Source organism: Lelliottia sp. F153, from assembly GCF_002870005.1.
In the GTDB taxonomy this organism is placed as follows: Bacteria; Pseudomonadota; Gammaproteobacteria; order Enterobacterales; family Enterobacteriaceae; genus Enterobacter; species Enterobacter nimipressuralis.
The window spans coordinates 1314860-1430202 of record NZ_PKFT01000001.1; the positions used below are offsets into that span (position 1 = coordinate 1314860).

Sequence of the window (115343 nt, forward strand, 5' to 3'; positions counted from 1 at the left end):
CGTTCTGGTTGAAACCGCTCTGCTGCTGTTCAGCTCCATCACCTACGGCATGGCGGCGATCGCCATGTACAAAAACAACAAGAGCCAGGTTGTCTCCTGGCTGGCGTTGACCTGGTTGTTTGGTGCTGGATTTATCGGGATGGAACTCTATGAATTCCATCACCTGATTGCTGAAGGCATGGGCCCGGATCGCAGTGGCTTCCTGTCAGCGTTCTTCGCACTGGTAGGTACCCACGGTCTGCACGTAACATCTGGTCTGATCTGGATGGCGGTGCTGATGTTCCAGGTTTATCGTCGCGGCCTGACCAATACTAACCGCACCCGTATCATGTGCCTGAGTCTGTTCTGGCACTTCCTGGACGTGGTGTGGATCTGCGTGTTCTCGGTTGTCTATCTGATGGGGGCGATGTAATGAGTCATACTAACGATCATGGCGCTTCCCACGGTAGCGTGAAAACCTATATGACAGGTTTCATCCTGTCGATCATCCTGACGGCGCTCCCGTTCTGGATGGTGATGAGCGGAACGGCTTCTCACACGGTGATTCTGGGCACAGTCCTGATCTCCGCTGTGGTGCAGATTCTGGTGCATCTGGTTTGCTTCCTGCACATGAACACCAAATCCGATGAGGGCTGGAACATGACGGCCTTCATCTTTACCGTGATTATCATCGCTATCCTGGTAGTCGGTTCCATCTGGATTATGTGGAACCTGAACTACAACATGATGGTTCACTAAGAGCGGCGAGTATGTTTAAGCAATACCTGCAAGTAACGAAACCAGGCATCATCTTTGGCAACCTGATCTCTGTGATCGGAGGGTTCCTGTTGGCCTCTAAGGGCAGCATTGACTACACCCTCTTCGCATCCACGTTGATTGGCGTGTCACTGGTGGTTGCGTCCGGTTGTGTATTTAACAACTACATCGACATGGATATCGACAGGAAGATGGAAAGGACCAAGAATCGGGTGCTTGTCAAAGGCCTGATATCTCCTGCCGTCTCGCTGGTGTACGCCACCTTGCTGGGCTTTGCTGGCTTTATGCTGCTGTGGTTTGGTGCCAACCCTCTGGCCTGCTGGCTGGGGGTGATGGGTTTCGTGGTGTATGTGGGCGTCTACAGCCTGTATATGAAACGTCACTCCGTCTACGGTACGCTGATTGGTTCTCTCTCCGGCGCTGCGCCGCCGGTGATTGGCTACTGCGCCGTCACGAACGAGTTCGACAGCGGTGCGCTGATTCTGCTGGCTATCTTTAGCCTGTGGCAGATGCCGCACTCGTACGCCATTGCGATTTTCCGCTTCAAGGATTATCAGGCAGCGAACATCCCGGTTCTGCCGGTCGTGAAAGGTATTTCAGTCGCCAAGAATCACATCACGCTGTACATCATCGCCTTCGCCGTGGCGACGCTGATGCTCTCTCTCGGAGGTTACGCTGGATACAAATATCTGGTGGTGGCTGCTGCGGTGAGCGTCTGGTGGCTCGGTATGGCGCTGCGCGGGTACAAAGTGGAAGACGATAAAGTGTGGGCACGTAAGCTGTTTGTGTTCTCGATTGTCGCTATCACCTCCCTGTCCGTGATGATGTCCGTCGACTTTATGGTGCCTGATTCACACAATCTGCTGACTTACGTCTGGTAAGCACGCTGATATGAACAAGCCGGGTGATGATAACCCGGCTTTTTTTTGCCCTGTCGCGCTCCGCTTGCACAGGCCTGCGTAACCGCCAGGCCGGGTAAAATGAAGCCGCCACCGGCAATGTTCAGCCCCCGTAATATCTCTTAAACAAACACCTATTTACCGCACTTAACACCCCGCCTACACTAGTGCCTGCTTTTGAACAGAGGTGGTAATGAACGATTATAAAATGACACCAGGCGAACTGCGCGCAACCTGGGGTTTAGGGACTGTTTTCTCGCTGCGCATGCTTGGCATGTTTATGGTCCTGCCTGTTCTGACTACCTATGGTATGGCACTTCAGGGCGCCAGCGAGGCGTTAATTGGTCTGGCAATTGGCATCTATGGCCTGGCCCAGGCGATATTTCAGATCCCCTTCGGGCTACTCTCCGATCGCGTTGGCCGTAAGCCACTGATTGTCGGTGGCCTGCTGATCTTTGTCCTCGGCAGCATTATTGCCGCGCTGTCACACTCCATTTGGGGCATTATTCTTGGCCGTGCGCTGCAAGGCTCAGGGGCGATTGCCGCCGCCGTAATGGCGCTACTCTCGGATTTAACCCGCGAACAGAACCGAACCAAAGCGATGGCGTTTATTGGCGTCAGCTTTGGCGTCACCTTTGCTATTGCCATGGTGCTTGGCCCGATCATTACCCATAAGCTGGGCCTGAATGCCCTCTTCTGGATGATTGCCGTACTGGCGACGATTGGCATTGCGCTAACGATTTGGGTGGTGCCGGACAGTAAAAATCACGTTCTGAACCGTGAATCGGGCATGGTGAAAGGCTGCTTCAGTAAAGTCATCGTTGAACCACGTTTGCTGAAGCTCAACTTCGGCATCATGTGTCTGCACATCCTGTTGATGTCCACCTTCGTGGCCCTCCCCGGCCAGCTGGCGGCAGCCGGATTCCCGGCGGCTGAGCACTGGAAGATTTACCTGGTCACGATGCTGATCTCCTTCGTTTCCGTGGTGCCGTTTATCATCTACGCCGAAGTAAAACGTCGCATGAAGCGCGTATTCCTGGGCTGTGTGGCGCTGCTATTAATCGCAGAAATTGTGCTGTGGGGCTCCGGCCCGCACTTCTGGGAGCTGGTGCTGGGCGTGCAGCTGTTCTTCCTCGCCTTTAACCTGATGGAAGCCCTGCTGCCATCGTTAATCAGCAAAGAATCCCCAGCCGGATACAAAGGTACGGCGATGGGCATTTACTCCACCAGCCAGTTTTTGGGCGTCGCCATCGGCGGTTCGTTCGGTGGCTGGGTAGACGGATTATTCGATTCGCAGACCGTATTTCTTGCCGGCGCGCTGCTGGCGATGGTCTGGCTGCTGGTTGCCAGCACCATGAAAGAGCCGCGCTACGTAAGCAGCCTGCGGGTGGAAATCCCGGACGGTGTGGAGATAAGCGACGCGCTGAAACAGCGGCTGGAAACAACAGAAGGGGTCAGCGAAGTGCTGATCGTCCCAGAAGAGCGAAGTGCTTACGTCAAAATCGACAGTAAAGTCACCAATCGCTTCGAAGTGGAACAGGCTATTAAAGCCTGAAAAAATGCCCGGCTTGCCGGGCATTTTCGTTTTTAATCGCGGAAGTTCTTAAACTGGAACGGCTGTCCCAGGTCGCCGCCGCGCACCAGCGCCATAACGGCCTGCAGATCGTCGCGCGCTTTACCGGTGACACGAATCTCTTCGCCCTGAATTTGCGCCTGCACTTTCAGCTTACTGTCTTTGATGAGCTTAACGATTTTCTTCTGCATCGCGCTCTCAATACCCTGCTTAAGTTTGGCTTCAACAAACCAGGTTTTGCCGCTGTGCACGAACTCTTCCGGCACATCCAGAGACGTCCCTTCAATGCCGCGTTTTAACAGCTTGGCACGCAGAATATCCAGCAACTGATTGACCTGGAAATCGGACTCGCTCAAAACCTTGATGGTCTTATTCGCGTCGTTCAGCTCAAAACTCGCCTCTACGCCACGAAAATCGAAACGTGACTCAACTTCACGGCTGGCGTTATCCACACCGTTGCGGACTTCCTGGATATCAACTTCTGAAACAATATCGAAAGATGGCATCTTTTCTTCTCCCTTTACTTTTGTTGCGTTGCATAATACCCGCAACGAGGCATAACTCAACAGAAGCTTAGCTGACGGCGCTATACTTAACCGACACGCCTGGCGCAGTTGCAGGTGAGGAGGAACAATGAAAATTACCGTGCTCGGATGCGGAGCCCTGGGCCAGCTTTGGCTCACCACATTGTGCAAACATGGACACGAGGTACAAGGCTGGCTACGCGTCCCCCAGCCGTATTGCAGTGTAAACCTGATCGATGAAGATGGAAGTATCTTTAACGAATCGCTCACCGCCAACGATCCTGATTTCCTGGCGCAAAGCGACCTGCTGCTGGTTACCCTTAAGGCCTGGCAGGTATCGGATGCCGTCAGAGCGCTGGCGAACACCCTGCCCCGCACCACGCCCATTCTTCTGGTGCATAACGGCATGGGCACCCTCGAAGAGCTCAACAGCATCCCACAGCCGCTGTTGATGGCGATCACCACCCATGCGGCCCGTCGCGACGGTAATATCATCGTCCACGTGGCAAGCGGCGTCACCCATATGGGACCGGCGCGCGAGCAGGATGGCGATTACAGCTATCTCGCCGACGTGCTGCAACATGTGCTGCCCGACGTGGCCTGGCACAACAACATTCGCCCACAGCTGTGGCGCAAACTGGCGGTCAACTGCGTGATCAACCCGCTGACGGCGCTTTTGGACTGCCCGAACGGTGAGCTGAAAAACCATCCGCAGGAAGTAGCGGCCCTGTGCGCTGAAGTCGCGGCCGTGATTGAGCGTGAGGGCATCCACACCTCGGAAGACGATATCCGTTACTACGTCGAGCAGATTATCGACAGCACCGCTGAAAATATCTCATCGATGCTGCAGGATGTGCGCGCACAGCGGCACACAGAAATCGACTACATCACCGGCTATCTGCTCAAACGAGCCCGCGCACATGGCATCAACGTGCCGGAAAATATCCGCCTGTATGACCTGGTTAAACGTAAGGAGAGTGAGTATGAGCGCGTCGGCACTGGTATGCCTCGCCCCTGGTAGCGAAGAGACAGAAGCAGTCACGACCATTGATTTGCTGGTTCGCGGCGGGATAAACGTCACCACCGCCAGCGTCGCCAGCGATGGCAATCTGACTATCGTCTGCTCGCGCGGCGTGAAGCTGCTGGCCGATGCACCGCTGGTTGAAGTGGCGGACGGCGATTTCGACGTGATTGTTCTGCCCGGCGGCCTGAAAGGAGCGGAGTGTTTTCGCGACAGCCCCCTTTTGGTCGAAACCGTGCGCCAGTTTCATCTCTCCGGGCGAATTGTCGCCACCCTCTGCGCTGCGGCAGCCACCGTACTGGTTCCCCATGACCTCTTCCCCATCGGCAACATGACCGGCTTCCCGACGCTGAAAGACCGCATCCCCGAGGGACAGTGGGTCGATAAACGGGTGGTCTGGGATCCGCGCGTCAACCTGCTGACCAGCCAGGGGCCAGGAACCTCGATTGATTTTGCACTCAAGATTATCGATCTGCTTGTCGGGCGAGAAAAAGCCTATGAGGTCGCGTCCTCGCTGGTGATGGCAGCAGGGATTTATAACTACTACGAGGCGTAAATAGACGCTGTTATTCCCCTCAGGCTGGCCATCGCGCCGGCCTTTATTTTCTCTGCTGATAATTGCGGCGGGAATCACAATTCTTATCTTTCTTTCTGAAACTGATTCTCATCACGCACTTTCACCGTGACTAAAACTGCTTAATTTCATTGAGATACGGATTACTTTTGTCATTTCGCCCCTGTTTGACAGCTACAGGCTTCCGTGAAAAACTCATTTCAACTGGCATATACCAGTTAAACACTTCGCCCACTAAAGCGGTTGGAAATGAAGAATGGCGAAGAACAGAAATCTCTTCTGGAGTAAGCAATGTGATTACATTTCTTGAGAACAGAGTCATTCCTGTCCTGATTCGCGTCGGTGAAAACAAAATCCTGGTGGCGGTGCGTAACGGCATTGCCCTGACGCTCCCCTTCACCATTACCGGCAGTCTGTTTCTGATCCTCGCGAATTTACCGATTCCGGGCTGGACCGACTGGCTTGGCCCTTACGCCGAGAAGCTCAGCGCACCGGTTGCTGTAACCTTCGGCGCCATCGGACTGATTTCAGCCATCGGCATCAGCTACAACCTGGCGAAAGAGTACAGCCTCAACGCCCTGACCTGCGCCATCATCACCATGGTGGTCTTTTTACTGGCCCAGCTTAACGATAAGTACCAGCTCAATGTCGATAACCTGGGGGCTGCCGGGCTGTTCTCCGCCATTATTCTCTCGATTCTGACGGTGCAAATTGTCCGTTTCTTTATTCATCATAACGTGGTGATTAAACTCCCCGAAGGCGTCCCTCCTGCGGTCGCCCAATCTTTCGCAAGCCTGATCCCGGCGGCAGTGGCAATTACCTTAATCTGGTTCGTTAGGGTCATTCTTAACTTCGATATTAATAATTTCTTTACGCTTATTCTCAGCCCGCTGGTCACCGGCTTAGGATCGCTTCCCGGCATGCTGGTCTTAATCTTTTTGATCTCACTACTCTGGTGTTGCGGTATCCATGGCGACAACGTGCTCTCCGGTATCACCGCACCAATCTTCCTGAAATACATCGCCGAAAATACCCAGGCCTATTTACACCACCAGCCTATTCCGCACATCACCGCCGACGGGTTTTATATCGTCTTTATGTGTCTCGGCGGCACCGGGGCGACGCTCGGGTTAGTCATGGCGATGATGCGCTCGCGCAGCAAGCTGTATAAATCCGTCGGCAAACTCTCTTTGCCCTCCGCAATATTTTGCATCAATGAGCCGGTGATATTTGGCTGCCCGATTGTCTTTAACCCGTTACTGATGATCCCCTTTACCTTAACCCCGATGATTCTCTGTACGTCGACTTACGCGCTGATGTATTTCGACATTATTGGCCGCCCGGTACTGCAAATCCCCTGGACTATGCCGCCTATTTTCGCGGCCTGGTTTGTCACCGGAGGCAATATTCCGGCCGTGATTTGGTCAGTCTGCACCATTGCCATTTCAGCCCTCGTCTGGCTGCCGTTTTTCAAACTCGCAGAACGCAAACAGTTAGAAACAGAAGCGGCGGAAGAACACTCGCGCCGTGAAGCTGAAAAACTCCCCGATCCCATCTTGTAAAAAGGATTCACGATGAAAAAGCTCAAAATTGTCACGATTGGTGGTGGCTCAAGCTATACGCCGGAATTGATCGATGGATTTATCAAACGCTACGACGAACTGCCGGTCACCGATTTCTACCTGCTGGACATTGAAGAAGGGAGAGAGAAGCTGGAGATCGTCGGCAAGCTCGCCCAGCGCATGGTGGCGCAAGCGGGTATCCCGATGAACATTCACCTGACGCTGGATCGGGAAACGGCTCTGAAAGATGCCGATTTCGTTACTACTCAGTTGCGCGTCGGCTTCCTTGATGCGCGCATCAACGATGAGAAAATCCCGCTGAAATACGGCGTACTCGGCCAGGAAACCACCGGGCCAGGCGGTTTTATGAAAGCCCAGCGCACCATTCCTGTGCTGCTGGATATCTGCAAAGCGATGGAAAAATGGTGTCCGAACGCGTGGCTTATCAACTTCACTAACCCGGCGGGCATTGTGACAGAAGCCATCACTCGCCACTCCGCAATTAAGACCATCGGGATTTGCAGCGGTGCAAACAGCATGATGATGGACATCGCCAAAGCCTACGACGTCCGCAAAGCGGATATCTACGCGCGCATCATCGGCCTGAACCACCTGATCTTTGCCGATAAAATTTACGTGAAAGGCGACGATTGTACCGATGATTTTATCGAAAAACTGGCCGTTGGCAGTGCCAATAACTCGCTGAAAAATATCCCGGATATTGGCTTTACCGCGCGCTTTGCCCGCGCGCTGCACATGTATCCGATCTCCTATCTCAAGTATTACTTCCTGACCCGCGAAATGACGGAAACGGCTATCCGCGATTGCGCAAATAAGGGCACACGCGGTGAGCAAACGCGTGAAATCGAGCGCAAACTGTTTGAGCTGTACCAGGACCCGAACCTGAACCACAAGCCGAAAGAGCTGGAGCAGCGCGGTGGTGCGTGGTACTCCGACACGGCCTGCTCGATCATCAGCTCGATTTTCAACGACAAAAAAGAAGTGCACGTGGTCAATACAGTGAATAACGGCGCGACGCCAGATCTGCCGGATCACGTCACCCTGGAAACCAATGCCGTCATCGATAAAAACGGCGCCCATCCGCTGGCCTACGGCAGACTGTCGGTGAAAATTCGCGGGTTAATCCAGAGTGTCAAAGCCTACGAAGAGCTGACGGTCGAGGCCGCCGTCACCGGAGATTATGCCACCGCCCTTCTGGCGCTGAGTATCAACCCCATCGTGCCCTCCGCCGCCATTGCCGAGCAAATCCTCGATGAGTATCTGGAAGTGAACCACGCCTATTTGCCGCAATACACGAAACGCTAAGGAACTGCGATGAACGTTGAAATTGTTGAAGATTACCGGGCGCTCAGCGCCACTGTGGCCCAGCGCGTGATCGACACCGTCACCCGCAAACCGGATGCCCTGATCTGCATTGCCGGGGGCGATACGCCGCTGGGGGTGTTTGATGTTCTGGTTCGTGCCAGCGAAGAGGGCAACGTCGATTTTTCCCGCGCGGCGTTTGTCGGCCTGGACGAGTGGCTGGGGCTGGGCAAAGCCGATAAGGGCAGCTGTCGCGAGATGGTCTGGGGGCATTTCTTCAGCCGTCTGACGTTACGTGATGAACAAATCTGCTTCTTTGACGGCTTAACGACCGACCCTGAGCAGGAGTGCCGCCGCGTGGATCGCTTCATCGCGGGCCACGGGAGCATTGATATTATCGTGCTCGGCATCGGCATGAATGGTCATATCGGCTTTAATGAGCCCAGCGCGGCGCAGGATACGGAGTGTCACGTTGTCGATCTGGATGAGGTCACCCAGTCGGTTTCCGTGAAGTATTTCGGCCAGGCTCGCGACGTGAAACAGGGGATTTCTCTGGGGATGAAAACGATTCTGGCGGCGAAGTCAGTGATTGTGATGGCCAGCGGTGAGAAAAAGGCCGCTATCGTGGCGCAGACTCTGCGCTCAGATATCGACGCCAGTATTCCGGCGACCCTGTTAAAAGCCCATCCGCAGGTGCAAATGCTGGTAGATAAAGCCGCTGCGGCTCAACTATAAACGCTCCGACAGGCGCGCTCGCGCCTGTCATCTTTCAATGCGTAGATTCTTAACCCGAAAAAGATCCGCACGGTTATAACTAATCGAATAGTTAAAGGCTTTTTTATCACTCAGGCGGGTGACTTCCGTAATTTTCAGCATCGCTTGCCCCGGTGTAATACCCAGCAGCGTAGCCAGCTCGCGGTCGAACAGCGCCGCTTCAATTAACGAATCCGCATCGCTGATTTTTTTCCCGGTGTATTCTTCGATATAGCCATACAGCGATCCTTTTTCGAGAACGGACTGTGGAATCACCGCGATGGTTTGCACTGGAATATTGGTGTCTTCGACCAGAACGGGCTGTCCATCCAGAAGGCGCACGCGGCGGATAAACCAGACGTCGTCGCCAGGCTTAATCTCAAGGTGTTGTGCCAGCGAGGGATCGGCCTGAATAGTCGTGAAGGTAATTAAACGGCTGGTGACCTTGACCCGCCCCTGGAATTCGCGAGAAAACCCCAGAATGCTGTCGCTCTTTTCATTGTTAAGGATATAAATATTGCTGGCGGTATTTTTCAGCACAAACATGCCTTTACCATGAATGCGCTCGATATACCCTTCCTGAACCAGATTCGCCATCGCTTTTTGCACCGTCACCCGCGTCACGTTATACACGCTGGCGAGATCGCGCTCGGAGGGAATACTTTCTCCGATTCGATATTTCTGATCGAGAATATCCTTTTTTATCTTTTCTTTTATTTCCAGGTATTTATGCATACTACCCTCGCGGCGTCCTGACGGATCGTTACTTTACCATGGGCGCAAAATTTGGAAATAAAAAAGCCGGGTAGCGGCTTCGCCTTACCCGGCCTGATCGTGGAGCGCGCCCCGAAGGGCATTGCTTACGGGCGATATACCTTCACATTGGTAAAGCCCTGCTCGCGCAGGTAGAGCGCCTGCAGGCGGCTCATCACGCCACGCTCGCACCACAGGAGATAGGTTTTGTCCTTCTCCAGATCGCCAAACTTGGTGCTCAGCTTATAGAACGGCAGGGAGACAACTTCAACGCCCTCCACGCTCAGCGGGCTGGCATCCTGCTCGTCGATAGCGCGGATATCCACGATCACGTCGTTGGCGCTGAATCCGCTTACGGTTTCTACTTCCACCACGTCCTGATCGGTCTGCTGCGCAATTTCACGGATATCAACGTTCGTTGCTTCAGCAACCACTTTTTCGAGGATCTCGAAATCGAAGTTTTGCTCTTCCGCTTCGATCTTCGCCTTCACCGCTTTCACGGTCGGGCTTTTCGAGATCACACCGCAGTATTCCGGCATGGTACGGGCAAAATCTTCCGTACCGATTTTGCGCGCCAGATCGATGATGTGTTCTTTGTCGTGGGAGATCAGCGGACGGAGGATCAGCGTATCCGAGACGTTGTCGATCAGACGCAGGTTGGTCAGGGTCTGGCTGGAGACCTGGCCCAGGGCTTCGCCTGTTACCAGCGCCTGCACGCCGTAGCGCTCGGCCACTTTCGACGCCGCACGCATCATCATGCGTTTCAGCACCACGCCCATCTGGCCGTCGTCCACTTTTTCGAGGATTTCGCCGACCACAGGCTCAAAGTTGATCGCCACAAAACGCACGCGGTGGGAACTGCCAAAACGGTTCCACAGATAATGCGCGACCTGACGAACGCCGATCTCGTGCGCCGCACCGCCCAGGTTAAAGAAGCAGTAATGCACGCGGCAGCCGCGACGCATCAGCATGTAGCTGGAGACGCCAGAATCGAAACCACCGGAAATCAGGGACAGCACATCTTCTTGCGTCCCAATCGGATACCCGCCAATCCCTTCGTAGCGGCCTTTGACCAGCAGCAGGCGATCGTTTTCGATCTCCAGATTGACGGTCACTTCCGGGTTGGTCAGCTTCACGCGCGCCGTTTCAACGTGCTGGTTCAGACCGCCGCCAACATAACGTTCGGCTTCGATCGAGCTGAATTCATGTTTACCGCGACGCTTTACGCGCACGCAGAAGGTTTTGCCTTCGATCTGATCGCGGTACTGAGCAAGCGACAGTTCAAAAATATTGTGCAGTGAGGTAAAGGGAACGTCCTCAACTTCCAGAATATGGTGAATCCCGGGAATGCGGGTCAGCGCATCGCGAATATCCAGACGCTTGTTTTCGTCCTTGGCGCGCACTTCAACGTGATCCCAGTGACGAACCACGGCAAGGGTTTCGTCATAATTTTTTAAAACGTTACGAATGTTTCCGGTCAGAATTTTAATAAAGCGCAAACGCACAGATTGGCTTTTGATGGTGATTTCCGGGAACAATTTAATGATAAACTTCATGGCGGCAATGTTTCGTTGGCAAGCCCGTAAAGGCTTGTGATGGAAAAGAGTACAGCAGCCCACACCCGTGGCTGCATCCAGGCGCGGAAGTATACCACTATAGCGGTGCTCCTGTGCACATTGCGCGTTATTTGCTTATCCGCCCGAGTCCGCTACCATGACGGGGCTGAAAATATGAGAGTCTACATTCACTATGCCGAAGAAAAATGACGCACCAGCCAGTTTCGAAACTGCGCTGAGTGAGCTGGAGCAAATTGTGACTCGTCTGGAAAGCGGCGACCTGCCGCTGGAAGACGCGCTCAATGAATTCGAACGCGGCGTGCAGCTTGCGCGCCAGGGGCAGGTTAAATTGCAGCAGGCCGAACAGCGTGTGCAAATTCTGCTGTCCGATAGCGAAGACGCCGCCACAACCCCTTTTACACCGGACGCTGAGTAAATGGATTTCGCCAAAGCGCTTCAGGAATGTGTGGAACGTGCCAATGACGCGCTGCGTCGTTTTATTGAACCACAGCCTTTTCAGAACACTCCACTGGTTGAAGCCATGCACTATGGCGCACTCTTAGGTGGAAAGCGTCTGCGCCCGTTCCTCGTTTATGCTACGGGCAATATGTTTGGCATCAGCAATGACACGCTGGATGCGCCAGCGGCCGCCGTTGAGTGCATTCATGCCTACTCGCTGATCCACGATGATTTACCGGCGATGGACGACGACGATTTACGTCGCGGCCAGCCGACCTGCCATATCAAGTTTGGCGAAGCCAATGCCATTCTGGCCGGTGATGCTCTGCAGACGCTGGCGTTCTCTATTCTGAGCGATGCGCCGATGGTTGAAGTGGCCGACCGTGACCGTCTGGCGATGGTTTCTGAGCTGGCGATGGCCAGCGGCATCGCTGGTATGTGCGGTGGTCAGGCGCTGGATCTGGAAGCGGAAGGTCGTCAGGTTAATCTGGAACAGCTTGAGCGCATCCACCGTCATAAAACAGGTGCGCTGATCCGTGCAGCCGTTCGCCTGGGCGCGCTGAGCGCGGGTGAACAGGGGCGTAAAGCCCTGCCCGTTCTGGACAGATACGCCGAAAGTATCGGTCTGGCTTTCCAGGTTCAGGATGACATTCTGGATGTGGTGGGCGATACTGCAATATTGGGAAAACGTCAGGGTGCAGACCAGCAGCTTGGCAAAAGTACCTACCCCGCCCTGCTGGGCCTTGAGCAAGCCCAACGTAAAGCCCGGGACCTGATCGATGATGCCCGCCAGTCGCTGAATCTGCTGGCCGCACAATCGCTTGATACCTCGGCACTGGAAGCGCTAGCGGACTATATAATCCAGCGTGATAAATAAACATACTAAATCTCGATGAGCCTTTGATGAGTTTTGATATTGCCAAATACCCGACACTGGCGTTGGTTGACTCCACCCAGGAGTTACGTCTGTTGCCGAAAGAGAGCCTGCCGAAGCTGAGCGACGAACTGCGTCGTTACCTGCTCGACAGCGTGAGTCGTTCCAGCGGACATTTCGCCTCCGGGCTTGGCACGGTGGAGCTGACCGTTGCGCTGCACTACGTCTACAACACCCCGTTTGACCAGCTGATCTGGGATGTCGGTCATCAGGCTTATCCGCACAAAATTCTCACCGGCCGTCGCGATAAAATTGGTACCATCCGCCAGAAAGGTGGGCTGCATCCGTTCCCATGGCGCGGTGAGAGCGAGTACGACGTCTTAAGCGTCGGCCACTCCTCCACATCAATTTCTGCGGGTATCGGCATTGCCGTGGCGGCGGAAAAAGAGAACAAACAGCGCCGCACCGTCTGCGTGATTGGCGATGGCGCGATCACGGCGGGTATGGCGTTTGAGGCGATGAACCACGCGGGCGATATCATGCCCGATATGCTGGTGATCCTTAACGACAATGAAATGTCGATTTCAGAAAACGTCGGTGCGCTCAACAACCACCTGGCGCAGCTGCTCTCCGGCAAACTCTACTCCACCCTGCGTGAAGGCGGTAAAAAAGTCTTCTCCGGCGTGCCACCGATCAAAGAGCTGCTGAAACGCACCGAAGAGCACATCAAAGGCATGGTGGTTCCCGGCACCCTGTTTGAAGAGCTGGGCTTTAACTACATTGGCCCGGTGGACGGACATGACGTGCTGGGCCTGGTCTCCACGCTCAAGAACATGCGCGACCTGAAAGGCCCGCAGTTCCTGCACATCATGACTAAAAAAGGGCGTGGCTACGAGCCCGCGGAAAAAGACCCGATCACCTTCCACGCCGTGCCTAAATTCGATCCGACCAGCGGCTGTCTGCCAAAAAGCAGCGGCGGGATGCCAAGCTATTCGAAAATTTTCGGCGACTGGCTGTGCGAAACAGCGGCTAAAGACAACAAGCTGATGGCCGTGACGCCTGCCATGCGTGAAGGCTCCGGCATGGTGGAGTTCTCCAAAAAATTCCCGGGTCAATATTTTGACGTGGCGATTGCCGAACAGCACGCGGTGACGTTCGCAGCCGGTCTGGCAATTGGCGGTTATAAACCGATTGTGGCTATCTACTCGACTTTCCTGCAGCGCGCCTACGATCAGGTGATCCACGACGTCGCTATTCAGAAGCTGCCGGTGCTGTTTGCTATCGACCGTGCAGGTATCGTCGGCGCTGACGGGCAGACGCACCAGGGGGCGTTTGATCTCTCCTTCCTGCGCTGTATCCCGGACATGATCGTGATGACGCCAAGCGACGAGAACGAATGCCGCCAGATGCTCTTTACCGGCTATCACTATCAGGACGGCCCAAGCGCCGTACGTTATCCGCGCGGCAACGCCGTGGGCGTCGAGCTGGAACCGCTGGCGAAATTACCTATCGGGAAAGGCATCGTTAAACGTCACGGCGAAAAACTGGCGATCCTCAACTTCGGTACATTGATGCCAGAGGCGGCGAAAGTCGCGGAATCGCTCAATGCGACCCTGGTGGATATGCGCTTTGTCAAACCGCTGGATGAAACGTTAATTCTGGAGATGGCGGCGCGTCACGATTCGCTGGTCACCCTGGAAGAGAACGCCATTATGGGCGGCGCAGGCAGCGGCGTGAACGAAGTGCTGATGGCACATCGCAAGCCAGTTCCGGTGCTGAATCTCGGCCTGCCAGACTACTTTATTCCGCAAGGAACCCAGGACGAAGCCCGCGCGGCGATTGGCCTGGATGCTGCCGGAATTGAAGCTAAAATCCGCAGCTGGCTGGCGTAACAACTCCCCTCTTTTCCCTCCTGCTATGCTTAAAGATAGTATTTTAAGCAATCAGCAGGAGTGGAAGCATGCAATACAACACGTTAGGAAAAACAGATCTTAAGGTTTCCCGTCTTTGTCTGGGCTGTATGACATTTGGCGAACCTCAACGGGGGAACCATGCCTGGACGCTGCCGGAAGAGAGCAGCCGCCTGATCATCAAACACGCCCTCGACTGTGGCATTAACTTCTTCGATACGGCAAATAGCTACTCCGACGGCAGCAGCGAAGAGATTGTGGGCCGCGCGCTGCGGGATTTTGCCCGTCGCGACGAGGTGGTGGTTGCCACCAAGGTTTACTATCCCTCAGGCGATTTAACTGAAGGGCTGTCCCGCGCGCAAATCCTGCGTTCGATTGATGCCAGCCTGAAGCGCCTGAACATGGATTATGTCGATCTGCTGCAAATCCACCGTTGGGACTACAACACCCCGATAGAAGAGACCCTTGAAGCGCTGGACGACGTGGTAAAAGCGGGTAAAGCGCGCTACATCGGTGCGTCGTCAATGCACGCCTCGCAGTTTGCCGAAGCGCTGGATCTTCAGAAGCAGCACGGCTGGGCGCGATTCGCCACTATGCAGGATCACTACAATCTGATCTATCGCGAAGAAGAGCGCGACATGCTGCCGCTGTGCTATCAGGAAGGCGTGGCAGTGATTCCGTGGAGTCCGCTGGCACGCGGTCGGTTAACCCGTCCGTGGGGAGAAACCACCGCGCGCTCCGTTTCCGATGAAGTGGGTAAAAATCTGTATAACGATACCCAGGCGAGCGATGCGCTGATCGCCGAACGTCTGGCCGGTATCGCCGAGGAGACAGGGGTTACCCGCGCGCAGGTGGCGCTGGCGTGGCTTCTGAGCAAACGCGGAGTGGCAGCACCGATTATCGGCACGTCGCGGGAAGAACAGCTGGATGAACTGTTAAATGCGGTCGATTTGACGCTGTCGCCGGAGCAGATTGCCGAGCTGGAAACACCCTATCAGCAACATCCGGTTGTCGGATTTAAATAAAAAAAGCCGGGTAGCGGCTTCGCCTTACCCGGCCTGCAATGCGTATGATTTTGTTAGCCGGGAAGCCCAGCGCGACCCGGCAGCAAACCACACGACATCACGCGAAGTGATCGTACCCTTTCCAGTCGAGTGTCACAGGGGTGCCGTTTTGCACAAACTGCATCCCCTCGCTCTCAGGCAAAATCTGCCCGATACAGGTAAACGGCGCACCGAGATTGCCCAGCGCAACATCCAGCGTCCCGCGATTTAGCTCCGGGACGGTAAAGCACAGCTCGTAATCTTCACCGCCGGACAGCGCCCAGCGCAGCGCCTGCTCAGGCTCGACGTGTTTACGCATCTGCTCTGACAGCGGGAAGGTATCGAGATCAACTCGCGCCCCGACGCCACTTGCCTTAAGAATGTGCCCAAGATCGGAAATCAAACCGTCAGACAGGTCGATCGCCGAGCTGGCGCGCTCGCGCAGTGCCTGGCCGTGCAGAATGCGTGGGGTTGGGCGCAGGTGGCGCTTCACCAGATACGCTGCGTCATCGGCGTCGTTCACGGTTAAACGATCCTGCAAAATCGCCAGCCCCGCCGCGCTGTCGCCTGGCGTACCGGTGACATAAATCCAGTCGCCTGGCTTCGCGCCCGAGCGTTTCAGCGCGCGTCCGACTGGCACGTAGCCGTGGATCGCCAGCGTCATCGACAGCGGACCGGCTGTGGTATCACCGCCAATCAGCTGCATATCGTAATAGTTCAGTTGTTCAAACAGCGCGTCGCTGAAGGCTTCAAGCCAGGCTTCATCGACGCTCGGCAAGGTAAGTGCCAGCGTCAGCCACGCCGGATCGGCGCCCATCGCCGCCAGATCGCTTACGTTCACCGCCAGCGCTTTGTAGGCCAGATCGGCCGGATCGATATCCGCCAGGAAATGGCGCCCGCACACTAAGGTGTCGGTGCTGATTGCCAGGGTCTGTTTTTCGGGAATATTGAGAAGTGCGCAGTCGTCGCCAATGCCCGTTTCAACATCAAGACGGGAGCTACGAACGCGGTCAAAATAACGGGCAATCAGGGAGAATTCGCCGCATGCCATACGTTATGCCTCAGCAAATAAAAATAAAAAAACCGGAGCCGCACAGCCAGGCGGCAGTGCGAAACTCCGGTTTGCGGATCACTTTTTGTGGGGACGGATCGCAGGTGCGGCTTTATCCAGCACGCCATTCACAAATTTGTGGCTGTCTTCAGCACCGAAGGTTTTTGCCAGTTCGATAGCTTCATTGATGGCCACTTTGTATGGCACATCCTGACGTTTAGACAGCTCAAACAGCGCAATGCGCAGCACTGCTTTCTCAACCTGGCCCAGCTCTTCAAGCAGACGGGACAGGTACGGCTTCATCAGACCGTCGAGATACGCGCTATTAGTCGCCACTCCCGACAGCAGTTCACGGAAGTACAGGACGTCAACGTCTTTGACGTCTTGTTCCGCCAGGAACTGGTATTCAACATCAGCGATGTCGTTCTGGGACAACTGCCAGGAGTAGAGCGCCTGGACGGCACACTCACGGGCGCGGCGACGAGCAGCAGGTTTCACGGAATTCCCCTTACAAAAAAATCAGGCCTTAATGGCTTTCAATACGTTGATCATTTCAAGCGCGGTCAGTGCAGCTTCTGCACCTTTGTTACCGGCTTTGGTGCCAGCGCGTTCGATGGCTTGTTCAATACTTTCAGTAGTCAGTACGCCGAATGCGACAGGAATTTCAGCATCCTGTGCCACGTGCGCCAGACCATTGCTTGCACCACCCGCAACGTATTCGAAGTGAGCAGTACCGCCACGAATCACCGTACCCAGCGCAATCACCGCGTCGTATTTACCGGTTTTCGCCAAAGCGCCCGCTGCCAACGGCAGTTCGTAGGCACCTGGAACCCAAACAACGGTAATATTGTCATCTTTAACCTGGCCAATACGTTTCAGGGCGTCAATCGCACCGTCCAGCAGGCTTTCGTTGATGAAGTTGTTGAAACGCGCAATAGTGATGGCGACGCGAGCGTCCGGGGTAGCAACAGCAGCTTCAATAATATTCATACTCTTCCTTTACGGGTTCATTTGGCCCCGCAGGGGGGCGGATTTTATCATAATACTTCGCGCACTGCTTCTCTATTTCAGAAAGCCTCACGCAGGGATTAAATGCAGGCACACGTCGGGGCCAACCTGCCGAATTTCGCTGAATTTGAGTTGCGGCGCATCGGCCAGTTTTTCAAGGCCGGGCAGCACAAACAGGCCACGCGCATCGGTACCTAACAGTTTAGGCGCAACGTAGACAATCAGTTCATCCACAAGCCCCGCCTGCAATAACGCACCGGCAAGCGTAGGCCCGGCTTCGACCCAGATGCTGTTCACCTGCTGTTTACCCAGCAGCATCATCAGCACCACTAAATCGATATGACCGTGATGCTCCGGCACCATGATGCTGCGCACCGCGTCCGGCCATTCACGACTGTCTTCTTGCGTACGTGCAATCCAGGTTTCACCCGGCTGCTGCACGATACGGTGTTCGGGCGTCAGGCGATTCTGACGATCCAGCACAATACGCAGCGGCTGGCGCAGATTTTCCTCGGGATAGAGCGCCCGGGTATCGGCATCAAGCTCTTCCCAACGCACGGTCATCGCCGGATCGTCTGCCAGCACCGTCTCACTGCTGGTGAGAATAGCATGGCTTTGCGCGCGCAGACGTTGCACATCGCGCCTTGCCTGCGGGGAGGTGATCCACTGGCTTTCACCGCTGGCCATCGCCGTGCGACCGTCAAGAGAGGCGCCCAGCTTCAGCTGAATGTAGGGGAAGCCGGTCCGCATCCGCTTGAGAAACCCCTTATTCAGCGCTTCAGCATCGTTCATCATCAGCCCGTGGCTGACGTCGATGCCTTCCTGCTGCAGGCGATAAAGACCGCGCCCCGCCACCTGCGGGTTCGGGTCCTGCATGGAGGTCACCACGCGCGCCACGCCTGCGGCAATTAATGCTTCGCAGCACGGCGGCGTGCGGCCATGATGGCTGCAGGGTTCAAGGGTCACATAGGCCGTTGCGCCACGGGCCTTTTCGCCCGCCATGCGTAACGCATGCACTTCAGCATGCGGCTCACCGGCGCGATAATGGAAACCCTCGCCCACAACAACGCCGTCTTTGACAATCACGCAGCCAACGTTCGGATTGGGATGGGTGGTGAAGCGTCCGCGCTGCGCGAGTTTCATCGCTCGCGCCATGTAAATCTCATCCTGCATGGGCTTAATCCTGTAGGCGGGCGATCTCTTCGCCGAACTCTTTGATGTCTTCGAAGCTGCGATAGACGGAAGCAAAGCGGATGTACGCCACTTTATCGAGCTTTTTGAGCTGCTCCATCACCAGGTTGCCGATCATTTTGCTCGGCACTTCGCGCTCGCCGGTGCCACGCAGATGCGATTTAATGTGATTAAGCGCCATTTCGACGTCATCTGCGCTGACTGGCCGTTTTTCCAGTGCTTTTAGCATCCCTCTGCGCAGTTTCTCTTCGTTAAATGGCTCACGTACATCGTTACTTTTCACCACGCGCGGCATCACCAGCTCTGCCACTTCGAAGGTAGTGAAACGTTCGTTGCAGACCAGACACTGCCGACGACGACGGACGGAGGAGCCTTCACCTACAAGACGGGAGTCGATTACTTTGGTATCCACAGCGGAACAGAATGGGCAATGCATACGGTGTCCTGGCTATCTGGTTAACTGAACTCTATTTTACCCTGAACTGGGCCGACAACAAAGGAAGAGCGCTTTTGAGACAAAGGATCTATACCTGACGGCGAGTTACTGGCTACCATTAGGACATCCGCTATTTCAAGGAATTAAACGCAATGACAAGACGTTACCTAAGAATCCTCGTGGTGGGAAGCCTCTTCACCCTTAGCGCCTGCGCACAGCAAAGCGAAGTTCGCCAGATGAAACAGAGCGTTAATACGCTCAACACGGCGATGACTAAGCTGAACCAGGAAACGGTTAAAATCACGCAGCAAAATGCCCTGAATGCGAAATCCAGTAGCGGCGTTTATCTGTTGCCTGGCGCCAACACGCCTGCACTGTTAAAAAGTCAAATTGGTACGCTGCGCATGTCGCTGGTCAATGTGGCACCTAACGCCGACGGCACACGCGCCACCCTGCGTATCCAGGGCCAGTCCAACGATCCGCTGCCAGCCTTTAGCGGCACGGTCGAATGGGGCCAGCTGCAGGGAACGACCGAAAGCTATCAGGAGGTTAACGTGCAAAACCAGTTAATTACCGCACCTGCCAGCGTGCTCGCACCGAGCGATGTCGATATCCCACTGCAGTTAAACGGCACCACGCCAGAGCAGTTAGGTTTCATCCGTATCCACGATATTCAGCCTGCCGCCCAGTAACACTCTTTAGCGGAACGTTTACCGCGTTCCGCTCTCTCTTACATTCCGAAACATTGGCAAGATAAATGATTGCCGTTACAATCCCCGCCGTTTAAAGTACGCAAACGTGAACGCAATCGATTACGCGCATGAGAGATATGTGAAACAACACATATTTTTGTGAGCAGGGATTCCTATAATAGGCTCCGCAGAAACACGAAATATTTAGAAACGCAATTCGCGCATCTTTCACATCCCGAAAGGGATTTTCAATCAGTGGCATGATTATGAAAAAAACAGTATTAGCAGCCGGTGCAGTTCTGGCACTGTCTTCCTCTTTCGCTGTAAACGCAGCTGAAAATTCAAAACCTGAATATGTTTCCGACTGGTGGCACCAGAGCGTCAACGTGGTTGGTAGCTACCACACTCGCTTCGGACCACAGATCCGCAACGATACCTATCTGGAGTACGAAGCTTTCGCCAAGAAAGACTGGTTTGATTTCTACGGTTACGCCGATGCACCGGTCTTCTTCGGTGGTAACACCGATGCGAAAGGTATCTGGAACCACGGTTCTCCGCTGTTCATGGAAATCGAACCGCGCTTCTCTATCGACAAGCTGACGGGCGCAGACCTGAGCTTCGGTCCGTTCAAAGAGTGGTATGTCGCGAACAACTACATCTACGACATGGGCCGCAACGCATCGGGCCGTCAGAGCACCTGGTACATGGGTCTGGGTACTGACATCGACACCGGTCTGCCGATGAGCCTGTCCATGAACGTGTATGCCAAATACCAGTGGCAGAACTACGGTGCCGCGAACGAAAACGAGTGGGATGGCTACCGTTTCAAAGTGAAATACTTTGTACCGATCACCCAGCTGTGGGGCGGTAACCTGAGCTATATCGGTTTCACCAACTTTGACTGGGGTTCAGACCTGGGCGACAACGACTTCCGTGACCTGAACGGTAAGAAAGCGCGTACCAACGACTCCATCGCCTCCAGCCACATCCTGGCGCTGAACTACGATCACTGGCACTACTCCGTGGTTGCTCGTTACTGGCACAACGGTGGCCAGTGGAACGACGACGCGAGCCTGAACTTCGGTAACGGTGATTTCAGCGTACGTTCTACCGGTTGGGGTGGTTACCTGGTTGTAGGTTACAACTTCTAATCCTGCCGCAGGCCGGATTAGCAAACCGCCATCCGGCATCAAAAAGCCAGCGCAATGCTGGCTTTTTTGTTATTTACAGACCAGTGCCCGGCCCTGATCCAGCAGCCACGGACGTAAATAGCCGACGGTGTTGGACATCGGCAGCACCTCATCCGGCAGCCTGATTCCGATGTGCTCGGCAATGTATGCCCGACGCGCCACAATGCGCTGCCAGAGCGCGGGGTAGTCACTTGCCAGCGTCTGACGGAGCGTGTCATCCGCCAGCGCGACGGTATCTTCAATGCTAGCCCCGGCGTATCCCTCTCTCGACGGAATAATGTCGATTTGCAGGAGCATCCCACTTTTCAAGGTCGCGGCCGACCCGGGGCCAATGGGCGAACAGAGCCACTCTTCATCCGCCACCAGATGCCCCGGATTCAGGTGCCAGTGATACTCGGCTTTTGGTAATACACGCTCAATTACGTCATACATCTCGCCGCCTTTCATCCCGATGTGCAGATGTTCAAGCCAGGCAACAACCGCACAAAAATAGGGTTTCGCCACCACCTCGAGATAGTCTGCGACGTCGGGCGCAAGCTCCGACGCATTCGCCACGACATACGCCGCTCTGCTGGTCAGCCCACCTTTGTAGCTGGTGGTGAGGGAGAATTTATCACCGCGCTGAATAACTTTGTCACCGGGATAAAGGTTAGCCCAGGCAAAGCGATCGCCCGTCGCAGCGATGGTGACGACATTATTCGGTTGGCCTTCTGCCGCCAGCAGCGCCGCAATCTGTTTTTCGGTTTTACCGGGTTCGATGGCATTTAACGCCGTGAGGATCGCCGTTGAGGCCAGATTCGCACCATATTCGTAGTGCGCCAGTTCGTTGGCGTTATTGACCGTACGCGCGCCGACGTCAGGATCGATAAAAATGCCCGTGGCATTGCGCAGCTGCGCCGTCCCCGCTCCCGCCAGGCGAATGGCATCGACAATAAAAGCGGGTAAATCAAACATCTGATGCGCATCGTCGCCCGAGCCGGTAAACAGCTTCCAGCCCGCCAGCCCCAGCGTTTTACCTGCCGTTATGCCCGCTTCCTTCAGCAGTTCCGGCAGCGGTTTTTTGTTATCCATCGGCTGATTGGGCAGCGAAAACCACGGAGCATGAATCACCCGGTTTGTGAGCCGTGCATGGGCGGCCAGCTTCAGGTTTTCATTGCCCAGCACCAGCACCGCCTCCCCCGAAGCCTGCAGCACCAATAGCGCCTCTTCAAAGCGGGGAATAAACCCGGTCAGATATTCGAAGTTACCGCCGTGCTCTTTATCCGCGTAGACAATCAGCGCGTCCAGCCCGTGCTGTTGCATCTTGCTCAGTATACTGGCTTTTCGCTGACGCAGGGTTTCGTCGCTCAACATTACGGAAGGCACGCCATGCCAGACGGCAGGCTGGGGAATGGAAGAAAGGGTGACCATCAGCATTACTCCATGTCATTGCGATTCACAATGCGAGAGTAACCAAATTTGAGATAGCTGTAATAAAAAAATCCCGGCCTTGCGACCGGGATTCCGTTATCAGATTGCTGTTGCCGTTACGGCAGGATGGACGGCTGATCCGCCCCTTCCTTTTCAACTTTCTGCTGCAGCAGATGCTCACGCTTCATGCCCAGTTTCAACGCCAGCGCGGACGCGACGTAGATAGAAGACGCCGTACCGATAGACACACCGATCAGCATGGTCAGCGAGAAGCCTTCCAGAATCGGGCCACCGAAGAGGAACAGCATCAGGATAACCATCAAGGTTGTCCCGGATGTGATCAACGTACGGTGCAGCGTTTGGGTCAGAGAAACGTTAAAGATTTCGTACGGCGTACCGCGACGGATCTTACGGAAGTTCTCACGAATACGGTCAGATACTACGATGCTGTCGTTCAGTGAGTAACCGATAACCGACATCAACGAGGCCACGATGGTCAGGTCAACCTCAATATGGAACAGAGACAACACACCCATGGTGATAACCACGTCGTGCGCCAGTGCGATAACCACACCGGCCGCCAGACGCCATTCGAAACGGAAACCAACGTAGACCAGAATCGAGATCAGCGCGGCCAGCAGTGCCAGAGCACCATTCTGCGCCAGATCTGCCCCGACGCTTGGGCCGACGAATTCGATACGTTTAACCGTGGCATCCTGGCTGGTCGCTTCATTAATCACGTTAACGACTTTGCTGCCCAGCTCCTGGCTGCCATTGGCATCGTGAACCGGAGGCATACGCACCATGATGTCGCGGCTGCTGCCGAAGTTCTGCAGCTGCGGCTCTTCGAAGCCCGCTTTCTGCAGCGCCAGACGCATCTGGTCCATGTCAGCCGGTTTTTCCAGGGTAATTTCGATCACCGTACCACCGGTGAAATCGAGACCCCAGTTAAAACCACGGACACCGATAATGGCGATAGACACAATCAGGAGAAAACCTGAAATGCCGAAGGCCCAGTAGTCCCAGCGCATAAAGTCCCAGACTTTACGGCCATGGTTCAATTGTTCAACAGTATATTCCTGTGCCACAACGCACTCCTCAGATAGACAGCTTTTTGACGCGCTTGCCGCCATACAGCAGGTTCACGATGGCACGGGTGCCGACAATAGCGGTAAACATTGACGTTGCCACACCGATACCGGTGGTGATAGCAAAGCCTTTGATTGCGCCAGTACCCACTGCATACAGGATCAGAACCTTAATCAGTGTTGTCACGTTCGCATCGAAGATGGAGCTGAATGCGCCTTTATAGCCTTCATCGATCGCTTGTTGTACGGAGCGACCGTTGCTCAGTTCTTCTTTAATACGCTCGTTTATCAATACGTTGGCGTCTACCGCCACCGCAAGGGTTAGAACGATACCCGCAATACCCGGCATGGTCAGCGTCGCCCCTGGCAGCAGGGACATGATACCGATGATCAGCACCAGGTTTGCAATCAGCGCGGTGGTCGCAATCAGGCCAAACTTCTTATAGAAGAAGAGCATGAAGATGATTGAAACCGCCAGACCGGCCAGACAGGCTTCCAGACCCTGAGTGATGTTTTGCATACCCAGCGTTGGACCGATAGTACGCTCTTCAACAATCTGAATCGGCGCAATCAACGCACCGGCACGCAGCAGCAGAGAGAGCTGACGCGCTTCGTTCGGGTTGTTGATGCCCGTAATACGGAAGCTGTTGCCCAGGCGAGACTGGATGTTGGCGATGTTAATCACCTCTTCCTCTTTCACCAGAACCGCACGACCGTTGGCATCTTTCTTACCGCTGTCTTTGTACTCCACGAACAGAGTCGCCATCGGTTTACCGATGTTATCTTTTGTGAAGTTGGACATGATGTTACCACCCGCGCTATCAAGCGAGATGTTAACCTGCGGCTGGTTGTATTCATCCTGGTTCGAAGTGGAATCGGTGATGTGGTCACCGGTCAGAATCACGCGTTTGTACAGCACAACAGGCTGACCTTCACGTGTCTGTTTCACTTCTGAGTCACCCGGAACACGACCCGATGCCGCAGCGGATTGATCCACGTTGGTGTTCACCAGGCGGAATTCCAGGGTGGCTGTCGCACCCAAAATCTCTTTGGCGCGCGCGGTATCCTGGATACCGGGCAGCTCAACCACGATACGGTCAGCACCCTGACGCTGTACCAGTGGCTCAGCAACACCCAGCTGGTTCACACGGTTACGCAAGATATTGATGTTTTGCTGAACCGCGTATTCGCGCGCTTCGCTCAGACGCGTATCGGTCATGACGGCACGCAGCTGATTGCTACCCTGGCGTGAAATCACCAGATCGCGATGACGTGCAGCCAGATAATCGACCGCCTGATCGCGAGCCGTTGCGTCACGGAAGGTGATGCTCAGACCGTAGTTATCTTCCTTACGCACGGTGGTGTAAGGAATGCTTTTTTCACGCAGATCGCTGCGCAGGCTATCAATGTTCTGTTCCTGCAGCTTGCCGAGCGCGGTATCCATATCCACTTCCATCAGGAAGTGAACGCCGCCACGCAGATCAAGACCGAGTTTCATCGGCTCTGCATTGATGGAGGCTAACCAACGCGGGGTTGCAGGAGCAAGGTTTAACGCCACGACATATTTGTCACCCAGCACGCCCATCAGCGCTTCACGTGCGCGGAGCTGCGTGTCGGTGGTGTCGAAGCGAGCAAGAATTGCGCCCTCTTCCAGTGCCACAGACTTAGCGGTAATTTTTTCTTCTTGTAACGTTTTCTGGACCTGGATCAGCGTTTGCTCACTGGCGGCGACACCGCGCGCGCCAGTGATTTGAACGGCCGGATCCTCACCATACAGGTTGGGAAGTGCGTACAGCAGGCCGACGATAATCACGACGACCAGCATGATGTACTTCCACAAAGGATAACGGTTTAACACGGCAGTTCCCTTTGGGAAAAGTTGGATTACAGCGCCTTCATCGTGCCTTTCGGCAGTACGGCAGCAACGAAGTCACGTTTGATAACCACTTCAGTGGTGTCGTTCAGTGCGATAGAGATGTAGCCAGTTTCAGCCACTTTCGTCACACGACCCACCAGACCGCCATTGGTCAGCACTTCATCGCCTTTCGCGATGGAGTTCATCAGGTTTTTGTGTTCTTTGGTACGTTTCTGCTGTGGGCGCAGGATCATGAAGTAGAAGATCAGACCAAACACCACCAGCATCAGAATCAGAGACATCGGGCTGCCCTGCGACGGAGCGCCTGTTGCTGCTACCGCATCAGAAATAAAAAAGCTCATTCAAATTCCCTCATTATTAAATTAGTCAACGTTCAAAGGTGGAACATCACGACCCTGGCGTTGGTAAAAATCAGTCACGAAGCTCTCTAATTTACCCTCTTCGATAGCCTTACGTAAACCAGCCATTAAACGCTGATAATAACGAAGGTTATGAATGGTATTGAGACGCGCGCCTAAAATCTCATTGCAACGATCAAGATGATACAAATATGCGCGAGAATAGTGACGACAGGTATAACAATCACACTCAGCATCCAGCGTGCTGGTGTCATTTTTATGCTTCGCGTTACGGATTTTCACCACACCGTCGGTAACAAACAGGTGTCCGTTACGCGCGTTGCGGGTTGGCATGACGCAGTCGAACATATCGATGCCGCGGCGCACACCTTCAACCAGATCCTCTGGTTTACCCACGCCCATCAGGTATCGCGGTTTATCCGCAGGGATTTGCGGGCAAACATGCTCCAGAATACGGTGCATGTCTTCCTTCGGCTCACCCACAGCCAAACCGCCGACAGCGTAGCCATCAAAACCTATCTCTACCAGACCTTTAACAGAGATATCGCGTAAATCTTCGTAAACGCTGCCCTGAATAATCCCGAACAGCGCATTTTTGTTTTCCAGCCCGTCAAAACGGTCACGGCTACGCTTCGCCCAACGCAGAGACATCTCCATTGAACGCTTCGCGTAATCCCAGTCTGCAGGGTATGGCGTACATTCGTCGAAGATCATCACGATGTCAGAGCCGAGATCGTACTGAATTTCCATGGATTTTTCAGGATCGAGGAAGATCGGATCGCCGTTAATCGGGTTACGGAAGTGTACGCCTTGTTCGGTGATTTTACGGATATCACCCAGGCTGAACACCTGGAAACCGCCGGAGTCGGTCAGGATTGGACCTTTCCACTGCATGAAATCATGCAGATCACCATGCAGTTTCATCACTTCCTGGCCTGGGCGCAGCCACAGGTGGAAGGTGTTACCGAGGATAATCTGTGCGCCGGTCGCTTCAACTTCTTCCGGCGTCATCCCTTTTACGGTGCCGTAGGTGCCCACAGGCATAAAGGCTGGTGTTTCAACCACGCCGCGATCAAACACCAGGCGGCCACGGCGAGCGCGTCCGTCGGTGGTATCGAGTTCAAATTTCATTTTTTCTCCAGCGTCAGAAAAACAGTCCGACGTTTTCATACGGTGTCGCGGAATCAGTCCCCGACACGCTCATTCAAAGCCTGCGGATTGTACGTGATAAACATCGCGTCCCCGTAGCTAAAAAAGCGATAATTTTGTTCTACCGCAGCCTTATAGGCGTTCATTGTATGCTGATAACCGGCAAACGCCGACACCAGCATAATCAAAGTCGATTCAGGCAGATGGAAGTTCGTCACCAGCGCATCGATCACTTTGTATTGATAGCCTGGGTAAATAAAGATTTGCGTGTCGCCAAAGAATGGCTCAATCAGGTCGGTTTTGGCCGCCTGCGCCGCGCTTTCCAGCGAACGAACGGAGGTCGTGCCGACCGCAATCACGCGACTGTTGCGCGCTTTGGCGGCGAGCACAGCGTCAACCACCTCTTGCGGCACTTCCGCGTATTCGGAGTGCATGATGTGGTCTTCAATAGAATCCACGCGCACCGGCTGGAACGTCCCCGCGCCGACGTGCAGCGTGACAAACGCCATCTCGATGCCTTTCTCGCGCAGTTTTTCCAGCAGCGGTTCATCAAAGTGCAAACCGGCAGTCGGTGCAGCAACGGCGCCGGGTTTTTCGCTGTAGACCGTCTGGTACAGCTCGCGGTCGGCGTCTTCGTCCGGGCGGTCGATGTACGGCGGCAGCGGCATGTGGCCGATGGCGTTCAGAATATCCAGCACCGGGCGTTCGTCGTTAAACTCGACTTCAAACAGCGCGCCGTGACGGGTCGTCATGGTGGCGTTGATGCTTTCGTCATCACCCAGCAGCAGCTCAGCGCCCGGCTTCGGCGCTTTGGAGGCGCGAATATGTGCCAGAATACGTTTGTCATCGAGCATACGTTCGACCAGCACTTCAATCTTGCCGCCGCTGGCTTTACGGCCAAACAGACGCGCCGGGATCACGCGGGTATTGTTAAAGACCAGTAGATCGCCAGGGTTGAGCTTATCGAGCAGATCGGTGAAAGTACCGTGCGTCAGCGCGCCCGTTGGCCCGTCCAGCGACAGCAAGCGGCAACCACTGCGCTCCGGCTGCGGATAGTGGGCAATCAGGGATTCAGGTAATTCAAAGGAGAAATCGGCGACGCGCATGACTTATACTCGTGACTTAAAAACAGGCGGCTTAGTCTAGTGCTCACACCTCTTTGCTGCAACAACTAGCCGTATCCGGATACCAAAACGCATGAATTTTCTCGCACACCTGCACCTCGCCCACCTCGCCGACAGCTCACTTTCGGGCAATTTGCTGGCCGATTTTGTTCGCGGCAACCCGGCAGACGACTATTCCGAGGAGGTGGTGGAGGGTATTTTCATGCATCGTCGCATCGATGTGTTGACCGATAACCTGCCGGAAGTGACAGAAGCGAAGGCGTGGTTTCGCCCCGAAACCCGCCGCGTGGCGCCGATTACGCTGGATGTGATGTGGGATCATTTTCTCTCGCGCCACTGGTCGCAGCTCTCACCCGAGCTGCCGCTGCCGGAATTTGTTCGCTATGCCCATTCGCAGGTGGCGCTCATTCTGCCGGACTCGCCGCCGCGCTTTGTTAATCTGAACGACTATCTGTGGTCCGAACGCTGGCTTGAGCGTTACAGCGAGATGGAATTTATTCAGCGCGTACTGAACGGTATGGCGAGCCGCCGTCCACGGCTGGATGCCCTGCGCGACTCCTGGCAGGATCTGGACACCCATTACGACGCGCTGGAGACCCGTTTCTGGCAATTTTATCCGCGCATGATGGCGCAGGCGAAAAACAAACAACTTTAATAGAAGTGTGATTGATAGGTAAAAACTGGCTGAACGATTGTCAGCGCCTCTTTGTCTTAATGCTGAACACTCTCTATACTGGCCCGCGTTGCGTTCCAAATAACCTTAGTTACTACAGGAGAATCACATGGTTCTGGTCACTCGTCCGGCTCCGGATTTTACAGCTGCAGCCGTTCTCGGCAACGGTGAAATCGTTGAAAACTTCAATTTCAAACAGCACACCAACGGTAAACCTACCGTTCTGTTCTTCTGGCCAATGGACTTCACTTTCGTTTGCCCGTCTGAACTGATCGCATTCGACAAACGTTACGAAGAGTTCCAGAAACGTGGCGTTGAAGTTGTGGGTGTTTCCTTCGACTCCGAATTTGTACACAACGCATGGCGTAACACCCCTGTCGACAAAGGCGGCATCGGTGCAGTGAAATACGCAATGGTTGCGGACATCAAACGCGAAATCCAGCAGGCTTACGGTATCGAACATCCGGACGCTGGCGTTGCACTGCGCGGCTCCTTCCTGATCGACGCGAACGGCATCGTGCGTCACCAGGTAGTGAACGATCTGCCACTGGGTCGTAACATCGACGAAATGCTGCGTATGGTTGACGCGCTGCAGTTCCACGAAGAGCACGGCGAAGTGTGCCCGGCTCAGTGGGAAAAAGGTAAAGAAGGCATGAACGCGTCTCCAGACGGCGTGGCTAAATACCTGACTGAAAACGTCTCCAGCCTGTAATCGGCACGGATGATAAAAAAGGCTCGCTTAGGCGAGCCTTTTTGTTTTCTCTGAACCCTGCGCCGGGAGTGAGCTTCGCCCTACCCGGCCTCATCATCAGGTTAAAACGCGAAACACGAGCAGCCCAGTACGCCCCAGAATGCCTGGTCATCCGATACCGGAATACCCGACTGGCGTGCAATACCGTGCTGGTGCCCATGCACTCCGCAGCTGCCGATGCACTGATGCATCTGCACAACGGCTCCGACATTTGAGACCACTGGCGGCGCTGAGCGGTAATGCCCCGGCACTTTCACCACCGGCGACCACTCCGGCAGAACCGGGATCGGCGGCGGCGACAGCGGACTAAACTGTCCGGCGGCGTACACCACTTTGCCATCCACTACCGTCAGCACCGACTCGATGCCTTTGATCTGCTCTTCCGGCACGCTGAAGTAGTCTTTCGACAGAACCACCAGATCCGCAAGCTGCCCTGCCACGATGCGGCCTTTCTTTCCCTGCTCGCTGGAGAACCACGCGCTGCCTGCCGTCCACAATTCCAGCGCGGTATCACGCGGCAGACGGTTGCTGTCGTCATACATCGACAGCCCGCCCACGGTGCGACCGGAGACCAGCCAGTACAGCGCCGTCCACGGGTTGTAGCTCGCCACACGGGTAGCGTCGGTGCCTAAGCCCACGGGCACGTCCAGCTCCAGCATTTTCGCGACCGGCGGCGTGTGTTTCACCGCCTCTTTGCCGTAACGATCGACAAAATACTCGCCCTGGAACGCCATGCGATGCTGCACCGCAATCCCGCCGCCCAGCGCTTTTACGCGCTCGATGTTATGCTCGGTGATGGTTTCCGCGTGATCGAAGAACCAGTGCAGGCCGTTAAACGGTATGTCGCGGTTCACCTTTTCGAACACGTCCAGCATCCGGCTGATAGATTCGTCATAGGTGGCGTGAAGACGGAACGGCCAGCGCTGCTCCACCAGATGACGCACCACGCGCTCCAGCTCGTCTTCCATCCCCTCAGGCAGATCCGGGCGCGGCTGCAGGAAATCTTCGAAGTCCGCCGCCGAGAAGACCAGCATTTCCCCCGCTCCGTTGGCGCGATAGAAATCGGTGCCTTGTCCCGGTTTGAGCATATCGGTCCAGCGTTCGAAATCTTCCAGCTCCTGCTTTGGCCGCTGGGTAAAGAGGTTATAGGCGATGCGAATCGTCATCTGCTCTTTGGCGTGCAGCTCTTCGATGATTTCGTAATCTTCCGGGTAATTCTGGAAGCCGCCACCCGCATCAATCGCGCTGGTTAACCCTAAGCGGTTAAGCTCACGCATAAACTGGCGCGTCGAGTTCACCTGCTGTTCCAGCGGAAGTTTTGGCCCTTTCGCCAGCGTGGAATAGAGGATCATCGCGTTCGGTTTGGCGATCAGCATCCCGGTGGGGTTGCCGTTATTATCACGGACGATTTCACCACCCGGCGGGTTTGGCGTCTCTTTGGTGTAGCCGACAGCTTTCAGCGCCGCGCGATTCAGCAGCGCACGATCGTAGAGATGCAGCACAAATACCGGTGTGTCCGGCGCCGCGTCATTCAGCTCCTGGATCGTCGGCATCCGCCGTTCGGCAAACTGAAATTCGCTCCAGCCGCCGACCACGCGCACCCACTGGGGCGTTGGGGTGCGATCGGCCTGCTCTTTCAGCATCCGCAGGGCATCGGCCAGCGACGGCACGCCTTCCCAGCGCAGCTCAAGGTTGTAGTTCAGCCCGCCGCGAATCAGGTGCAGGTGCGAATCATTGAGACCGGGGATCACCGTGCTCCCTTTCAGATCGACTATTTGCGTCCCTTCGGTGGCGTAACTCATCACCCGGTCGTGGTTGCCGGTGGCGAGGATCTTGCCGTTGGCAATGGCCACCGCCTCAGCGAACGGATTTTCACGATCAAGGGTATGGATCTGACCTTTGGTTAAGATCAGTGTGGCAGTTTGAGACATAACGTACTCCTTTGAGCCGGATCAGGCTTTTTTCAGCCACCCGGCGAACAGGCGGGTCACGATGGGCATCCACAACCAGACCACCAGCGCGACCACACAAGCATCGTTAAGCAAATGCAGGAATAAAGACCCTTTCAGGCCTGGAAGCAGCGCGCCGGTCAGTTGCGGTACGACGAGCGTGCTGGGGAAAATCACCATCAGCGTCATCAGAAACTGTTTCCACTGTTTCGGCTTGCGCACATGCGTCTCCGGCGGCGTAAACCAGAACGCGGCCTCGGTGCGCACTTCCGTTTTGTCCCCTTCGGCCAGCAGCGGTTCAATCTCTTTGACCAGCACTGAACGGGTATCGGACTGCGTCCAGGCATAGAGGTGTTCGAGGGTGTCGAAGCGGATAATGACCGTCCACAGATCTTGCCCTTCCGTCGGGCGAATCACGTTCGCGCCGAGGTGTCCGGGAAATTCTGCGGCCACGGGCATGATTTTGCCCAGCCACTGTTCGTATCGCGCCGCCTGTCCGGCCAGCAGGGTATGGGTGATCACCAGCGTCACATGTGAATTTTGCGCCATGAGAGTATCCAGGTCTGATGAAAATGGCGGGTTCAATCAACCCGCCGGAAGGGATTTACGCTTTACGCTCAGGCGCGCCGTGAACCAGGGTATAGGCATAATCGACGCCCATCCCGTAAGCTCCGCTGTGCTCACGCACCAGATCCATTACCGCGTCGTAAGTCTCTTTGCGAGACCAGTCGCGCTGGTACTCCAGCAGTACCTGCTGCCAGGTCACCGGAACGGCACCGGCCTGCACCATACGGTCGATAGCACGCTCATGAGCATCGACAGAAGTGCCGCCCGAGGTGTCAGTTACCACGTACACTTCAAAACCTTCATCCAGTGCCATCAGCGCCGGGAAGGTTAGGCACACTTCGGTCCACAGGGCCGAGATGATGAGTTTTTTGCGGCCCGTTGCTTTGACTGCCGCAACAAACGCATCATCTTCCCAGGAGTTCATCGAGGTGCGTTCAATCGGTTTCACATCCGGGTGAACAGCCAGTAATTCCGGCCAGATATAACCGCTAAAACTTTTAGTTTCGACCGAGGTGTAGATAACCGGCACATCAAATATTTTGCCTGCTTTCGCCAGTGCAACCGTATTATTCTTGAGGAGTTGGCGGTCAATATTCGCCACGCCAAACGACATTTGCGGCTGGTGATCAATAAAAATAAGCGTGGAGTTTGATGGGTCAATCAGTTCGCGGATAGACATAAATGTACCTTTTAATCAATACGTTAAAAGAAAACTAAATGTGTGCGATATGTGGTCGGGCCCTGACTGATAAAGCAAATTGAGTATAGCGAGAATTGATTGACGGGATATTAAAGATATTTGTCCGCTCTGTTTAATTTAACCGAACGACTTTGGGGAATATTCTGCAACGGGCAGCGTATGCCCGTTGCAGAAAGGGGCTAATTACCGAACCAGACCGTGGCAGAAATGGCAGGCAGAGACAACACGCCCTCCTGGATATCCCCTTTGCCCTCTTTCAGTAACCAGGTCTGGAGATTGAGCAACGGAGAGTCGTCCAGCACCACCTCACAGGCCTCCCCGCGGTTAATCGCCACCAGCACGCGCTGCTGGTTATAGACGCGGGCAAACACCACCACGTTGTCGTGGGCATAGACCACCTTACAGCCGCCGTAGCGCAGCGCCTGGCTGTGCTTACGCAGTTTCGCCAGGCGCTGATAGAGTGCCAGCAGGTTTTTGTCCTGTTTCTCACTCTCCCACGGGAAGGTTTTGCGGCAGAACGGATCGTTGTTGCCATCCAGACCCACTTCATCACCGTAGTAGATGCACGGTACACCCGGCCAGGTAAAGAGCCAGGTGACCGCCAGCGGCAGGCGCGCCACATCTTTACCTAACAGCGATTTAAAGCGCGCGGTATCGTGGCTGTCGAGCTGATTAAACATCCGCAACTGCTGCTGATGGGACAGACTTGCGCGATAGTTATTCATCCACGCCACGCAGGTCTGGGCATCGATGTGCTGCGGATCGTAAGAGATATCGGTATTGGCGAGGAATCCCCATACCGGGAAGGTAAATCCACGGTAGTTCATCGCCGCGTCTTCCGCATCGGCCTGTAGCCACTGGCGCGCATCGCCAAAATGCTCGCCAAACACAAAAGCTTCAGGCTGCGCGGCCTTGGCCGCCTGGGTAATGCCGGTTACGTGCTGAAGATTGTTCCTCGCGCCGCCCGCTTCACCAAGCATATGCACCACGTCCAGACGCCAGCCGTCCATGTTCCACGGCGCTTTCAGCCAGTGGCGCACGATGCTGTCTTCGCCGCCGTAGATTTCGTCAACCAGCGTTGGGGACTGAAAATCGAGTTTCGGCAGGCTCGGATAGCCCAGCCAGTCGAGCGCTCGCCCCTCTTCGTTAAAACTGTACCAGTCGCGCTGGGCAGATTCCGGATTGTGACAGGCGCCGCCCGTGGCGCGATTGTGGCGGTCAAACCAGGCGTGGGAATCCCCGCTGTGGTTAAACACGCCGTCGAGAATCAGGCGCATCCCTTCACGATGCGTGTTCTCCCGCAGGCGCAGCAGCGCCTCGTCGCCGCCAAACTGCTCGTCGACGTGGCGATAATCTTCCGTATCGTATTTATGCACGCTCGGGGCTTTAAACACCGGATTGAGGTATAGCGCCGTTACCCCCAGTTTTTTCAGGTACGGCAGTTTTTCGCTGATCCCGTCCAGATCGCCGCCGTAAAATGTCGATCCACCGGCCTGCGCCGTCAGCGGTTCATCCCAGGTTTTACGGATAATGTCGTGGCCCGCCGCATGGTGGAAATAGACCTGATTCTGATCGGCCGTGCGCTGCTGGCTGCGGGAAAAGCGGTCAGGGAAGATCTGGTAGAAGACCTGGTCGTACACCCACTGCGGGCCGTTGTCCGGGTAATCGACGGCAAACTGCTCCAGCCGTGCGGGTGGGAAACGGCTGAAGCCCTGCGGGGTGAACCACAGCTGGCGGTTATTCCACAGCAGCTTAAAGCTGTAGCGACGGCGCGGCTGGCCCTGGGACAGATCAATGGTGGCTCGCCAGGCGGTGACGCCCGGCTGCGGCTGCGAGCGCTGTTTATGCATGGTCAGCGCCGTCTCTTCGTTATCCACTTCGGCGCGCAGCATGACGCGCTCCGGCTGATTTTCTCCCGTCAGCCACAGCGTAATCACTAAGTTGTCTTTGTTTTGCTTAACAAATGGGGCAACCGGAAGGTGCCAGGCGTTCAACATCACGTATCCCCTTTGATGAAATTGAGGCCACCTTGCCACAGCGTAGTGGAGGATAACTCATCATGAAAAGGTTTATTGGGGGAGGAGGTGGAGGGAGGAGGCGTTTTATCGCGAAAAGCATGTTTGCCGGGTAAGCAGAGCGCCACCCGGCATTTTTACGTTACTGCGCTTCGGCCAGCTGGCGCTCGCGGCGGCGTTTAAACGCCCATCCCACCAGCAGCAGAACAATCCACGCAAAGCCCACGTACAGGGAGATACGGGTGTCCGGGTGATAGCCAATCAGCCCGATGATAAAGACCAGGAAAACCAGGCCAACGACCGTAGTCGCGACGCCGCCCGGTACTTTAAATTTCAGCGCTTTCACCTCTTCCGGCGGCAGACGGCGGCGGAACGCAATCTGCGAAATCAGAATCATGATCCACACCCAGACCGTCGCAAAGGTTGCCAGAGACGCAATCACCAGGAAGACGTTTTCCGGCATGATGTAGTTCAGATAGACCGAGAGCAGCAGCGCGACGGTCATCACCATCACCGTGACCCACGGCGTGCCGCGACGAGAGGTTTTCGCAAACACTTTCGGCGCGTTGCCCTGCTCTACCATGCCGTGCAGCATACGCCCTACGCCGAAAACGTCGCTGTTAATGGCGGAGAACGACGCCGTGAGCACGACAAAGTTCAGGATACTGGCGGCAAACGCGATGCCCAGGTGCTGGAAGGTCAGCACAAACGGGCTGCCGTTAGTCCCGACCTGATTCCATGGATAGATGGACATAATCACAAACAGCGTGCCCACGTAGAACACCAGGATACGCATCGGTACGGAGTTGATGGCGCGCGGAATGGATTTCTCCGGGTCTTTAGCCTCACCTGCGGTGATACCGATAATTTCGATACCGCCATAGGCAAACATCACCATCTGCAGCGACATCACCATCCCCAGCCAGCCGTTGCTGAAGAACCCGCCGTTACTCCACAGGTTGTGGATGCCGGTCGGTTGCCCGCCGTTGCCAATCCCCCAGATGATGATGCCAAAGCCCGCCACAATCATGATGATAATCGTCGCCACTTTGAAGAAGGAGAACCAGAACTCCAGCTCACCGAAGACCTTTACGCTCATCAGGTTAATGGCGCAGATGATCAGCACCACGCTCAGCACCCAGATCCAGTGCGGCACCAGCGGGAACCAGACGCCCATATAGATGCCAAACGCCGTCACGTCGGCTATCGCCACGATCAAGATTTCGAAACAGTAGGTCCAGCCGGTAATGTAGCCCGCCAGCGGGCCGAGGTTTTCCTGGGCATAGCGCGAGAAAGAGCTGGCTGACGGATTGTGTACCGACATTTCACCCAGCGCGCGCATGATGATATAGGCCGCGACGCCGCCGATAATGTACGCCAGCAGCACGCTGGGTCCGGCCATTTTGATGGCATCTGCCGAGCCATAAAAAAGGCCTGTCCCGATTGCCGAGCCAAGCGCCATGAAACGAATGTGGCGGGTACTTAGCCCACGTTTGAGTTTGTTCGTGCTTTCCATTTAAATCTTGCCATTCAACTCGAAAAAAACAAAAAACCACGGGGCCATAAGCCCCGTGGTTAAACAATTTGTCGTTGATTAATGCGCGCTGGAAGTCACCTGACGCCCTGCTGCACGGTCCCAGATAATAGCCAGAACCAGTGCGACAACGGTCGGCATTAACCAGGCCAGGCCTTGCTCTGACAGCGGCAGACGCTGTGTCCAGGCTGGCAGGATCCCACCGAATGCGGATGCTTTAATCCCGTCAAGGATACCAAAAAGCAGGCTGATAAACATCGTTGGGGCAATAATTCGCGAGGAATTGTTCCACCAGGGACGAGTAAAGCTCAGCACCACCAGCACGATACACGGCGGATAAATCGCGGTCAGCACAGGAATGGAGACCTGAATCAAGTGGCTCAGACCAAGGTTAGAAACCGCCATTGAGAAGCCGCCAAGGATGAACACCAGCGTGCGGTATGACAGCGGAATATACTGGGCGAAGAACTCTGCACAGGCGCAGGTCAGGCCAACTGCCGTCACCAGACAGGCCAGGAAAATCAGTACCGCCAGCAGGAAGCTCCCCGCTCCGCCGAAGGTGTGCTGAACGTAGGCATGGAGGATCGCCGCACCGTTCGCGTTTTGATCGACCAGCGTCGCGCTATCAGAGCCCAGACGGAACAGCGCCAGATACAGCAGCGTCAGACCGACACCCGCCATCAGGCCAGCCCAGATGGTGTAGCGGGTCAGCAGACGCGCTTCGGTTACACCGCGAGAGCGCGCGGCGTTAACGATGACGATACCAAAGACCATCGCGCCCATGGTGTCCATGGTCAGATAGCCGTTCACAAAGCCGTTCGAGAAGGCCGCCGTTTTGTAGGCGTCCAGCGACTCGCTGATCGGGCCTGCTGGCCACATGATGGCTGCAACGGCCAGCACGATCAGCGCAAGAATTTTCATTGGCGCGAGGAAGTTACCCACGGTATCCAGCAGTTTGCCCGGATAGAGGGAGACCAGAATCACCAGCGCGAAGTAGACCAGGCTGTAAATCAGCAGCGGCAGCGCGCCGTCACCGGTCAGGGGAGCAATCCCCACTTCGAAGGAGACCGTTGCAGTACGCGGGGTCGCAAACAGTGGACCCACCGCCAGATAGCACACAGTTGCCAGCAGAACGCCCGCCACTTTACCGATCGGGGTGCTGAGGCTGTCCACGCCGCCGCCGACTTTCGCCAGCGCGATCACGGTCAGAACCGGAAGACCGACCGCAGTAATCAGGAAGCCAATCGCCGCTGTCCAGACGTGTTCACCCGCCTGCAGGCCAACCATAGGAGGAAAAATGATGTTACCTGCGCCGACGAACAGCGCAAAAGTCATAAAGCCCAGCGCGATGATGTCACGCGATTTTAAATGATGGGTCATAGAACCTTACTGCCTGTGGATGTGGTGTTGAAAACGTTGAGATTTTCGCCATCCCAAAGGGGACGATACAGCGGAAAATTTACTCAATTTCAGCGGGATATGCTCCCGTCATGCCGTGGCGAAGAATAGTTTTTCGATTTACCACGTAAATACAGTCGGTATGACAGTATATGGGGCGCAATTTAAACGCTTATAACGTTTAAAGGCAAGGAGGGATCTGAAAACCAGAACAATATGCCAGCATGAAAATTCAGACCAGAACAATCCTCTAAGGTTAAGAAAAACTCATGGCTAATCATGCGAACAAAAAAGCAACAGCCGTATAAAATTCATTCACGTTTCGCTTGACTGCAAAGCAAACAGGCCAGCATACGCTGGCCTGTGGAAAGGAGGGCTGACACACACGCTGTCAGGCACTTTTTTTGGCAATTAAACGTTCCGGGATAACGAAACTGAAGCGCGTGCCTTTGCCCGGCGTACTCTGAATATCAAGGCGGCTGTCGTGGTGATTCACGGCGTGCTTAACAATCGCCAGCCCCAGCCCGCTGCCGCCGGTCTGCCGCGAACGCGCTTTATCCACGCGATAGAAACGCTCGGTCAGACGCGGAATATGCTCCGGTCCAATCCCCGGACCGTTGTCCTCGACGCTAAACTCCGCCCCCGTCGGGACGCGCTGCCAGCGCACAATAATCTGCGTGCCCTCTGGCGTATGGTTCACCGCGTTATAGACCAGGTTTGAAATCGCGCTGCGCAGTTCGTCCTCGCTGCCGAGCACCTTCAGACTGCTGTCCAGCTCGAAAGTGAACTGGTGCCTTTTGTGGCTCAGGGTCTGGGCTTCCCGCTCAACCACCCGCAGCATCATCGGCACGTCGATGGTTTCATTCATCGCCAGCGTCGGTGCCGCTTCAATTTTTGACAGGGTAAGCAGCTGCTTCACCAGCCCTTCCATGCGATGCGTTTGCTCGCGCATGGTGTGCAGCGCTTTCTCTCGCGGCGCCCCCTCCAGCGTCTGCTCCTGCATCATCTCCAGATACCCCTGCAGCACCGTCAGCGGCGTACGCAGCTCGTGGCTGACGTTGGCAAAGAAGTTACGCCGCGCCCCTTCGAGCTGGTGCATCTGGGTCACATCGCGCGCCACCATCAGCCACTGCTGATCGCTGTAGGGCATCACGCGAAACTCAAGGTGACGGCCATTGTTCAGCACCAGATTATGCGGGCGGGTAAAGTCGCGTTTTTTCAGATACAGGGTGAATTCAGGATAACGCAGTAGGTTGAGGATATTCTGGCCGTTATCGTCCGGCCAGCGCAGCCCCAGCAGCTGTTGTGCCAGGCCATTACACCAGAACATCGTCCCTTCTTCGGTGGTCAGAATCACCGCATCCGGCAGCGATTCGGCGCCGCTGCGAAAGCGTTTGATCAGGCTTCCAAGCTCACGACGGCGCTTTTTATTTCGCATCTGCATCTGATGCAAGCCGTAAAGCAACGGCTCCCAGCTGCCGCTACCGGGCGGTGGCGTCATGCTGCGATCGACCCACAACCACCAGGAGAGACGCAGTAAATTCCAGAAATGCCAGACCAGCAGGCCGGTCACTGCCGCCAGTAAAAACCACGGCAGATAACCAAAAATCGCCCCCAGAATGGCGGCGGGAATACAACATAAGATCAGTTCAAAAACGAGCCTTTTCCATGACAGACGTTCCAGCACGCGTCACACTCCTGTCATTGTTCAGAAACGTGTCGAAAAGCGATAACCTGTACCGCGGACCGTCTGCACCATACGATCGTGGCCGCTGTGTTCCAGCGCTTTACGCAAGCGGCGAATATGGACATCGACCGTCCTGTCTTCGACATAGACGTTAGTCCCCCAGACGTTATTCAGCAACTGTTCGCGGCTGTAGACGCGTTCCGGGTGAGTCATAAAGAAGTGCAAAAGTTTGAATTCTGTCGGGCCCATATCCAGCGGATTTTCGCCGGTCATCACGCGATGCGAGGTCGGGTCGAGGCTTAAGCCCTGCATTTCGATCACCTCTTCCACCGCCATCGGCGAAATACGGCGCATGACGGCTTTGATACGCGCCACCAGCTCTTTCGGCGAGAACGGCTTGGTGATGTAATCATCCGCGCCGGTCTCAAGACCGCGCACGCGATCTTCCTCTTCACCGCGCGCCGTCAACATTACCACCGGGATATCGCGGGTCATCGCTTCGCGTTTAATGTGCTTGATAAATTGCAGGCCAGAACCGCCGGGCAACATCCAGTCAAGCAGAATCAAATCGGGCCAGGGTTCGTTGAGTTGATTCACCGCGCTGTCATAATCTTCCGCCTCAACCGGCTGGAAGCCATTTTGTTCGAGCACGAAGCACACCATTTCGCGAATCGGAGCTTCATCTTCTACGACCAGAATACGTCTCGCCATACTTTGCCCTGTCTTATTAAAGTATCAGTTTGTAATGCGGCGCCATTATGCGTCAGATTTATGACAGATTTATGAAAAACATTACCACCATGAATGGCAAACTGTTGTTTTATTACAGCGGTTATTTTCCAGCCCCTGAAAGCTTATAATCCCCTTCACCCTTTTTTGCCATGGAACTGTTATGCGCATACTCCACACCTCGGACTGGCATCTGGGGCAAAATTTTTACAGCAAAAGTCGCGCCGCCGAACATGAAGCGTTCCTGAACTGGCTGCTGGAGACGGCGCAGTCGCAGGAGGTGGACGCGATCATCGTTGCCGGGGACATTTTTGATACCGGCTCGCCGCCGAGCTATGCGCGTGAGCTGTATAACCGCTTCGTGGTCAATCTGCAGCAAACAGGCTGTCATCTGGTGATCGTCGCGGGCAACCACGATTCCGTCGCCACGCTCAACGAATCCCGCGATATTCTTGCGTTTCTGAATACCACTGTAGTGGCAAACGCCGGACATGCCCCGCAAATCCTCAAAAAACGCGACGGAACGCCAGGCGCCGTGCTTTGCCCGATTCCTTTTTTACGCCCGCGTGACATCGTTCAGAGCCAGGCGGGGCTTTCCGGCGGCGAAAAACAGCAGCATCTGCTGCAGGCCATCACTGACTATTATCACCAGCAGTACGCCGAGGCCTGTGCGCTGCGCGGTGATGCGCCGCTGCCGGTCATTGCCACCGGGCATCTGACCACCGTCGGTGCCAGCAAAAGTGACGCGGTGCGCGAGATTTATATTGGTACGCTTGATGCGTTCCCGGCACAGAATTTCCCGCCAGCGGATTACATCGCGCTCGGTCACATTCACCGCGCGCAGATCATTGGCGGCTGCGAGCATATCCGCTACTGCGGCTCACCGATATCCCTCAGCTTTGATGAAACCGGCAAAGGCAAAAGCGTGCATCTGGTGAGTTTTGCCGAGGGCAAACTGAGCGCGGTTGAGACGTTAACCGTACCGGTGACACAACCGCTGGCGATGCTCAAAGGCGATCTGGCCGCCATTTCTGCGCAACTTGAACAGTGGCGCGGCGTGGAACAGTCGCCTCCCGTCTGGCTGGATATTGAAATCAGCACCGATGAATATCTGCACGACATGCAGCGCAAAATTCAGCCCCTGACCGACGATCTGCCGGTTGAGGTGTTGCTGGTACGCCGCAGCCGCGAACAGCGCGAGAAAATTCTCTTAAGCGCGCAGCGCGAAACCCTCAGCGAATTAAACGTGGAAGAGGTATTTGAGCGCCGCCTGGCGCAGGAAGCGCTAGACGACGCACAGCGCACGCGCCTCAACGAACTCTTTACCCAGACCCTGCACGCGCTGCATGACGAGGAAAACAACGCATGAAAATTCTCAGCCTGCGTCTGAAAAACCTCAACTCCCTGAAGGGCGAGTGGAAAATCGACTTCACCGCCGAGCCGTTTGCCAGCAACGGCCTGTTTGCTATAACGGGCGCGACCGGTGCGGGTAAAACGACCCTGCTCGATGCCATCTGCCTGGCGCTGTACCACGAGACACCGCGTCTGAACACGGTGTCGCAATCGCAAAACGATCTCATGACCCGCGACACGGCGGAGTGCCTCGCCGAAGTGGAGTTCGAAGTGAAAGGCGTGGCCTATCGCGCATTCTGGAGCCAGAACCGCGCCCGTAACCAGCCGGACGGGAACTTACAGGCACCGCGCGTGGAGCTTGCCCGGTGCGAAGACGGCAAAATTCTCGCCGATAAGGTGAAAGATAAACTCGATCTGACCGCCTCCCTGACCGGGCTGGATTATGGCCGTTTCACCCGTTCGATGCTGCTGTCCCAGGGGCAGTTCGCGGCGTTTTTAAATGCCAAACCCAAAGAGCGCGCCGAGCTGCTGGAAGAGCTGACCGGCACCGAGATTTACGGCCAAATCTCCGCCATGGTGTTTGAAAAACACAAAACGGCAAGAACCGAGCTGGAGATGCGCGAAGCGCAGGCGGCAGGCGTGGTGCTGCTGAGCGAAGAGCAACAGCAGCAGCTCCATCAGGGTTTGCAAGCACTGACTGACGAAGAAAAAACGCTGCTCAGTGAACAGCAAAACCGCCAGGCACAACATCAGTGGCTGGTGCGCAGCGAAGAGCTGGCGCATGAACAGCTGCGCGCGCAATCGGCACATCAACAGGCGTTACAGGCTCAGGCCGACGCCCAACCGGAACTGCTTAAACTGCAGCAGGCGCAACCTGCGCTGGCGCTGCGCCCGCTCTGGGACCGTCAGCAGGAGCAGGCGTCAACGCTCACCCGCACGCAGCAGCAGATTTTCGAAGTAAATACTCGCTTACTTTCACGCAAGGGCCAGCGGGCGCGGATCCGTAACGGCGCAATGCGTGAGGCAGAGCGGCTCCAGTCACAGCACAAATCGCTCGCCAGTTGGATCGACGAACACAACCACTTCGGTCTGTTGAGTCAGCACATTGGCGGCTGGCGCGCGTTATTTACCCAGCAGCAGCGGGATAAATCTCAGGCAGCGGCGCTGGGTAAGCGTCTGACTGAACTGCAACAAAAACTGGCCGCGCTGCCACTCACTCCCCTGACGCTATCCGCAGAAGAGACCGCCCAGGCGCTAGAGCATCAGGTGCAGTATCGCCCGACGCGTCAGCGTCTCGCCACACTGCATGCCCGCTATCAGCCGCTGCAAAAACGGCTGTTACAGATGCGGGCAACGCAGGAAAAAGACCTGGCCGCGCAGGCCACGCTTGATCAAACCCTGGCTGCGCGACGCCAGCAGTACAAAGAGAAAAACCAGCACTATCTGGATCTGAAAACCCTGTGCGAACAGGAAGCGCTGATCAAGGGTCTGGAGGCGCACCGCGCCAGCCTCGAGGCGGGTAAACCCTGCCCGCTGTGCGGTGCAACCGAACATCCTGCCGTGGCGCATTATCAGGCGCTGGAGGTTAGCGCTAACCAACGTCGCCGCGATGAACTGCACGCCGAAGTGAAACGGCTTGAAGAAGAGGGACTGTTGCTGCGCGGACAGCTGAAAGCGCTGATAGACCAGCGTGAGCGCGAAGCCGCAGAAACCCTGACGCTCACTCAGGAGGAGCAAGCGCTCACACAGGAGTGGCAGTCGGTGTGCGCGTCACTGAAGGCGAGTCTGAACATTCAGGAAGATATTGCCCCCTGGCTGGAGGAGCAGGAGCAGTACGAGCGCCAGCTGTATCAGCTCAGCCAACGCCTGGCCTTGCAGAATCAGCTCAACGAACTGGAACAGCAGATTCACCAGATTCAGCAGCAGATTGATACCCAGCGCCAGACCTTGCTGAGCGCATTAACGCCGCTCGCCCTCACCGCGCCGCAAGAGGGCGAAGAGAGCGCGTGGCTGGCACAGCGTGAAACCGAATCGAATGAGTGGCAGGAAAAACAGAAGCAGCTCACGGCCCTTCAGGAACAAATGAACGCCCTGATGCCGCTTCTCGATACGCTGCCCGCATCCGAAGATGAAACGGCGGACGAGCCGGTCCCCGACAACTGGCGCGATATTCACAACGACTGCATCTCCCTGCAAAGCCAGCTCGCCACCCTGCAACAGCAGGAGCAGAGCGATCGCGAGCGTCTGGCACAGCTGCAAACCCAGTTTGCTACTGCGCTCCAGGAGAGCAGTTTTGCCAGTGAAGCCGCGTTCCTTGCCGCACTGCTTGATGGCGATACCGTGCGCAAGCTGGAACAGCTGAAACACACGCTGGAACAACAGCTCCAGCAATCTTCTGCGCTGGCCTTACAGGCGGATCAGCAGCGTCTGGAGCATATGGAAAAGCAACCGGAAGCGCTGCCGGCGGATCTGGACGTACAGGCATTGCAGGCGCAATTACAGCAACTGGCACAGCAGCTGCGCGAAAATACGACGCGTCAGGGCGAGATCCGCCAGCAGCTGAAGCAGGATAGCGATAACCGTCTTCATCAGCAGGGCTTGATGCAGCAGATTGAAGAGGCCGCGCGTCTTGCGGATGACTGGGGATATCTGAACGCGCTGATCGGTTCCAGCACCGGCGACCGATTCCGTAAATTTGCCCAGGGGCTGACCCTCGATAATCTGGTGTGGCTGGCCAACCAGCAGCTCAACCGCCTGCACGGGCGCTATCTGCTGCAACGCAAGGCCAGCGATGCGCTGGAGCTGGAAGTGGTCGATACCTGGCAGGCCGACGCCGTGCGCGATACGCGCACCCTCTCCGGCGGGGAGAGTTTCCTGGTAAGCCTTGCGCTGGCGCTGGCGCTGTCCGATCTGGTGAGCCATAAAACGCGAATAGATTCCCTGTTCCTTGATGAGGGCTTTGGTACGCTGGACAGCGAAACGCTGGATACGGCGCTCGATGCGCTCGATGCCCTGAACGCCACGGGTAAAACCATCGGCGTCATCAGCCATGTCGAGGCGATGAAAGAGCGTATACCGGTGCAGATCAAAGTGAAGAAAATTAACGGGCTGGGCTACAGCAAGTTAGACAGAGCCTTTGCGGTGGAGTAAGCGCGATCAATGGGGGCTTTCCGGCCCCCATTCTTTTATGTCAGGGGATTACAAATCGCAAAAAGTGTGACGGCGATCAAAAAGCCATTTTCAATATTACTTACCCTATGGCGACGTTTTTCGCTCCCATAAGATATTTCTAACTCGCATATTACCCACCTTTCCGTTGTGGTTGATTTCTTGTTTCTTATTATCTTGCTTATTCAGGTCAGTGGATATTATTCACAGGTCGGGAGCAACATTTGACTGAGGGCTTTATGCGCTATTTTCTTCCTGTGTTATTACCGATTGCTCTGGCTGGTTGTGCAACGGTATCCACCACTAAAACTATTCAGGTCACACCACAACCCGGCGCCGATCATATTGTTGTTGATACTAATGCCACCGCACGCTGCAAAGATATTCTGTTTATTATCACCTGCAAAGTGAATCTAGACATGACGCCGGTTGGGGTGATGGAAAATGCGCCCGCAACGGCATCCGTTGCAGCGCCAGCACCTGCCGCCAACGAAACCGTGGCAACCCGACTGGAAGAACTGGATAAGTTAAAGTCTCAGAAACTTATTAGTACCAAAGAATACCAGGCAAAACGTACTGAGATTTTGAGAGGCTTATAATGAAAAAAACAAGTTGTATTTCGTTGGTGATTGCCGCTTTCTTATTACAAGGCTGTGTCAATATCGGCACGTCAAAATCTGTTTCTATTCCGGTTAATCCATCGCAGAAAAGCATGCTAGTGACCAGCACCGCGACTGTTCACTGCAAAGATTATTTCATCTTCTTTAAATGCAATATCGATGTAAACACACAGTCCATGTAAACCTATTTATCAGCAACGCTTATCATTCCTGATAAAATAAAAAGCCTGACATTTACATCAGGCTTTTTCACAGCAGAATACAACGGACGATCAGTTAGGCCACAACCACGCCGCGCCACGCACGCCGCTGGAATCCCCGTGTACCGCTTTGCGGATCGGCGTTTCGCATTCACCGCCGAAGACCCACTGCTTCACCAGCTGCGGAACCGTGGTGTAGATACGGTCGACGTTGCTCATCCCGCCGCCCAGCACGATCACATCCGGGTCGAGAATGTTCACCACGTGCGCCAGGGATTTCGCCAGGCGCATTTCATAGCGGCTCAGCGCCAGTTCGGCCACCGCATCCTGTTCTTCTACCAGACGCATAATTTCGTTGCCCTTGAGCGGTTGTCCGCTCAGGCGGCGGTAGTCGGTGGCAAATCCGGTCCCGGAGATGAAGGTTTCGATACAGCCCTGTTTGCCGCAATAGCATGGCACTTCGGCGCGGTATTTCAGTTCGTCTTCGTCCATCCACGGCAGCGGATTGTGCCCCCACTCGCCCGCCGTCCCGTTGCCGCCGATATGGGCGTGACCGTTGAAGGCCACGCCTGCACCGCAGCCGGTGCCGATAATGACCGCAAATACCGTCTGTGCGCCCGCCGCCGCGCCGTCAATCGCTTCAGAGACAGCAAGGCAGTTGGCGTCATTTGCCAGCCGCACTTCGCGGTTCAGGCGCGCGCTCAGATCTTTATCAAACGGCAGACCGTTGAGCCAAGTGGAATTCGCGTTTTTTACCACGCCAGTGTAAGGCGAAATCGAGCCTGGAATCCCCATCCCAACCGAGCCGGTCTGCCCTGTGGCTTTTTCCGCCATGTCCACCAGCTGTGCGATGGTTTCGATAGTCTGCTGGTAGTCGTCACGTGGCGTCGGAAGACGATGTCTAAAGAGTTGCTCGCCGCGATCGCTCAGCGCAATGACTTCTGTTTTGGTGCCGCCCAAATCAATACCAATACGCACAGGACTCTCCTCATTATTTTGATTATCAACAGAGTAGAAGCAGGCTACCCGATTAGCAATGCAAGCACTGCCACAATTCGTTATCATGCCCGCTGATTTAACGACAAGGCCGTGGAAATTATCATGCTGTGGTTCAAAAATTTGATGGTTTACCGTCTCAGCCGCGACGTTTCGCTGCGTGCGGAAGAGATGGAAAAACAGTTAGCCGCTTACACCTTTACCCCATGCGGTAGCCAGGATATGGCAAAAACCGGTTGGGTTTCTCCGATGGGTTCTCAAAGCGATGCGCTGACCCACTCGTCAACCAATGGTCAAATCATTCTTTGCGCGCGCCAGGAACAGAAAATCCTGCCGTCACCGGTGGTGAAGCAGGCGCTGGAAGCGAAGATCTTCAAGCTGGAGGCCGAACAGGGCCGCAAGCTGAAAAAAACGGAAAAAGATTCCCTGAAGGATGAAGTGCTGCACTCTCTGCTGCCTCGCGCCTTTAGCCGATTCAGCCAGACCATGATGTGGATCGACACCGTGAACGGTCTGATCATGGTGGACTGCGCCAGCGCCAAGAAAGCAGAAGATACGCTGGCTCTGCTGCGTAAAAGCCTGGGCTCGCTGCCGGTGGTTCCGCTGGCGATGGAAAATCCGATTGAACTGACCCTCACCGAATGGGTACGCAGCGGTAGTGCGGCGCAAGGTTTCCAACTGCTGGACGAAGCCGAGCTAAAAGCGATCCTCGAAGATGGCGGCGTGATCCGCGCGAAGAAGCAGGATCTGGTCTGCGACGAAATCGCAGTCCATATCGAAGCCGGCAAACTGGTGACCAAGCTGGCACTCGACTGGCAGCAGCGCATTCAGTTCGTGATGTGCGACGATGGCTCGATTAAGCGTCTGAAGTTCTGCGATGAGTTGCGCGATCAAAACGAAGATATCGATCGTGAAGATTTCGCCCAGCGTTTTGATGCGGACTTTATCCTGATGACGGGTGAGCTGGCGGCATTGATTCAGAATCTGGTGGAAGGTTTAGGCGGCGAAGCGCAGCGCTAAATTCTCAAATCAGAAAAGCAGGCCGGGTCAGCATCAACGCTACCCGGCCTTTTTTTATTTCAGATAACGGCACAGATAAGAGGTTGGCTCTGCAACCTGCAGGTTGAACTCGCTGTGGCCAGGGACGTTGAAGACTTCTCCGGCGGTGTACGCCTTCCATTCGGTTTCGCCAGGCAACAGCACGTTCAGCGCGCCGCTGATCACCGTCATCTCTTCAGGCTCTGCGGTACCAAAGGTATATTCCCCTTCAGCCATAACGCCCACACTGGCACGGCCAGTACTGCTGCTGGTAAAACCAATGGATTTCACTTTACCGGAAAAGTATTCGTTACTCGAAAGCATGAACTGGCCCTTATGTCTTTGGATAAAAATCTACTATAGGGGCCATCCTCCGTGCCTGTCACGCAAAATCATCAGGCCAGTAATTCAGACGCCAGACGGGTTACCAGAACGTTCGAGAGCAGCACCGGTACATCGAGGGCCTTTTGCAACAAATCACGATGTCGCTGGTGAAAACCGAGACAATCGAGCATCAAAACGTCAGCGCCCTGCTCCAGCAGTTCACGTCCTGCCGATATCAGTTTGGCTTCGCTATCCCAGATCGGATTTGCCAGCGCAAACAGCGGCGGTTTTTGCAGGACTTTCCACTTCGCTATCTGGTTCTCCAGCAGCTCTGCAATCGGCACAATTACCCCGACCTGATGCCCGTCGACAATCGAGGCCACCAGCGGAGGGATAATCCGCATCGGTTCAAGGAGGATAGCGTTTCGCGCCATAAGACCCGAAATCGGGGCGGTGCTCATTAACAGGATGACGTCATATCCTTGATTATCGAGCACTTCGATCACGCCCTGTAAAGCACGCTCGATTTTGTGATGTGAAACATGCGCGAGTTTACCGTCGCTTAACAATGTCGGTAGGGTCACCTCATTATTTGCAGGTGCGTAGTCTTCCATGACCTCTTCCCGACTCATCTTGCCGAGCAGGCTAAGATGGGTGATTTGCTGTTCGGAGACATGCTCAGTTAAGAGCGGTAACACTTCGCTGACAGGGACCACCCCGATGGTGAGGATCGCCAATGTTGCCTTCATCGTTTTCGCCTTTCTTCACTACCATTGCGATAATACAGGCACAAGCTCAATACGCTGCGCGGTTCTTGTTTCAGCTTAAACAGGTCAAAAGCGTAGCAGCATATCCCTACACCGAAATGTAAAGATCCAACGCCCGGTCTGAATCTCACTGTAATAACTAAATATTAACCCCCACTTAACATTCACGCTGAGTTAAAAGTGTGATTCAGGCACGGTTGTTATCGATTTCAGATTTGTATCAGGACTTTTCAGGATCTTCGTAGCGGCGCTTGGCATCCAGCGCTTCCTGCTCAGTTTCATGTTCGCTGATCAGGGAGTCCGGCTTTGGGTGGTCCGCACGCAGTTGATACCAGGTCACGGTTTGGGCACCGGTGCCTTTTTCAATAGTGACAATGCGCGCTTCACGTGGGTATGGCGGTCTGGTTGGCATAGTTCATCCTTTTTTAACGGCTAAACTATGAGTATAGACGCCTGCTAGCTGGCGCAAGCCAAACGCAGGGCGGTAACAATCTGATTTACGACCTGTTCCGGCGACTGTGCGGCGTCGATCACGTGGTGCGCCGCTTCGCGGTACAGGGCGTCGCGTTCGGCGAGGATCTCGCTCACCTCTTCGCTGATTGGTTTCCCGGTCAGCGTCGGGCGTTGCCCCTCTTCCGGGAATGCTTCCAGGCGCTCCACCAGCGTAGACACGGGCGCGCACAGGTAAATCACAATCCCTTTCTCGCGCATAAACTGGCGATTACGCTCTGCGAGGATAATGCCGCCGCCGGTAGCAATGATGGTCGACGGTGCGGTTACCGCTTCCAGCGTGTCGCTTTCACGCGCGCGGAAACTTTCCCAGCCTTCTTTTTCGACAATCTCGGCAATGGTCTGGCGGGCCTGAGTTTGCAGCCAGTGATCGGTATCGACAAACTGACTCTGACTGACACGCGCCAGTTCAAGGCCGACGGTCGTTTTACCGCAGCCACGGGGGCCAACTAAAAAGATGGGTTGGGTCATAGCCAGGTGTTCCCCTTGATACCGCATGGTTGCGGTGTGTAATGTCGAAAAACGAGCAATAATACCATTAAACTAGTACGCAAGGTAACTGTAAAAATAGGATTACAACAAGATTATGTTTGTATGACAGAGAGCGTCAGGCGTGCTTTTAACGCTTGTTCTCTGTAAAGAAATTATTGCATGAGCGGGTACGTCAACTTTACTGTAAAGCACCAGGCGATGACAACCCTGCGGTTGCCACACTATATCACAAAACAGCAATGCTTATCATTACGCAGTACGGCGCTTCACTTCCAGCAGCCATTTATCCAGCTCGGCCGCGAACTGCTGGCGGTCACGCTGCGAGAGCGAATCCGGCCCACCGGTCTGCACACCGCTGGCGCGCAGGGTATCCATAAAATCACGCATGGTCAGTTTTTGGCGGATCGTCGCCGGTGAGTAGCGTTCACCGCGCGGATTCAGCGCCGCTGCGCCTTTCTCCAGCACCTCTGCCGCCAGAGGAATATCGGCAGTAATCACCAAATCCTCAGGGCTACACAGGCGCACAATTTCGTTATCCGCCACGTCAAACCCGGCCGGAACGCGCATTGAACGGATAAATTTCGACGGCGGAATACGCAGATTCTGGTTTGCCACCAGCGTTAGCGGCATCTGCACGCGCTCAGCCGCGCGGAATAAAATCTCTTTAATCACATTCGGACACGCATCCGCATCCACCCAAATCGCCATAGTTTCTCCCCTGGATGACATTGGTGGCTATTGTCGCCTGCTTTTCGTTGTTAAGCTATAAATCAGAACTCACAACGGATAATAACGGAGAGACGTGATGGACAAAAAAATCGGTTTTATCGGCTGCGGCAATATGGGAAAAGCCATTCTCGGCGGTTTGATTGCCAGCGGTCAGGTATTGCCAGGGCAGATTTGGGTCTATACCCCGTCACCGGATAAAGTTGCCGCGCTGCATGATGAATACGGCATTAATGCCGCCGAAAGCGCACAGGATGTCGCACAGATTGCCGACATCGTCTTTGGCGCCGTTAAACCTAACATCATGATTAAAGTGCTGAGCGACATCACCTCCAGCCTGAACAAAGACACGCTGGTGGTCTCCATTGCGGCAGGCGTGACGCTCGATCAGCTGGCACGCGCCCTGGGCCACGACCGAAAAATTGTCCGCGCGATGCCGAACACGCCGTCGCTGGTCAATGCGGGAATGACCTCCGTGACGCCTAACGCGCTGGTAACAGCAGAAGACGTGGCCGATGTGCTGAACATTTTCCGCTGCTTTGGCGAAGCAGAAGTGATTGCCGAATCGATGATCCATCCGGTGGTGGGCGTCAGCGGTTCCGCGCCTGCGTATGTATTCATGTTTATCGAAGCGATGGCCGATGCCGCCGTGCTCGGCGGAATGCCGCGCGCGCAGGCTTACAAATTTGCCGCGCAGGCGGTAATGGGCTCCGCCAAAATGGTGCTGGAAACGGGTAAACATCCAGGCGAACTGAAAGACATGGTTTGTTCACCGGGCGGCACCACCATCGAAGCCGTGCGCGTTCTCGAAGAGCGCGGATTCCGCTCGGCGGTGATTGAAGCGATGAATAAGTGCATGGAAAAATCAGAGAGTCTCAGCAAATCCTGATGACGCGAGCCGGGCGTCAGGCTGCCACTTCGGTGCGGTTGCGTCCGGCATTTTTCGCTTTGTAGAGCGCCACATCGGCGGCTTTTAGCCACTCGCGATAATGGCCAAATTCAGGCGTTAACGTTGCCACACCAACGCTTATCCGCAGTCGTACCTGCGGCGCGCAGGCTAGCGTTAAGGTTGCCAGCCGCTCATGGACACGCGACATGGCCGCAATGGCACTCTCCGCTGGCGTGCCGCTCATGATCACTGCAAATTCGTCACCACCGAAGCGCCCGATAAGATCCCCGGCGCGCAACGCTAGTTGCAACTGTCGGGTGACGGCAATGATCGCCTCATCGCCCACATCATGCCCCCAGGTATCGTTGATACTCTTGAAATGATCGATATCGATAATCAGGATCGCCGCCTCGCGATGGCTGCGCCGACAGGTGTCGTATTCATTACGCAATAAAATTTCCCAGTGACGCCGGTTAAACACGCCGGTCATACCGTCGCGGGTGCTCATCAGCTCCAGGCGGCGCTTGTGCTCTGCCAGACGGATGGCGGTCTGATAGCTGACCCAGGCAAAGTAGATCGGGTAGAGAACCATCGCCGGCAGCGCCAGCCAGAGTTCCTGCGAAGAGAGGGTAAAGGTGGGGGAGACGCCGGTGAGTTTCAGGGTGATCAGGGCCGCAATAATCGTCATGGTTGCACCAGCAGTGAACAATTTAACGCCCCCTGCCCCCACCAGATTCATGCCTATCATTATTGTCAGTGCCGCCGTGGGAAGTACATTCAGCCCCATCAGCCCCATCCAGATCCCCGCCATAATGGCATCGACTTTCAGGTTCTTTATTTCGCTGGCTCGTGGATCGGCGGCGCGGTAAGCCAGCTGCCAGGCGAGATGTGGCCAGACAAACGCCCAACCCACCAGCACCAGCCACCAGATTCCAGGCGGAGACTGGGCGACCAGCGCACCTGCGATGGGGAAAAACATCGCCGCTAACCCGAACATCCGCGGCAGTCTTACCCGCCGGGCAAATCGGATTCCGGAACGATGGTGGTCATCCTGAGAAAGGTTCTGGGGCCACTCTTCTCGCGTGACGTCTTTATTGTAAAAGTTATCGTCATTCATAATTTTTGGGAACATTCTGAAACATTTCCCAAATTATAGAGACGGGTGTTGTGGGGAAAGTATGAAATTTCGGGTGAGCCGCTGGCACCGCTCACCCGTTAGGACTACGCGGATTTCTTCAGGCAGGCGCTCATAAATTTACTGCGGTCTTCCCCTTTCAGGGATTGCTGCGTCGCCAGGCCGTTACATTCGCGCATCTTTTGTTGCTGCGGCGTGAGGCTCTTTTCGCCCGGTTTCGACGAACTGTTTTTCAGGCAATCGCTCATGTACGTTTTACGCGCATCGCCTTTCAGCGTCTGGGCTGTCGCCTGTTGATTACAGGTGGTCATCCGTTGCTGCTGCGGAGTGAGCGTTTTTTCGGCGGCGGACGCCACAGACATCAGGAGCAGAGAAGAGAGCAGGGTTACAGTAAGAGTCAGTTTCATAACACCATCCTTTTGTGAAGGTTCACAGTAAGTCTGGTTCGTGGCGGGAAAAATACCACCCGACGGAAGGGGATTTCCGCCGGGCGATCGCTTTATTTCAGGCCAAGAGCGGCTTTCATGGTGTAGAACAGATCCGTTTGATCCGTCAGCCCGACCACATTTGCCGCGTGCGGGCCATACGCCGCGATGCGCAGCTGTGTGCCGGTATGTTCCATGGAATCGCCTTCGGAGTTGCCATAGCTCATCACCATTACCGCACCGTCTTTGGTGTTCAGCGCCTGAGTCAGGCCAGGCGCTTTGGTATCGGGTGCCACGATCTGGCTGGCGTGCGCATGGTCAGCGGTCACTACCACGAGGGTGTTGCCATCTTTCTTCGCGAACGCCAGCGCTTTCTGCACGGCTTCATCAAGATCGACGGTTTCGCCAATCTGACCGCACGGATTTGCCGCATGATCCTGTTTATCAATCGACGCGCCTTCAACCTGCAGGAAGAAGCCCTTCTCCCCCTTGCTCAGCAAAGCGATGGCTTTGTCGGTCATCTGTGCCAGCGTCGGAACGCTGTCATCGCGTTTCGGGTTTGGCGTGCAGGTCACAGCCAGTTTGTCGATGTTGCCGTGGTAAGAGGCTTTTGGCCCTTCCCAGCGCACCGGCATGTTGCCGTCTGAGAACAGGCCGAGCAGCGGCTTGTCCTGGCCCGCTTCGGTGATCGCCGCCAGTGAAGCGGCATCGCTCACCAGCTGATAACCCCGCGCCTGCGCCTGTTCACGAAGAGTTTTGCCCTGCCACTCCCCGGCCGTCGCGGTTTCCGCGAACGTTTTCGCCCCACCGCCCAGCGTCACATCGGCGCGGACATTCAGCAGCTGTTCGGTGATGGAGCCTTTGCCACCCTTTTCCAGCGCATTGGTCGGGCATTTTTCGCTGGTCACGGACGGGCCGTAGCATTTACGCGACGTCACATGCGCCACCAGCGCCGCAGGCGTTGCATCCTGCAGTTCAGCCGTTGAGACGTTACCTGTCGCAAGGCCAGCCGCCTTCGCCATCTCCAGAATGGTCTGGTGATCCTTTTCGTGAATATCGACGCCCAGCGCGCCGTTATAGGTTTTTACGCCCGTGGTCCACGCCGTGGCGGAGGCCGCCGAGTCGGTCACGTAATCAGGCTTACCGGTTTTTTTATCCAGCGCGTAGTGGGTGTATTGTCCGGTCAACGGCAATGCGTCAATACCTTTAAAAAAGCCGCCGGCCCCTTCGGCATAATTTCGCGCTGCGGTGATTTCGGAATCGCCCATCCCATCACCAATCAGCAAAATAATATTTTTAGCCGGTTTATCATTTAGCGATGCACGCAGCGCTTCGGTTTGATCTTCTGACAGACGGCGTGCGCCGCCCGGCTGCGTGATATCTCCCTGAGCCGCGCGATTATCCAGCACCTGGGTATTCGTAGTGTCGGCATAAATGGCAGGGGTAAATAATAAAGGCAGTAATGCGATGAAAAGTGCGCTCTGTTTCACTTTATTTCTCCATGTACAAATACATAAAAATAAACAGAGCGACTATAGGCACAACTTATGACAATGCTATGACAGGTTTTTAGATTCTGTGACAGATTAACTACGAGGATGCCGCAACAGCTTTTTTACGTATTGCTGTAGCATTTCGCTATCCTGAATCGGCACTTGAGAGTCGGGCCTGGCATCCTCCAGCGCGCCCTCGATACTTCGGATCAGCGCCTGCTGATCGGTCTGTGCCATTTGCCGTAAAAGGGCCGTGACGACGATTTCTAACGCTTCAACCTGGGCAACCAGTTCTTTTGACTCTTCTTCCTTTTGGGCAAGCTTAACCAGCAACTCTGCAATGAGATTTTTCATCGTGCTATTTCCTTATCAGGTTTTTGCTGACGGTATCATTACGGTTGATTATTGCAAAGAGGCGAAAAGTATTATCTTTATGAAAAAACACGCTATGTCGCAAATAACGATGATTTATCGTCAGCGAAACGTTTTGCTATTATAAAAACTGATTGCGTGGCAGCAAAATAGTAGAAAGCAGGCGCCATTATTTTTGATAACAGCGCCTGTTGTGGATTAATACATAATATATCTTCTTTACGTCGCGATATTCGCCATTTTCTGACGGCGACGGCGTAATGCTATCGCGAGTTGGATAACGTTCAGTAACACCACCACTGCCGTAGCGGCAAATACCCAGCGGAATCCGGCCATCGCGGAAACGGTCGCGCCCATTAACGGGCCTGCGACATTCCCCAGATACATAAATGACTGGTTATAACCAAAGATGCGTCCGGTGACCTGATCGCTTGAGTATTTCACCAGAAGGGTTTGTACCGCTGGCAGCATCGCCCCATCGGCAAATCCGAGCAGGAAGCGCAGCACGCCGAGCTGGAACGGCGAGGTGACGAAGGACATCGCGAAAAACAGCACCACGGCGATAATCAGGGTCGCCATTAATATCCGCGCCGTACCGATACGATCCCCGAGCTTACCCAGTCGTGGGGCAGAGATCAGCGCGGAAACGCCTGGCACGGCGGCGATCATCCCGCTCAGGAACGCAATATTGTTGCTGTCCGGCGCCATGGATTTGATAAACAGCGCCAGAATCGGCCCGATCGAACCGTTGCAGAGCTGAATCACCAGCGTTGTCACAAAGAGGCTGATCATCAGGCCGGGGTATGGCAGCGTGGCAAAAACCGCTTTACCGCTCAGGCGATCGGCTTTGCTGACCGTCGGGCGTACGCCCTCTTTAATGAGGAACAAGGTCACCAGAAAACTCACCATCAGCAGCATCGCGGTGATGAAAAACACCGCGCGCAAGCCGACGTGGTCAGCCAGAAAACCGCCCATCAGCGGACCGCCAATAACGCCGCTGATTTGCGCGGTCGAGAGTGTGCTGATCGCCCAGCCGCTGCGCTCGCGCGGAACCTGCGACGCCACCAGCGCCATCGCGTTAGGAATATAACCGGACGTCAGCCCCATCAGGCCGCGCAGGAGAAAGAGCTGCCAGACGTTAGTGGCATAGGCCTGAAGCAGGATTGCGATCGCCATCCCCAGCGAGGCGCGAAGGAGCATCAGCTTGCGCCCTTTGCGATCCGCAAGGCTGCCCCACATGGGCGAGACAATGGCGGAAACCAGGAAAGTAATACTGAAGGTCAGACCCGACCACATCGACAGCGCTTCGTGGGACGACACGCCGAGCTGGGAGACATACAGCGGCAGGAAGGGCAAAATCTGGCTGATCGCAAGACCGGTGAAAAAACAGCCAAACCAGACCGATATAAGGTTGACTTTCCAGGATTCCATAACAGGCAAACTCTTCATTTTTAGGCGAATTCGCCGACAGATTAGCAAGTTGCGCTACATCACGTAGCGCCAGAGGTGCGGCAGCGACAACTTTGGTGTTTTATCTCCCCAGTCATCATATTTGTGAAACAAGTCACAAATCATCCACTTTTTGGTGGTGAATTATGCTTTAACGACAGAGGCCAAAACCGCGCATTCCGAGGTGAAAATGGTTGGCGTGCGCCGCGTTATACTCCGGCCCAAGCCCGTTACCGTAGTAATCGCAGCTGGCGCTCAGCATCGCGCGCAGCCAGGGCTGTGTTTTGTCGTTGCGCCAGCCGCGCAGCACCGTCACCCGCTCGCCGTCTGCCAGCTGAAACGCGCTGATATCGAGCGCTTCGGCGCTGGCATGTTCGCTGCGACGCGCATCAGGCCGGTTATAGATATTGCGACAGGCAAAGCTGCCGAGATGCTCTACGTGCGTCAACGGGCTGCCCATCATCGTCTGAGTGAGCGGCCGGGCCTTTTGATGGATAAACAGCGCGGAACTCAGGGCCAGCGGGCAGCTGGCGATAAAGCTGCTGCTCAGGGAGACCGGGCCGAAACTGCGCACCCGTACGACGCCGTTGAGCGGGCACTCTCCGGCGCTGTCCGCCAGCGCCTGGGTCTGGATGAGCTGTTTTTGATTGGCCTGCTCCAGCAGACTGACACAGGCTTCGGGCGTCAGGCGACGCAGCTTAAACTGGCTGATTTTCCCCGGCGGATCGTCGAGCGAAAGCGGGGTAAAGGGATTGTAATATGACGGCAGCCAGCGATAGCCCATCACCGCCGCGCCCACCACAATCAGACAGACCAGCACACTTTGCCCTCGCACAATCCCTCCTCGTGAATAGCTCAAAACATTATGGCAGAAGGCGGCGAAACCCACAGAACATCGTGGTATGTTATGGCCTTTGATGAGTCAGACTGGAAGAAAGTGAAGATGGCGAAGCAGCGGGTAGGAATTGTTTTTGGGGGAAAATCGGCAGAACACGAAGTGTCGCTGCAGTCGGCCAAAAATATCGTTGATGCGATTGATAAAAGCCGTTTTGATGTCGTACTGCTGGGTATTGATAAGCAAGGCCAGTGGCACGTCAACGATGCCAGTCAGTATCTGCTGAACGCAGACGATCCGGCGCATATCGCGCTGAATCCATCAGAGATCAGCGTTGCAACCGTCCCGGGCGTCGTGCAGGGCCAACTGATTAACGCGGGGAATGCGCAAGCGCTGTCGCAGATTGACGTGGTTTTCCCGATTGTACACGGCACCCTGGGCGAAGACGGTTCCCTGCAAGGGATGCTGCGTATGGCGAACCTGCCGTTCGTCGGCTCCGATGTCCTTGGTTCTGCAGCTTGCATGGATAAAGACGTGACCAAACGCCTGCTGCGTGACGCCGGGCTGAACATCGCGCCGTTTGTGACGCTCACGCGTGCCAATCGCCAGCGCTACACCTTTGCCCAAATCACTTCTCAGCTCGGCCTGCCGCTCTTCGTAAAACCGGCGAACCAGGGCTCTTCCGTTGGCGTTAGCAAAGTGACCAGCGAAGCACAGTTCACCGAAGCCGTGCGTCTGGCGTTTGAATTTGACCACAAAGTGGTGGTTGAGCAAGGGATTAAAGGCCGCGAGATCGAGTGCGCGGTACTGGGCAATGATTTCCCGCAAGCCAGTACCTGTGGCGAAGTGGTGCTGAACAGTGATTTCTACTCCTACGACACCAAATACATCGATGATAAAGGGGCGCAGGTAGTGGTCCCGGCGGTACTGGATCCGGAAATCAATGACAAGATCCGCGCGATCGCGATTGAAGCCTATCAGGCACTCGGCTGCGGCGGAATGGCGCGCGTTGACGTGTTCCTGACGGCAGAGAATGACGTGATCATCAATGAAATCAATACGCTGCCAGGGTTTACCAATATCAGCATGTACCCGAAACTGTGGCAGGCGAGCGGTATCAGTTATCCGGATTTGATCACCCGACTGATCGAACTGGCGCTGGAGCGTCATGCCGCTGACAGCGCCCTGAAAAGCTCCGTAAACGGTTAATCTGCTTTTTCGGCGCTCTCGACCGTTTCCGTCGTCGGCTCTTCAGGTCGACGGCGGATAATAAAGCCCGCCAGCCAGAAACTGATCACCCAGGTCACCAGCCCTACCGCATAGGTTTGCCAGCCTTTCGCTTCAAATCCCAGCAGCCCAACAACACCGTTAAGAATAAAAATCAGGCCAATCGCAAAGGCGTAATAATGCCAGTCACGGCGTAGTTTGGCAGACAGCTTCATGGCAACTCCGGCAGAATAAAAAGATATCCTCTCACAGTTTTCTTATGCGGTCTGTGGCGGATGCGGAAAATCTTAAATGCGTCGCAATTTAACTTAAGTCAGCAAAATGTGATGTAAGACATAAATTGCTAAACCAGGAGCATTCCCTGGCCCAAATTACCACGATTCTGATATTGACAAATGCTATGACCTGTCAGACTCACCTTGTATGACTGGCACATTGCCAGAATGAAATAGGGGGAGGTTTTTATGGCAGACTTTACACTGGCGAAGCCGATTTTTGGTGGCAGAAAACCGAGAACCTCCACGTCCGGTAACATCGCCTATGCCCTGTTTGTACTGTTCTGTTTCTGGGCGGGGTCACAGCTTCTGAATATGCTGGTGCATGCACCGGGCGTTTATGAACACCTGATGCAGGTCCAGGACACGGGCCGACCGCATGTCGAAATTGGTTTGGGTGTCAGCACCATCTTCGGATTGATTCCGTTCCTCGCAGGCTGTGCCATCCTTGGTGTGATAGCCCTGGTGCTGCGCTGGCGCCGTCATCACTGACGTTTAGTTCAGTGACATACAGCGAGCCCGACGATCGTCGACGCGTTTCGCGAACCACGCCGTGGTGAGATTGCGCGTGATCTTCGGGCTTTCAAGCTGAATGCCCGGCAAGACTTCTCTCGGCAACGCGTTGCCACTCTTTTGCTCCGCCAGCTTAAACACCTGCTGATAAAGATCCGTTTTCTCAAACGCCAGGCTGTCCCCTTTCTCCAGCTGACGGCGGATCTCGCTGTTGCTCATATCCAGTTTGATCGCCAGTTTGCGCACCGCCTGCTCGGTTGTGCCCGCTTCGCTGCTGCCGTAAGCAATCAGATCGCCATCCAGTGCCAGCTTCGCGCCCGTCGCGCGGTTTACCGCATTCTGGAAAGCGGCGTTACGGCTGGCATACCAGCCCGCGTTGAAATCAGCAAAACGATACAGCGGGGCGCTGTAGTTGGCGGGATAATTCAGGAGATGGTAAGTGCCGAACCACAGCCCACCGCGCAGAGAAAACACCTCCTGGCGCACCGTGCCGTCGATTTCCCACGGATAGCCGCGGGTATGTTTCTCAGCAAAGTCGATGCTGACCTGCATCGGACCGCCCGTGTGCACCGGATTGAGCGAGCCAAACAGCTTCTGCCCCATCGGCACCATATCGATAAAATCATCGAAAATGGCGCTCAGCTGTTTCTCGGTTTTCACCGTATCCAGCCGCTCGCTGTAGCTTTTGCCGTTAGGCGAGGTGATTTTGAGCGCCGTATGGACGAGAAAAACCGGGATGTGCATTTTTTCTGCCCGGCGGTCTATCTCCTTCCAGGCAATTTTGTTAAGCCCAGGCACCGCCGGATCGGACTGGTACATGGACTCTTGCTGCGCCACCGCCAGCACCGAGCAGATATTCTCCTCGGTCGGGGCAATCTTCTGGCTCTCGAAGGTTTTCGCCAGCACGATTGCCCAGTCGTCGCGATCCTTGACGCTGGCGGGCATCTTCTGACGCACCACGCTTGCCACATCAACAGGCTTTTCGCCCTTTTTCAGCGGCGCGGCACCTTTGTCAGCGCATCCGGCCAGCACGAGAGCGGCCAGCAGTGATAAGGGTAACGCGCGTGGTACGGCAAATGGCATAGCAACTCCCTGTTTTAACCTAATGTGTTGGTCACTTCCTGCAAGTTCTGGTCGTCCAGCTCGCGTTCGAAACTGCGCAGACGCTTATAGATCGACATCAGCTCAACCAGCGTAGTCCATGATGCAATCAAATACTGGAACGAACCGCGAACCTGACCGAAAACGTTGGTGATCTGAGTCATCAGACCGAGCGTAATCGTACCTGCCACAATCGACGGGAACAGCAGGAACAAACCGAAAACGTTATCAACCTGCAGATATAAGATGCGGGCGATGTTGAAATACATGTAGTGGAAATAGAGGCGGAAGTAGTTGCGACGCACCGCGCCAAACAGCTCGCGAACGGTCGGCGGCGAGGCGCGTTCGGGGTCGTCTTCCCCGTAGACCAGCTCTTTACGGTAGGCGGCTTCCACGCGCTGGTTTTTGAACTCCAGCCCCGGCAGTTTTATCCCCACCGCCGCCAGCAGCCCGGTCCCCATCAGCGACCAGACGATAGCCGCAATCACAAGGCCATAAGGCAGATGGCCGACAATCGGCAGCTCCGGAACGTGCGCGGAGAGCGTAACGAGCACCGGCAGAAACGCGATGAGGGTCATGATGGCGTTGATAAAGCTCACGCCCATATCTTCCAGCGTGGAGGCGAAACGCATCGTATCTTCCTGCACACGCTGCGCGGCACCCTCAATATGACGCAGCTGCTGCCAGTGCGCCATATAGTGTTCGTTCATCGCGGTACGCCAGCGAAAGACGTAGTGGCTGACGAAGAAGTTATTCATGACACCGATAATAACGGCGATCAGCGCGATGCCGAGGAAAATCCCGACTTCATGGTAGAACTGATTGATGGTGACTTTGTGCGGGGAGCTGAGCGCGGTCTGAATCAGATCGTAGAACGGCGCATACCAGGCGTTGACCGCAACGCCGACCTCCACCAAAAACCAGGTGACAAAGATGATAAGCGCGGTGCCGAGAATCGACCAATACTGCCAGCGATGCGGCGCATAGCTGAACCAGAACAGGGCAAACAGCCCTACGCACAGCGCATAGTAGGCGTAAAACAGCAGATAGCTGAGGGACCAGAAGCGCGCCGCGCTGATAGGCACATCGCCCGTTGCGCCGGTTATGCGCTCAATCCACGCACCGCCGCCCGCCTGCCAGAAAATGACGGCGATCAGCGCCCAAATAAACGCCGAGAGAAAAAAGGGTCCCGGCTTTGGGAAAAAAGACTTAAACATGGTGCTTCCTTCTTGTTGTTATGGCGTTGCTGTGTTCAACAAAATACCACACGAAAAACCCGCCACGCGCCGCTCACCGGCGCATGCAGAAAAAATAGACCTGTGGTTTATAGGTTAGTTCGCCTGCCACCCGGCAAGAATTGTTTCGGTGAGTTTCACGGTGGGCGCATTACCCGGTGCGCTAAGGGTGCCCCAGACCTCGTTATAGTGCTTAATCAGCACCTGCGCCTCGGCCGCCGGGCGATGTGCGGTGGTATGCGCATCTTCCGCCACTGTGATGTGATAGCCACGGCTCACGCCATTTTTGAGGGTGGTGTCCACGCAGTAGTCGGTTGCACACCCGCAGATGACGAACTGCTGAATACCGTGTTCTGTTAACAATGCTTCGAGCTGAGTGCGATAGAACGCATCGCAGGCGGTTTTGGTGACATAAAACGCCCCCGCTGGCTGATGCAGTTCAGGCAGCAACGCAAAACCTTCGCTCCCCTCCTCCAGTCCACCTGCTTCAATGTGCTGAATAAATATTACCGTATCGGCGGCGTGCGTAAGCTGATTGATTCGCGAAACGCATTGTTCGCGTTGAATACGAGGCGTCGCAAACACGCCCTGCTGCATATCGACCACCATCACCACACGTTTATCAGCCATCACCGTCTCCGAAGAATTGAGTCATACCAGCCCCTATCATAAGCCCGATGTCACAAAACAGGAGACTGATTGCAACGAAATTGTTCTTATTTACCCGTGGTTACGTTTTTCCCGCTATCGTTATGCAATTCGGCCCTTTGCACCGGGCCGTTTAGTAGTATAAATACGCATTACTTCTTTCATTCACTTCATGGATGCTTTTCGTTGAAACGTTGTCTGCTTTCCTTCGCCGCGCTGTGTGCGGTGAGCCTAACGTCTGTCCAGGCTGCCCAGCCGCTGACGGCACCTGTTTTCGCTTCTGATATCGCGGACCGCTACGCCAATCTTATCTATTACGGCAGTGGCGCAACGGGTATGGCGCTGGTCGTGATTGATGGCAATCAGCGTGTGTTTCGCAGTTTTGGTGAAACGCGTCCTGGCAGCAATGTCCGTCCACAGCTTGATTCGGTCATTCGCATTGCCTCTTTGACCAAGCTAATGACCAGCGAAATGCTGGTGAAGTTGCTCGATCAGGGCGTGGTCAAACTCAACGATCCCTTAAGCAAATACGCACCACCTGGGTCGCGCGTGCCTTCTTATCAGGGGACACCGATTACGCTGGTGAATCTGGCGACGCACACCAGCGCCCTGCCGCGTGAACAGCCCGGCGGCGCGGCGCATCGCCCTGTTTTCGTCTGGCCGACGCGCGAACAGCGCTGGACCTACCTGACAAACGCCACGCTGAAATCCGCGCCTGGTGCTCAGGCCGCCTATTCGAATCTGGCGTTCGATCTGCTGGCCGATGCGCTGGCGACGGCATCGGGAAAACCTTATACCCAGCTGTTTGAAGAGCAGATCACACGGCCTTTGGGGATGAAAGACACCACCTTTACGCCGTCTCCCGATCAGTGCAAGCGCCTGATGGTGGCGGAGAAAGGGGCAAGCCCGTGTAATAACACTCTGGCAGCGATCGGCAGCGGCGGGGTTTACTCCACGCCCGGCGATATGATGCGCTGGATGCAGCAGTTCCTCTCGTCCGATTTCTACGCCCGCAGCAATCAGGCCGATCGCATGCAGACCCTGATTTATAAACGCAATCAGCTTCATCGCGTGATTGGGATGGATGTCCCAGGCAAAGCCGATGCGCTGGGCATGGGCTGGGTCTATATGGCTCCAAAAGATGGACGTCCGGGTATTATTCAAAAAACGGGCGGCGGCGGCGGATTCATCACCTATATGGCGATGATTCCGCAGTCAAATGTCGGTGCGTTCGTGGTGGTCACCCGCTCGCCAAATACCCGGTTTATCAATATGAGTGATGGGATCAATAATCTGGTGGCCGAACTGAGCGGAAATAAAGCCCAGGTCGTTCCCGCATCCTGATCGAATTAATATTCCGCGGGCAAACGGTTGATGCTAACCAGTTTGCCCCGGTTCATATTAATATAATTCCCCTGGCGTAAAGCCGACAACACCTCCGCCACAACGGAACGCGAAATACGCGTACTGCGCTGAATATGATTCATCACACCAATTTTAGAACGCAGTGTTTCATCCCATTCCGCCATATCCAGTAGCATGGCACGAATCTGGCTGTAGGAGTTATTTCCGACCAGCTGCATATCCCGCTTTTCTAATATTCGGTTTATCCATGACAGCCAGCAAAATGCGTCATGCCAAAGATGAGATTGCTGAATAAGTTGACGGGCAGTGGCGGCCGGAAGATAAAAACCGCTGCAGGATGAGTGTGCCACCATCGTATATTCCTGCTGATGTTCCATCATTCCCGCCGTGAGGCCAAGAATGAAAGGGGTCGTCACTATTCCGAGGAGAAGATCGTCGGGCCGACGATGGATTGCCACTATTCCCGTCTGTATGACAAAGGTATGTTGTTCTTTATCGAAGCATTCATGGTAAATAATATTATGCGCAGAGGCTTTAAAGGGTGTGCTCTCGGCTTTCAGACATTGCTCGAGCCGTTTAAATTCAGAAAGGGGTTTCGCATCAGGATTCATACAGACCTCAAGCTATCCTTACTTATCGGTGCTGTTTCATTATTGTCGTTATAGTTAAAAACGCGGGGAGAGGAATCTCCCCGCGATTCAGGCATTACCAGGTGTATTTCACACCCAGGTTTGCGCCCCAGTTTTGGTCAACATCACCGCCACCAAGGTAATTAGCTTCCGTATAGGTGCTGAAGTTTTTGGTGAAGCTGAACTGAGTGCCCAGGCCAACACGCACAGCAGACCCTTTCACGCCGTTGTCGATGCTGTCGCCGTTGATATCCGCATCGTTGCTTGCATCGTCATAAACGTATGCCAGCGTGAAGTGCGGAGTCAGTGCCTGCTCGCCACCGTAGTTGAAGGTATAGCCCGCATCGATACCTGCTTCATAACGCATGCTGTCGTAGGACTGACCGTCCATACGCATGTCGTTGCTCAGCTGATAATCGTCGCCCGACTGGAATAGCCCAGACACAGCGGCGTACGGCGTGACATAACCAGAAGTATTTGGTTTCCAGTCGTAGCCCAGTTTCAGACCGAAGCCCCAGGCATCCGTAGTGGTGTTACCGTCCACATACTGGCCGTTGCTCATGGTTGCAGAGAGATCGTTATTGAAGCGGGTATAGCTCAGTGAGCTATCAATAAAGACGTTGTTAGCAAAGTACGCTGATGAGTAGATCATCGCCGTCTGGCTATCCTGATCAACCTGACCAGAATGATCGCTCACGTCGCCTTTCGCGAAGCCTGCTGCACCACCCAGGATCCATTTGGCGTTATTGCCGTCAATCTGCGTGTCCAGACCGACCATTACGCCGTTAACATCCTGATCGTAGCTGATTTCGCCGTTATCGCCGTCGAAGTTGCCACCGAAGTAGCTCACCCACGCGCCGCCTTTGTCTGCCAGGCCATGACGGCTGTTGGTCAGACGGTTACCCACGGCATCCTGCTCCAGATTCCAGATATTGGTGTTTGCAGAAGGAATGCTGAGTGCCATGTTCGCGTAGTCAGTCAGCTCTTCCTGATGCAGCACCACGCTGTCGCCCTGCTGCTGCGCCTGGTAAGTATAAGCGCCCAGATCGGCTTTGTTGGCTGCGGTGAAGGTTGCTTGTGTGTCTGCATTGTTGTCATAGACACGAATGACTTCATTGCCTTTATAGTCAGCAATGGAACCTGCACCCGTCGCATTGTCGATACGCACTTTGTAGTTACCTGCGGCTTCGCCGTTCACCGCCAGGTGACCGTCGGAGTTCAGCGCAACCACGCCGTAGTCGTAATCGGCTTTGCTCTTATCGTTGGTAACGTAACGAGCGTTGTTCAGATCGGAATTCAGCACGTAGTCACGGCTCGCCACGTTCAGCACACCGCCATCCGTCAGCACCATGTTGTGCGTATCAACCTGACCCAGACCAAGCGCCAGTTCCGCACCGTTATCCACGGTAATGGTGTTGGCATACAGCTCAGCGGTCTCTTCCGTCAGCGCAGCCTGGCTGTAGCTGTCGAGATAGAGACTGTTTGTTGCCACGCCACCGCTATCGCCAATATTCAGTGATGAGCCGTTGGTGAGGGTGATGCTGTCAGCCAGCAGGCCAGAGTTTTCAACATTGACCTGTGACTGGTTTTTCACCGCCAACGTGTCGATGTTGGAGAGCTTACGCGTGTCCCATTCAGACGCGTTGTCCAGAGTGATGTTAAACAGGCCGCTCTGATAAATCTCTTCACCGGCGACATGGGAATGAGTATCGAAGGTAGAATCTGGCCAGATGCTATTTGGTGACAGCGTGGTCCAGTCAACGCCGGTATAACCCAGACCGTACATCTGTGCAGTACCGATAGCTTCAACGCTGGACTGTGCTGCCCCGACCCACTTACTGCCGTTGGTTAAGGTCACATCCAGTTTATCGGTGCCATCCCAGCCGTTGGTGGTTGGGTTATAGACGCCATCGTCTGTCGTATCCGTCGCCGGATCGCCGTTCTCAAAGAAGTTGTTATCGAAGGTGCTGGAGAACAGGATGTCGCCTGTAACGGTGGAGTGATCAAACGTCGCGGTAGTCTGCATGGCGTTGTCTGCACCGCTTGATGCAACGATCAGCGCTGCATCGTCCGCCGCTGTGGCATTGGTTTCGCCATAGTCACTCGGCTTCGCACTTTGGCCATAAAAACCGTTGGTCCCCAGATCGCTGTAAGCACCGGAAGTCAGTACGGAATCTTTCACCACCAGCGTATCCGTAAAGACATGGTTGCTATTGGCTACCCCTTCGACGTCATCATAAGGCGTATTATCCACCTGCTGATAACCCTGAGTCAGGGTTATGCCCGCAACGTGGGAGTTATTCTGGATAACAATATCGGATTCAGTGTCCAGCGTAATGGCATTACCCGAGGCATAGGTATCAAGATAATGGGTTTCGGTTTTATCACCATTCACAACGTCATAAGCATAATGCTCATAGGTATCATTGATGGTGGAATTATCTACCGTCAGGCTGAAACGATCGTACTGAGAATGTGTTGTACCGTCCGCATCTAATCCCTCTGCGCAGGTGTCAGACTTGCACTCAGAGGTGATCATTCCATTGATGGTGCTGTTTGAAATGCTCAGCGCATTGGCACGACCACCCACACCATCGTCCAGATAGTACGTGGAAATAACGCCATTCACGGTGGATTTATTGATGACAGGATAAATATCGCCATCGTGGCTGGCGTCTGAATATCCCCAGTCTGCATACCCATCAAACCAGGGAGTAGAGACCGTGTTGTCATAGCCGAAGGTATTATATGTTGTACCGGAAATGTCCTTAGCATTAGCCTGAGAAGCGATAGCCAGCGTGCAGGCTAATGCAATTTGAGATACGGCGAGTTTCTTTTTCCATGTTTGCATTGAGTCAATCCCTCCTCAGGGACGTAAGCAAGTTTGTCCGTAAAAACACAAGTGCAACTAAATATCGTGCGGTGGGAATTATGCGACCTCACTTCAAAAAGGTTCAATGAATGATTCCATTAAGTCCGTATCCAGACAAATAACAAAAAGAGTTCTGCAGATATAAATAAGAAATTATCAAAACGTCATAAACACAATGAATTACACGCGTTTTCACCCATATTAATTAATATATTTACGCCCAATGAAATATGTCAGGAAAATAGGAATGACAGCACTAAGAAATATCATGAATAAATTAAAGGCTTTGCTGAGTTTACTTTCAAATAGAGAATAACCGGATGCCCTTGCTCTGCTGGCAACATTTTTCCCTGCACTTCTCACCGCTTTTCTAACAAAACCACCACTTTCGTAAAACAGCGAACGGTCATTTCAGGTACAATATGCGCTATTGTTCTACAGACATCAGGCATCCCATGACCGATTTAATTGCACGTCCCCGTCGCCTGCGCAAATCCCCCGCGCTGCGCGCTATGTTTGAAGAGACAACACTCAGTTTGAACGATCTGGTGTTGCCGATTTTTGTTGAAGAAGAGATCGATGACTACAAAGCCATCGACGCCATGCCGGGCGTTATGCGCATTCCGGAGAAACACCTGGCGCGTGAAATTGAGCGCATTGCCAACGCGGGCATCCGCTCGGTGATGACCTTCGGGATCTCGCACCACACGGACGCCACCGGCAGCGATGCGCTGAAGGAAAACGGTCTTGTGGCGCGCATGTCACGTATCTGCAAAGAGGCCGTGCCGGAAATGATCGTCATGTCCGACACCTGTTTCTGCGAATACACCTCTCACGGCCACTGCGGTGTGCTGTGCGATCACGGTGTGGATAACGATGCCACCCTGATTAACCTCGGCAAACAGGCCGTCGTTGCTGCCGCAGCCGGCGCGGATTTCATTGCGCCTTCAGCGGCAATGGACGGTCAGGTGCAGGCGATTCGCCAGGCGCTGGACGCGGCTGGATTCACCGATACCGCAATCATGTCCTACTCCACCAAATTCGCCTCTTCCTTCTACGGCCCGTTCCGCGAAGCGGCTGGCACTGCGCTGAAGGGCGATCGCAAAACCTATCAGATGAACCCACTCAACCGCCGCGAAGCGATCCGCGAGTCTCTGCTGGACGAAGCCCAGGGTGCCGATTGCCTGATGGTAAAACCAGCCGGGGCTTACCTGGATATCCTGCGCGACATCCGCGAGCGTACCGAGCTGCCGCTGGGTGCCTACCAGGTGAGCGGCGAATACGCGATGATCAAATTTGCCGCGCAAGCGGGTGCGATCGATGAAGAGAAAGTGATCCTCGAAAGCCTGGGTGCGATCAAACGCGCGGGCGCAGATCTGATCTTCAGCTACTTCGCGCTGGATCTGGCCGAGAAGAAAATCCTGCGTTAATTCGCCCATGTGCCGGGTAGCGGCTTCGCCCTGCCCGGCCTGTTCCTGTCCCTACGAAACTTCATCAAACTGCCATACAAACGACATCGGGTGCTTCTACTGTCTCGGCAAGACGACAGGAGAAACCATCATGTTCAGTCTCGATAGCGTTCTTGACGATCTCTGGCCTCAGGCGAAGCCCGCCCCCTGGCAAAAAAGCCTGTTAAAAAAGCTGTTCTACGAAGACGAGTTCCAGCAGTTCGCCGCCCGACACCGCCACCTGAAAGGGCTGGATATGGTGGAGCAGATTCTGGAACATCTGGATATTCTCTGCACTCTCTGCGCACGCGACCTCGAACAGATCCCCGAGTACGGCCCGCTGGTTATTGTTGCCAATCATCCTACCGGCACGCTGGATGGTCTGGCGCTGCTGTATGCGGTTTCCCGCGTACGTCGCGATGTGAAAGTGGTCACCAACCGAATGCTGACGCACCTCGCCCCCCTCAGCTCGCTGTTTATCCCGGTGGACAACATGGGGGGCAAAACGGCGAAATCGTCGCTCGTGCAGATGGAAAACCACCTGCAAAACGCAGGCGTGCTGATCTTTTTCCCGGCAGGCGAAGTCTCACGTCCGACCCGCAAGGGTATCCGCGATAAAAAGTGGCATTCTGGCTTCATCAAACTGGCCAGCAAACTGCGCGCGCCGCTGCTGCCCATTCATATTCAGGCACATAACAGTTTGCTGTTTTATGCCTCCACGCTGATCTCACCGACGCTTTCGCTGCTGCTGTTAATGCAGCAGATGTTCCGCCGCCGCCACAGCACCTTACCGATAAAAATCGGCCAGCAGATTGCCTGGAGCCACTGGTTCAGTTCAACCCTTTCACCCCGTGACATGGCCGAGCAATGCCGCCAGCACGTGATGCGTCTTGGCAAGGGATTGCCGGGGAGGTTCAAAACCCAGTGCGCTATCGCCCGCCCGGAAGATCGGGCCACGCTAAAACGCGAGTTGGCGCTGGCTGAATGCCTAGGTAAAACCGCCGATGGGAAAGGGATTTATCTGTGGCAACGCAACGGACAAGAAGACGCGCCCCTGCTGCGAGAACTGGGGCGTTTACGTGAGATCGCTTTTCGCGCCGTGGACGAGGGCAGCGGTAAGCGTCGCGACACCGACAGCTACGACGATGATTATCTGCATCTGATCCTGTGGGATGACGAAGAGCTGGAAATTGTCGGCGCCTACCGCTTTATCCCCACCGCAAAACAGCTTGCGCATCGCGGGCTGGAGGGTCTTTACAGCTACAGCCTGTTTCATTACGACGACAAAATGCAGGATGTGCTGGAGCACGGCATCGAGCTTGGCCGCAGCTTTATTCAGCCGCGCTACTGGGGCCGCCGTGGACTGGACTATCTGTGGTCAGGGATTGGCGCTTATCTGGCGCGTTACCCGCAATATCGCTATCTGTTCGGCCCGGTGTCCATCTCCGGTGGTTTGCCTCCTGCCGCGCGCGATCTGCTGGTGGCTTTTTACCGTCTGTGGTTCCCGGCCAGTCACCCCTTGGCCGCCTCCCGCCAGCCCTATCCGGCATCATTGCCTGATGTACTGGCGCAGTTTGGTGGCGTGAATTACATTGAGGATTTAACAAAGCTTAAGTCGCTGCTCGGGAATCTGGGCTGCGGTATTCCCCCGCTCTACAAACAGTATTCCGAACTGTGCGAGCCAGGCGGCGTGCAGTTTATCGATTTCGGCAGCGATCCGGCGTTCAACAACTGTGTGGATGGGCTGGTGCTGGTGGATTTATGCTATCTGAAGGCGAACCGGTATCAGCGGTATATTGAGGCACATCTTTAACTTTTTTGCCGGGTGGCGGTCTTCCTCTACCCGGCCAGTAAAACGCAGGGCGGGCAAGCGTTGCGCCACCCGATACCATCACGACGCGCGATAAAATGGCTTATCGCCCAATATCGTCGCCCGCTGCATTATCCTGCGCTGCGGCAGATAATCGGCATTGGCGTAATGCTGTGTCACACGGTTATCCCAGATCGCCAGATCGTTTTGCTGCCAGCGCCAGCGCACCTGGAACTCCGGCTTCGTCACATGCGCAAACAGGAACCCTAACAGCGCCTCGCTCTCTTTCTCGCTCAGATCCACAATTCGGGTGGTAAAGCCTTCGTTCACAAACAGCGCCTGCTTGCCCGTGACCGGATGCGTGCGCACCACCGGATGCAGCAGCGGCGGATGTTTTGCGACCGCCTCCTGCCAGCGCTGATGCTCCTCTTCCGTTTTGCGGTACTTATATTCCTGGAACGATTTCTTGAAATCGTGCTCCGCCCGCAAACCGCTCAGCAGCTGTTTCAGCGGCGCCGACAGCGCCTCAAAGGCGGCAATCCCGCTGGTCCATAAAGTATCGCCCCCGGTTTCCGGCAGCAGCTTGGCCGCCAGAATCGCCCCGGCGGGCGGCGTTTCGATAAACGTGACGTCTGTGTGCCAGTTGTCGTTATCCGGCGGATTATCGTTATGGGTATCCAGCACGATAATTTCTTCCACCCCTTCCGCGTGCGGATAGACCGGGTGAATATGGAGATCGCCAAAACGGAGTGCCAGGGCGCGTTGCTGCTGCGGCGTCACCGCCTGCTCGCGCAGAAAGACCACCTGATGGCGCAGTACCGCGTGGTACAGCTGCTCAAACTGGTTATCACTCAGGGGGCGCGTCACGTCGAGGCCCGAAATCTGCGCGCCGATATAGGGTCCCAGCGGGGTAATGGTCAGACGTTCACTCATTGTATCTCTCCATGCCAGGGCGTCAGGCGACGCTGTAACGCGCGCAGCCCCAGTTCTAAACTAAAGGCAATCACGGCAATGACCGCGATCCCTGCCAGCACCACATCCGTCGCCAGAAATTCGCCTGCCGACTGCACCATAAAGCCAAGCCCGCGCGTTGCGGCAATCAGCTCTGCCGCCACCAGCGTCGACCAGCCCACGCCTAAACCAATGCGCAAACCGGTTAAAATCTCCGGCAGCGCGCCGGGTAAAATCACAAACCACAGCACCTGCGCGCGACTGGCTCCCAGAGACTGCGCCGCGCGGATCCGCACCTGCTGGGCGCTCTTCACCCCCGCCAGCGCCGACATGACGACGGGGGCAAAAATGGCCAGATAGATCAGCAGGATCTTTGAGGTCTCACCGATACCAAACCAGATCACCATCAGCGGCAGATAGGCCAGCGGCGGCACCGGCCGATAAAGCTCAATCAGCGGATCGAGGATCCCGCGCACGGTCGGGCTTAGCCCCATCGCAATCCCCACCGGAATACCGACGATCACCGCCGCCAGCAACGCCACCAGAATGCGGCCCAGGCTCGCCGCCAGATGCTGCCATAAGGTCGCATCCATAAAGCCTTGCGGACCGGCGATGGAGACCAATTTCGTCAACACCTGACCCGGCGGGGGCAGAAACAGCGGGCTAACCCACTGCTGCGCCGCCACCGCCCACCATATCGCCAGCAACACCAGCAAGGTGCCTGCGCTCAGGGTGATCTGACGTGAAAACGGCCAGCGGAGGGTGAAACGTTTTCCTGCCCGTTTTTCGCTAAAAACAATGCTCATGAGAACGCCTCCCGCTGCTCAAATACACGGCTCAACACGTATTCGCGCTGAGCAATAAAGTGCGGATCGGATTTGATGCTGCGCACCGGTTCCCCTGCCACGTAGCGGCGGGCAAAGTCCAGCGGCAGACGCTCCAGCACGCGGCCCGGTCCCGGTGACAGCAGCACCAGTTCGGTGGCCATAAACACCGCCTCTTCGATATCATGCGTAATCAGCAGCACCTGCTTACCCGTTTCGTGCCACAGGCGCAGCAGCAGGGTTTGCATCTGCTCGCGGGTGAAAGCATCCAGCGCGCCAAAAGGCTCATCCAACAGCAACAGCTGCGGATTGGCTGCCAGCGCACGGGCAATACCGACACGCTGACGCTGGCCGCCCGAGAGCTGCCAGATAAAGCGTTTTTCCGCCCCTTCCAGCCCCACTTTTTTCAGCATCTGGCGCGCCGTCTCAAGACGCCCGGCACGCTCGGCTCCCGCTAATTGCAGACCGAAGGCCACGTTCTCCTGCACGTTGCGCCAGGGCAGAAGCCCTTCGCTCTGAAAGACCACGCCGCGCTCGGCGCCGGGGCCTTCCACACGTTTACCTTCCAGGTGAATGGTGCCGTGCTGATACGGAACAAACCCGGCGATCAGATTGAGCAGCGTGGTTTTCCCGCAGCCGGATGGCCCAAGCACCACCAGCAGCTCACCGCTATCCAGCGTCAGATTGATATCGTCCAGCGCAGGTTTCCCGCCGTAGCTGGCGGACAGGTTTGTAATTTGCAGCATCACGGCCTCCCGTTACTTCACAAAACGATCGGTCACGAACTGGCTGTAATCCGCCGCTACCGCAGGCACTTTGCCCTGCTCTTTCAGGAACCCGGCGGTATCGACAATCGCTTTATTCACCGGCCCGGACAGCTGCTGCACCTGTTGCGCAGGCGTCAGATAGGTGTTGCCCTTCACCAGCCCCGGCACGTCGGATTCAGGTACTCCGCTCAGGCGCGAGAGTTTTTCCAGATTGGCAGGCTGTTTCAGCCACTCATCCGGATTTTCGATATAGGGCTGTTGGGCGTCGATGGCACTCTTGGCGAAGGCTTTCACCACCTCAGGATGTTTCTCGGCGAAATCCTTGCGCACCACCCAGACGTCCAGGGTCGGCGCGCCCCACTGACCCACTTTTTCCGAGTCGGTCAGCACGGTGCCGTCTTTTTCCAGTTCGTTGACTGCCGGTGCCCAGACATAGGCCCCGTCAATATCCCCGCGCTGCCATGCGGCGATAATTGCCGGCGGCTGCAGGTTCAGAATCTGCACCTGACCCGGCTTGATCCCCCAGTGTTTCAGGGCCGCCAGCAGGCTGTAGTGGGTGGTTGAGATAAACGGCACCGCGATGCGTTTACCGATCAGATCTTCGGGCTTAGTGATATTTTTCTTCACCACCAGCGCTTCGGAATTGCCGAGCTGCGAGGCCAAAAGAAACACTTCAATCGGCACCTGCTGGCTGGCCGCCACGGCGAGCGGGCTTGAGCCGAGATTACCGATCTGCACATCGCCCGACGCCAGCGCCCGCACGATGCTCGCGCCGCTGTCGAACTTGCGCCAGTCGACCTTTGCCCCACTCTCTTTGGCGAAGGTGTTGTCCGCCTGCGCGACTTTCGCCGGTTCAGCGGAGGTTTGATACGCGACGGTCACATCGACCGCCTGCGCCTGAAATGCCCACAGCGCCAGTGCGCCGAGTAATGTTATACGCGATGAAATTGCCATAATGTCTGTTCCCCTCTCTTGTTATGGGAGCAGTATTTCTGGCGCGGGAATTTTGATAAAGGAATAAAAAAGAATCTGTAATTCCTAACAGTTTTTAGATAAAGAAGTGCAAAGCAAAGTGAAAAAAGAGATAACTCACCTCAGCCGCGCAGCCAGGTGTTGGGCAGAATATACTGCCGGGTTAGCAGGTCGTGACGAAACACATACTGGCAAACGCTATAGAAGTGTTTGGCATTCAATCGATGGCTCATTTTGTCGCGCAATTTATAGACCTGTTTTTGCGAGCAATTCAGCATTTCGGCGATCTCCCCAATACACACCCCGGCCAGTAAACTCGTGATGAGGGTTCTCTCAAGCTCATTAATTTCAACGTAAATCTTACGCTGCCATTTATCAGACGAAAACGTTTCCAGTTCAGTCAGGATGTCCAATGCCACTTTCTCGCAGGAGGATCGCATGTCGACGGCCCGATGCCGTCTGAGTGTCGGCGACGCCTGACAGGTTTCATTCTCCATTTGCAGGACTAATGCCTTGGTTTTATCGAATGTGGCAGACAGCCATAAATAAGCGTTTTCCAGAAAACGTAACGGGACCCGACTATCAATTAATACTGCACATTCACGCGCGTGTTCTTTCGCAGAAATAAGCTCCTGCCAATGACGAAGCGGCAGGAATTGCTTAATCCCATCGTACAAATAGTTATCTTTTGTTATTAAAACAATTGAAGACATTCAATTACACCATCAAGCTATTCAGTAAAAAAAGCACAGGGGAACGCTGACCCTTTATATTTAAAGGGTCAGAACAGGCAATTATCAACGAAAACTACGTAGAGACAGAGTTATTCCGTTTCAGAGCACACCAATACGGTTCGCCGTAAATCACTAATACTCCAGATTTCGTTGTGTAATTTCCTTACTTTAAAGAAAAAGACTTTTTGCGCCGACGTTAATTTTTGAGACAGAACCTCAGGCAGCGTTTCGGAACTATTTTTATCAATTCCCTCGCGCTGGAATTCAACAAAAGCATGGTTACTGTCATCGGAATAACGTAGCCGCACATAACGGTCGACGATGTAGCGTTGATCACCGTAATTCACCACGCCATACTCGGTAATATAACTGCGAGCATCGGGAACAAAATGGACCGCGAGATGAATTCTGGCATCCAGTTTTTGTTCGCCATCATCCATATTCAGATTGATATCGGCGGTACAATCGAGATCGCTTTCGCTCTGCGGCACATAGAGCAGCGCACCCACAAACAACAGGATAAGAACAGCGACGAGACTAATCACCTTTAGTCGTGACGAAGTTTTTACATTCACCCAGCGCCCCTTTCACATCCAGCGTGCATTTTGCGACAATGATTTCGAGAAGATCCGTTTTTTCATGGAGCTTGCTGTCATCGTAATAAATGTTATGTGGCGTAGCGCATTTCTGTAATAACGTTGCCCCCTTGCCATCCGCGAAATAGCGCTCGACACGATTCACGTTGACGCCGTTGAAATAGTATATTTTGCACTCATTCACTTGTTTATAAAAAATGACCTCATCTCGTTTTCCAAAAAAATTAAAATACAGCGCCACCACCACGGCAATAATCATGGAAAGTGTGGCGGCTGCGCCTATCAGCCAGCTCTTATTGACACCCGGCTCGTTATCTGGCTGGGAGATGGCCTGCATCACCATATAGTCACGTGATTTCTCATTGAATTGCAGATCGTCAATCATCAGCGTAAACCCCTGCTTGGGGATTGTTTTCAGCACATCATGAATATCGAATTCTGAAAAAATTTTACGCAGTATGCTGACATTATTGTTCAGACTATTGCTCGAAGGCGTCAATCCAAAATCTCCCCATACCTTCTGCAAGAGGTTCTCTCGCGTCATGAGCTTATTATTATTCTCCAACAACACCAGTAAAAGCCGACACGCCGGATTGGAAAGCAAATGCTGATCTTTATCATCCGATATCGTCCTCTCTGCCACCTTAAAAGAGACTTTTTTGTTTATTATAAAATGCATAGCACTGTCACCAGCTCCAATATTAATCCACACTTTTTATGGCGATAATGCCAATAACCATTTTAGCGTATATGAATAGGGGTGACAAAATACCTGAAATTCAGTCAAACAAATAAACCACATTTTTTTGATGGAAATATACCATTCAGGCCGCAAGATATTGTTGTAATTGCGCTTTACTCAATGCATTTGAAAATAGATAACCCTGTTGGATCTGAATCCCCATTTCACAAAGCGCCTGAGATTGTCCTGGTGTCTCCACGCCTTCGGCAATGAGTGCGAGATTTTGTGACTGCGCAAGTCCGGCAATCAGGGAAATAATCGTCGCGGAGCACTTTCCTTGCGATAATCCCTCGACAAATAAACGGTCGATTTTTAATCCATCGACATTGAATTGCTCAATACAATTCAGATTCGCACAACCGGTTCCAAAATCGTCAAAATAGACCGCAACGTCCGCAAGCTGTAATTTCAGAATGGTCCCCGCCACTTCCGGTGTATTTGCCAGGGGCTGCGCTTCGGTCACTTCCACGACCAGCCGATATTTCTCCAGCGGCAGCGCGGCAAGAAACGAAAGGGTGTCGAAAACAAAGCCCGGTTTTGCGACCTGCGCAGGGCTTGCGTTAAATGACAGATGTAATCCCTCCGGCAGCAGCGCATCCAGCTCGTTAATATCGTCGGCCACCTGGCGCAGCAGGTGCTGGGTCATTTCCGACAGCAGCCCATTTTCTTCAAAGGCGCTGATCAGCGCCACGGGCGTTGCGTCCACATCGGCGAGAGCCCAGCGCATGAGCACTTCCAGCCCGTGAAGGGTCTGAGTACGGGCATCAATCACCGGCTGATAATAAGGGACGATCTCCCCCATCATCAGGGCGCAATAGAGATCGACGCTGTTCAAAGAGGATTCAGGTATGTTCATCATTCCACCGTGATCAGCATGATCGTTGAGCCAGAAAACTCGCCCGCTTCCGGCGTACCGTTGGTGCGCAGCACCGACTTCACCGTAACGTTGTCCCGCGCTTCGACATCCAGCGTAAAGCCCGATGTTCCAAGCACGTTGTCGTTCATATAAAGCTCAGAATAGAGGCTGCCGTCATCGCGCAGATCCACTTTGTCGGCGGAGTAAATATAGAGTTTCAGCGTTTGCGAGGTCGTGCAGCTGATGCTCACATTTTCGCTCACCTCATGGCCCTCCAGCTCCTTACGACTCAGCGTGCCGTGATCGAGGGTCAGCACATCCTGATCGAAATCACAGGAACCACTCGGTGCAGGAGCGGCGCCGCAAATACTGTTTGGCATTAACGGATAATCTTGAAACGTCGAAGAGTTAATTTCCGAGGCGTTGCTGCCCAGCTCTTTCCCGGCCGCATAAAAGATCCCGACGCACTCTTCGGTCGCTACCGTCGTCCCGTTGTGCCGCGTGGTGGACGTGAAAGGCAACGCAAAGACCGTTTTCAACTCTTTTCCGAGATCTCCCATCGTCTCTGCCGTTAATAAAAACGGATAGTTCCCAGACCCCCACGAACGGGGCGTGTTAAGTCCAGAGGTGCCAGCTGCGTTATGCCGATGGCCTATAAAAATCGTACATGCCGTTAAGCCATAGCAGGGATTGGGGGTGGAATCCTCCTCATCCCAGTCGGAAATGGTAAACGTGTAGTCGTAGCAATAGGTCGCGATGGTGCAGGTTTCCAGCGTATCAATCCAGGTCCAGATCGACGCCGAAGCATTCTGGCTCGTGGCCAGCCCTCCCAGCAATATCATGGCGTACATCAATCGTTTCATCAGAATATCCCTTACTGGTACTGAATTTTCAGGGTGGCGGAGGCGGTAAAGACGCCGGTTTCCACCTCGGTCGCATCGCTTTTGACAGGCGCGGCCTGCAAGACCGGTACTTCCGGCCAGGTGAACGGCATCCAGGTATTGAGCGGCATCGACTCACCGTTCATATACAGCTTGATACCCAGCCCCTCGCGGTCGGTGGCGAGATAATCATCGCTAAACGACGTCGCGGTGCCCTCGAACTGCATCTCCAGATCGTTGGAATTCAGATCCTCGCAGGCCAGTGTGTAATCAATGTTCTGCATAAAATGCTCGCCATCGATCTGCTTCGACTGCAGGTTATTGCCGAAGTCGACGTGAATGGTTTCGCCGTTATTAATTTCACAGACGCCCTCGACGATCACCCCGGTCACATTCACCGTCAGGGCGGCAAAACAGGCGGTCGTCAGCAGTAGCCCGGATGCGCCTGACAGCAAGCGGACAAAGAAACTAGTCATAGTTAAGCCTGAAGTGGATTAGCGCATTCCACGCACCCGCCACCAGCGGAGCAGCGGTACGTTCCGGCGCGATATAGTAGAAGAGCGTGTTGCCGCCAGGCTCAAGCAGCAGCGGCTGCCCTTCGCTTCCCAGACGCACATCACGGTGATCGCGATCGGTCAGGCGCAGCGCCACCCCGCTGGTGCCGGACACGCGCACCAGACCGGGATTCAAGACCTCACCCGGTGCCACAAAGCTGACGGTGACGGAAGGCTGATCGCGGCTCCAGAGCAAATTCCCGCTCCAGGCGTCGCGAATAGTCGCGGGCGAAGGGAGACAATCTTCGAGCCGGATCGCCACTCGTACGGGCGTCCCCTGGTCACCCGGCTTTTTCAGCTCACCGGTGGCGGTAGTGCCCATGTCGATCTCCTGCCACGCCGACTCCATCGCCAGCCGACAGGCGCTCTCGGTTAACGCACCGTAGACCTGCAGCAGGCCATACTCGCCGTCCACCAGCGCCACATCATCGGCAGCGGCGGGTCCTGCGGCGAGCAACAGCCCCAGCGCACACCCTTTTTTCCACTCTCTGAATTTCATCGCGCCTCCCGTAATCACTTACTTTTTCTTTTCCTGCGCAACCGCCTTGCACGTATTGCCGCCGCAGCTAAACACCAGCTTCGCGCGTCCGCCAAAGTCATTCACATAGGTCAGGACCGGCGCAGCGCCCAGTGCCGATGCGGAAGGCGCGAGAACCAGCTGCCCTTTCGGCTCCACCATCACCGGCTTAAACCCCGCCGCGGCTTTGCCGGTCAGTGTCGACGACGCATTCACCAGCGAGATGAAATACGGCGTCGGATTGGTGATGCGGTACTTATCCCCTTCACGCGTCAACGTGAGCTGTTCCTGGAACGGCGTGGCGTAATCCGTGCGTTTCACTTCGATGGCCGAAGGGCGATAAAACAGCTTGATGCGCGTCTGGAGCGCCAGCTGCAGGGTGTTAGGCCGGGTGCTTTTCGGCGGGATCTCGCGCAGGTTAAAGTAGAACAGCGACTCGCGATCCTGCGGCAGACGCTGGATCGAGGAGGTGGATTGCACCTTGATCTGACTCTGCTCGCCGGGCTCAATACGCTGAACCGGCGGGAGTAACACCAGCGGATCGGTGATTTTGTTGCCCTGAGGATCTTCCACCCAGCCCTGCGCCAGATACGGCAGGGTTTTGTTTTCGTTGGTGATCCGCAGGCTGACGGATTTCGCCGCACCGTCAAAAATTACCCGGGTCCGGTCCAGCGCCACGGCGGCGTTGGCCTGGTGGGCGACAGCAGTAAATGCCAGTGCGATGCCTGCCAGTGCATCCAATCGTACAATCGTCATCTTAGTCAGCTCATCTCGTTTTCTTGGCCGGTCTATTCCGGCGCACAGGTTAAAAGCAGGTTATCCAGTACCTGCGGAAGAACAGGCGGCAGGTTCACCACGCAGCGGGCTTTGCCGTCCCATTTCACGGTCATTTTTCCATTGGCCTGGATGCCGCTCAGCCAGACGCTCCCTTCGTCGTTCACGACGCCGGTTTCCTGATTTTTGTTGTTCACCACAGAGGCGCCAAACGGCGGGAAACTGCCGTCCGCTTTGCGGATAAACGCCATCGCTTTGCCCCCGGCAATCACATCGAACTGGCGATAGCCGATGGCCCCTTCGGTGAGGGTGGCCTGGGAGACAGAGCGGGTGACGTCGGCGTTTTCATCCAGTTTGTCCACGTCGATGCGGATCGGGTTGCGGTAGTAGCTGTTCACGTCTGCAATCACCGCCTTGCCAAAGTGGTTGGTCTTGACCGAAGCGCCAAAGCCTTTCACCGGCACGCCGCTCACCCCTGCGGTATCCACCAGCACCCGGCTTCCGCCGCGCGCGTTGGAGCGGTGCGCCGCGCCGCCTTCCGTGGTCATCGTCACTCCACCGTTGAGGGTCATCCCCAGGGCGCTGTAGTTGCCGGACTGATAGCTGGCATTGGCCTGAACCTGCGCGCTGTCGCCCTGCCAGGTGTAGTAGCCGTAGCCCGTCGGGCCGCTGCGCGAAAGGCCACTGCTGACCTGGAAGCTGTTGTGCTCATCGAGGCGGCCGTAATAGCTCACGCGATGCGTGTTATCCGTGCGGTTGACGGTGGCGCCGTAGCTCAATGACGTGCCGTTGCCAATCGGCAGTGAAATCGACACATACGCGCCGTCATCCTTCAGGGAGTAGTATTCGCTGCGATACACGGACAGAGAGACGCTCATGTTTTTGAACGGCCCGACGTCGATGTAGCGCGACATGGAGAGCGTCAGGCGATCGTTATCGGCGCTGTTCCAGTAGGTCTGGTGGCTGTAGTTCAGATAGGTGCTCAGCCCCAGCTCGCGAAAGCGCTTGTTGAAGGAGAGCGTGTATTTCTCTTTCGGGCTGTGAGACGCCCCGCTGCCGTAGCGCGCGTCGAGATATTCCGACATGTTCATAAAGTCGCGCTCGGAGAAACGGTAGCCCGCGAAGGTCACCTGGCTGTCGTATTCATCGAAGGTTTTGGAGTAGCTGACCCGGTACGATGTGCCTGACAGCGTGCCTTCAGACGGCAGCGACGCGCGCGACTGGGTGATATCGGCGGCGAGCGCCCCCAGCAGGTAGAGATCGCGTCCCACCCCTGCCGACAGGGCGTTATAGTCTCCGCCCACCACCGTGCCGCCATACAGCGTCCAGCCGTTGGCGATCCCCCAGGAGGCTTCGCCGGAGGTAAACAGCGGCCCGGTCATGCTGTGCTCCCACTCGGAGGGTTTCCCCGCCGCCAGCTTATAGCGCACCGCGCCGGGGCGTGTCAGGTACGGCACAGAGGCCGTCGTCACCTGGAAGGTTTGCACGCTTCCATCCAGCTCTTCCACCCGCACATCCAGAGTGCCGGAAACCGCGTCATTCAGCTCCTGAATACGAAACGGCCCTGCCGCCACCTGGGTTTCATAGAGCACGCGCCCTTGCTGGCTGATCGTCACTTTACCGCCGGAGCGGGCGATGCCTGTCACTTCCGGCGCGTACCCACGCAGGCTCGGCGGCAACATGCTGAGATCTGAGTTCAGGCTCACCCCGGTAAAGCGGAAGGTGTCAAAAATGTCCGAGCTAAGGTAATCCTCGCCCATTGTCAGCTTGGCCTTCAGCGACGGAATGGCGCGATAGAGGTAGTAGCGGCTGAAGCTAAAATCTTTATCCGTGGTGCCGTTACGCTTGTCCCAGTTGGTCTGCCAGTCGGCGCGGGCGCGCCACGGCCCGAGGTTGGCCCCAAAAACGCCGGTTCCGCTCAGACTCTGGCTGTCAGACGCATTCACCGAGTGCTGGGTCTGCATGTTGAGGTTGTAATCGGCCATCACCCCAGGGATCCCCTCATCCCAGCGCGACGGCGGGTCCCAGTTCGGGGCGGTGAATTCAAGATAAGCCTGCGGGACAGCCAGATAGAGCGTGTCTTTCGCCAGGTCGACGCGGATCTCCAGCCCTTCCAGACTGCTCTTATCCAGACACTGGCCGTCACGCAGCCAGCGCAGATCGTTCATCACGCTGGATTTTAGATTGAAGCGTGAGAGCTGATCGGGCGTCAGGCAGATCAGGCTCTGCTGGCCATTTTCGCCCTCGGGATAGACCACAATCTGCTCTTCCCGCAGGCTCTCCTTGTTCACCATAATGGTGAAGGTGTATTCGCCTGGCATCACGTAGCCGCGACGGGAGAAGTGGCTAAGATCGATATTGTCTTTGTCCTGGGTATCCAGCACATCAGTGTTGAACTGGATATCATCATCAGCCCAGGGCGCTGAAACCGGCAGAAGCATCCCCAGAATAAGCATACTGAGGGTCGAGCGTCTGAATCGTGGCAGAGTCTTTTTATGCATCTCAGTAATAATCCATTCTGAAGCGAATCAGAGACTGATAAGCGCCTGATTTCAGAGGCTTACCGTCGCTGATAATCTGCAGCGCGTAGTGAAGATTGAGCGTTCCCTGCGTCACCTCTTTCGCCGGAAGCGCCACGCCTGGCAGGGCGCGGTTCCCCTCGGTGTCGTGCAGGGTCAGCTCAATGCCCTCGGCCTCTCCGCGAATGCCAAAACGTTCTGTTCCGGTCATGGGATCGAAGGTGATTTGGTAATACTCAGAGTCGAACAGGCTGTGCCCTGGTGATGGCAACATCAGGCAATTAATTAAACGAACGGTAAAATGACGCGTTGGGCCGTAGCCTTTGGTGGCTATTTCAGCGACGGGCGTTTCTCCCATATCAATCGTCTGATCGCGGCTATCAAGATCAATTGCGCAGGGGGTATAAAGCACCTCCCCTTTAATGAATACCGCGCCGTCCCCCTGGTTTGCCGCCAGTAATGGCAGGCAATAACCAGACAGGAGAAAAAGGAAGATTTTCACGATCGGCGGTGTCGATGTAGATATTAAAATATGCATCGCAATCCCTTTTCTCTTATTCGGTCAAAGTTCAATTTCAGACGGCCCGGACAGGCCGCCTGAATAACATCGTGAAATAAGGGAAAACCTTATTCGTATGCCAGAGTCCAGTTCGTCACGCCGGTGAAATCACCTTCGGTTGGCGCTTCGCCACCGATGATGTAGGCGGAGTAAGCCAGGGTGTTATCGCCGTTCTGAAGGGTCTGGCCTGCGGTCGCTTCGCCCAGCGTGATGGTGTTGCTGTCGCCGTCAGTCATCACGATGCCCACGTCGGTGGCAGAACCGGTCACACCCAGTACCGCGCCGTCAACGCTGGAATCTGCGCCGGTAAAGGTGGTGGAAACGGTGTTTGCCGTATCAACAGAGCAGTTTTCCAGGTGGATGTAGAAAGGAATCGGAGTAGAAGTCCCGCCGTTTGCTACCGCAGAGCTGGAAACCTGACCCAGGTCGATGGTCTGATCGTCATCGCCCGCCGCAACGGAGCATGGCGCGTCAATCACGGAGCCGGTGAAAGTCACCACACCGCTACCTTGATCGGCCTGAGCGCCAAATGCAGTTAAACCTGAAGCCAATACCAGAGCAGAAAAAACGTTATTCAGTTTCATAAAAAGTGGTCCTGTAATTAAGGAAATGACACACAAATAAGATTTTTGATTAATGAATTTTGAGTAAAACACTCCCGCGCCAGATTAATGCTCTGGCGTCATTCCTTCACAAATCAAAAAATCTCTAAACATATTCATCAGCAAGTTCAAAGCCATTTTCGTATTTCGGCTTACGCCTCACTGATGCAATAAATAGTAACCCGTAATGACCGAAAAAAAAGGCGAAATAGCCCTTTCAGTCAATAACAAACAACTTCAACAAATAAGAGATAAAATTAGAATAATAAATACAGCAGATCTCAGCATTAGGTTTTAATACTAACAAAATGCGAAATAATAGATTATCGAACCATGAGTTAACGAATCAGGCCCGAGAGACAGACGTAAAATCAGCACCTGTTGCCGCAGCGCGTTACATCTTCTTTACCCGATTTCACAATACATCAATAAACGCGCGGATTTATTCATATATAAAGGCGCCGCCTACTCCCCGCCCTGAAAATGGCGATATCCGCTGCGCCGCCTGAAACACGCTGGAATATTCGTTGAGGTTTTTAATTTATTGCATTTTTGTTACACAGGTTACATATCCGTGCTCAGCTTATTGCCACCCCCGGCGCAACAGGCATCATGGATATCAACTTCGGCAAGAGAAATAAGCAATGATCAAAGTGGTGCTGGTGGATGACCATGTGGTAGTGCGGTCGGGTTTTGCGCAGCTGTTAAATCTGGAGGACGACCTGGTGGTCGAAGGCCAGTACAGCAGTGCGGCTGACGCCTGGTCGGCGTTAACCCACAGCGAGATTGACGTCGCGGTGCTGGATGTCGCCATGCCCGATGAAAACGGGCTTAGCCTGCTCAAGCGCCTGCGCCAGCAGCGCCCGACGTTTCGCGCCATCATTTTGAGCATCTATGACACACCCGCTTTCGTGCAAAGCGCGCTCGATGCGGGAGCCAGCGGGTATCTCACCAAGCGCTGCGGCCCGGAGGAGCTGGTGCAGGCGGTGCGCTCCGTCGGCATGGGCGGCCACTATCTCTGCGCCGACGCGGTCAAAGCCCTGCGTGGCGGCCAGCCGGTGTCGAAAGTGCTCGATGTCCTCACCCCGCGCGAGCGGGAGGTGTTCGACCTGCTGGTAAAAGGCGAAAGCGTCAAGGCCATCGCCTTTACCCTCGAGTTGAGCCATAAGACGGTTCACGTCCATCGCGCCAACGTGCTGGGAAAATTGCAGTGCAGCAGCACCATTGAGCTGGTGCATTTCGCTCTCGACAATCAGCTGCTGACGGGCCACTGATGCGGCGCTCCCTGCGGCACATTGTTCTCTCCCTGTTTATTATGCTGGCCTGGGGAACCGGCTGGCTGATGCTGTGGACGCTCAGTTTTTATCTCACCCACAACGGCCAGCAGGCGGTGCTTTTTCTGCCGCAGGGCGTCTATCTGGCGCTGCTGATCCTCCTGTCGCGCCGTTTCTGGCCCGCCGTGGTATTGCCGACGCTCGCCGCCATTCTCTGGCTGCACAGTGAGCAATTACTGACAAGCTATCTGATGCTGGCCGCGCCGCCCCTCGGGCTACTCAGTGCTTACGCGGTGCAACGCTACTGGCACCGTTTTCCCCTGTACTGGCAGCGGCTGTCGCTGCTGATTGCGGCGGTGAGCGTCAACGCGCTGCTGCAAACCCTGTGTCTCGCACCGTTTCTGCAAAGCCCCGCCACGCTCCTGGGGCTGGCCTCTTTTACCGGCGGCGTGCTGCTGACACCGTTCGTCTATCTGGTGTTTGAGTTTTTACGCCAGCAGCATCGCTACCATCTTCTCGGGCTGGACACGACCAATCCGCCCCTGCGCACGTCGCTGATCATCTGGTGCAGCCTGTTTTTCATCATCGGGATCGGCACGCAGATGGTGCTCTCCCCCGCCCTGGAACGCCTGCTGCTGATTGTGGTGTTCCTGCCAAACGTGGTGATGGCGTGGAAATTCGGCTGGCAGGGCGGCGTGCTCTCCGGTCTGCTCGGCAGCATGATGATCACCATTGCCCGTCAGGTGGGCGTGGGGTTTACGGACCTGCTGGAACTGGAGATATTTCTCGCCACCCAGTCCCTGCTCGGCATCGGGCTGGGGATCGCCATCAGCCGTCAGCAGCAATTGGCACTGAATCTCGATCACTATCGCCGCAGGCTCGAAGCGGAGCTGCAGGCCCGTCGGACGCTGACCGAAAAGCTGATCCACACGGAAGAAGATACCCGCAAGCATCTGGCGCGCGAGCTGCACGACGAAATCGGCCAGAACATCACGGCGATTCAGATCCAGTCCCAGTTAGTCAAACGCGCAGGAGATACGCCCCTGGCGGTGGAAGCCGCCGGACAGATCAACGAGCTGGCGCGTCGCATCCACCATTCTACCCGCCAGCTGTTGCGCCAGCTGCGTCCGCCGGTGCTGGATGAACTCTCACTTCAGGAGGCGCTGCACCATCTGGTGAACGAATTCGCCTTTGCCGAGCGCGGCATCGACTGCCGTTTTGACTGGCAGCTGGCCGCGCCGCCGCAAAACGAAACCCTGGTCTTTACCCTCTATCGCCTGTTGCAGGAGTTGCTGAATAACGTCAGCAAACACGCAGACGCCAGCGAAGTGCGGATCGTCTTGCGCCAGCACCATGGCCGCCTGTTACTGGAGGTCACGGACAACGGCAGCGGAATTGCGCCGGACAATGCACCCGGCTTTGGCATTCAGGGCATGCGCGAGCGCGTACACGCCCTGGGCGGTGAATTTACCCTTGAGTCGCAGGGCGGCACGCGCGTAATTGTTAACCTGCCCACAATTTTGCAACAAACACCGCACTAACCAGGAAAAAGTCTTAGTCACTCCAGACTTTCTCTCATCCCTTTTGCCTTGCACTTCCCTACAGTCAGCTCAAACGGAGAACGCCATGCACGCACTGTCTGCTGAACAGATTTCTCAACGCTATCGGGCCCTGCGCCCACGCTTGTTGCTGTGCATGGTGGTGGGCTACGCGGCGTTTTACCTGACGCGCAAAAGCGTCAATTACGTTCTGCCCGCCCTGCAGATGGATTTAGGGCTGAGTAAAAGCGATATCGGGCTTATCGGGTCGCTGTTTTATCTGAGCTACGGTCTGTCGAAATTTGCCGCCGGACTGTGGCATGACCGCCACGGACAGCGGGCGTTTATGGGGATCGGCCTGCTGGCCACCGGGGTGCTGAACGTGCTGTTCACCTTCAGCGATTCGTTTGGCCTGCTGCTGTTCATCTGGACGTTGAACGGATTCTTTCAGGGATGGGGCTGGCCGCCCTGCGCGCGCCTGCTCACCCACTGGTATTCGCGCAACGAGCGCGGCTTCTGGTGGGGATGCTGGAATACCTCCATCAACATCGGTGGGGCGATTATTCCGCTGATATGTGCCTTTGCCGCCCATCTCTGGGGCTGGCAGGCGGCGATGCTGACACCGGGGATTATCAGCATTGTGCTCGGCATTTGGCTGACCACGCAACTGCGGGGGACACCGCAGGAAGAGGGTCTGCCAACGGTCGGGGAGTGGCGCAACGATCCGCTGGAGCTGCGCCAGGAGCAGCAAAGTCCGCCGATGGGTTTGTGGCAGATGTTACGCACCACCATGCTGCAAAACCCGATGATCTGGCTGCTCGGCGCCTCCTATCTGCTGGTCTATTTGATCCGCATCGCGCTGAACGACTGGGGGAACATCTGGCTGTCGGAAAGCCACGGCGTCAATCTGCTCAGCGCCAACGCGACGGTGATGCTGTTTGAGGTCGGTGGTTTGCTCGGCGCGCTGTTCGCCGGATGGGGCTCGGATCTGCTTTTCAGCGGGCAGCGTGCGCCGATGATTTTGCTCTTCACGCTGGGCCTGATGGTTTCTGTCGCCGCACTGTGGCTGGCGCCGGTTCACCACTACGCCCTGCTGGCGATCTGTTTTTTTGCGGTCGGATTTTTTGTCTTTGGGCCGCAAATGCTGATTGGTCTTGCCGCCGTCGAATGCGGACACAAGCAGGCGGCAGGCTCAATAACCGGTTTTCTCGGCGTCTTTGCCTATCTGGGGGCGTCGCTTGCCGGATGGCCGTTGTCACTGGTTATTGAACATTACGGCTGGTCGGGGATGTTCAGTTTGCTCTCCACCGCCGCCGTACTGATGGGTTTATTACTGATGCCGCTGCTGATGTCGGGCATCACCGCTTCTCGCAGTCACATAACGTCTTAAAAGGGCTGAATAATGAAAACAACGCTTCTCTCTACCCTCATTGCTTCCGGGATCGCGCTGGCTACCTTGACCGGTGCCGCACAGGCCAAAGGCCGTCTGGTGGTCTATTGCAGCGCCACCAACGAAATGTGCGAAGTCGAAACCAAAGCGTTCGGCGATAAGTACGACGTCAAAACCTCGTTTATCCGCAACGGCTCCGGCAGCACGCTGGCGAAAGTCGATGCCGAGAAGAAAAACCCGCAGGCAGACGTCTGGTACGGCGGCACGCTGGACCCTCAGTCTCAGGCCGGTGAAATGGGGCTGCTGCAGCCATACAAATCAAATAATCTTGAGCAGATCATGGAGAAATTCCGCGATCCCGCCAAGGTCAAAGGCAACCTCTCCTCTGCCGTTTACGTCGGTATTCTGGGCTTTGGCGTCAACACCCAGCGCCTGAAAGAGAAAAACCTGCCGGTACCGAAGTGCTGGAAAGATCTGACCAAACCGGAATACAAAGGCGAGATCCAGATCGCCGATCCGCAAAGCTCCGGCACCGCCTATACCGCGCTGGCGACCTTCGTGCAGCTGTGGGGCGAAGATCAGGCGTTTGACTACCTGAAACAGCTCAACGGCAATGTCTCCCAGTACACCAAATCCGGCATCGCCCCGGCGCGTAACGCCGCGCGCGGTGAAACCGCCATCGGCATTGGTTTCCTGCACGACTACTCGCTGGAAAAAGAACAGGGCGCACCGCTGGAGCTGATTTCGCCGTGCGAAGGCACCGGGTATGAGATTGGCGGCGTCAGCATTCTGAAAGGCGCGCGTAACGAAGAGAACGCGAAGCTGTTCGTAGACTGGGTGCTGTCAAAAGAGGCGCAGGAGCTGGCGTGGAAGAAAGGCAAATCCTACCAAATCCTGACCAACACCACCGCTGAGACGTCGCCGAACTCCCTGAAACTCGACGATCTGAAGCTGATTAGCTACGACATGGACAAGTACGGCTCAACGGATGTGCGCAAAGCGCTGATCAACAAATGGGTCAGCGACGTGAAGATGGGTAAATAAGCCCGCGATACGTGGTCAATGCCGGGTGGCGTCTGCGCGTGACCCGGCCAACATTTTCCTCAACGCCCGGAAAACTTATGTCACACACACTCGCTCTTCATCCCGTCAAAAAACGGGATGCGGTATTCCTGTGGGTTTTAGTCGGCTGGCTGGCGTTTGCGCTGCTGCCGAGCTGGAGCCTCGATTACGGCCTGCTGGAGTCGACGCGCGAGGAGATTCTCGACGCCTACAGCTGGTCCCATTTCAATATCAGCTGGCTGTGGTATTTGCTGCCAAGCCTGCTGCTGGTGCGGCCGTTTAACGAAGCGAAGCGCGAGCAGCGCAGCCGCCACTATCTCGACGCCGGTTGGGCGCTGCTGTGCATGGCCTTTATCGTCGTCAGCGCTACGGTGGAAGGACGCGGGTTAGGCTTTGCCACCATTGTGCTGTTCGTTGCTCTCGGCGCGATTATGACTCTGGCGCTGACGCGTCTGGAGTGGCTGGGCGGCGACCGCTTTGTGATTGGCTCGCTGATCACCATTGTGGCCCTGATCGGCATCTTTATCGTCTGGCCGAGCATCGCGATTTTCATTCCGATGTTCACCAACGACGCCGGGGAGTTCGCCCCGCTGGCCTTTATGAATGTGCTGTCCCAGGCGCACATCGTGCAGGTGATTATCAACTCCGTGCTGCTGTCGATTGCGGTCGGTATCGGCTGTACTTTCTTCGGGCTGGTGCTGGCGATCTACACCACCCGCATCGCGAAACGCAGCGCCATCATTGGCCGCATCTTCTCGATCCTGCCGATCGTCACCCCGCCGTTTGTGGTGGGTTTAGGCGTGACGCTGATGATGGGCCGCTCCGGCTACATCACCGAGCTGATGGTCGACTGGTTCGGCCTGACCAACACCAACTGGCTGTACGGTTTCACCGGTATCTGGCTGGCGCAGGTGCTGGCGTTTACCCCGATGGCCTTTATGATCCTCGACGGCGCGATCAAAACCATTCATCCCTCGCTGGAAGAGGCTTCCTATACGTTGCGCGCCAGCCGCTGGCAGACCTTTAACGGCGTCTTCGTGCCGCTGTTGAAACCCGCGCTCGCCAATGCGTTCCTGATCGTCATCGTCCAGTCGCTGGCCGACTTCAGTAACCCGCTGGTGCTCGGCGGTAACTTCGACGTGTTAGCCACCCAAATCTACTTCTACATCACCGGCTCGCAGCTCGATTATCAGGCCGCCAGCACCCTCGGCGCGTTCCTGCTGGTCTTCTCCCTGCTGGTGTTCTGCATTCAGTACATGTGGATCGGCAAGCGCTCGTACGTCACGGTCTCCGGCAAATCTTACCGTGGCGACGTGCAGCCCCTGCCGGTGACGCTGGTGTGGAGCGTGGTCGCCCTGCTGACGGTGTGGATCGCCTTTAACGCCCTGCTTTATGGCAGCATCTTCTACGGCAGCTTTACGGTCAACTGGGGCGTGGATTACACCCTGACGCTGGATAACTTTATCAAGCTGTTCGGCCAGGGCATGAGCGACGGCGCATGGCCTTCGCTGCTTGATACCCTGCTCTACGCCGGGATCGCCGCGCCGATCACCGCCGGTTTTGGTCTGCTGATTGCCTGGGTCGTCGTGCGCCAGCAGTTTAAAGGCAAAAAGACCATCGAATTCACCACCATGCTCTGCTTCGCCGTGCCGGGTACGGTGGCGGGTGTGTCGTACATTCTGGCCTTTAACAGCGCCCCGGTTTACCTCACCGGCACTGCGGCGATTGTGATTATTTCGATGGTGATGCGTAACGTGCCGGTCGGCATTCGCGCCGGGATTGCGGGCTTAGGGCAGATCGACAAATCGCTCGATGAGGCCTCTCTTAGCCTGCGTGCGGGCTCCCTGCGCACCATCACCCACATTCTGCTGCCGCTGTTGCGCCCGGCGATTCTGTCGGCGCTGATCTACAGCTTCGTGCGTGCCATTACTACCGTCAGCGCCATTGTGTTCCTCGTCACGCCAGACACCCGCGTGGCCACGGCCTACATTCTGAACCGCGTGGAAGACGGCGAATACGGCGTGGCGATTGCCTACGGCTCAATCCTGATTGTGGTCATGCTGGCGATCATTTTCCTCTTTGACTGGCTGATCGGTGAGGCGCGAACCTCCCGTTCCAAAGCTAAAAACCAGGCGTAAAACTATGACTCAGAAACATTTCGTTGAACTGCGCAATGTCACCAAGCGCTTCGGGAATAACACCGTTATCGAGAACATCAACCTGGCGATCCCGCAGGGACAGATGGTGACGCTCCTCGGCCCGTCGGGCTGTGGGAAAACCACCGTTCTGCGCCTGGTCGCCGGGCTGGAAAAGCCGACTGAAGGGCAGATTCTGATTGATGGTGAGGATGTGACTCATCGCTCCATCCAGCAGCGTGATATCTGCATGGTGTTCCAGTCTTACGCCCTGTTTCCGCATATGTCGCTGGGCGAGAACGTCGGCTACGGCCTGAAAATGCTCGGCGTGTCGCGCGCGGAAACCAAAGCCCGGGTGAAAGAGGCGCTGGCGATGGTCGATCTGGAAGGGTTTGAAGATCGCTATGTCGATCAGATCTCCGGCGGCCAGCAACAGCGCGTGGCCCTGGCGCGTGCGCTGATCCTCAAACCGAAAGTGCTGCTGTTTGATGAGCCGCTGAGTAACCTCGACGCCAACCTGCGCCGCAGTATGCGCGACAAAATTCGCGAGCTACAAAAGCAGTTCAATATCACTTCCCTCTACGTGACGCACGATCAGAGCGAGGCGTTTGCGGTGTCGGACACAGTGCTGGTGATGAACAAAGGCAATATTATGCAGATCGGTTCGCCGCAGGATCTCTATCGCCAGCCCGCGTCGCGTTTTATGGCGAGCTTTATGGGCGACGCAAACCTGTTCCCGGCCCGCTTCAGCGACGATTACGTGGAGATCCACGGCTATCGCCTGCCGCGCCCGATGCACTTTGCGCGTGAAGGTTCCGGCTCCGTCGGCGTGCGCCCGGAAGCCATCACCCTGAGCGAACGCGGAGACGACAGCCAGCGCTGTACTATTCGACACGTCGCCTACATGGGGCCGCAGTACGAGGTAATTGTGGAGTGGCACGGGCAGGAGATTTTGCTGCAGGTTAACGCCACGCGTCTGCAACCCAACGAAGGTGACCATTACTACCTGGAGATCCACCCGTACGGCATGTTTGTGCTGGCAGACGCGGCGTGAGTTTGCCCGGCGGCATTACGCGTGCCGGGCCTGCGGGTTTTACAGGCCGGGTCAGGCGAAGCCGCCGCCCGGCGATGTTTAGCGCAGAGCCTTAAGCTCAGCAATATCCTTCGGCGTGGTGCGACAGCACCCGCCAATCAGCTTCGCCCCTGCCGCAATCCACTGCGGCAGGTACCCCGCCAGCGTTTCACAGGCTTCGCCGTGATGGTGCCAGGTTTTGCTCACCGCGTCGTAGTGCTCACCGGAATTCGGATAGACCACCAGCGGCAGATCCGTCAGCGTATGCAGATGCTGAAGCGCCGCCGTGGTGTTTTCCAGCGCAATACAGTTTATCCCCAGCGCCACAATCTGCGGATTATCCGCCAGCGCAGCCACTACCTCCCGCAGCGGTGTGCCGTCGCTCAGATGCTCGCTGTCGCGCAGGGTAAACGAAAACCACGCTTTCGCGCGGGGATAGCTTTCCAGCAGCGCCGCCAGCGCGGTGATCTCCGCAAACGAGGGGAGCGTTTCGCAGGCCAGCAGATCGGCCCCCGCATCGAGCAGGGCTTCTACCCGCGAACGGTGAAAATCGGTAAACGCCGCAGCACTTCGGACGTAATCCCCGCGATATTCTGAGCCGTCCGCCAGAAACGCGCCGTAAGGCCCCACGGAACCGGCCACCAGCAGCGTGCCCGCCTGCGGGTTTTCCGCCAGACAGGCTTCACGCGCTTTGCGCGCCAGCTCCACGCTTTTGCCGATCAGCGCGCGGGATTGCGCTTCATCGTAGCCGCGTGCGGCAAACCCTTCTGCCGTCGCCTGATAGCTGGCGGTGATCGCCACCTGCGCGCCGGCGCGGAAATAATCGAGATGCACTTCGCGGATCAGTTCCGGGTTCTCCACCAGCACTTTGGCGGACCACAGGCTGTCGGCAAGGTGACAACCGCGCGCTTCCAGTTCCGTCGCCATCGCTCCGTCCAGCACGATAAAGGGCTGTGTTTCAAGGAGGGCGGTAAGCGGATTATTCTGCGACATGTTCAGGCTCCTGAGTTTTTGAGGTTTGAGTCAGGTAGTAGGCACCATAACACAGGGCGACAAACGGCAGCCCGCAGTAAAGGGCAATACGCTGGGTCGGATCAAACGCCAGCCCGACGCAGGCCACCAGGCACAGCACAAAGCCCAGCACCGGAACCAGCGGATACCACGGCGCGCGATACTGCAGATCGCCCAGCGTTTTTCCGGCCTGAAGATGGCGACGGCGGAACATAAAGTGCGACGCGCAGATGCTGATCCACACCGCCACCACCGCAAAACCTGAAATAGCCGAGAGCGCGACAAACACCGTATCCGGCGCGATGACGCTGGAGAACAGCGCCAGAACGCCGCCCAGCATACTCACGGAGATTGCCGTCAGCGGGACGCCGTTTTTATTGACCTGCGCAAAGCAGCGCGGCAGCGTTTTTTCATTGGAGAGCGACCACAACATGCGCCCCGATGCATACAGCCCGGAGTTGGCCGCCGAGAGGATCGCCGTCAGGATAACGAAGTTAAAAATATCCGCCGCATAGGGAATGCCGACTTTCTCGAACACCAGCACGAACGGGCTTTTTTCAACGCCAGCCTGCTGCATGGGGATCAGCGCCGCCAGCACAAACACGGTGCCGATAAAGAAAATGATTAGCCGCGCGATGGTGGTGCGGATCGCCACCGGAATCACTTTATGCGGGTTCTGCGTTTCGCCCGCCGCGATACCGATAAGCTCCGTCCCTGAAAAGGCAAAGTTGACCGCCACCATCGTCATCAGGATCGGCAGACCTCCATGCGGGAACCAGCCTTCTGCGGTGATATTCGACAGCCCCGGCGCGGGTGAGCCGTCCTGCATCGGGATAAAACCAAAGATTGCCGCCCCGCCCAGAATGATAAAGGCGATGATGGTGATCACTTTGACCAGCGAGAACCAGAATTCCCCTTCAGCGAAAAAGCGCGTGGAGATGACATTGAGGGCAAAAATGACGGCGCAGAAGACCACGCACCAGATCCATACCGGAACCTGCGGGAACCAGTACTGCATACAGAATCCTGCGGCGGTAAAGCTCGAACCGAGGGCGACCGTCCAGGTGAGCCAGTAGAGCCACGCCACCGTATACCCTGTCGCCGGGCCGAGGTAGCGCGCCGCATAAACGTGAAACGCGCCGGTTTCCGGCATCGCCACGGAGAGTTCCCCCAGGCACTGCATCACCAGCCATACCACCAGCGCGCCGATGAGATACGCCAGCAGTGTCCCGGCCGCACCGGTGGTGGAAATGATGTAACCCGTGTTGAAAAACAACCCTGTCCCAATCACGCCACCCAGCGAAAGCATAATCAGGTGGCGGGTTTTCATGGTGCGCTTTAGCTGCCCATTTTCTTGTTCTGTTTGCATATTACCTTCTAAACGTATGGACATCTAAACATCCAAAGAAGGTTTGTTATACCGTGATTGTTAACAAAAAGCTAGCCATGAACCAGCCGCAGCCGGGCGCGGCGCGCGCTGAGACGAGGGTGATGAGTGAGAATGACGTAGAGAATCGGTCGCCAGGCCATAAGCACCTCCACAGAGCAGATACTTACAGCATGGCGTGGGGCGCTGACTTCTTCGGTCAGTCGAAAGTGGTAACGTTCTGAGGGGAGTTCACACATAAAGGTGTTGCCAAATGCGGCCCGCATCTCATCAAACGCGTAATGCGTGGGCGCTTTATCGGGCGCCCGGCGTTTTCCCGACCGCCGGTGTTAAGGTGATCTCCGTAACAAAATTGGTAATTCCCTCAAAGGGTTCTATAGTCGACTCTGTTTCTTAGCCACCAGGACTCGCTAATGCGCTTTAACGGACTGACTAAAGGTTTTTTCATTCTTATTCTCGCCATTGTTTCAGTGGCGTTCTTCGATATTCTCGCACCCTACTTTTCCGCCGTGTTATGGGCGTCAATCCTGGCGGTCATTTTCCATCCGGTGAAAAACAAACTGCGCGGATGGGTGGGTGAACGTAACGGCGTGGCGTCGCTGCTGACGCTGCTGGTGATCTGCCTGATCGTCTTTACGCCGCTGATCGTGATCCTGTCGTCGCTGGCCATCGAGCTGAACGTGGTTTACACCAAGCTCCAGCACACCAATCCGCAGTTTCCGGAGGTGGTGGCGAGCCTGTTTTCACACCTGCCGGACTGGGCGCGGAACTTCCTCGTCGAACACAACCTGGATAACGCCAGTCAGATCCAGCAAAAGCTGTCGGATGTGGCGCTGAAGGGCGGTCAATATCTCGCGGGCAGTGCCTTCTTAATCGGCAAAGGGACGTTTGGCTTTGCGATTAGCTTTGGTGTGATGATCTATTTGCTGTTTTTCCTGCTCAAAGACGGGCCTTATCTGGTGCGCCAGATCCTCGATTCGCTGCCGCTGTCCGATTTTGTTAAACAGCATCTGTTCGCCAAATTCGCCGCCGTCTCGCGTGCCACCGTTAAAGGCACCGCCGTGGTGGCCGTAGTTCAGGGGATTCTGGGCGGGATCGCCTTTTACATTGCCGGTATCGACGGCAGCGTCCTGTGGGGCGCGCTGATGGCCTTCCTCTCCCTCATTCCAGCCGTCGGCTCGGCCATTATCTGGGTGCCCGCCGCCATCTTCCTGTTCGCCACGCAGCAGCTGTGGCAGGGGTTCTTTATCGTCGGCTTCTTCGTGATCATCGTCGGGCTGGTGGATAACATCCTGCGTCCGCTGCTGGTCGGAAAAGACACCAAAATGCCGGACTATTTAATCCTGATCTCTACCCTGGGCGGGATGGAGATTTACGGCATCAACGGATTTGTCATCGGGCCGCTGGTCGCCGCGCTGTTTATCGCCTGCTGGAATTTGCTCTCCGGGCGCGACCACGCGGGGAACGTCGACGAAATCGACGAGGCGTTCATCGAAGAGGGGAAAAATCCTCCCGATTTGTGAAAGCGTGACGATAAATAACAGACTGGCGGCCACGGGCCGCCATTTTTTTGTCACGCCAAATCAGGCGTTTCCTATAATTTCAAGAACGCTATCCCACTAACGGCTGAAAAGGATCCAACAGGTGCGAATTGCCACCATAACCAACTGGGCCTACGGCGTCACGGTGTGTCTGACTCTCGCTTCCGGCGTGGTCATGCTGCTGGCCTCAAATGCCGATAACGCCGAGCGACAGGCCGTTGAACAGCGCCAGATATTTGATCAGCTGACCGAAGAGGTCGAAACGGATGCCTGGGCGCTGTCGGATTTGGCACGCCTGTATGTCATCAATAAAGATCCCGATGCCCTGAAGGACTATCAGCAAAAAGATCAGTCCCGTAAGCCCATTGAGCACCGGCTCTCCCGACTCAAAGATAACGGCGCGACCGGCGAAGAGCTGGCGCTGCTGCATGAAGGGTTACAGGTGGTCGATGAGTTGCAGGATGAGCAGCAGGCGGCGCTCGCCAGCATGGCGCGCGGTGATGAGAGACAGGCCGTGATTCTGCTCTACAGTAAGCCCTACGAGCAGGAGCTGGAGCGGGTGCAGAATCAGATCGACCATTTCCGCCTGATGCTGGATCGCCGCGCCCACAACGCCGTGGAAGAGGCGACAAAAAAGTCCCGCATTCTGCGCACCCTGTCAGAAGTGATGGTCGGCCTGACCGCCCTACTCTTTTTGTTTGTGATGGGCTTTATTTTAAAACGCCGCGTGCTGCGCCCGGTGGTGCGTCTGAGCGATGTCGTGCATCGCCTCGCGTCGCAGGATTACGCGGTGGAGACGCCTAACTTTAGCCAGATCGATGAGATCGGCGATATGGCCCAGGCGATCCGCATTTTCCGCGAGAACGGCCTGGTGCGGCAGCAGCTGGAAAAAGAGCGCGACGCGGACTGGGCAATTCGTGAATTGCTGGCGCGTATGACGCAGCGGCTGCAGGGCTGTGAGAATTTCACCGACGTGATTAACGTCGCCCAGCTGTTTGCGCCGAATATCGCGCCGGGCATTAGCGGGCAGCTGTATATCCTCGATCGCGATCCGTGGCAGATGCGCTGTGTCGCCCAGTGGCTGACGTCTGAGGAGAAACATCCCCCCTTCCATCCTGATGATTGCTGGGCCGTGCGTCGCGGGCAGAGCCATCCGCCGGTCAACGGTGAGCCAGATATCGCCTGCTATCACCTGCCGGAATCGGCGGCGGATCGGTCGCTTTGCGTGCCGCTGATCGCTCAGGGCGAGGCCATCGGTTTGCTCTCGTTCCAGAACATCACTCCGGAAACCGCCCCGTCCCGCGCCTATCTTGAGCTGATGGCCGAAGCGCTCGGGCTGGCGCTCGCCAACCAGCGTCTGCGCGACGCCCTGCTGGAAAAAGCGCTCTACGATCCCTTAACTGGCCTGCGTAACCGCCATCACCTCGAAGATAAAATGCAGACGCTGATGAGCCAGGCAATGCGCAACAACGAGCCGTTGAGCTGCCTGATGATCGACATCGATCACTTCAAAAGTATTAACGATCGCTTTGGCCACGAGGCAGGCGATCAGGTGATTAAAAGCGTGGCGGCTATTGTGCAGCGTGCGGTGCATGACAACGGCATCGCCTTCCGCTACGGCGGCGAAGAGTTTCTGGCGCTGCTGACGGACACGGGCGAAGAAGGTGCTCACGCCTGCGCCACGGAGATTTACGAAGGCGTGCGCGCCCTGGCGCTGCGCTACGGTCTGGCGGAGATTGGCCCGGTCGATGTGTCGATCGGCATCGCCAGCTATCCGCAACACGCCCAGAGCGACAACCTGCTGCGTGCGGCAGACGTGGCGCTGTATCGCGCCAAAGAGCTGGGGAGATCGCGGATTGTGAGCTTTGGGATGCTGGAGGCGGGGTGAGCCTCACCGAGCCTGGCACAACCAGACCGAGTGACCGCCGCACGCCGGATCCTCAAACATCACCTCAATCACCGCAAAACCGTTATCCGCCAGCCGTTGCCGGTATTCGTCGGGCGACAGGCTGGCGTGATACAGCGGCTCCCCTTCAAATTCCCCCATGGCGATCCCGTTGTCCGTACCGCTGGTGAACATCAGCACGCTGCCAGGGCGGCTGTGGCGGGCAAAAATGGGGAACATCTGGCGCTGATCGTCAGGCGACAGATGGAAAAAACTGTCCCAGGCGAGCAGCCCATCGAAGGTTTCATTGAGCGCCATCTGGCGCATATCCAGATGCAGCCAGCGCTGATCGGGAAACGCCTGTTGCGCCCGCGCCAGCATGCCGGGCGCGCCATCAACGCCCGTCAGCCGATACCCCTGGCGGATAAAATGTTCCGCTATCGGCACCCCGTTGCCGCAGCCGATATCCAGAATCGCCCCCTTGCCGCCGATCAGCCGGGTAAACTTATCGAGCCAGCCTTTTTCCACCAGATGACGCGAACGTAACCGCGCAAATGCATCGGCATGGGTGTCGTAGATAGTCAGGATATGTTTGGCAGCGGCATCAGACATCGTGAGTCTCGTGTGCAGAAGTTTCTGGAACGTTTATACCTTACCCGGCGGGCTGAAAACAAAAAAACCGGCGCAGATGCGCCGGTTTGTTGGAACTCAATTCATGGCTTATCAGGCGTTGGTCACCGGTTTTGACTCTGTTTTGGTCTGCGCGTTTTCCAGCATCCGACGCACCGGCACAATCAGCACCGCCAGGACCGCAGCACAAATCAGCAATGCGATGGAGCAGCGCGCGAAGAGATCCGGCAGCATATCCAGCTGATCGGCTTTCACGTGACCACCGATCAGGCCCGCCGCGAGGTTACCCAGGGCGCTGGCGCAGAACCACAGGCCCATCATTTGCCCGCGCATTCTTTCCGGAGCCAGCAGGGTCATGGTCGCCAGACCAATCGGGCTAAGGCACAGTTCGCCGAGGGTCAGCATCAGAATACTGCCCACCAGCCACATCGGAGAGACACCCGCGCCGCCGTTGCTGAGGACGTTCTGCGCCGCCAGCATCATCAGGCCAAAGCCCGCCGCTGCGCACAGAATACCGATAACAAACTTGGTCATGCTGCTTGGACGCACACCTTTTTGCGCCATCATCGGCCAGGCCCAGCTAAAGACCGGTGCCAGCAGGATGATAAACAGGGCGTTGATCGACTGGAACCACACGGCAGGGATTTCAAAATCGCCGATCATGCGGTTGGTGTAGTCGTTCGCAAACAGGTTGAATGAGGTCGGTTTCTGCTCAAACGCCGACCAGAAGAAGGCCGCCGAAACCAGCAGGATGAAACACACCAGCAGGCGCGCACGCTCTTTGCGGTTAAGACCGGCAAAGACAAACAGCCAGATAAAGTAGAGCGCCACCGAGATAGCAATCACGTACACCAGCATGCTGGCGACCGCGACTGGGTTGATCACAATGATGCCCTGGGCAATCAGCGTGACGATCATCGCCACACCCACCGCCAGTGCCAGCAGCCAGGCGCCGACGCCGTTTTTCTTTGACACCGGGCTGTTCCAGGTGGAGTCCAGACCGACTTCGCTGTCGTAGCGTTTCATCGAAGGAACGGCAAACAGGCGGAAGATCACCAGCGCCACCAGCATCCCGATACCGCCGATGCCGAAGCCCCAGTGCCAGCCGTGGGTTTTAATCAGCCAGCCGGAGATCAGCGGCGCGATAAACGAACCCATATTGATGCCCATGTAGAACAGCGAGAAACCGCCGTCACGACGTGCATCGCCTTTCTTGTAGAGCGTCCCGACCATCACTGAGATACAGGTTTTGAACAAACCGGAACCGAGGACGATAAACATCAGGCCGATAAAGAACAGGTTGTTGCCCATGAAAGCCGAGAGCGCGATGGAGAGATGGCCGAGCGCAATCAGAATCGAGCCGTACCAGACGGCGCGCTGCTGCCCGAGCCAGTTATCCGCAAGCCAGCCCCCCGGCAGCGCGGCCAGATACATGCTGCCTGCGAAGATCCCGACGATCGCCGACGCATTTTCGCGCGCCAGCCCCATCCCACCGTCATAAACGGTCGCGGCCATAAACAGAATCAGTAACGGACGAATGCCGTAGAACGAGAAGCGCTCCCACATTTCCGTAAAGAAGAGCGAGCCAAGCGGGTAAGGATGGCCGAAGAAAGTTCGGCTTTCTTTTTGATTAACAGTGGATTGCATAGTTCTCCCGAAGAGGTGTGTCGTGTTGCACGTCAACGCTGGATTGTTTGCTGGCCTTTCAGGTTCAGGGCCACTTCTTTACATCCAGCGAAATATTATTTAACCATTTGATAACCGGACGATGGTTTTGTCTAGTGCCCGGAGGGGGACTTTAAGATGAAAATTCGACAGATGTCTAGTTTTGTAGACTTTTTGTTTGATGGAAAGGGGGAAATATTGACATCGTTGCAGAAGATGCGGCCTGATTTTTGCCCTGAAATAAGCCGGAAAATCAGTGCATTCCCCCACTGATTTAGCCCGGCAATTCCTTAAGGAAAACGATCTGCATGAGTGCATCAGAAAGAGGAAGCATTGAGCCCTCATTATTGAGGGCTCAATACAATCATCCGTTGTATAAAGTGAACTGGCCTCAGCGGAAAACGGTTGAACGCGACTGGCCGCTTAGCGCGAGGAACGGTCGCGCGCAATGGGGATTATTCAGCCATGCGGGGCCTTTAACAGGGTGGAAGGATCGTTTGAGAATTCACCGTTTTTGATTTCTCCGGCGATAAACGGCAGAGGTTTACTGAACAGATAGCCTTGTGCGAAATCGCAGCCCAGCGCCTGAAGACTTTCCAGCTGTTCCTGGGTTTCAACACCCTCGGCAATCGTTTTCATACTGAGGGATTTCGCCATGCCGGTGATGAGTTTAATGATATTTAGGGCGTCTCCCTGTGTGGATATCGAATTCACAAAGGATTTGTCTATTTTGATTTTATCAAAGGCAAGTCGGCTCAGGCGGGAAAGAGAGGAATAGCCCGTACCAAAATCGTCGATGGATATTTTCACGCCCAGGGCTCTAAGCTTATTAAGCGTATTCAGCGGCGTATTGTTATCCGTAAAGAGGGAGGACTCCGTCACTTCCAGCTCAAGACGGTCAGCCGCAAGCCCTGTTTCTTTCAGGATAGACATTACTATTCCTGCAAAGGTTTTGCTGCTGAGCTGGACAGGAGAAACGTTTACTGAAATTTTCACCGGAACAGCCCAGGAAGCCGCTTCCCGACAGGCCATTTCAAGCACGGATTTTCCCATCTCGCTAATCATTCCGGTTTTTTCAGCAACAGGAATAAAGGTATCTGGCGATAAAAGACCTTTTAGCGGATGCATCCAGCGAATAAGGGCTTCATAACTGTAAATTTCCCGACTGTACGAATCCACAATCGGTTGATAATAAACCACGAATTCTTTATTCACTAAAGCCTGCGCCATATCATGCTCAAGCGTTCTGCTTTCCAGCAGCTTATCTAACATGCGCTGGCGGAAGACTTTAATTTTGCCAGCGCCTTCATTTTTGGCTTCATAAAGGGCCAGGTCAGCAAATTTATAGAGATAGTCGGAACGGCGCTCAGTATCTGAGTTAACAATGCCCACACAGGTGGTTATATTTATAACCGCGCTATAAATTGTATAGGGCTGGTTAATACAATCGCATATTTTCTGCGCCATCGAAACAGCCTGACTTTCTGCCAGGTCGCTCGTGAGGAAAGCAAACTCATCGCCCCCTAAGCGATAAAGCATATCTGATGGAAGCCCCATCGAAATAAGTCGCTGAGCGATCAGACGCAATAACATATCACCGGCATCATGACCATAGGTGTCATTGACCTCTTTGAATCGGTCTAAATCAAACAACATCACGGTCACAGAGCTTTTATTAGCGTCTGCAAGCCTGATGGTTTTGTTTAAATTATCCCAGAAAAACAGTCTGTTACTCAGCTCTGTGAGCGGGTCATGGTAGACGTCATACTCCAGCTTGGTATTCTGGATTTGCAGTTTTTCTTTAGATTCCTGAAGCTCTCCAGCAAGGCTCTTAACCTGAATATGCGCTTTGAGAATATTTCTGTTTTGATAAAAAATCAGCACACCCAGTATCGCACTCAGTATTATCAAAAGAACAGAAATCGCTGAATAAATAGAGTACAGCGTTTGAATTTTACTGTTGGCGTTGTTAATCAGATTCAGATCTTTGTTCAACGCACCGGATGAAAGGCGGCTTAATGGTCCATCAAGCGAATACATTACCCGTAGATATTTCTGAAGCTCTGGACGGGTCATTGTCTCAAGATGTGCATCCAGATAATTAAGGGTATTATCGAGTTTTACAGCAAGTTCATGAAGTGATTCATTGCTATTTATATACTGGCCTAAATCTCCCTGCTTTAATAAATCACTCTGGCTGAGCATAATGTCGAGGTGTAGGCGCACATCGTCGAGTGTCATCGACTCATCAATAGTATAAAGACTGAGCCATGATTCGAACCGATAATACTCCGAGACCAGCTGTCCAGCAGACCATGAACTGGCGTAGTGCGTCAGTTTCTGCAATTCCTGCTGTCTTTCATGCACAAGAAAAGAGATATATCCTGTAGATATAAAAAGAGAGAATATTATGGCAGCCAGTATTCTGTTCATGTTGTTCTTCTGAAATCCTACTCAATGCTCATTTTGCTGACCTGCCATGCTGACCTTGAATAAAACACCTGATTATTCAGCTCAGGTTCGCTGTCATAGGGATAGACGATGAAGAGCGGACCTTTGTCGCGAACACGCATGTATTCGCCATTAATTTTTAAGGCAAGGATCACATTGTATTTTTGGAAGTCACTGAGAGGGATAACGGTGGTGTAGTCATTAAGTGCAGTAACCTTAACGATAGAGCCTTTGGCGCCTACGTAATCCATGAGTTTTTTCAGCGGAATACCCGTAAAAGTTGTGCGCCCATTGTACCAGGGAGAGGCGGTCTGGAAACTAACCATACCCAGCTTTTCAAGGCTGGCGACATCAAAAACGGCTTTGCCCTCTTCGTTTGTATTTTCGATATTACCTGACATGGTTAAAAGGACTTTCCCGGTAGGTTTGGGAAGCTCCCCCGCCATAGCCTGCGACGCAATCACTAAGCTGAACAACATGACAATTAACTTCATTTTATCTACCCATCCGTCAAATATAAAAGAATTATAATTTAGTTATTATGCTATTTATACATGCTGTCTGGAGAATAACAATGCATTAAGAAAATTATAATTTAATGCATAAAATCAATGTGTTATGAAATTTTAGTTGTTTAGTGATGATTAATCAAGGTTGATACTGTTATTTTAAGTGCATTAAATTTAACCATGTCTGTACAAACAATAATCTATGTGTTTGGTTAGCGCAAATAAACCCACACAAATATTAATGCTTAGCGATTGGTGCAGGCCCAGGGCCGCGTTGTGGTAAAGAGAGAGGGCTTTGATGCAAGCCTGACGTTTGTCAGTTTGTTGGATAAAATTCCACAATATTGAGAAAAAAATGTCTGGCTGACTTCTGACTCGCTAGCAACAAAGCATTCATCAACGGCAGTTCCGGCTGAACGACAGGTGCATTCAGTTACCTGTCCACGCAGGAGTGGCTGACACGCCCCCTCTCCTGACACGATCAAGGCTGCTCCCCTGGCGGAAATCCTGCGTCATTTTTTCGGGCAGGAGAGCACGACAAGATTGCGCAACCGGGTCTGATCTTCTGACATATTTCACCTTTATTTACTCCGGTATAAGGAGGAACGACTGTGGCAAATGCGTTTGTTCTCTAAAGGCTTTAGGACTCATAATCATCATTCATAGACGAAAAATCTTATGCTAACATCTTATTTATAAATGCGAATCAAAGGTTAAAAGATGAAAAGTACAACGCCACATTATACGTCTGTTGATTTATCTCGTTGGGCAAGGAGGGAGCATTTTGAAATATTTCAGACCTTCGCCCAATCGACATTTAATCAGACTGTTCAATTAGACATTACGGCGTTGCTAAAACATATTAAAGAGACAGGCTGGAAATTTTATCCGACGATGATTTTCCTCATTTCCAAAATCGTAAATCGGCATCCGGAGTTCCGTATGGCGATGAAGGATAATGAGCTTGTCGTATGGGATGAAGTTCATCCAAACTATACCATTTTCCATAATGAAACAGAGACCTTTTCATCATTATGGAGTCATTACGATGGCAATATTTATCACTTCCAGAAAGTATATTCAGAAGACATGGCTCGCTACAGTAATAATACTGCTTATTGGCCTAAGGAAGAGTCGCGGGAAAATATATTTTTCATATCCGGTATTCCCTGGGTAACTTTTACCAGCTTTAACGTCAATGTGGCTAATATGAAGAACTTTTTTGCCCCTATGTTCACGCTTGGAAAATACTTCGAACAAGATGGCAAAGTATTGTTGCCTTTCGCCGTTCAGGTGCATCACTCCGTATGCGACGGTTTCCATGTGGCAAGACTGGTCAATGAGTTACAAGAACTCTGTGACGACTTGCAGCACCACCAAGACAATTCAAGTGATTGATGGTAATGATATTTTCGCATTCGTCTTTATCCGAGATGGGCAGCAGGAATCGCTGCTATTTCTGCTGAAAGCGAGGAGTAGAACTAAATTCCTCGCATCCATTGACTGAAAATCGTCTGACTCACTTTAGCAGCAGGCGTAATCCCAGAAAGGCCATAACACCGCCGCTGAGTTTATCTATAAATTTACGGTATTTAATGTAAGCCAGACGCGGCCCGTCAGATGATAATAAGCACGCGACAATCGCATACCACAGCACATCAATAACGAATGCCATTAAGGGCAGGATGATGTACATAGCAGGTTGAATATTTTTGCTGAGGGCTGCAGAAAAAATACTGGCAAAGACCAGCGCAGTATGAGGATTGCTGATTTGCGTCAATACGCCTGTCAAAAAAGCTTTGGAGGCGCTGACCTCATCTATCGCGGTGGAAGCAATAACGCGGTTTGAAGGGCGACGAAGAATTTTCAACGCCAGCCATAAAAGATAACAACCGCCGGCAACTTTAAGGGCTGTGTAAAGTGAGGGGACCAAAGTCAGCAGAGTGTGAAGGCCCGCTAACGCTATGACAGCAAATATAAGCGCCCCAAAACCGAGACCTGCCGCCACAGATAACGCCACACGTCTCGAACTGGACATCGCCGTGCGGGCAACAAGAAGAAAGCTGACGCCCGGGCTCATTGCGCCAAAAAGAATAGCAACACCAATAGCAGAAAGTGCAATCAATTCATTGATCATTCATTTTCCCCGTCATGACTCATTATCAGCCCGTTCGCTCATCGCGCGAACCAGACACCGCTGAACCGCTCCCGATTAAGACCATAACACGATGTCATCAGCCTCTGCCCCTGAAACGAAGCGTAAATTGAACAACAAATATCAGCGCACCACCCTTTCCTGCCCCCGAATGGATACTTCGGGTCGCCCTGAGAAGGAAAATGATTGCAGGACCGTGACAAATGAAAAATACGATCTAAGATTTTGGGGAAGAAAACTGATTACATGGAGTTTCTGATGACTATTATTGTGGTGACAGTTCTGTTCTCCCTGCTCATTGTGCTGGGGCTAAAATACATCCTGGTGCAGTTAATGAATGCCTGGTGTGATCCTGATGGTCATTAAGCAGTATTAGACACACTGCCCCGGCGCGGACCCGTAATGCCGTTTCATTCGTGGTTCGCGCCGGGAACGCATCCTCACTCACCTCCCCCCGCTCATCTCCCCTCCCCAGCAAATCTGGCTTGACGCACTGCGTGAACACAATTTTATGGCGTAAATCGACAGCACTTTCCGGCTTGACCTGAAGTTTACTTGAGCTTTTAAGATGCTTATCTGGAACTCAGACAGAAGGACTCGGTTTATGAAACAGGTGGACGTTGGATTTACCCACGTGGCGTTTGTCGTCAGGGATTTGGATGAGAGTATTGATTTCTATCACCGCTACGCCGGAATGGAGGTTGTTCACAGACGTGAGCCTGATGTACCAGAGGCACGCCAAGTGGCATGGCTCAGCGATCGAACGCGTCCATTTGCACTGGTTCTCGTACAGGCGGATGTCGTGACTGATACCCCTTTGGGAAGTTTTGGTCATCTTGGCGTCGCTTGCTCAAGTATCGAAGCGATCGATGAAAAAGTGGCGATGGCGCGAGCAGAGGGTGTGCTGCGAAAAGAGCCGGTTCAGGCTGGTGATCCGGTGGGGTATTTTGTCTTTTTCGCTGACCCTGACGGCAATACGTTAGAACTTTCATATGGGCAAAGAGTTGGGCTGGAAGCTTCTGGAACGCACACTGAACCCAAAAGTAACCTGACAGGCCAGTAATTACAGCGCTAAACATCCTGGCTCCCGCATCGTTTAAACGCAAGATGACCGCTGGCTATCGATGCACCTCTCGTGCCGGTTTAACGAGCAAGGCGCCAGGATGGATGAATGCCTTTAAAATGAAGGATAAACAGGGCGCTCATCAATTTTAGCGCACACGGAAAGTTTCTCTTCGCCCGCGTATTGAAACCCAAATGAGTCGCTGGATATTGAGTGGAAAAGCGTATCGCCATTCGCAAAAGGGATGATTTCGGTATCACCAGCGCGTTTATGCCCGGCCCCCGTTTCGAAGTTTCCTTTCCACCTTTCCTGCGTGTGACCGTAGGCGTGAAGAATGACTTCCACCAGACCCCGCTGTGGGCAATTAAGGCGTAAAAAGGTAGAGGAGAAATTTAAGGCGTTTGCAAAGCAGGAGAATGACAGAAGGCAAAACAGTAAAGCTCTTAAAAACATAATACCGATATAGGTTCGTTCAAATTTGAATAACAATTTAGCTTAAGTTACCAATGTTGACATTGCCCTGGATCAATATCACATAATTTTCAACAAGATAGATTATTTGGCGCGAGTGAATGTCTGTTTGTTCCTGGATTTTACTTATATGCCCTGGTTAATTTTTCCTTTGCTCCAGTAAACATGTTCGCATTAGGCTTTTCCAACCCAACCGCTTAAGGGAAAGGCCACACTTACTGTAATGTATTGAAATGCCCCTGCTGAGCTTTTGTTTGTTCAGATGACGGATGCCGAATAGCAACACCGCGGGAGATTTGTCGCCGATGGGAAGATCGGCCGCAGAAGCCTGCCAACCCTTCGGCAGACTTCCTTTGGTGCCGTTCTTTCCTATCGTTTACTCATCGCCAGTTTGGCGGCAAACAGCAAAAACACCACGCCGGTGGTTCTGTCCATCCACTTCACCACGGCCGGCTTTTTTAGCACGCGAGACGCATAGCCCGTGGCAATAATCAGGGTTAATGACCAGAGCGTGCCTATCAACACATGAATGGATACCAGCAAAAAGGTCCAGGCAAAGGGCGAATGTCCTGCGGGAATAAACTGGGGAAGGAATGAGACATAGAAAATGCCCATCTTCGGATTGAGCACGTTACCGAGCATTCCGCGCATAAAGCCGTTACCGCTGCCCGCATTCTCCCCGGCGGTGAGCGTAAATTGCTGACGCGGACGAAGCAGCAGCTGAAGCCCCAGCCAGCAAAGATAGGCCGCACCGCACCATTTCAGCAGCGAGTAGGCCACGTCAGAAACAGCCAGTAACGCTCCCAGACCAAACGCCACCAGCGCGCCCCAGATAAAACAGCCTGTATCGATACCCAGCGCCACGTGTACGGCTTTTTTGCTGCCATCCGCCGCAGCGGTTCGCAGGATCAAGGCGGTGTCGAGACCGGGGGTTAGCGTCAAAAGCGTGGCGGCAAGGGTATAGGCCAGAAGGGCATCGGTGACTGACATTGTGCTTCTCCGAAAACGAAGATCCTACTGAAGGTTTAACAATTCCGCAACACCCCAAAGTTCGGTAGGGACCGTCAGGAATGGACACTGATATCCTAAGGGTATTAAAAGCAAGGTGTTGACCGTCCACGATAATTTTATTTAAGAAATACGGCATTCTTGCCGATATCTACATAATCAGACGTAATTTAGCGCCCTATTTCTTCCTGACATGACCTGTCAGTCGGTAAGAGTAGCATTGAGGAAAAATTGTCAGGGGAACATGCATGAGCGGGCATGAGGTTATGGTCCAACGGATAACCGTCATCATTTCGGCGCTATATCAGTACGGTTATGTATCACGCCAAAAACTACTGGATGAATTTAAAATCAGCGAACGGACCCTGTATCGCGATCTTAATCGTTTGGGCGATCGTATTCTCCATGACGGCAACGGTATCTACAGACTGGCCCCCGCGTATGCCAAACCGCAAACCTTAAAAGAGCTGCAAAATCTTGTCAGCCTTCTAGGAATGGAAGAGATTATTCCGGCCAGTAAGTACATCCTTAAACCTGATTTAACTTCCCTGAGCATTCGTGCTTTACCGGGCGATCCTGACGCTAAACGTGCTCTGGAAAATAATTTCAGCCTGTTTGATAAAGCCATTCGTCAGAACAGCATCTGTACGTTTCACTATAAAGAAACGCTGCGCACCGTTGCGCCTTATCAGCTTATGAATATCAAAGGCGTGTGGTATCTCGGGGCGGTTGAGAAAGGCTGCGTTAAAGGTTATCAGCTGAGTAAAATTCGCTGGTTAACGCTAACCTCTGAACATTTCACACCCGATCCTCACATCGCGAAATATTTCTCAGAAGAAGACGATGTGTGGTTTTCCCTCGATAAGCAGACCGTACAGATAAAAATCGCAGCAGAGGTGAGTTATTACTTCCAACGTCGCAATGTGCTGCCCGCACAGAAAATAATACGCCATGAATCAAACGGCGATGTAATCGTACAAACGGAGATGGCGCACGAAAATCAGTTATTCCCGTTATTACGCTACTGGTTACCCCATCTCACCATTATTTCCCCGGCCGGCCTGCAACACCATTTTCTCCAGAAGCTCTCTCAGCAGCTGGCAAAAATGGAATCACAGTGCAGCGGGCCATCTTTTGAATACACACAGCAGGAATAATACATGTTACGCGGATCTGAAAGAAAAGAAGCATTAGAGAGTCTTTCTCGGGCCACCACACGCTATGAGTCGCAGGCCAAGGACACACAGAATGCCATCACCGGGTTATTTGAGCTGCGCCAGAAGTGCAGTAAAGACCTGATTGCCCGTGGTGAGCATTTCATTAACCGGCTGGCTAACTCGCCAAAAGAGTTCGACAAATCCTGGAGCGAGCTGAAAGCCGAGATTGCCGAGTTCGACGATGTGGTTGAAAAACTGGAAGCGGAGTACCGCGCATCTCACGTTGGTAAAGGTACTGCAGCGGCAGGCGTCGCCGTAGGTGCTGGTGTGGCGGCGTTCGCCCCAACCGCCGCGCTGGCGATTGCAACAACCTTCGGTACCGCGTCAACGGGAACTGCCATCGCGACCTTAAGTGGCGCAGCCGCAACCAATGCCGCGCTGGCGTGGCTCGGCGGCGGTGCGCTCGCGGCGGGTGGCGGCGGTATGTCAGCCGGCAGTGCTTTGCTTGCTCTTGCCGGCCCGGTCGGATGGGGAATTGGCGCAGTGGGTATTGCAGGCGGCACTTTACTGGCACGCCGTAAGAACGGCAAAATCATCGAACAGGCTCAGGAAGAAGAGCGTGAAGTCCGCTCCCAAATCAGCAAATTGCGCATCATTGAAAGCAGCACAGAAGAGCTGAAAAATCTGACCTCTGAGCATTATCAGGGCACGGAGAGCATTGTCGACGTTCTTGAAAAAACCGCGCCGCGTGATTACAGCCAGTTCAATGCTGGACAAAAAGAGCAGTTGAGCGCGTTGATTAACCATATCAATGCATTGTCAAAACTGATTAACAAGAAGATCCAATGATGGAGAGCGTGAAGAACTCTACCCCCTTTAGCGATCAGCTCATCGGCAGCGCGGTGGACGCGCTCAACCAGGCGCGGATTAACGACGAGCTGTTTCAGCTCACCCGGCAGGACATCGCCTTTGACCTGGCCGGTGAGCAGATGCAGAAAGTGCGCGATTTCATCGCCTCTCCCGGCAATATTCTCGGCAGCATGGGCACAAAACATGGCGAAATTGCCGAACAGCTAGAGGTGGGTTTACGCAATTCGCATCAGGCGATTGAAGAGAGATTGCAGGATGAATCGGCTTTTCGCGCTACTTTTGAAGGAGTCCATCGCCTCGCCCCGGAAGACTACCGGATCGACGGCGTTGACGTTCAATCCAAATTCATCAACGGCACCCATAACAACCTGAAGGCGGTCCTGGAACATATGGATACCTACCCCAGGTTCGGCAAGGACGGATCTTTCTACCAGATCCCGAAAGACACCTGGCAGGAGATTCAGGACATTCTCGATGGGAAACCGGTCGATGGGCTGCGATCCACCACCATTGATGCGATAAAAGCCAAAGTCGCTGAAATTGAACGGGAAACAGGACGGCCTTTTGCTGAGGTCGTGCGCCCCGGCGTGTCTGATTACGACGAAGTACAGTGGGGAAAAATCGACTCGACGCTGGATAAGCACGACAGTGAATTAGCCGAACATAACGAGGCCAAACGCACCGAGATTATCGATGACCATCAGCCTTCCCTGAATGAAGGGCTACGCGCCGCGGGGCTGGGCGCCGCGTTTGGCGGTGCCTTTGCCCTCGGCACCGGGATCTACCGCAAATACCGCGACGGCAAGAATATTTTCTGCGGCGATTTTACGGCGCAGGACTGGCAGGACGTGGGGCTGGACACGCTGAAAGGCGCTACCATTGGTGGTGTATCCGCCGGGGCAATTTATACCCTGACGAACTATGCCTCGATGGGTGCCCCGTTCGCCAGCGCCCTGGTGACAGCCACCAAAGGCGTGGCAAGCCTTGCGGCCTCGTACCAACGGGGAGACATCGATCTGGATGAGTTCACCGATCTTGGCCTTATAGTCTGCGCCGAGTCTGCCATTGTTGGTGCAATGGCCGCTGCGGGCCAGGCGCTGATCCCTGTGCCGGTGCTGGGCGCGTTGATTGGTTCAGTTTCCGGTAAGTTTATGGTTACGGTTGCCAAAAGTCTTGATGCTAAGGCGCGTCAGGCACTACAGGCCAAAATGGACGCGTTTGCCCTTCGGCTTAGTGCCATCGAACAGCAAGTGCTGAACCGCATATTGTCAGAGTTTGTCGCACTGGGCGAACTGACGGCTGCCGCCTTTAATGTCGACAATAACCGCCAACTGCTGGAGGCGAGTATTACCCTCGCACGCGCGTACGGCGTTGAAAAAGAAAAAATTATAAAAAATGCAGACGATCTCGATGCGTTTATGACGGCGTGATGCATTTTAGGATGAGCTGTATTTTACCATTATTATTAAAATGGAGTTTTTATGTATATCAGAGCGTTAGTGACAACATCTGTCTGTTTGCTTCTCTCCGGTTGCTCTATAGATATGACGGACAAACTGACTGACTATAAGGGCAGCGATGCGGCCTATATTCGTGTCGATAATTCCGGACAACCTACCTCATTTCGTATTCAGAAGATTATCCCAGCAGGCCATTGCGTGAAGCTTGATAAGCCTTACGGCCTGACGGCCACGGTTGCCGTGGCGGGTATCAAGTCTAGCTACTCCAAAACGGTGCCTGGTATTGCGCCCGTTTCAGCCCGGTATGCCAAACGGGGTTATCTCGAATATGCCATCAAGCCAAATGAAGAGTACAAAATCTGGTGGACGTTCTTCGAGCAGAGCATGCACGGAATTGACCTGAGCAGGACGTGGAGTTCTTTCTTTAAAGCAGAAAAAGGCCACACCTATGAGATCGGAACAGAAGGGAATGAAATCGATATTACCGATATCACGACAGGTCTAAAAACGGTGTCTAAAGATCTCAAAGAGTGCCCGTATACGATATCAATGATGGGTAAAAAGGTTTACGACTGAGGCTTTCTGCGAAGAACGTCATCAGGCATAAACAGACAACCCCGCTTAACGGTGGTTAAGCGGGTGAAATCTCGTTAGCAATGTCCGCTGTTGGCATGGAGCGGCCAAGGTTATAAGACCCTTTACGAGAGAAAAATTTTGTCGCAACCTTTAATGGTCATAACGATTAACAAAGAACTATTAAATACAGTGATTATATTACCGGTAATTGTATTTCCTCCTGCTACGCTCTTATAATCTTTTTGAAGGGAATTTGGCGGGCAAGAGAAATCGACCTGGTCATTTTGTTTCTTAGGTAATTATATTCTCTGCAAGGATATGCAATGCGCTATACACCTATTTTAATTGTTCCTTTTTTAACGGCCTGTAGTGTCGGTTTTATTAAATTTGATAATGATCCTCTGGTGCAAGCGACCTATGCGACTGATGCGACAAAACATTCAGTTATTGCGGCAGGTGGAAAACCAGACAGTGAGATAAGTGTTCCAGAAATCAATGGGACTTGCATTAACTACACGCTAAAGAAAGGTGAAGAGACGATGCCTTTTTATGTTGCGTTCGATAAGAATGGAAAGCGAAAACATTATGGCTATATCTCCTGCCAACAGGCGAGAGCGAAGGGAGTATTTAGTCAGTAAATTTGCTTAGAATACCATTCCTCTTCTGTTGAGAATACAAGAAGAGGAGTGTCTTAATCACCTTGATATCAGTAGCCTGCAGCCCTGTTGGCGTCTTTGATGCGCTGATTTCTTGAGTCTTTTTCGTGTTGATCGTTAGCCTGCATTATCCCACTTGCAGCATCAATCCAATCATTTGCGGTACAACCTGACAATACCATACTCAATATTAATGCAAACGCATACTTCATTTTGGCTCCATCACTCATTATTGTATAATTAGCGCCGGTTTACTACTAAATGTATTTGACGCTAATGCGGATAATTTAACAAAATATCACCTCTCGGGCAAGGTGAGGGTTTCGAACCCGTTCATAAATAATTCATAATGAGTAGCTTAAAACTTAAGACGCAAGGTAGAAAATAGCGCGGTATGTAAAAAATATTATATAAAAAAAAGCGAATTATTTCCCTCAGCATATCGAGCCGATATCACTGTTCTCAATGAGCGCCCGCTGCTCCTTCAGTATCAGTGATGTTGCTGGCACAAAGCGGACGGCCCTCTCCATTCGATTAATGAATTCATCTAATAAACCCTAGCTAATTACCCCTCTAATAGAATAAATACGTTTGCGTTATGCTTTACCAACACAACAGCTGAAGGATAACGTCATGCAAACTGTAAAACTGAACAACGGTATTGAAATGCCCCTGCTGGGCTTTGGTGTGTTTCAGATGACAGATGCCGCCGAGTGCGAAAGAGCCGTTATTGATGCCATCGATACCGGATATCGCCTGATCGATACCGCCGCGTCTTACCAGAATGAAACCCAGGTCGGGAACGCGCTGAAACAGACCGGCATCGCACGTAACGAACTCTTTATCACAACCAAACTGTGGCTGCAGGATACTCATTACGAAGGCGCTAAAGCACAGTTCGAACGCTCCCTGAATCGGCTGCAACTTGATTACGTCGACCTGTATCTGATTCACCAGCCTTACGGTGATGTCCATGGAGCCTGGCGAGCCATGGAAGAACTGCAACAGGCAGGCAAAATTCGCGCCATTGGTGTCAGCAATTTCCATCCTGACCGACTGGCCGACCTTATCGCCTTCAACAAAGTGGCTCCTGCGGTAAACCAGATTGAAGTTAACCCCTTCAACCAGCAGCTGCATGCCGTTCCATGGAATCAAAGCCATGGCATTCAGCCGGAAGCCTGGGCACCGTTTGCAGAAGGGAGAAATGGCCTTTTCCAGCACCCCGTGTTAACCGCGATGGGTCAGAAGTACGGCAAAAGCGTGGGCCAGGTTGTTCTGCGTTGGCTCTTCCAGCGAGGCATCGTTTCGCTGGCGAAATCGGTGCGCAAAGAACGCATGGAAGAGAACATTAACATTCTCGATTTTGAACTCGGTTCTGAAGATATGCTGCAAATTGCTGCCCTCGACACCGCAACCAGCGCCTTCTTCTCACATCGCGACCCGGCGATGGTGGAATGGCTGACTGGCCGTAAACTTGATGTTTAAACGCTTTTTATGTCAGCGGTATCATTTTGATATCGCTGATTTCTATTCAGAATAACGCAGGGCGTCGATCATTAATGCAAAAGCGGGCGGATGCTGCTTACGACTGGGGTAATAAAGGTAATAACTGAGGTAAGAAGGACACCAGTCCTGCAGAACCTGAATAAGCTCACCTTAATTGAGGTAATCCTGAACCATATTCTCCGGAACACAGGCAACGTCACCTTGCCTTCAACTCTGACTCGTAGCAGTTTCCCTTCCCTCTCGAACTCCAAGTGATAAAGCCCACCGGCAGTTGGCAGGCGTATATTAATGTACCGACGATTTTGTAGGTCGTGAGGCGTTTCGGGCACGGGATGAGTGGCAAAATAAGACGGCCCCCCCACCACAGCCATTCGCATGTCCGGTCCAATTCGCACGACGATCATATCCTTATCAACGCTTTCGCCCAGACGGGCTCCGGCATTAAAACGCCCCTCAATAATATCGATAAAGCCGTTATCGACCACCAGGTAAATATTAATTTCCGGCTATTCTCCTAGGAAACTTTTTAGCCTTGGCCATACCAGACTTCGCGCGGCATGTTCACCGGCTGATAAACGAATATTACCCGAGGCAGTGCCGTTCAGTTGAACAAGCGATTCCAACTCCTGTTCAAAATCAGCAATACGAAGTTCAAGGCAAGCATTAATTTGCTACCCAACCTCCGTTGAATCCACGCTTCGGGTGGCGCGGGTCAGAAGGCGGATATTTAGCCTTTCCTCCAGTGCTTTTATCGCATGGCTGAGTGCAGACTGAGAAACACCTAGTTTGCCCGCAGCTTTGGTAAAACTTCCGTCCCTTGCCACCACATGAAAGATTTGCAGTTCCTTGAAATTTCTTTGAGCATCGGCGATTTCCTTATGGAGGCATTCCCCTTCATCGCGCAATCATGAAGGGTGTTCATAGACAAAACCATTTAGCCTCATTACTGACAATAATGATAATTGACATTGTGACTGTATCGAAAATATGTCCAGATTATCAGAAAGTTTATCATGAAAATACTCGTTGAAGGGGCAACGGGAAGATTGGTCTTAATGTTGTAAACATCGCTATCAAAATGGGTTATCAGCCCGTGGCGCTGGTCAGAAATGAGCACAAACTAAAATCACTTCCCCATGGATCGATTTTTTTTACGGCGATGTTTTAATGCCTGAAATCCTCATTGAGTTGCCACAAAAAATTGAAGTCACCAACTGTAAGCAACAGCCGCTTTCAGGCCCTCAAGAGCAACTGTATCTCTCTTGGATCGCGAACTGGCAACAACAGCAGACCCTTAGTCAGGGAATGGAGCAAGCTGGCGTGGGGATGTTGGGGCTATTAGATTGTCTTAAACTCATTTGTGCACACCCTGCAGATTAACCCTGAACCTTGTTATCGGGAAGGGTTGCCAAAGCATAGCTGGAGGTTGAAAACGCTAAATGAAATCAAACACATCAGTAAAGAGAAAGTGATTATTTTCACCAAGCTACGAGATCTCCAGCCATAGAAACAGAATGCGATTCAGCAGCAGTTTGGCTTTCGTCGGGTGATCATCAATGGCGACATCAGTACTAAAAGTCAGAGCTGGAATAGCCGCCAGCGATTGATCGATGATTTCCAGCCCCAACCGGTTGTGGTGTGATCATTCTCTCCTCAGTCACTATTAGCTTAGGGTTAACATTCAGAAAGCCAACAACGTTATTCATTTCACCCGTAGCTGGAACCCGGCCAAAGAAGATCAGGCAACCAATCGCGCCTACCGTATTGGTCAGACAGGGGATATGTATGTGTATTATCCAACAGTAAGGGACACTGAAATCATAACGTTTGAAGAAACGCTGGACGAACTCCTTTAGCGGCGCCGCGCATTGGCCAGAGATATGTTGTGCTCTACACCGAATCTAAGTGGTACTGATTTTGAGAATATTTTGAAAGGAACATAACTTCTCAG

Annotated in this window: 108 protein-coding genes and 2 pseudogenes (1 of these 110 cut by a window edge); 45 read left to right on the top strand and 65 right to left on the bottom strand. The window is 54.5% G+C overall.

Translation table 11 applies throughout. From position 1 onward, the window contains the following. The 4 genes from F153LOC_RS06245 to F153LOC_RS06260 form a co-directional block, all read left to right on the top strand. Positions 1–412, top strand: the 3' portion of a protein-coding gene (locus tag F153LOC_RS06245) for a cytochrome o ubiquinol oxidase subunit III (RefSeq protein ID WP_095280996.1). Its footprint begins 203 nt before the window's first position; 412 of the gene's 615 nt are visible here — the last part of the coding sequence; its start codon lies off the left edge, out of view; it ends in the stop codon at positions 410–412. Continuing rightward, the gene (locus F153LOC_RS06250) at positions 412–738 is read left to right on the top strand and encodes a cytochrome o ubiquinol oxidase subunit IV (RefSeq protein ID WP_100777410.1); all 327 of its coding nucleotides are present in this window, start codon (positions 412–414) and stop codon (positions 736–738) included. The genes F153LOC_RS06245 and F153LOC_RS06250 overlap by 1 nt, the downstream gene beginning before the upstream one ends. Positions 739–749: 11 nt before the next feature. Next, the gene (gene cyoE, locus F153LOC_RS06255; protein WP_100777411.1) at positions 750–1637 is read left to right on the top strand and encodes a heme o synthase; all 888 of its coding nucleotides are present in this window, start codon (positions 750–752) and stop codon (positions 1635–1637) included. A gap of 211 nt (positions 1638–1848) precedes the next feature. Then, positions 1849–3210 (top strand): MFS transporter, encoded by a 1362-nt coding sequence (locus tag F153LOC_RS06260; RefSeq protein ID WP_100777412.1) that lies wholly within the window; start codon positions 1849–1851, stop codon positions 3208–3210. A gap of 32 nt (positions 3211–3242) precedes the next feature. Here F153LOC_RS06260 and F153LOC_RS06265 read toward each other — a convergent pair whose 3' ends face one another. Further along, positions 3243–3734, bottom strand: a complete 492-nt coding sequence (locus F153LOC_RS06265; protein WP_095280993.1) for a YajQ family cyclic di-GMP-binding protein — start codon at positions 3732–3734, stop codon at positions 3243–3245. Positions 3735–3861: 127 nt separating this feature from the next. Between F153LOC_RS06265 and panE the strand changes: the two genes are divergently transcribed. The 5 genes from panE (at position 3862) to F153LOC_RS06290 (ending at position 8967) form a co-directional block, all read left to right on the top strand. Next, positions 3862–4773: a 2-dehydropantoate 2-reductase gene (gene panE, locus F153LOC_RS06270; RefSeq protein WP_102104296.1), complete on the top strand. Its 912-nt coding sequence runs from the start codon at positions 3862–3864 to the stop codon at positions 4771–4773. Beyond that, entirely contained in the window at positions 4736–5329 is a 594-nt protein-coding gene (gene yajL / locus F153LOC_RS06275) for a protein deglycase YajL (RefSeq protein ID WP_102104297.1), read from the top strand. The genes panE and yajL overlap by 38 nt, the downstream gene beginning before the upstream one ends. A 311-nt stretch (positions 5330–5640) precedes the next feature. Then, on the top strand, positions 5641–6909 hold the full coding sequence (locus F153LOC_RS06280) for a PTS sugar transporter subunit IIC (RefSeq protein ID WP_102104298.1): 1269 nt from the start codon (positions 5641–5643) through the stop codon (positions 6907–6909). Positions 6910–6921: 12 nt separating this feature from the next. Continuing rightward, on the top strand, positions 6922–8235 hold the full coding sequence (locus F153LOC_RS06285; protein ID WP_102104299.1) for a 6-phospho-beta-glucosidase: 1314 nt from the start codon (positions 6922–6924) through the stop codon (positions 8233–8235). A 9-nt stretch (positions 8236–8244) separates the two neighbouring features. Further along, the gene (locus F153LOC_RS06290) at positions 8245–8967 is read left to right on the top strand and encodes a glucosamine-6-phosphate deaminase (RefSeq protein ID WP_102104300.1); all 723 of its coding nucleotides are present in this window, start codon (positions 8245–8247) and stop codon (positions 8965–8967) included. 27 nt (positions 8968–8994) lie between these two features. On the opposite strand, the gene F153LOC_RS06295 is transcribed toward F153LOC_RS06290, so the two are convergent. Then, complete coding sequence (locus F153LOC_RS06295) at positions 8995–9720, bottom strand: GntR family transcriptional regulator (RefSeq protein ID WP_102104301.1); 726 nt, start codon at positions 9718–9720, stop codon at positions 8995–8997. A 125-nt stretch (positions 9721–9845) separates the two neighbouring features. Further along, on the bottom strand, positions 9846–11294 hold the full coding sequence (gene thiI / locus F153LOC_RS06300) for a tRNA uracil 4-sulfurtransferase ThiI (RefSeq protein WP_102104302.1): 1449 nt from the start codon (positions 11292–11294) through the stop codon (positions 9846–9848). Between the two features lie 193 nt (positions 11295–11487). Here thiI and xseB point away from each other — a divergent pair, with 193 nt between their 5' ends. From xseB to F153LOC_RS06320, 4 genes are all read left to right on the top strand, one after another. Further along, the gene (xseB, locus tag F153LOC_RS06305) at positions 11488–11730 is read left to right on the top strand and encodes an exodeoxyribonuclease VII small subunit (RefSeq protein WP_100777420.1); all 243 of its coding nucleotides are present in this window, start codon (positions 11488–11490) and stop codon (positions 11728–11730) included. Then, positions 11731–12630, top strand: coding sequence for a (2E,6E)-farnesyl diphosphate synthase (gene ispA / locus F153LOC_RS06310; RefSeq protein ID WP_102104303.1), 900 nt, complete (start codon positions 11731–11733; stop codon positions 12628–12630). It begins immediately after the preceding gene. Between the two features lie 26 nt (positions 12631–12656). Continuing rightward, positions 12657–14519, top strand: coding sequence for a 1-deoxy-D-xylulose-5-phosphate synthase (gene dxs / locus F153LOC_RS06315; protein WP_102104304.1), 1863 nt, complete (start codon positions 12657–12659; stop codon positions 14517–14519). Between the two features lie 68 nt (positions 14520–14587). Continuing rightward, positions 14588–15562 carry an aldo/keto reductase gene (locus F153LOC_RS06320; RefSeq protein ID WP_102104305.1) on the top strand — a complete coding sequence of 325 codons (975 nt, stop codon included), beginning with the start codon at positions 14588–14590 and terminating at the stop codon, positions 15560–15562. A gap of 97 nt (positions 15563–15659) precedes the next feature. On the opposite strand, the gene thiL is transcribed toward F153LOC_RS06320, so the two are convergent. From thiL to nrdR, 5 genes are all read right to left on the bottom strand, one after another. Next, entirely contained in the window at positions 15660–16631 is a 972-nt protein-coding gene (gene thiL, locus F153LOC_RS06325; RefSeq protein ID WP_102104306.1) for a thiamine-phosphate kinase, read from the bottom strand. Positions 16632–16709: 78 nt separating this feature from the next. Further along, on the bottom strand, positions 16710–17129 hold the full coding sequence (gene nusB, locus F153LOC_RS06330; protein WP_100777425.1) for a transcription antitermination factor NusB: 420 nt from the start codon (positions 17127–17129) through the stop codon (positions 16710–16712). 21 nt (positions 17130–17150) lie between these two features. Continuing rightward, positions 17151–17621: a 6,7-dimethyl-8-ribityllumazine synthase gene (gene ribE / locus F153LOC_RS06335; protein ID WP_100777426.1), complete on the bottom strand. Its 471-nt coding sequence runs from the start codon at positions 17619–17621 to the stop codon at positions 17151–17153. Positions 17622–17708: 87 nt separating this feature from the next. Continuing rightward, complete coding sequence (gene ribD / locus F153LOC_RS06340) at positions 17709–18812, bottom strand: bifunctional diaminohydroxyphosphoribosylaminopyrimidine deaminase/5-amino-6-(5-phosphoribosylamino)uracil reductase RibD (protein WP_102104307.1); 1104 nt, start codon at positions 18810–18812, stop codon at positions 17709–17711. 4 nt (positions 18813–18816) lie between these two features. Then, complete coding sequence (gene nrdR, locus F153LOC_RS06345; RefSeq protein WP_064325018.1) at positions 18817–19266, bottom strand: transcriptional regulator NrdR; 450 nt, start codon at positions 19264–19266, stop codon at positions 18817–18819. A gap of 152 nt (positions 19267–19418) precedes the next feature. On the opposite strand from nrdR, the gene F153LOC_RS06350 reads away from it, so the two are divergent. Continuing rightward, positions 19419–19958, top strand: coding sequence for a DUF3251 domain-containing protein (locus F153LOC_RS06350; protein ID WP_100777428.1), 540 nt, complete (start codon positions 19419–19421; stop codon positions 19956–19958). A gap of 266 nt (positions 19959–20224) precedes the next feature. Then, positions 20225–21109: a nucleoside-specific channel-forming protein Tsx gene (locus F153LOC_RS06355; protein ID WP_102104413.1), complete on the top strand. Its 885-nt coding sequence runs from the start codon at positions 20225–20227 to the stop codon at positions 21107–21109. A 69-nt stretch (positions 21110–21178) separates the two neighbouring features. On the opposite strand, the gene F153LOC_RS06360 is transcribed toward F153LOC_RS06355, so the two are convergent. From F153LOC_RS06360 to queA, 6 genes are all read right to left on the bottom strand, one after another. Beyond that, the gene (locus F153LOC_RS06360; protein ID WP_102104308.1) at positions 21179–22564 is read right to left on the bottom strand and encodes a Xaa-Pro peptidase family protein; all 1386 of its coding nucleotides are present in this window, start codon (positions 22562–22564) and stop codon (positions 21179–21181) included. Positions 22565–22674: 110 nt separating this feature from the next. Then, positions 22675–23646, bottom strand: coding sequence for a protein translocase subunit SecF (gene secF, locus F153LOC_RS06365; protein WP_100777430.1), 972 nt, complete (start codon positions 23644–23646; stop codon positions 22675–22677). Positions 23647–23656: 10 nt separating this feature from the next. Then, on the bottom strand, positions 23657–25504 hold the full coding sequence (gene secD, locus F153LOC_RS06370; protein WP_100777431.1) for a protein translocase subunit SecD: 1848 nt from the start codon (positions 25502–25504) through the stop codon (positions 23657–23659). Between the two features lie 26 nt (positions 25505–25530). Beyond that, entirely contained in the window at positions 25531–25863 is a 333-nt protein-coding gene (gene yajC / locus F153LOC_RS06375) for a preprotein translocase subunit YajC (RefSeq protein WP_064325012.1), read from the bottom strand. A 21-nt stretch (positions 25864–25884) separates the two neighbouring features. Next, complete coding sequence (tgt, locus tag F153LOC_RS06380) at positions 25885–27012, bottom strand: tRNA guanosine(34) transglycosylase Tgt (protein ID WP_100777432.1); 1128 nt, start codon at positions 27010–27012, stop codon at positions 25885–25887. Positions 27013–27065: 53 nt separating this feature from the next. After that, on the bottom strand, positions 27066–28136 hold the full coding sequence (queA, locus tag F153LOC_RS06385; protein ID WP_102104309.1) for a tRNA preQ1(34) S-adenosylmethionine ribosyltransferase-isomerase QueA: 1071 nt from the start codon (positions 28134–28136) through the stop codon (positions 27066–27068). A gap of 91 nt (positions 28137–28227) precedes the next feature. On the opposite strand from queA, the gene acpH reads away from it, so the two are divergent. Continuing rightward, positions 28228–28809 carry an ACP phosphodiesterase gene (gene acpH / locus F153LOC_RS06390; protein ID WP_100777434.1) on the top strand — a complete coding sequence of 194 codons (582 nt, stop codon included), beginning with the start codon at positions 28228–28230 and terminating at the stop codon, positions 28807–28809. 127 nt (positions 28810–28936) lie between these two features. Next, the gene (locus F153LOC_RS06395) at positions 28937–29539 is read left to right on the top strand and encodes a peroxiredoxin (RefSeq protein WP_100777435.1); all 603 of its coding nucleotides are present in this window, start codon (positions 28937–28939) and stop codon (positions 29537–29539) included. Between the two features lie 101 nt (positions 29540–29640). Here the strand turns inward: F153LOC_RS06395 and F153LOC_RS06400 are convergent, their stop codons facing one another. From F153LOC_RS06400 to phoB, 8 genes are all read right to left on the bottom strand, one after another. Then, a complete protein-coding gene (locus F153LOC_RS06400) occupies positions 29641–31509 on the bottom strand; it encodes an amidohydrolase (protein WP_102104310.1) in 1869 nt (622 codons plus the stop codon). A 21-nt stretch (positions 31510–31530) separates the two neighbouring features. Further along, positions 31531–32076, bottom strand: a complete 546-nt coding sequence (locus F153LOC_RS06405; protein WP_100777437.1) for an antibiotic biosynthesis monooxygenase — start codon at positions 32074–32076, stop codon at positions 31531–31533. A gap of 55 nt (positions 32077–32131) precedes the next feature. Next, entirely contained in the window at positions 32132–32773 is a 642-nt protein-coding gene (locus tag F153LOC_RS06410; protein ID WP_100777438.1) for a hydrolase, read from the bottom strand. 200 nt (positions 32774–32973) lie between these two features. After that, positions 32974–34791, bottom strand: coding sequence for a maltodextrin glucosidase (gene malZ, locus F153LOC_RS06415; RefSeq protein ID WP_102104311.1), 1818 nt, complete (start codon positions 34789–34791; stop codon positions 32974–32976). Between the two features lie 160 nt (positions 34792–34951). Next, positions 34952–36325 (bottom strand): proline-specific permease ProY, encoded by a 1374-nt coding sequence (proY, locus tag F153LOC_RS06420; protein ID WP_102104312.1) that lies wholly within the window; start codon positions 36323–36325, stop codon positions 34952–34954. A gap of 78 nt (positions 36326–36403) precedes the next feature. After that, positions 36404–37723, bottom strand: a complete 1320-nt coding sequence (gene brnQ / locus F153LOC_RS06425; RefSeq protein ID WP_100777441.1) for a branched-chain amino acid transporter carrier protein BrnQ — start codon at positions 37721–37723, stop codon at positions 36404–36406. Between the two features lie 409 nt (positions 37724–38132). Further along, on the bottom strand, positions 38133–39428 hold the full coding sequence (phoR, locus tag F153LOC_RS06430; RefSeq protein WP_102104313.1) for a phosphate regulon sensor histidine kinase PhoR: 1296 nt from the start codon (positions 39426–39428) through the stop codon (positions 38133–38135). 21 nt (positions 39429–39449) lie between these two features. After that, positions 39450–40139 carry a phosphate response regulator transcription factor PhoB gene (phoB, locus tag F153LOC_RS06435; protein ID WP_095280962.1) on the bottom strand — a complete coding sequence of 230 codons (690 nt, stop codon included), beginning with the start codon at positions 40137–40139 and terminating at the stop codon, positions 39450–39452. 181 nt (positions 40140–40320) lie between these two features. Here phoB and sbcD point away from each other — a divergent pair, with 181 nt between their 5' ends. The 3 genes from sbcD to F153LOC_RS06450 all read left to right on the top strand — a co-directional run bounded on the left by sbcD (position 40321) and on the right by F153LOC_RS06450 (position 45277). After that, entirely contained in the window at positions 40321–41526 is a 1206-nt protein-coding gene (sbcD, locus tag F153LOC_RS06440) for an exonuclease subunit SbcD (RefSeq protein ID WP_102104314.1), read from the top strand. Continuing rightward, positions 41523–44660, top strand: a complete 3138-nt coding sequence (gene sbcC, locus F153LOC_RS06445; protein ID WP_102104315.1) for an exonuclease subunit SbcC — start codon at positions 41523–41525, stop codon at positions 44658–44660. Before sbcD ends, sbcC begins: the two co-directional genes overlap by 4 nt. 242 nt (positions 44661–44902) lie before the next feature. Continuing rightward, positions 44903–45277 carry an SHOCT domain-containing protein gene (locus F153LOC_RS06450; RefSeq protein WP_146003457.1) on the top strand — a complete coding sequence of 125 codons (375 nt, stop codon included), beginning with the start codon at positions 44903–44905 and terminating at the stop codon, positions 45275–45277. A gap of 293 nt (positions 45278–45570) precedes the next feature. On the opposite strand, the gene mak is transcribed toward F153LOC_RS06450, so the two are convergent. Further along, complete coding sequence (gene mak, locus F153LOC_RS06460; protein ID WP_102104318.1) at positions 45571–46476, bottom strand: fructokinase; 906 nt, start codon at positions 46474–46476, stop codon at positions 45571–45573. Between the two features lie 123 nt (positions 46477–46599). Between mak and rdgC the strand changes: the two genes are divergently transcribed. Then, positions 46600–47514: a recombination-associated protein RdgC gene (gene rdgC / locus F153LOC_RS06465; protein WP_102104319.1), complete on the top strand. Its 915-nt coding sequence runs from the start codon at positions 46600–46602 to the stop codon at positions 47512–47514. Positions 47515–47568: 54 nt separating this feature from the next. Here the strand turns inward: rdgC and ppnP are convergent, their stop codons facing one another. The 5 genes from ppnP to F153LOC_RS06490 form a co-directional block, all read right to left on the bottom strand. Beyond that, on the bottom strand, positions 47569–47856 hold the full coding sequence (gene ppnP, locus F153LOC_RS06470; protein WP_100777447.1) for a pyrimidine/purine nucleoside phosphorylase: 288 nt from the start codon (positions 47854–47856) through the stop codon (positions 47569–47571). A gap of 71 nt (positions 47857–47927) precedes the next feature. Then, positions 47928–48605: an AroM family protein gene (locus F153LOC_RS06475; protein WP_102104320.1), complete on the bottom strand. Its 678-nt coding sequence runs from the start codon at positions 48603–48605 to the stop codon at positions 47928–47930. Positions 48606–48843: 238 nt separating this feature from the next. Further along, on the bottom strand, positions 48844–49035 hold the full coding sequence (gene yaiA / locus F153LOC_RS06480; protein ID WP_100777449.1) for a protein YaiA: 192 nt from the start codon (positions 49033–49035) through the stop codon (positions 48844–48846). 44 nt (positions 49036–49079) lie between these two features. Further along, positions 49080–49604 carry a shikimate kinase AroL gene (gene aroL / locus F153LOC_RS06485; protein WP_102104321.1) on the bottom strand — a complete coding sequence of 175 codons (525 nt, stop codon included), beginning with the start codon at positions 49602–49604 and terminating at the stop codon, positions 49080–49082. A gap of 270 nt (positions 49605–49874) precedes the next feature. Then, a complete protein-coding gene (locus tag F153LOC_RS06490; protein ID WP_100777451.1) occupies positions 49875–50333 on the bottom strand; it encodes a YaiI/YqxD family protein in 459 nt (152 codons plus the stop codon). A 97-nt stretch (positions 50334–50430) separates the two neighbouring features. Between F153LOC_RS06490 and proC the strand changes: the two genes are divergently transcribed. Continuing rightward, entirely contained in the window at positions 50431–51240 is an 810-nt protein-coding gene (gene proC, locus F153LOC_RS06495; RefSeq protein WP_102104322.1) for a pyrroline-5-carboxylate reductase, read from the top strand. A 16-nt stretch (positions 51241–51256) separates the two neighbouring features. Here proC and adrA read toward each other — a convergent pair whose 3' ends face one another. From adrA to F153LOC_RS06525, 6 genes are all read right to left on the bottom strand, one after another. Next, positions 51257–52372: a diguanylate cyclase AdrA gene (gene adrA / locus F153LOC_RS06500; protein ID WP_102104323.1), complete on the bottom strand. Its 1116-nt coding sequence runs from the start codon at positions 52370–52372 to the stop codon at positions 51257–51259. Positions 52373–52461: 89 nt separating this feature from the next. Continuing rightward, positions 52462–52782, bottom strand: coding sequence for a phosphate starvation-inducible protein PsiF (gene psiF / locus F153LOC_RS06505; protein ID WP_102104324.1), 321 nt, complete (start codon positions 52780–52782; stop codon positions 52462–52464). A 92-nt stretch (positions 52783–52874) separates the two neighbouring features. Continuing rightward, positions 52875–54290: an alkaline phosphatase gene (gene phoA, locus F153LOC_RS06510; protein ID WP_102104325.1), complete on the bottom strand. Its 1416-nt coding sequence runs from the start codon at positions 54288–54290 to the stop codon at positions 52875–52877. Positions 54291–54386: 96 nt separating this feature from the next. Further along, positions 54387–54647: an anti-adapter protein IraP gene (iraP, locus tag F153LOC_RS06515; protein ID WP_100777456.1), complete on the bottom strand. Its 261-nt coding sequence runs from the start codon at positions 54645–54647 to the stop codon at positions 54387–54389. 237 nt (positions 54648–54884) lie between these two features. Then, positions 54885–56096 carry a multidrug efflux MFS transporter gene (locus F153LOC_RS06520; protein WP_102104326.1) on the bottom strand — a complete coding sequence of 404 codons (1212 nt, stop codon included), beginning with the start codon at positions 56094–56096 and terminating at the stop codon, positions 54885–54887. Positions 56097–56265: 169 nt separating this feature from the next. Then, positions 56266–56898 (bottom strand): extensin family protein, encoded by a 633-nt coding sequence (locus F153LOC_RS06525; protein WP_369804793.1) that lies wholly within the window; start codon positions 56896–56898, stop codon positions 56266–56268. A 159-nt stretch (positions 56899–57057) separates the two neighbouring features. Between F153LOC_RS06525 and ddlA the strand changes: the two genes are divergently transcribed. Continuing rightward, positions 57058–58158: a D-alanine--D-alanine ligase gene (ddlA, locus tag F153LOC_RS06530; RefSeq protein WP_102104414.1), complete on the top strand. Its 1101-nt coding sequence runs from the start codon at positions 57058–57060 to the stop codon at positions 58156–58158. Here the strand turns inward: ddlA and F153LOC_RS06535 are convergent. Then, a complete protein-coding gene (locus tag F153LOC_RS06535) occupies positions 58155–58391 on the bottom strand; it encodes a DUF2754 domain-containing protein (protein WP_102104328.1) in 237 nt (78 codons plus the stop codon). The genes ddlA and F153LOC_RS06535 overlap by 4 nt on opposite strands. A gap of 249 nt (positions 58392–58640) precedes the next feature. Between F153LOC_RS06535 and F153LOC_RS06540 the strand changes: the two genes are divergently transcribed. Then, positions 58641–58943 carry a DUF2755 family protein gene (locus F153LOC_RS06540; protein WP_102104329.1) on the top strand — a complete coding sequence of 101 codons (303 nt, stop codon included), beginning with the start codon at positions 58641–58643 and terminating at the stop codon, positions 58941–58943. 3 nt (positions 58944–58946) lie between these two features. On the opposite strand, the gene F153LOC_RS06545 is transcribed toward F153LOC_RS06540, so the two are convergent. The 3 genes from F153LOC_RS06545 to F153LOC_RS06555 form a co-directional block, all read right to left on the bottom strand. Then, entirely contained in the window at positions 58947–60047 is a 1101-nt protein-coding gene (locus tag F153LOC_RS06545; RefSeq protein ID WP_102104330.1) for a DUF1615 domain-containing protein, read from the bottom strand. Positions 60048–60061: 14 nt separating this feature from the next. Then, positions 60062–61282, bottom strand: coding sequence for a peptide antibiotic transporter SbmA (sbmA, locus tag F153LOC_RS06550; RefSeq protein WP_102104331.1), 1221 nt, complete (start codon positions 61280–61282; stop codon positions 60062–60064). Positions 61283–61396: 114 nt separating this feature from the next. Continuing rightward, on the bottom strand, positions 61397–61930 hold the full coding sequence (locus F153LOC_RS06555; protein ID WP_102104332.1) for an isochorismatase family protein: 534 nt from the start codon (positions 61928–61930) through the stop codon (positions 61397–61399). 204 nt (positions 61931–62134) lie between these two features. Between F153LOC_RS06555 and ampH the strand changes: the two genes are divergently transcribed. Beyond that, a complete protein-coding gene (gene ampH, locus F153LOC_RS06560; RefSeq protein WP_102104333.1) occupies positions 62135–63292 on the top strand; it encodes a D-alanyl-D-alanine-carboxypeptidase/endopeptidase AmpH in 1158 nt (385 codons plus the stop codon). Positions 63293–63297: 5 nt separating this feature from the next. Here ampH and F153LOC_RS06565 read toward each other — a convergent pair whose 3' ends face one another. Both F153LOC_RS06565 and F153LOC_RS06570 read right to left on the bottom strand, forming a co-directional pair. Then, positions 63298–63924: a helix-turn-helix domain-containing protein gene (locus F153LOC_RS06565; protein WP_102104334.1), complete on the bottom strand. Its 627-nt coding sequence runs from the start codon at positions 63922–63924 to the stop codon at positions 63298–63300. 94 nt (positions 63925–64018) lie between these two features. Continuing rightward, positions 64019–66793 carry an autotransporter outer membrane beta-barrel domain-containing protein gene (locus tag F153LOC_RS06570; protein WP_102104335.1) on the bottom strand — a complete coding sequence of 925 codons (2775 nt, stop codon included), beginning with the start codon at positions 66791–66793 and terminating at the stop codon, positions 64019–64021. Between the two features lie 476 nt (positions 66794–67269). Between F153LOC_RS06570 and hemB the strand changes: the two genes are divergently transcribed. Both hemB and F153LOC_RS06580 read left to right on the top strand, forming a co-directional pair. After that, positions 67270–68244, top strand: a complete 975-nt coding sequence (hemB, locus tag F153LOC_RS06575) for a porphobilinogen synthase (RefSeq protein ID WP_100777467.1) — start codon at positions 67270–67272, stop codon at positions 68242–68244. 130 nt (positions 68245–68374) lie between these two features. Then, positions 68375–70075, top strand: coding sequence for a lysophospholipid acyltransferase family protein (locus tag F153LOC_RS06580; RefSeq protein WP_102104336.1), 1701 nt, complete (start codon positions 68375–68377; stop codon positions 70073–70075). A gap of 78 nt (positions 70076–70153) precedes the next feature. Here F153LOC_RS06580 and tauD read toward each other — a convergent pair whose 3' ends face one another. The 15 genes from tauD to F153LOC_RS06655 all read right to left on the bottom strand — a co-directional run bounded on the left by tauD (position 70154) and on the right by F153LOC_RS06655 (position 82902). Continuing rightward, the gene (gene tauD / locus F153LOC_RS06585; protein ID WP_100777469.1) at positions 70154–71005 is read right to left on the bottom strand and encodes a taurine dioxygenase; all 852 of its coding nucleotides are present in this window, start codon (positions 71003–71005) and stop codon (positions 70154–70156) included. After that, positions 71002–71829 (bottom strand): taurine ABC transporter permease TauC, encoded by an 828-nt coding sequence (gene tauC, locus F153LOC_RS06590; protein WP_102104337.1) that lies wholly within the window; start codon positions 71827–71829, stop codon positions 71002–71004. Before tauC ends, tauD begins: the two co-directional genes overlap by 4 nt. After that, on the bottom strand, positions 71826–72593 hold the full coding sequence (tauB, locus tag F153LOC_RS06595; protein ID WP_102104338.1) for a taurine ABC transporter ATP-binding subunit: 768 nt from the start codon (positions 72591–72593) through the stop codon (positions 71826–71828). Before tauB ends, tauC begins: the two co-directional genes overlap by 4 nt. 12 nt (positions 72594–72605) lie before the next feature. Next, positions 72606–73568 carry a taurine ABC transporter substrate-binding protein gene (tauA, locus tag F153LOC_RS06600; protein ID WP_095280932.1) on the bottom strand — a complete coding sequence of 321 codons (963 nt, stop codon included), beginning with the start codon at positions 73566–73568 and terminating at the stop codon, positions 72606–72608. A gap of 140 nt (positions 73569–73708) precedes the next feature. Further along, on the bottom strand, positions 73709–74299 hold the full coding sequence (locus F153LOC_RS06605; protein ID WP_100777472.1) for a hypothetical protein: 591 nt from the start codon (positions 74297–74299) through the stop codon (positions 73709–73711). A 110-nt stretch (positions 74300–74409) separates the two neighbouring features. Beyond that, positions 74410–74865, bottom strand: a complete 456-nt coding sequence (locus F153LOC_RS06610) for a hypothetical protein (RefSeq protein WP_231276382.1) — start codon at positions 74863–74865, stop codon at positions 74410–74412. Next, positions 74858–75595 (bottom strand): winged helix-turn-helix domain-containing protein, encoded by a 738-nt coding sequence (locus F153LOC_RS06615; RefSeq protein ID WP_102104339.1) that lies wholly within the window; start codon positions 75593–75595, stop codon positions 74858–74860. Before F153LOC_RS06615 ends, F153LOC_RS06610 begins: the two co-directional genes overlap by 8 nt. Positions 75596–75740: 145 nt before the next feature. Then, positions 75741–76463 (bottom strand): cyclic diguanylate phosphodiesterase, encoded by a 723-nt coding sequence (locus F153LOC_RS06620; RefSeq protein WP_233210356.1) that lies wholly within the window; start codon positions 76461–76463, stop codon positions 75741–75743. Between the two features lie 50 nt (positions 76464–76513). Continuing rightward, positions 76514–77377 carry a hypothetical protein gene (locus F153LOC_RS06625; RefSeq protein ID WP_102104341.1) on the bottom strand — a complete coding sequence of 288 codons (864 nt, stop codon included), beginning with the start codon at positions 77375–77377 and terminating at the stop codon, positions 76514–76516. Between the two features lie 11 nt (positions 77378–77388). Further along, complete coding sequence (locus tag F153LOC_RS06630) at positions 77389–77871, bottom strand: fimbrial protein (protein ID WP_102104342.1); 483 nt, start codon at positions 77869–77871, stop codon at positions 77389–77391. Continuing rightward, positions 77864–78448: a fimbrial protein gene (locus F153LOC_RS06635; protein WP_102104415.1), complete on the bottom strand. Its 585-nt coding sequence runs from the start codon at positions 78446–78448 to the stop codon at positions 77864–77866. Before F153LOC_RS06635 ends, F153LOC_RS06630 begins: the two co-directional genes overlap by 8 nt. A gap of 18 nt (positions 78449–78466) precedes the next feature. Next, positions 78467–79222, bottom strand: coding sequence for a fimbria/pilus periplasmic chaperone (locus tag F153LOC_RS06640; protein WP_102104343.1), 756 nt, complete (start codon positions 79220–79222; stop codon positions 78467–78469). Positions 79223–79254: 32 nt separating this feature from the next. Continuing rightward, positions 79255–81741, bottom strand: coding sequence for an outer membrane usher protein (locus tag F153LOC_RS06645; protein ID WP_102104344.1), 2487 nt, complete (start codon positions 81739–81741; stop codon positions 79255–79257). 1 nt (position 81742) lies between these two features. Further along, positions 81743–82297, bottom strand: coding sequence for a fimbrial protein (locus F153LOC_RS06650; RefSeq protein WP_102104345.1), 555 nt, complete (start codon positions 82295–82297; stop codon positions 81743–81745). A gap of 89 nt (positions 82298–82386) precedes the next feature. After that, the gene (locus F153LOC_RS06655; protein WP_100777482.1) at positions 82387–82902 is read right to left on the bottom strand and encodes a fimbrial protein; all 516 of its coding nucleotides are present in this window, start codon (positions 82900–82902) and stop codon (positions 82387–82389) included. Positions 82903–83564: 662 nt separating this feature from the next. On the opposite strand from F153LOC_RS06655, the gene F153LOC_RS06660 reads away from it, so the two are divergent. The 6 genes from F153LOC_RS06660 to fbpC all read left to right on the top strand — a co-directional run bounded on the left by F153LOC_RS06660 (position 83565) and on the right by fbpC (position 91373). Beyond that, positions 83565–84194 carry a response regulator transcription factor gene (locus tag F153LOC_RS06660; protein WP_100777483.1) on the top strand — a complete coding sequence of 210 codons (630 nt, stop codon included), beginning with the start codon at positions 83565–83567 and terminating at the stop codon, positions 84192–84194. Continuing rightward, positions 84194–85735, top strand: a complete 1542-nt coding sequence (locus tag F153LOC_RS06665) for an MASE1 domain-containing protein (protein WP_102104346.1) — start codon at positions 84194–84196, stop codon at positions 85733–85735. The genes F153LOC_RS06660 and F153LOC_RS06665 overlap by 1 nt, the downstream gene beginning before the upstream one ends. A gap of 85 nt (positions 85736–85820) precedes the next feature. Next, positions 85821–87122 carry an MFS transporter family glucose-6-phosphate receptor UhpC gene (uhpC, locus tag F153LOC_RS06670; protein WP_102104347.1) on the top strand — a complete coding sequence of 434 codons (1302 nt, stop codon included), beginning with the start codon at positions 85821–85823 and terminating at the stop codon, positions 87120–87122. 12 nt (positions 87123–87134) lie between these two features. Then, on the top strand, positions 87135–88166 hold the full coding sequence (locus F153LOC_RS06675; protein ID WP_102104348.1) for an ABC transporter substrate-binding protein: 1032 nt from the start codon (positions 87135–87137) through the stop codon (positions 88164–88166). A gap of 77 nt (positions 88167–88243) precedes the next feature. Beyond that, positions 88244–90322: an iron ABC transporter permease gene (locus tag F153LOC_RS06680; protein ID WP_100777487.1), complete on the top strand. Its 2079-nt coding sequence runs from the start codon at positions 88244–88246 to the stop codon at positions 90320–90322. A 4-nt stretch (positions 90323–90326) separates the two neighbouring features. Next, positions 90327–91373 (top strand): ferric ABC transporter ATP-binding protein, encoded by a 1047-nt coding sequence (fbpC, locus tag F153LOC_RS06685; RefSeq protein WP_100777488.1) that lies wholly within the window; start codon positions 90327–90329, stop codon positions 91371–91373. Positions 91374–91451: 78 nt separating this feature from the next. On the opposite strand, the gene mmuM is transcribed toward fbpC, so the two are convergent. Both mmuM and mmuP read right to left on the bottom strand, forming a co-directional pair. Continuing rightward, complete coding sequence (gene mmuM / locus F153LOC_RS06690; RefSeq protein WP_100777489.1) at positions 91452–92384, bottom strand: homocysteine S-methyltransferase; 933 nt, start codon at positions 92382–92384, stop codon at positions 91452–91454. Then, on the bottom strand, positions 92371–93771 hold the full coding sequence (gene mmuP, locus F153LOC_RS06695) for an S-methylmethionine permease (protein ID WP_102104349.1): 1401 nt from the start codon (positions 93769–93771) through the stop codon (positions 92371–92373). Before mmuP ends, mmuM begins: the two co-directional genes overlap by 14 nt. 431 nt (positions 93772–94202) lie before the next feature. On the opposite strand from mmuP, the gene F153LOC_RS06700 reads away from it, so the two are divergent. Together F153LOC_RS06700 and F153LOC_RS06705 are read left to right on the top strand one after the other, a co-directional pair. Beyond that, on the top strand, positions 94203–95312 hold the full coding sequence (locus F153LOC_RS06700; protein WP_100777491.1) for an AI-2E family transporter: 1110 nt from the start codon (positions 94203–94205) through the stop codon (positions 95310–95312). A gap of 121 nt (positions 95313–95433) precedes the next feature. Continuing rightward, positions 95434–97218, top strand: coding sequence for a diguanylate cyclase (locus F153LOC_RS06705; RefSeq protein ID WP_102104350.1), 1785 nt, complete (start codon positions 95434–95436; stop codon positions 97216–97218). A gap of 3 nt (positions 97219–97221) precedes the next feature. Here the strand turns inward: F153LOC_RS06705 and F153LOC_RS06710 are convergent, their stop codons facing one another. The 4 genes from F153LOC_RS06710 to F153LOC_RS06725 all read right to left on the bottom strand — a co-directional run bounded on the left by F153LOC_RS06710 (position 97222) and on the right by F153LOC_RS06725 (position 102455). Then, positions 97222–97827: a class I SAM-dependent methyltransferase gene (locus F153LOC_RS06710; RefSeq protein ID WP_102104351.1), complete on the bottom strand. Its 606-nt coding sequence runs from the start codon at positions 97825–97827 to the stop codon at positions 97222–97224. A gap of 111 nt (positions 97828–97938) precedes the next feature. Then, the gene (locus tag F153LOC_RS06715; RefSeq protein ID WP_102104352.1) at positions 97939–99492 is read right to left on the bottom strand and encodes a peptide MFS transporter; all 1554 of its coding nucleotides are present in this window, start codon (positions 99490–99492) and stop codon (positions 97939–97941) included. Between the two features lie 477 nt (positions 99493–99969). Beyond that, positions 99970–101943: a bifunctional diguanylate cyclase/phosphodiesterase gene (locus tag F153LOC_RS06720; RefSeq protein ID WP_102104353.1), complete on the bottom strand. Its 1974-nt coding sequence runs from the start codon at positions 101941–101943 to the stop codon at positions 99970–99972. Positions 101944–101960: 17 nt separating this feature from the next. Then, positions 101961–102455 carry a molybdopterin-dependent oxidoreductase gene (locus tag F153LOC_RS06725; protein ID WP_100777496.1) on the bottom strand — a complete coding sequence of 165 codons (495 nt, stop codon included), beginning with the start codon at positions 102453–102455 and terminating at the stop codon, positions 101961–101963. A gap of 735 nt (positions 102456–103190) precedes the next feature. Between F153LOC_RS06725 and catA the strand changes: the two genes are divergently transcribed. Beyond that, positions 103191–103868: a type A chloramphenicol O-acetyltransferase gene (gene catA, locus F153LOC_RS06730; protein ID WP_102104354.1), complete on the top strand. Its 678-nt coding sequence runs from the start codon at positions 103191–103193 to the stop codon at positions 103866–103868. A gap of 121 nt (positions 103869–103989) precedes the next feature. Here catA and F153LOC_RS06735 read toward each other — a convergent pair whose 3' ends face one another. Further along, entirely contained in the window at positions 103990–104607 is a 618-nt protein-coding gene (locus F153LOC_RS06735; protein ID WP_102104355.1) for a LysE family translocator, read from the bottom strand. A gap of 622 nt (positions 104608–105229) precedes the next feature. Between F153LOC_RS06735 and F153LOC_RS06740 the strand changes: the two genes are divergently transcribed. Beyond that, positions 105230–105688 carry a VOC family protein gene (locus tag F153LOC_RS06740; protein ID WP_102104356.1) on the top strand — a complete coding sequence of 153 codons (459 nt, stop codon included), beginning with the start codon at positions 105230–105232 and terminating at the stop codon, positions 105686–105688. A gap of 213 nt (positions 105689–105901) precedes the next feature. Further along, entirely contained in the window at positions 105902–106063 is a 162-nt protein-coding gene (locus F153LOC_RS21595; RefSeq protein ID WP_158238457.1) for a hypothetical protein, read from the top strand. A 465-nt stretch (positions 106064–106528) separates the two neighbouring features. Here the strand turns inward: F153LOC_RS21595 and F153LOC_RS06750 are convergent, their stop codons facing one another. Then, positions 106529–107149, bottom strand: coding sequence for a LysE family translocator (locus tag F153LOC_RS06750; protein WP_102104357.1), 621 nt, complete (start codon positions 107147–107149; stop codon positions 106529–106531). A gap of 266 nt (positions 107150–107415) precedes the next feature. Here F153LOC_RS06750 and F153LOC_RS06755 point away from each other — a divergent pair, with 266 nt between their 5' ends. The 5 genes from F153LOC_RS06755 to F153LOC_RS06775 all read left to right on the top strand — a co-directional run bounded on the left by F153LOC_RS06755 (position 107416) and on the right by F153LOC_RS06775 (position 111868). Continuing rightward, entirely contained in the window at positions 107416–108324 is a 909-nt protein-coding gene (locus tag F153LOC_RS06755) for a YafY family protein (RefSeq protein WP_102104358.1), read from the top strand. Positions 108325–108327: 3 nt separating this feature from the next. Beyond that, positions 108328–109173: a hypothetical protein gene (locus tag F153LOC_RS06760; RefSeq protein WP_102104359.1), complete on the top strand. Its 846-nt coding sequence runs from the start codon at positions 108328–108330 to the stop codon at positions 109171–109173. After that, positions 109173–110624, top strand: coding sequence for a hypothetical protein (locus F153LOC_RS06765; RefSeq protein ID WP_102104417.1), 1452 nt, complete (start codon positions 109173–109175; stop codon positions 110622–110624). Before F153LOC_RS06760 ends, F153LOC_RS06765 begins: the two co-directional genes overlap by 1 nt. Positions 110625–110738: 114 nt before the next feature. Continuing rightward, entirely contained in the window at positions 110739–111230 is a 492-nt protein-coding gene (locus F153LOC_RS06770; RefSeq protein ID WP_146003458.1) for a hypothetical protein, read from the top strand. Positions 111231–111553: 323 nt separating this feature from the next. After that, on the top strand, positions 111554–111868 hold the full coding sequence (locus tag F153LOC_RS06775; protein WP_102104361.1) for a hypothetical protein: 315 nt from the start codon (positions 111554–111556) through the stop codon (positions 111866–111868). Between the two features lie 68 nt (positions 111869–111936). Here F153LOC_RS06775 and F153LOC_RS21665 read toward each other — a convergent pair whose 3' ends face one another. Continuing rightward, the gene (locus F153LOC_RS21665) at positions 111937–112098 is read right to left on the bottom strand and encodes a hypothetical protein (protein WP_199174661.1); all 162 of its coding nucleotides are present in this window, start codon (positions 112096–112098) and stop codon (positions 111937–111939) included. A 421-nt stretch (positions 112099–112519) separates the two neighbouring features. On the opposite strand from F153LOC_RS21665, the gene F153LOC_RS06780 reads away from it, so the two are divergent. Then, on the top strand, positions 112520–113371 hold the full coding sequence (locus tag F153LOC_RS06780) for an aldo/keto reductase (protein ID WP_102104362.1): 852 nt from the start codon (positions 112520–112522) through the stop codon (positions 113369–113371). 42 nt (positions 113372–113413) lie between these two features. On the opposite strand, the pseudogene F153LOC_RS06785 reads toward F153LOC_RS06780, so the two are convergent. Beyond that, positions 113414–114264: pseudogene (locus F153LOC_RS06785) on the bottom strand (LysR family transcriptional regulator). Positions 114265–114565: 301 nt separating this feature from the next. On the opposite strand from F153LOC_RS06785, the pseudogene F153LOC_RS06790 reads away from it, so the two are divergent. Next, a pseudogene (locus F153LOC_RS06790) lies at positions 114566–115335 on the top strand (helicase-related protein); the annotation flags it as partial. Positions 115336–115343 lie beyond the last annotated feature (8 nt).

Excerpts from the sequence above, each read along its gene's own strand:
- F153LOC_RS06250 (WP_100777410.1), top strand. The coding sequence starts at position 412 with ATGAGTCATACTAACGATCATGGCGCTTCCCACGGTAGCGTGAAAACC.
- cyoE (WP_100777411.1), top strand. The coding sequence starts at position 750 with ATGTTTAAGCAATACCTGCAAGTAACGAAACCAGGCATCATCTTTGGC.
- F153LOC_RS06260 (WP_100777412.1), top strand. The coding sequence starts at position 1,849 with ATGAACGATTATAAAATGACACCAGGCGAACTGCGCGCAACCTGGGGT.
- F153LOC_RS06265 (WP_095280993.1), bottom strand. The coding sequence starts at position 3,734 with ATGCCATCTTTCGATATTGTTTCAGAAGTTGATATCCAGGAAGTCCGC.
- panE (WP_102104296.1), top strand. The coding sequence starts at position 3,862 with ATGAAAATTACCGTGCTCGGATGCGGAGCCCTGGGCCAGCTTTGGCTC.
- yajL (WP_102104297.1), top strand. The coding sequence starts at position 4,736 with ATGAGCGCGTCGGCACTGGTATGCCTCGCCCCTGGTAGCGAAGAGACA.
- F153LOC_RS06285 (WP_102104299.1), top strand. The coding sequence starts at position 6,922 with ATGAAAAAGCTCAAAATTGTCACGATTGGTGGTGGCTCAAGCTATACG.
- F153LOC_RS06290 (WP_102104300.1), top strand. The coding sequence starts at position 8,245 with ATGAACGTTGAAATTGTTGAAGATTACCGGGCGCTCAGCGCCACTGTG.
- F153LOC_RS06295 (WP_102104301.1), bottom strand. The coding sequence starts at position 9,720 with ATGCATAAATACCTGGAAATAAAAGAAAAGATAAAAAAGGATATTCTC.
- thiI (WP_102104302.1), bottom strand. The coding sequence starts at position 11,294 with ATGAAGTTTATCATTAAATTGTTCCCGGAAATCACCATCAAAAGCCAA.
- xseB (WP_100777420.1), top strand. The coding sequence starts at position 11,488 with ATGCCGAAGAAAAATGACGCACCAGCCAGTTTCGAAACTGCGCTGAGT.
- ispA (WP_102104303.1), top strand. The coding sequence starts at position 11,731 with ATGGATTTCGCCAAAGCGCTTCAGGAATGTGTGGAACGTGCCAATGAC.
- dxs (WP_102104304.1), top strand. The coding sequence starts at position 12,657 with ATGAGTTTTGATATTGCCAAATACCCGACACTGGCGTTGGTTGACTCC.
- F153LOC_RS06320 (WP_102104305.1), top strand. The coding sequence starts at position 14,588 with ATGCAATACAACACGTTAGGAAAAACAGATCTTAAGGTTTCCCGTCTT.
- thiL (WP_102104306.1), bottom strand. The coding sequence starts at position 16,631 with ATGGCATGCGGCGAATTCTCCCTGATTGCCCGTTATTTTGACCGCGTT.
- ribE (WP_100777426.1), bottom strand. The coding sequence starts at position 17,621 with ATGAATATTATTGAAGCTGCTGTTGCTACCCCGGACGCTCGCGTCGCC.
- ribD (WP_102104307.1), bottom strand. The coding sequence starts at position 18,812 with ATGCAGGATGAGATTTACATGGCGCGAGCGATGAAACTCGCGCAGCGC.
- nrdR (WP_064325018.1), bottom strand. The coding sequence starts at position 19,266 with ATGCATTGCCCATTCTGTTCCGCTGTGGATACCAAAGTAATCGACTCC.
- F153LOC_RS06350 (WP_100777428.1), top strand. The coding sequence starts at position 19,419 with ATGACAAGACGTTACCTAAGAATCCTCGTGGTGGGAAGCCTCTTCACC.
- F153LOC_RS06355 (WP_102104413.1), top strand. The coding sequence starts at position 20,225 with ATGAAAAAAACAGTATTAGCAGCCGGTGCAGTTCTGGCACTGTCTTCC.
- F153LOC_RS06360 (WP_102104308.1), bottom strand. The coding sequence starts at position 22,564 with ATGCTGATGGTCACCCTTTCTTCCATTCCCCAGCCTGCCGTCTGGCAT.
- yajC (WP_064325012.1), bottom strand. The coding sequence starts at position 25,863 with ATGAGCTTTTTTATTTCTGATGCGGTAGCAGCAACAGGCGCTCCGTCG.
- tgt (WP_100777432.1), bottom strand. The coding sequence starts at position 27,012 with ATGAAATTTGAACTCGATACCACCGACGGACGCGCTCGCCGTGGCCGC.
- queA (WP_102104309.1), bottom strand. The coding sequence starts at position 28,136 with ATGCGCGTCGCCGATTTCTCCTTTGAATTACCTGAATCCCTGATTGCC.
- acpH (WP_100777434.1), top strand. The coding sequence starts at position 28,228 with ATGAATTTTCTCGCACACCTGCACCTCGCCCACCTCGCCGACAGCTCA.
- F153LOC_RS06395 (WP_100777435.1), top strand. The coding sequence starts at position 28,937 with ATGGTTCTGGTCACTCGTCCGGCTCCGGATTTTACAGCTGCAGCCGTT.
- F153LOC_RS06400 (WP_102104310.1), bottom strand. The coding sequence starts at position 31,509 with ATGTCTCAAACTGCCACACTGATCTTAACCAAAGGTCAGATCCATACC.
- F153LOC_RS06405 (WP_100777437.1), bottom strand. The coding sequence starts at position 32,076 with ATGGCGCAAAATTCACATGTGACGCTGGTGATCACCCATACCCTGCTG.
- F153LOC_RS06410 (WP_100777438.1), bottom strand. The coding sequence starts at position 32,773 with ATGTCTATCCGCGAACTGATTGACCCATCAAACTCCACGCTTATTTTT.
- malZ (WP_102104311.1), bottom strand. The coding sequence starts at position 34,791 with ATGTTGAACGCCTGGCACCTTCCGGTTGCCCCATTTGTTAAGCAAAAC.
- proY (WP_102104312.1), bottom strand. The coding sequence starts at position 36,325 with ATGGAAAGCACGAACAAACTCAAACGTGGGCTAAGTACCCGCCACATT.
- brnQ (WP_100777441.1), bottom strand. The coding sequence starts at position 37,723 with ATGACCCATCATTTAAAATCGCGTGACATCATCGCGCTGGGCTTTATG.
- phoB (WP_095280962.1), bottom strand. The coding sequence starts at position 40,139 with ATGGCGAGACGTATTCTGGTCGTAGAAGATGAAGCTCCGATTCGCGAA.
- sbcD (WP_102104314.1), top strand. The coding sequence starts at position 40,321 with ATGCGCATACTCCACACCTCGGACTGGCATCTGGGGCAAAATTTTTAC.
- sbcC (WP_102104315.1), top strand. The coding sequence starts at position 41,523 with ATGAAAATTCTCAGCCTGCGTCTGAAAAACCTCAACTCCCTGAAGGGC.
- rdgC (WP_102104319.1), top strand. The coding sequence starts at position 46,600 with ATGCTGTGGTTCAAAAATTTGATGGTTTACCGTCTCAGCCGCGACGTT.
- ppnP (WP_100777447.1), bottom strand. The coding sequence starts at position 47,856 with ATGCTTTCGAGTAACGAATACTTTTCCGGTAAAGTGAAATCCATTGGT.
- F153LOC_RS06475 (WP_102104320.1), bottom strand. The coding sequence starts at position 48,605 with ATGAAGGCAACATTGGCGATCCTCACCATCGGGGTGGTCCCTGTCAGC.
- yaiA (WP_100777449.1), bottom strand. The coding sequence starts at position 49,035 with ATGCCAACCAGACCGCCATACCCACGTGAAGCGCGCATTGTCACTATT.
- aroL (WP_102104321.1), bottom strand. The coding sequence starts at position 49,604 with ATGACCCAACCCATCTTTTTAGTTGGCCCCCGTGGCTGCGGTAAAACG.
- F153LOC_RS06490 (WP_100777451.1), bottom strand. The coding sequence starts at position 50,333 with ATGGCGATTTGGGTGGATGCGGATGCGTGTCCGAATGTGATTAAAGAG.
- proC (WP_102104322.1), top strand. The coding sequence starts at position 50,431 with ATGGACAAAAAAATCGGTTTTATCGGCTGCGGCAATATGGGAAAAGCC.
- adrA (WP_102104323.1), bottom strand. The coding sequence starts at position 52,372 with ATGTTCCCAAAAATTATGAATGACGATAACTTTTACAATAAAGACGTC.
- psiF (WP_102104324.1), bottom strand. The coding sequence starts at position 52,782 with ATGAAACTGACTCTTACTGTAACCCTGCTCTCTTCTCTGCTCCTGATG.
- iraP (WP_100777456.1), bottom strand. The coding sequence starts at position 54,647 with ATGAAAAATCTCATTGCAGAGTTGCTGGTTAAGCTTGCCCAAAAGGAA.
- F153LOC_RS06520 (WP_102104326.1), bottom strand. The coding sequence starts at position 56,096 with ATGGAATCCTGGAAAGTCAACCTTATATCGGTCTGGTTTGGCTGTTTT.
- F153LOC_RS06525 (WP_369804793.1), bottom strand. The coding sequence starts at position 56,898 with ATGGGCTATCGCTGGCTGCCGTCATATTACAATCCCTTTACCCCGCTT.
- ddlA (WP_102104414.1), top strand. The coding sequence starts at position 57,058 with ATGGCGAAGCAGCGGGTAGGAATTGTTTTTGGGGGAAAATCGGCAGAA.
- F153LOC_RS06535 (WP_102104328.1), bottom strand. The coding sequence starts at position 58,391 with ATGAAGCTGTCTGCCAAACTACGCCGTGACTGGCATTATTACGCCTTT.
- F153LOC_RS06540 (WP_102104329.1), top strand. The coding sequence starts at position 58,641 with ATGGCAGACTTTACACTGGCGAAGCCGATTTTTGGTGGCAGAAAACCG.
- F153LOC_RS06545 (WP_102104330.1), bottom strand. The coding sequence starts at position 60,047 with ATGCCATTTGCCGTACCACGCGCGTTACCCTTATCACTGCTGGCCGCT.
- sbmA (WP_102104331.1), bottom strand. The coding sequence starts at position 61,282 with ATGTTTAAGTCTTTTTTCCCAAAGCCGGGACCCTTTTTTCTCTCGGCG.
- F153LOC_RS06555 (WP_102104332.1), bottom strand. The coding sequence starts at position 61,930 with ATGGCTGATAAACGTGTGGTGATGGTGGTCGATATGCAGCAGGGCGTG.
- F153LOC_RS06565 (WP_102104334.1), bottom strand. The coding sequence starts at position 63,924 with ATGAATCCTGATGCGAAACCCCTTTCTGAATTTAAACGGCTCGAGCAA.
- F153LOC_RS06570 (WP_102104335.1), bottom strand. The coding sequence starts at position 66,793 with ATGCAAACATGGAAAAAGAAACTCGCCGTATCTCAAATTGCATTAGCC.
- hemB (WP_100777467.1), top strand. The coding sequence starts at position 67,270 with ATGACCGATTTAATTGCACGTCCCCGTCGCCTGCGCAAATCCCCCGCG.
- F153LOC_RS06580 (WP_102104336.1), top strand. The coding sequence starts at position 68,375 with ATGTTCAGTCTCGATAGCGTTCTTGACGATCTCTGGCCTCAGGCGAAG.
- tauD (WP_100777469.1), bottom strand. The coding sequence starts at position 71,005 with ATGAGTGAACGTCTGACCATTACCCCGCTGGGACCCTATATCGGCGCG.
- tauC (WP_102104337.1), bottom strand. The coding sequence starts at position 71,829 with ATGAGCATTGTTTTTAGCGAAAAACGGGCAGGAAAACGTTTCACCCTC.
- tauB (WP_102104338.1), bottom strand. The coding sequence starts at position 72,593 with ATGCTGCAAATTACAAACCTGTCCGCCAGCTACGGCGGGAAACCTGCG.
- tauA (WP_095280932.1), bottom strand. The coding sequence starts at position 73,568 with ATGGCAATTTCATCGCGTATAACATTACTCGGCGCACTGGCGCTGTGG.
- F153LOC_RS06605 (WP_100777472.1), bottom strand. The coding sequence starts at position 74,299 with ATGTCTTCAATTGTTTTAATAACAAAAGATAACTATTTGTACGATGGG.
- F153LOC_RS06615 (WP_102104339.1), bottom strand. The coding sequence starts at position 75,595 with ATGCATTTTATAATAAACAAAAAAGTCTCTTTTAAGGTGGCAGAGAGG.
- F153LOC_RS06620 (WP_233210356.1), bottom strand. The coding sequence starts at position 76,463 with ATGATGGGGGAGATCGTCCCTTATTATCAGCCGGTGATTGATGCCCGT.
- F153LOC_RS06625 (WP_102104341.1), bottom strand. The coding sequence starts at position 77,377 with ATGAAACGATTGATGTACGCCATGATATTGCTGGGAGGGCTGGCCACG.
- F153LOC_RS06630 (WP_102104342.1), bottom strand. The coding sequence starts at position 77,871 with ATGACTAGTTTCTTTGTCCGCTTGCTGTCAGGCGCATCCGGGCTACTG.
- F153LOC_RS06635 (WP_102104415.1), bottom strand. The coding sequence starts at position 78,448 with ATGAAATTCAGAGAGTGGAAAAAAGGGTGTGCGCTGGGGCTGTTGCTC.
- F153LOC_RS06640 (WP_102104343.1), bottom strand. The coding sequence starts at position 79,222 with ATGACGATTGTACGATTGGATGCACTGGCAGGCATCGCACTGGCATTT.
- F153LOC_RS06645 (WP_102104344.1), bottom strand. The coding sequence starts at position 81,741 with ATGCATAAAAAGACTCTGCCACGATTCAGACGCTCGACCCTCAGTATG.
- F153LOC_RS06650 (WP_102104345.1), bottom strand. The coding sequence starts at position 82,297 with ATGCATATTTTAATATCTACATCGACACCGCCGATCGTGAAAATCTTC.
- F153LOC_RS06655 (WP_100777482.1), bottom strand. The coding sequence starts at position 82,902 with ATGAAACTGAATAACGTTTTTTCTGCTCTGGTATTGGCTTCAGGTTTA.
- F153LOC_RS06660 (WP_100777483.1), top strand. The coding sequence starts at position 83,565 with ATGATCAAAGTGGTGCTGGTGGATGACCATGTGGTAGTGCGGTCGGGT.
- F153LOC_RS06665 (WP_102104346.1), top strand. The coding sequence starts at position 84,194 with ATGCGGCGCTCCCTGCGGCACATTGTTCTCTCCCTGTTTATTATGCTG.
- uhpC (WP_102104347.1), top strand. The coding sequence starts at position 85,821 with ATGCACGCACTGTCTGCTGAACAGATTTCTCAACGCTATCGGGCCCTG.
- F153LOC_RS06675 (WP_102104348.1), top strand. The coding sequence starts at position 87,135 with ATGAAAACAACGCTTCTCTCTACCCTCATTGCTTCCGGGATCGCGCTG.
- F153LOC_RS06680 (WP_100777487.1), top strand. The coding sequence starts at position 88,244 with ATGTCACACACACTCGCTCTTCATCCCGTCAAAAAACGGGATGCGGTA.
- fbpC (WP_100777488.1), top strand. The coding sequence starts at position 90,327 with ATGACTCAGAAACATTTCGTTGAACTGCGCAATGTCACCAAGCGCTTC.
- mmuM (WP_100777489.1), bottom strand. The coding sequence starts at position 92,384 with ATGTCGCAGAATAATCCGCTTACCGCCCTCCTTGAAACACAGCCCTTT.
- mmuP (WP_102104349.1), bottom strand. The coding sequence starts at position 93,771 with ATGCAAACAGAACAAGAAAATGGGCAGCTAAAGCGCACCATGAAAACC.
- F153LOC_RS06700 (WP_100777491.1), top strand. The coding sequence starts at position 94,203 with ATGCGCTTTAACGGACTGACTAAAGGTTTTTTCATTCTTATTCTCGCC.
- F153LOC_RS06710 (WP_102104351.1), bottom strand. The coding sequence starts at position 97,827 with ATGTCTGATGCCGCTGCCAAACATATCCTGACTATCTACGACACCCAT.
- F153LOC_RS06715 (WP_102104352.1), bottom strand. The coding sequence starts at position 99,492 with ATGCAATCCACTGTTAATCAAAAAGAAAGCCGAACTTTCTTCGGCCAT.
- F153LOC_RS06720 (WP_102104353.1), bottom strand. The coding sequence starts at position 101,943 with ATGAACAGAATACTGGCTGCCATAATATTCTCTCTTTTTATATCTACA.
- F153LOC_RS06725 (WP_100777496.1), bottom strand. The coding sequence starts at position 102,455 with ATGAAGTTAATTGTCATGTTGTTCAGCTTAGTGATTGCGTCGCAGGCT.
- catA (WP_102104354.1), top strand. The coding sequence starts at position 103,191 with ATGAAAAGTACAACGCCACATTATACGTCTGTTGATTTATCTCGTTGG.
- F153LOC_RS06735 (WP_102104355.1), bottom strand. The coding sequence starts at position 104,607 with ATGATCAATGAATTGATTGCACTTTCTGCTATTGGTGTTGCTATTCTT.
- F153LOC_RS06740 (WP_102104356.1), top strand. The coding sequence starts at position 105,230 with ATGAAACAGGTGGACGTTGGATTTACCCACGTGGCGTTTGTCGTCAGG.
- F153LOC_RS06750 (WP_102104357.1), bottom strand. The coding sequence starts at position 107,149 with ATGTCAGTCACCGATGCCCTTCTGGCCTATACCCTTGCCGCCACGCTT.
- F153LOC_RS06755 (WP_102104358.1), top strand. The coding sequence starts at position 107,416 with ATGAGCGGGCATGAGGTTATGGTCCAACGGATAACCGTCATCATTTCG.
- F153LOC_RS06760 (WP_102104359.1), top strand. The coding sequence starts at position 108,328 with ATGTTACGCGGATCTGAAAGAAAAGAAGCATTAGAGAGTCTTTCTCGG.
- F153LOC_RS06765 (WP_102104417.1), top strand. The coding sequence starts at position 109,173 with ATGGAGAGCGTGAAGAACTCTACCCCCTTTAGCGATCAGCTCATCGGC.
- F153LOC_RS06770 (WP_146003458.1), top strand. The coding sequence starts at position 110,739 with ATGACGGACAAACTGACTGACTATAAGGGCAGCGATGCGGCCTATATT.
- F153LOC_RS06775 (WP_102104361.1), top strand. The coding sequence starts at position 111,554 with ATGCGCTATACACCTATTTTAATTGTTCCTTTTTTAACGGCCTGTAGT.
- F153LOC_RS21665 (WP_199174661.1), bottom strand. The coding sequence starts at position 112,098 with ATGAAGTATGCGTTTGCATTAATATTGAGTATGGTATTGTCAGGTTGT.
- F153LOC_RS06780 (WP_102104362.1), top strand. The coding sequence starts at position 112,520 with ATGCAAACTGTAAAACTGAACAACGGTATTGAAATGCCCCTGCTGGGC.